Origin of the sequence: Stutzerimonas stutzeri KOS6 (genome assembly GCF_000307775.2) — a bacterium.
Lineage (GTDB): Bacteria > Pseudomonadota > Gammaproteobacteria > Pseudomonadales > Pseudomonadaceae > Stutzerimonas > Stutzerimonas stutzeri_B.
The window spans coordinates 1199767-1315109 of record NZ_KK020676.1; the positions used below are offsets into that span (position 1 = coordinate 1199767).

Sequence of the window (115343 nt, forward strand, 5' to 3'; positions counted from 1 at the left end):
CAGGCTGGAAACGGTACTTTCCAGTAAATGTAATTGCACTAGGTGTCCGACGCTTTCCCAGCTATGCAGTTGATGCCTCAGGCGGCGTGCGACAGCAAGATCCCACTCTTCGGCGGGTGCAGTGAAGTAAATGGCTACGGTCTTCGCGTTGTCGTCCCTAGTAATCGCTCTTTCGACCGCTTCCTGTAGAGTGGCGATTTCTGCCTGGCTTTTCGGACCAAAGACAGCGAGCTCGGCGGGCAGCGCCAGGCCGGCAAGCCAAGTCTGATTGATCCACTCCAGCGCGACGTGACGATTGAGGCGCTCGGCCTCGAAGCGGGTATCGAAACTGAGTAGGCAGTTCTGGCAGGCATGCGAGCAGTTGCAGCTGTCCAGACGAGCGATGACCTTTCGCCACAGGCTGGCTTCATTCAGCCGCTCCGCGGCCTGGGTGGTGTAGCCACCGCTGCGCAGGTCGAACACCTGGATGGCGCGGGTTGGCTGGCCATCGACCTTGATCGGATGGCTTGCGCAGCCCAGCTCTTCGGTTTGTATGCCCAGATCGGCGGCAATCGCCTCGCGCAGCGCCACGGCAATCGAGTAGGCGGTGATATCGTCGTTGAGCAGTTCGCCGCTGGTAGGGTTGCGCAGCACCAGTTCCAGCGCATCGGTCAGGCTGTCATGGCCAAGGTGGACGTTCTGTTTGATCTTCCAGCTGTTGTGGCTGCCGGGGCAGATGTTTGTCCCGTCGCCTTGTTCATTGCTTTTGCCACCGCGCAGGCGGCGGTGCTGTGCCTTCTGGCGGAAAATAGCCGGCAGATACTGTTCATTGGCAGGGGCGGATGCATCGGGATAGCTCAGCATGGGCTCAGCCTTGCCGCACTCCAGGCAGATGGCAAAGCCTTGCTGATTGGCACCCGAGGTGTAGTTGAACAGGTGCGCCTGCTGGCTGGCACGGAACTGGCCGAGCGCTGGGTTGGCCAGGCAGACCCAGCTAGCAGGTACGTTCAGCCATGGCGCTTTGACCGGCACATACTGCAGGCGGCTGATGTCATTGTGCGGCTCGTCGAAGAAGTCCACGGCAAAGCCTGCAGGCACCAGGTATTCACGGATGTTGTCGCGCTCGATCGGCGCGCCGCATTCCTGGCAGTTGATCTCCAGTCCGGGATTGATGGCCGAGTCACTGGCACCGCATTGCCCACAGCGCCAGGCCTTCTTGAACAGCTGAAGCTCCTTGACGTTTTCGGCAGACGCAGGCGCGTGCCAGTTCAGCGTGATGCCAGAGGATTTGTAAACCAGCCCGTCCATGACCAGCTCGGCACCCGGCGCATATTCGCGCAGGCCGGTGATACGGTCGCGGGAAGCCAGTGAGCGGTAGCGGGCGCGGTTGTCCTCGCGCTGGTCGCCGTCCTCCCGCTTCAAGGTCTGCATGCAGCGGTTATCGAAGCTGACAATGTCGGTCGGGAAGCCGTAGCCCGGCAGGAAGCGCCGGTCGGCCAGCTCGCTGAGCAGGTACTCCTTGGCGATGCGGCTGAGCTGTGCATCCATGGCTCGGTAGGCAGCGGCCTTCTTGTCGGCAATCTGCTGCAGTTGGGCTTCGCTGGCCGAGTATTCCTGCTGCCATGCCTGCATGATCTCTTTCATGCGGCGGCTGGCGTGCTCGAACAGCTTGGGCTGCGGGGCGGTATCAAGGATGCTGCGGCGGGTGATGTCCTTGAGGGCCTGTCCCACCAGCGTTTCGGTATCGACCGCCTGGTTGTCGCACCACAGGCAGAAACGCGCGGCCAGCGACATAGGCAGTTTGCCGTCTAGGAAGAAGGCACCGGCGGTCATCGATTTGATTTCCTGGGCGGCGACCACGTGCTTGAGCCAGTGCGACAGCAGCCAGGCATTGACGTGGCGCTGTACCAGATCGGGGCTCTGCAGGGACACCTTGGGCATGCGCATGGGCGTATTGAACGGCCAGAGCGGGTTGTTGAACACGCTCTGGTCGTGCGGGGTGTTCTTGCAGACGGCCAGGGCCAGCGAGCGTCCCTCGCGGCGGCGCCCGGCGCGCCCGGCGCGCTGCAGGTAGTTGGCCGGGTGCGGGGGTACGTTGTTCATCGCCACCACGCTGATACCGCCGATATCCACGCCCATTTCCATGGTGGTCGAGCAGCTCAGCAGGTTGAGCTTGCCTTTTTCAAAGAGCTTCTCGTAGCCCTTTAGCTTCTGCTGCGACTGCTGCGCAGAATGCTCGGCAGCGCGGAAGTAGTGACCACCCTCGATGACCCGGTCCATGATGTCCGACCAGAGTGCATCCTTGCGCAACTGCTGGATCTGCGGCTCGCTGTTCAGCCAGTCGCGGACCGCCAGCAGGCCCTCATCACCCGGCACATGCAGGAGCGCCTCGGGCGGACGCGGCAGGGTGTAGGGCCTCACCTTGACGACCATGTCGCGGTCGGTACGTGGCGTGTAGGGGCTGAGTTGCTCGAACGGGGTGTCGATGAAGCGCCGCGATACCGGGCACAGATAGACCGTTTCGGGCAGCCGGAAGCTCAGATCCTTGAGATCGAGTTGGTAGCTATCGCCGAATGAGGTCAGCAGTTTTCCCTGCAGCACGCGCCATGCTTCGCTCAGGATCGAGTCGATGTGGTCTTGGTGGGCCGCGGTCGACCAGTTGAATGCCTTGCAGAGCAGCAGGATGGCCCGCGACTGGATGCCATTGACGGTGTTGACCGTAGGCCAGCGGGCAAAGCGACTTTGCAGCTTTTCAGGTTTTTTCCCCAGGACCGGCGGCACAGCCCATTTGGGGCTGATACGCGCGCCGATCAGCGACTGCCAGCGTTTATCGATGTTCAGGATGGTGTTTTCGCGGACGAAAAAGTCCATCAGCACCTTCAGGTAGATGCGCCAGGACTCGACATCCAGGTGTGCAGGCCAGGCCATGGGCTTGCTGGTGATGCTGGCCAGCTTGGGGTAGCACACCTGCACAAGGCCCAAGGTTTCCAGGCTGTTGGCGCGTTTCGGACGGCGATAGAACTCGCGGGCCAGCAGCATGTTGGCCAGGGCCACACTGTCCTGCTTGCCGAAGGTGTTCGGCGCGAGATTGTTGTAATAATCGAGCATGCCCATCTGCAGCTCTGGGGTTCCGGCCAGATAGTTGGCCATATCGGTCCAGCTGATTTCCATGCCCGATAACGCTATAGCTTGCTTATCTTTCAGCACGTCAAGCAGCATTTCTTCTGAATCGTCGAGACTGTCGCAGGCCTTCTTTGCTTCAAGAGCTCTCAGTTTGTCTTGCTGGGTAGGTGAGAGTGGGTTGGCTGGCTGCGAGTGCAGTAAGTGCTGGTATACAAGTCCGCGAATCCGGTTGCGCTCGGAGTCCTGCTGCAGCTTGACCGCAATCCGCGCCGTACCCTGGCGGCTGTCGGTGAAGGAGATCAGCTTGCGGCCCTGGAACGGCTTGCCGGTCGGCATCGGATCCGGCGGGCAGAACTCCAGCAGGGTGCCGATCACCGTGCTCAGGGTGAAGGGCGTGCCGATGCGCGCCGGGCGCAGCAGGCTGCGGCCTTGGATGTTGGCGCCACAGCAGGGGCATTCGTTCTTTTGGCTGCGAAAAACTTGTAGCTCTAGGTAGCCATCCTTAGGGCCGTCGTGCTTCAACCTTTGGCTGTCACGATCCAGAAACTCGGGATAGCTGTAGTTGGTAGGACGATTGGTAATCAGGACACGGCTGAGTAATGCAATGTCATCAGCTTGGTCATCGGTATCCGTAGGCTCCTCGTCAAGAGAGAACTCATCGACCTGTTGTTGCGACTGATCGATAAGTCTCCCGTGGTTGGTAGTCGCCGCCTGCAGGAAGCTCTCGTTGCACTCCTCGCAGGACACCAGCGGCATCAGCGGCGCGCCGCAGCGGCAGTGAGTTCGCTCTTCCAGGTAAACCATGCCAAACGGCCAGTCGGCATGCTCCAGCGCGGAGCCAACCTTGTGGCTGCAGTGGCGGTCCACGCAGGCGCGGATTGCCGGAATCACGTTATGGAACAGGTGTGCGCGCAGCGGCAGGAAGGACAGCCCTTCGGCACTCTTGGTGCCGGACAGCAGATCCAGCCAGGCGAGCACCTGCGCGGAGGGTAGACCGGACTCACGGATCAGCCCTTGCAGGCTTTGTGGTTTCACCTGGCCATCAGGCATGAACAGGGCGCGCAGCCGCCGAGCGGTCGGGCTGGCCTCGAGGCGCTGGTAGCGCAGCGCTGACTGCTCCCGGTCCGCCTCGATGGCGCCGATGGCTTCAGGGGTGTCCTGCTCGGCATCCGGGGTGGCGTTCAGCAGCGCCGGGATATCCCGATGACCCTGCACGACATGCACCTGCTGCGGATCCACTCCGCCGATATCGGCGAGGAAGGTGCGCAGGCTCTCGATGGTCTGGGTATCCGAGCCGAAGGTGGCCGAGGTTGCCACGAAGCGCACATCCTGCGGCTTGACCTGGAAGGCCAGCATTACCCGGCGCAGCAGCAGCGCCATCTCCGCGGCCTGGGAGCCGATGTGGGTGTGCGCCTCGTCAAGAATGATCCAGCGCAGCCTGCCGGCCGACTTCTGCAGGATCGGCTCATCATCCTTACGGATGAGCATGTACTCCAGCATGGTCGCGTTAGTCACCAGCAGTTGCGGCGGGCTGGCGCGCAGGCTCTTGCGGTCGATCACCTGGCCATCGTACTGCTGGTCTCTATTCCTGCGTTCGTTCTCCAGGGCACCGGTGTATAGACAATGGCGAATCTGTCCGCCGAATCCGTGGGTCCAGGCATCCAGGCGGTTCTGTTGCGAGTTGATCAGCGCGTTCAGCGGGTAGATGAACAGGGCGCGAACGCCTTCCGGGTCTTCGCCCGCGTCGATGGCCTTGGCCAACTGGTTGAGGACCGGCACCAGGAAGCATTCGGTCTTGCCTGAGCCGGTGCCGCTGGTCACCACAAGCGATTGCGGCTCCGCACGGTTGAGGATCTCCCACGCTGCTAACTGATGCGTAAACAATCTACGGTCTTCTGGAAAAGGATCTATAAGGTCTTCTCCGTCTTCCTTTTTGGGCGGGTGTGCCATCGTATCGGCAAGGCGCCAGTGCAGCAGGTTGCCGCCGGCCAGTGAACCCATGGTTTCAGCACTTTCCTGCCAGCCGAAGGTCGGCTCGAAGACCGGATCGGCCAGCCAGGCGCCCGGCGTGCCGGGGGCGGCGGTCAGCTGGTCATGTAGAAACTGGCGCAGCTGCGGGTTGCCGAGGCTGAGCAGGCCCTGGGCGGCACGCTCGCTGCGGGTGCTCAGGTTGTCGGTGAGGGCGGAGAAATAGTTCTTCTGATAGAGCATGTGATTCACTTCTGCATCGAGGCGGCTTGCGCCATGGCCAGGCCGAGTTGATAGGCGGAGTCGAACCAGACGGTATCGAACTGGCGAGCGTCTCTGAGGCTGAACAGGCGTGCCGGGTCGGCTTGCCATTGCTGCCCGCGGCCAGCGTAGGTATCGAAGGCGGCCATGAAGGGCAGCATGACCGTGGCCAACTTGAAGTCGTTGGCAGGGAGCTTGCTGCAGCGGAGGAGCATTTGCCCGTGGGGCGTTTTCAGGAAGGCTCCTATATCCGTATTGCCGCTGCCGGGGTATTGATGGGTTTCGGCAGGGTTCCGCCGGAACATCTGCTGCATGGCCGAGTGCTCGCCATCAAACAGGTGCGACTGCCAGGAGGCGGTGAGCATCGCCGGGTTTTTCAGGAAGAACCCCACATCCGGGCTTTGCAGATCGAAGGAGTGGTGCAGGCCCTGATCGAAGATAAAGCGCAGCGCGGGCTGCCAGCGAGACAGGAACTGGCTCTTACTCTGGATGTCGGTGCGGATCAGCGACAGTAGCCGGGGATTGTCGGCGGCCAGCTGTTGGCGCAATGTCGCAAAGGTGTCGAACCAGTGCTCCGGGGCAATCAGCAGCCACTCGAAGGGCAGCTCGCAGGGCAGGCGCTCGGCCAGGCGGCTGGAGAAATCGTCCAGCCGCAGGGTGGCCATGGCCAGCGCCTGCGGCTCGCGGATCAGTGCCTGGCAGATATCCAAGCTGGCCAGCGGCAGATGGTGCAGCCGGTCCAGCAGCAGCTCCAGCGTCTGCCAGTCCTCGGCTTCTGGATCCGCGGCCATGGCGCGCAGCGCGGCTCGGAGCAGGCGCATGCGCTCTTCACCATCGGCTTCGCAGAGCGCGTCGCGCAGCGGGGTCAGGGGCTTCGACAGTTGTCTCACGGTCGGCGGCACGACGGTCGGACGGCTGTGCAGTTTGGAGTCGTCGGGGGTGTACAGCAGCCAGGGACCAACCGCATCGGTCGGCAGGCTGACCAGCCAGTTGCCGGTGAACACCTGCTCGGAGAAATGCAGCGGCAGGCTGACTGGGTCATGTTCCGGCTCGGCCAGAGGCAGGGCCAGTATCAGGCCCTCGGCCTGGGGCTGCTCGGGCAGGAGATCACGAGCGCCATCGCTCAGGGAGGCCATTTCTTTTTGGCTGTGCAGGCGGATGCGCGTCGAGTAGCGGCCCACCTGCAGGCGGGCGTGGGTCTGGTGGGCGTGGATCAGCTCCAGCTGCACGGTATGATCGAGTCCGGGGTGGCAGGACATCATCTGCTGGATTGCCGGAATCAGCTCGAACAGACGGATTTCGCGGATCCCGGTGTAGCGAATTTCCTGCGACAGGGTGGAGCGTGAGTCGGTGCCGCCGGAGGTCAGGCGAATCTGCCAGTTCTCGGCGCCCTGTGTCGACATCAATACCGCACGGCATCCGATCAGCTCTTCGATGGTCAGGGCCTGATTCAGCTTGAGAGGAGTGTCGTTGCGCAGCAGCGTGACGCCATAGCCGGGGAAGGGCAGAGTGAGCTTCTGCTCGCCGTCGGGCCACTGCAGGCACAGCGGAACCGTGGTGGCCGGCCGGCTGCCGGTGCTCTTCAGCCGCAGGGTCAGGCCTGTTCCATCATGGCGGCGCTCCAGCGCGATCTGTTCGCTCTCGCAGCGCACGGGCACATCAGGCCAGTGGTGAAGGCGAATGCTGCCCTCGAGGGTAGTGGCGCCCGGCGCGTAGGTGATGGAGGCTTCGTCCGGGAGAAGCACGGCGCGGGTGTTCAGCAGGCGCTGGCCATCCTTGCGCCAGATCAGCCGGCACAGCCCCGGCGCCCGGGCTTGGGCGAGCGGCAGCTCCTTGCCCTGCGTGCGGACAAACAGCTCATGGGCGGGCGCATAGCTGGAAAAGCCCGTTCCCTGCTCAATGCGTAGGCGCGGCGTGCCACGGAACAGCAGCCCCGGCACGGAGAGCGCCTCCAGACTGTTGCCATGCCAGTAGGCTTCCGGGTGGCGGGTAGCGCTGGCGCTGATGGTGACAACGAAGGGCTGTTGTTTGTACGTGAGCCGGGTGGTACCGGCGGGAAGTTCCATCAGCATTTGCCCGTCGGCCAGGCAGTCATGCAGCTCGCGAGCCTCGCCTTCTTCGGCATACACGATGGTTCTTGCCGGCATGGCCGCCAGTGCCGACTCGCCCTTGACCAGCGCATCGCCCTGGGCGAGCAGGCGGGCAAAGGGGTAGGTATTCTCGAAGATCAGCGGCTCGTCATGGCTCAAGGCTTCGCCGCCCGGTAGGTTGGCAATGTGCAGGGTGGCGCCCCAGCGGCTGACGATCAGCTGCGCGGCATTGTGCAGGCTGTGGATGGCCGGCAGCGGCCTGGCGATCAGCTGGTATTCCTCGTCTCTAAGCAGGGCTTCGCCGACCAGGTATTCCCGCTCGCCGATGCGCAGCAGGAGCTGGAAGTGTGGCGGCAGCGCATCCACGGCCATCCCCAGCGCCTCGGCAACCTGATCGCGCCTGGCCTGAGCCTGCATCACGAAGGACAGCTCGTAGACGGGTATGGAGCCATCGGAACTGAAGCGCAGGCCGCGCTGGATCTGGAAAGGAGGCCGCCGCGACTGGGGCGTGATGCTGACTGTATCCCGGACCAGACCCTTGATCAGGCTGGCGGCGGCCTGGGAATCGAGGGCGATGGGGAAGAGCTCTTCCCAGTGAGGGCACTCTTCCTGCAGCCGGGCGATTGGGTCTTGGGCGCCCTGCAGGGCATAGGCCTTGCGGATGTGCAGCACCGCCTTGACCAAGCTGTCGAGCAGTTCGTAGACCGGCGCCTGCTGGTAGCAGGCGGGCAAAAGCTCGGCCTGGGCCTCGATGGCCTGGCGCAGATGCTCATCCTGCAGGCGGTATTCCAGTGCCTGCTCAGTGACCATGCGTAGCAGGCGGGATAACCCGCCCTGTGCCGACTCGACAAGGCGCATGGGCAGGCCGCCATTCACCGCGACCAGGCCGATGAAACGTTTGCCTTCACTTTTTATAGTGGTTTGCAGACGCCACTGACGACGCCCATCAATTACCAGGCTGCGGGTCTTCTCATGAGCTACCTTTCTCTGGCCGGCTGCCTCGCACAGTGGTCCCCAGCGCCATGCTCCCCCTGGATATTCGCGCTTCCACCATTCGGCCGCAAAAAGTAGCCAGGCCTGAGCATATTCGGGGTGCGCGTGTTGCCCTAGGTTGAGCCCATGCAAGAGCTGGCGCAGTGTCTCGAATTCTTCTGATGAGGTCTTATAGGCGAATAGGGGACGACCATCCGGCTCTTGCAGTCCACGCCTAGATAAAAAATCTGAAATCCATTGGACAAGCGGCACACATAATTCCTTTTTTGTGAACGAGTGAGCTGCCTCAAAGGCTGTCCTTGGATCGTGTCCTTTTTTCAATCTCAAAACAAGGCGACAGATTCATCTAGCTCGTGGTGCTTGGGACGAGGTGTCCGATAACTGGGCCATGTTGGATGGCGGTGTTTCATATCCACCAATAGATCATTCTCGTTTCCCAGCCTGGGATCTGACGAAATTTCTGGCACCAGCGTTAACACAACCGAACATCGGGTTACCGTGGTATCTCGTAGGTAATCGGGAGTGGGAGTGCACGCTGATGAGATGGTTTTGCGTAGCGATATTTTGCGGTGGCATCGGGCTTTGGCTAAGTACCGAATACCAAATCCCGCAATGGCTGCTTTGGTCTTTGCTGTCGCTAGGAAGCACGATGTGGGGCCTGGCCAAGTGGATGGAGCGGCAGGAGGCCAAGACGGAGTGCAGTCATGATTGAGCACACAGATCCGGGTTGGTCTGCATGCCCAAGACTGCAGGCTTTGCAGCTTTCTGCACGGCAAACACTAATTGGCATTGCACCTTATCTGGAGCGGTTTCACAGCGGGCGGGAAGGCCTGCAGGAATTCCAGGTTGATGGACTGCTGTTCTACCCACTGGAGCTAATCAAGGGCGTGCTGGTACTTTCGCCTCAATGGCCGCGGCGCTTAACTGCGCGCTGGGTGGCGGGCGCTGGCGAGCCAGCTGTCTGGGACTTTGAGTTCATGACCAGGAGATAACGAGATTGACTCTTCCTTATGAAAGAACACGCGCCATCGTCAAAACAGAGGAGTTCCTGCGTGAACTCTCCCGTCATTCGGGGTTACCGCAGGATATCCGCAGCTATGCGAAAAGCCTGCTCAGGCACTATCCATCTGCCGATCAAATTTTCTCGCTGGGGCGCCTTGAGGAATGCCTGGTAAGCGATGGGCCTGAAGATGAGTATCGACGTCGGGTAATCGCTTTCCATCAGCCGTTGCTCTGCTCGTCGCTGGAGTCGACACGATAGCAATGTCCCGCCCTCATTCTGAGCCGCCGGTGTCTCACCTCGTCACGCAGCGGGTTAAGTTTCTGCGCAAGGGGAGGCCTTTCAGCATCAGGTGTCTTGCAGAGCTTGGTTCGAGCTCGGCCATCTCCAAGGCAGTCGCCCAACTGGTTCGTCGCGGTGAGCTTGAGCGTGTGTACCGTGGCATCTACATGCGGCCGAAATACAGCCAATACACCGGCCGGGTTCGTCGTTCTGGGCCTTGGGACTTGGTGCATCTGATTGCCAGGCAGAACCGTTGGGCACTGCAGATCCATGGCGCTGATGCCGTGAGACGTTTCGGGCTGAGTACACAGATGCCGGTCATCCCGATCTATTACACGAGCGGCTCCAGTCGATCTCTGTTTGTGGGGAAAGCCGAGATCAGGCTCGTACATGCCGCCCCAATGCTGATGCAGCATGCAGGGACCAGGGTGGGGGTGGCCATCAGCGCACTGTTTTATCTCGGCAAAGGTGGTACTACTCCGGAACATGTTGCTGTAATCAAAAAAGCTCTCAGCCCCGAAGACCTGAGCAAATTAGTGGCCTGCAGAATGCCGAAATGGATGCGCGCAGCGCTGGAGACAACATGAGCCGCCCGAATCTGGTCGATATGCCGCTGACATGGCGCAGGCATGCTTGCATGAACCGGTAAGAGGCAGCCAGCCAGTCAGTTTGGCTGCCCATCCAATCAGTGTCGGATCTGCGTCTATTGCTAGCTGCCCTTTTCCATCTTTATCCGCGCCCTGCGTATAAAGCTCACCGACACATTGAACCGGCGCGCAAGCTCTGCATCAGAAACGCCCCCGAACTCCGATGCAATTTCGGGGGTTATTTCTGGCAGCGGTCGTTTGTACGACTGTATTCCAAGCTCCTTGCGCTTTTTCTTGACCGGGAAATTGCTGACGCCGAGCCGGTCAGCAACCTCTGTGTCCGGCATTCTTCCTAGCAGTGCTATGGCCTCGCTGGTCCAAATGTCCTCGAGAGGCTTGAAGCGCTCTCGAATTGTCTTTGGCTCTGGGATCTTAAGCTCTGCTCTGGCTTGTTCGATACGTTTGATGGAAACACCGAATCCTTTCGCAAGTCGATGATTGGTTTCCATCGCCAGTTGCGTAACCAGCGCTGCGGGAAGCTCGGCCCTTCCGGGGAAGAACTTTGGAATGTCGCTGGAATGACGGAAGCGCCGAACAGTGCTGGCGCCGATACCAAAACGCCTGGCCACTTCACGATCGCTCATTTCCCCTGCGTATGATTTCCAGTCACTCATTGTGCTCGCTCCTAATCCGAGGCTGGCCTCGCTCGATTTGCATACGGCCTTGTATTAAGAGTGCCCCTTGAAATACCCCTGATTACCAGATCGCATTGGCATAGCTTTCGGTTCCAGGTCCTGCCAAGGAAACAGCGCTAATGAAATTGCTTGCGGGAAGGCGGAGGAAATTCCGCGCATGCGCGGAATTTCGCAAGGGTGAGCAGGATTGGATTGGGGGTAGAGAGGGCTCAGGAGATAGGCCACCAAGCCGTCCGTTTCAGTTGGTGTGTGGTCAGCCGAAGGGCAGCGATGCTCAGGGATGGTGTGCAACGAGTTGCTCTACCTCGTCGATGATTTCTGCTGCCCGTGCAGCCCAGGGGTTTAGCCAGCATGAGCAAGGTGGTGATGGTTGGCTGGTTGATGCCCCGTTTGGTCAAAAAGCCCCCATCCTGGCTGAATTCGTCGCTCAGGCTTCCATCGCGCCAGGGTGGTTTCCCGGTCAGGACATGGGGAATTTTCCGCGCATGCGCGGAATCAGTAGAAACGGCTATTGGCACTGAGTGGGTATTTCACGCCATCCGGCCGAACCCAAGCTCACGTGTCCATCAATTCACCCCTCAAACAGGGTACTAACGCCTCGCATTGTCTAGTAGTTCCCACACTAGCGAGAGGCGTCATGCTGACGATCAAATTAGGCGACATCCACGGAATTCATCCCGATTTTTCTCGTGTCGAGTGCGAGCTGGATCTGGCCCCGATAGGCCTTCCTGATCCAGCTCTGATACCCAAGGCGTTGGCCACTCGGATCAATGAGGTTTACCCATTGGTGATCTGTGGCCCAGATGCACTGTGTATCGGCCAAACGACGCTATATCGATGGCTCAAGGCGCACACGGATCCCGAAACACCAGTGCGCTGTATTGAGTGGCCGAAGGGGCGAATCAAGCAGTTTGCCTACCAACTCGTGCTGATTGAGCGCTTGGTTGCACCTGCCCTGGCTCAGATTACGCGGCAACAGGTACGAGATTTATACGCCAACATCGGATCTGCAAAGGAGCAGTGGCCTCACGAATATCGAAGTCACGCCCACCTAGCTCGGCTGGTCGGGGTAAAACCGCTCAAGGGCCGTGAGGGTGAGAAATGAGCAAGCGCGAAATCCTGTTGAGGCTCGCCTCTGAACAGGGACAGTCTCCCTGGATCGTCAGTGAAATTCTCAATTTGCTAGGTTCTCACCCCGAACTAATTGACCTGCCACGTGCGATTGATCAGCTCGTACGAGTGCTCCGCACATGCAGTGTTGGTGTGCCGATTGGTCTAGAAAACTCTGATGACATCGTTTTACATGAGGCCTGCGAGTGGCTTATCTCCTTATCCCGCCAACCCAACATCCGAGTGCTTTTGGGCGAGCAGTTTTGGCTAGGGAACAACAGGTCGGCAAGGAATCCTGTCCACCAGCGCGGTGTAAAAATTTTTGGATTTCCCTATGCATCTTTTCTGCACATATTCAGCGACTACGAAAATGCTCAGGACTACGAGCGACTGCTCGCGCAGTTGCTCATTGCATCTCATAAAATAGGTACCGATCGCCTGATCAGTCAGCGCTACGAGGTTTACAAAGCGCTCGGCAACTTATGCGGACAGCGAAATTTCTTCATCTCACCTGAGTTAAAGGTCTGGGACACCACCGAGAAGTTTGTGGTGAGCTGTAGAGGATTTCTGCCTGGAAAATCGAGATCAGAAAATGCCGAGAATTTTGCTGCAATCGCCCGATTTGTCCGTTACTGCAACGGCGAGTCGCCACGTGTGGGTGGCGGCGGAGGCGGACATAGAGGCCAGCGTAAGGAGCAGAGTCGACCAGAACTGGTCAACTTCATAACAGAGGATCCCCGCGGATTTGTGCTGGGTGATCCCGATGATCCTGACCAGCTACCTGGTCACTACGACATCCTAGTGGGGCATACAGACACCGTTGATGGTGATCTGGCACCCGGTGAGATCAGCCCATCAACTGAGATTTGGGTGCTCGATGATGATGGTTGCGAGCGTCCGTATGTTGCTGATCTCCTAGGCCAACAAAATGTTGAGGCGCATATAGTACGAAGCAGACAGTTCCTGCCATTTTCGTACAACCAGCTCACCTTGGTGGAGTTGCGGAATTTGTTGTTTGGCGCCAGCGACCTATTCCACTCGTGTCTGCAGGAACTGTCTTGCACAAAAGACCCAGCTCGGATCCAGCTCCGAATGGAGGCGATTGTTGCTCTGCATATCAGCCTGTGGTTGGGACAGTCGATGACGCAGGTCGTCCAGTTATCCGTCGTTGATGATGAAACAGATGACACCGATGGTTTGGCATTGATCCTAGGGGATTCGGCGCTGTTCAGTATGGTCGTCAGGCGCCCAGACCTGGCTGGCGACGATCGTTGGCAGGCCTCTTCTGGTGTCCGACTATCGTTGCTGCGAATTCTATTGCCCGATCTCGCTGATAGTGCCCAGTTGGTAAAGCAGCTGCTCAAGGCATTTCCTCACTCTGCCAATCAGCTATTCACGTATCAAACTGAGCAGCTAGACGCCGAGATCAAGGGACTCCTGCTGGAATTGGGTGAAGACGACCGACGCTATACGCGAACCAAACTGCGCAGTTATTTGTTTCACCAAATAGTCACTGACACTCAGGACGTAGCAGCGGCATCCATGCTGTCAGGCGTTGAAATCCCCTCGGCGCAAACCCCGCGCTATTATCTGCAGCTCGATGCCAACCACCTCCGCAACATTTATACGACCTCACTGGTGCGAGTGCTGACGCAGGTTTATGCATGTGCTGGTCTGGCGTATGAACCTGCCGGCCTCAATCCTGATCAAGAGGGCGGGCTGGGAGCAACTCACTGCCTGCTGCCCGAAACCATTGCGTACAATGTAAGTGCAATGGCCGCGGTTTTGCGGAAGAAAGCGAAGGGGCGTCTCAGCGATATGCTCGCTTGGCACAACTGTTACACCCTATGGTCAGTGCAGATGTTTTCGCTGATTACAGCCTGTAGGGCGATCCGCAACCCTCTGATGCTCATCGACGAGTTTGATTCTGTGTTGGGTATGGGCGCGCTGTCAGACAAGGATGCCGATGATCGTCATATGAGTCGGCTGATTTGCATGCCTCCGATGTTGAGGCGGCAAATAACAAATTACCTCGAGCACTGCGCATCTATCAGTAGGCAATTGATCGGCTATCTGTCACGGGATGATGATCGCGATAGATGGTCACGAGGTTTTTTCCTGTGGATTAGTCCGACTGGAATACGTCGTGCTGAAATTGCCCCGGACACAATTGTTCAACAGATGGTGCAGGTAGCCGGTTATACCGGCCATCGAGTCAATAGTTACCGGAAGTTCCTACGTACGGAGCTCACTGAGCGGGGCTGCCCTCCCGAGGCTCTGACTGCGCTCATGGGGCACTGGCTAAGGGGCGAAGAGCCGCAAGACGCCTATTCGTCGTTCTGCCCTGCGGCATATGCCAATGTTCTCGATGAATGGATTACCCCGCTACTGCGGGAACTTGGCTGGTCAGCCCTGAGCAGCCAGTGGGTGACCGAATGAACCTGCCCCGCCTAAACGATCAGCAGAGCAGTGTCATATGGTCGGCTCGGCTTCATGAGCCGGAATGGATGCCTGAGATGCGGGCACTTCTGAAATCGAAGGCTGCGGAGTCAGGCACAGCGTTCGGAAGATGGCTACTGAGTGAAAGTGGCATATCCGGGATTTCGAAGGCGCACGTACGTGAATTTGAGGCGTGGCTCGGCACGAATCACACGCTGCGTAACGTATTGCGTAGCATCACCCAACGAATCAGAGATCAGATTCCAGGGTTCCCGTTAGCGCGAATTGCTATTGCCATCAAGCGGGCAGCGAACCCGATCAATCCGGACGTCTACACAGCCGAGAGAATTCAACGCAGCGGCCAACTGGTTCAAGCTCTGCAACAGGGCCTGAAAATGGATCTCGACGCGCTGAGTAGAGAAGAGCGTATCGGTCTACTGCTGCTGAGCGCAGCCTACAGCGGCGGATTGCTCGATGTGGCTCAGCTGAATGCGATGCTCGGCTCATCGTTGGAAAGCATTGAGTGGGTGGCGGGAATTCCCGAGATACGTCTGCCTTTATCAATCCGTGGCAAGACCGGCGCGGAATTTCGGCAGTGGTTCCCTGACCCCGCCACGCTGGCCCTGTTAATTCGCTGCGCGGATGATGTTCAAAAAAGCAGTTACAAGATGCATCGTAGGAATTGGCACATGCGCTGTGTGGATGCATTTCTGAGGAAGGTCGATATACCTGAACAGGATCAGCCACAAAATCTTAGTGAGCTGTTTGATCTGTTTAGGATGCAAATGCAACTGCGGCTTCCGCAGGTGCTGGTGAATTTTGCTTGCCGACAAGAGTTTGTCTCTCAATCCCTGCGCCCCTCATCGTGGGGCAATATCTGCGGCCAAGAGGATCTCGAGGATCCGGCGGGGACTTATGACGATGAATCTGTTTCGGATGGACCTGAGGATAGCCCTGACCCACCCGCATGGTTGCTGGAGCTGCGCGATCGGGTCCGGGATAACCTGCCCATCGAGATGCCGTTGCAGGCAGAGGGTTCCGGAGAGCTTCCCGGCCTAATCCAGAGTTGGATTGCCTACATGCTGGGCGGCGCCTCTGCATACGGCCACAGTGCCGGGCGCAGCACCATAGATCGATATACCCGAGTACTAGGCGCAGCACTTACGTCGCAGCTAGATGGCACAAGTATTTTCGAGCTCGAAATTGGCGCGCTGGAAATCGTGTATGAATCCTCACTTGATGCTCAGGCCACAGATGGCAAACGGCGCACCCTGGCCAAGGCAATTCATGAGTTTCACACGTTCCTGCAGCGCCGCTACAGCTATCCGCCAATCAGCCCCTACTCAATCCTAGGAATCGGTAAAGGCGTGACCCGTGTGGATGCCCGTATTATCAGCGAGGACCAGTACCAGACGGTTCTACAGGCGCTCGGCACCTGCGGGCTGGAGCTGCGCTCGCCACGCCTGGTCACTGCAGCCAGAATCCTACTGTTTCTGGGGTTTCGACTGGGGCTGCGGCGTAACGAGGCTCTCAAGCTTCGCCTACGTGATTTGCATCTGCCCGAGTTGTCGATAGAGGAAACAGCACGTATTCAGGCACGGCGCCCGAACATGCGCAGGCTATCCAGCAATGAATTGGTCGGAATGGAACTGCCAGTTGATCTGCTCATCCGTCCCCATGCACACCGCGGATTGAAAACCCAGAATGCCGTTCGGCGTTTGCCACTACGTGAGTTGCTTGAGCCCGATGAACTCACGCTGCTGATTGACTGGTATCGAGAGCGACAATACGAAGAAAACCAAAATCCAACGTCGGAATTCCTTTTCTGTATCCCGCAGCTAAAAACGCAGTGGATCAGCGAGAGTTGCCTGTTCCCGGCCCTGCATAACTGCATGCGCGCGGTTACTGGTTCTGAGTCCCTGCATTACCATCACCTGCGCCATTCCTGCGCTACCTGGCTTTTTTTCAAGCTGATGGTGGCGCACAACCGGCTCTCACCAGAGCTGATTTTCCGTGATCTGCCCCTAACCACGCGCTGGCTAAGGGATGACCTCAGATTGCGCAAAGCACTGCTGCCGAATGAGGGCCCCACCCGGCGAATCGTCCATATTGTCAGTGCCATCCTCGGGCACAGCAGCCCAAAAACTACTCTGTTGCACTACGTGCATAGCCTGCCGCAGGGCATGGCCATGATGTGGCAATGGAATCCCCAGCATTGGCTATTCAATGCCGCAAACGTTGCCAAGATAGCCGAGGTGAGCCAGCCCACTATGAGTGCTGAGCCCAATGATGGCATTCCGGTTGAGTGCCAACTGCTACTCAACATCATCGGTCGCATTAGGCCAATTAAAGAGTGCAAGCGCACTCGGAAGAAGGCGCGTCCAAGCCCGGCTCAACAGGTGGAGCAGAACTGGGCGATTGGGCGAATTCAGACTATCGAGTCGATGCTGGCGTATACCTCATATGCCGAGCAGACGGGTCGAGAGGTCAATCTCGATTGGATCGAGTTTTCTGCTGATGAACGAGAAATGATGCTTGAGCGGGCACGCTGTATCCGCGATATGCAGCAGCGACCGGGAGCAAGCAGCGCAAGCCCAAAACACAGGCTCCAACCTGCTCTGCATGCAGAAGGTTCGTCGTATCTGTCGCTGCTGCCATCGCCTCCAAAGCATGGGGGCCGCGTCGCAGTGGCCGAGTATGCGCAGCGCCTCTACGAACTGCTCGAAGGTCCCGACAGCGAACGCGCCCAGCGCGTGATTGATGATTTTGTTGAGCGCTGCTGGCTGACTGAAACCACGCTACGATTCCAGCGTGATTGTGACGAGGGCCATGCCCAAGACTACCTATGGCTTCTCAGTGTTATAGGTGTTCCGGCTCGGTCTATAGAGCTGATCGTCTACGACACCAACAAGCCGAAGACAACCAAGTCTTACTGGCGTCAACAACTCGGAAACACTCGCCGCCCGTTCATTCAGCACGCGCCTGAGAACAACGATGTAGCGAATCTACATTTGGGTATAAGGGCGAAGCTTGAGTTAAAGGATCAGGCTAAGGAGAACCATCACTCCGGCGCGGCCTTGCGCTACCTGATGCTGATGGCCTCCATCGACTGGCATTTCCGTGCCTGACCAAGTCCCGGAGGGCATTCAGCCCTCCGGATCATCCTGCAATTCCAGCAAATCCCCCACCTGGCAGTTCAGGTACTGGCAGATCGTTTCCAGGTCCTTGAGCTCCACCCTCTGCGCGGTCTCGTGATAGAGCCGCGTGAGGGTTCCGCGGTTGATCCCCGTGTCCCTGACCACGTCGCTGATCTTCAGTTTCCGCTCGCCGAGTAAGCGAGATAAATGGCACTTGACCATCCCAATCTCCAAAAAATGATCTACAGAAGATCATTTTGTCCTTGCAAAGCCCAAGATGAGCGTTATATTGATCTGCAGGAGATCATTATGAGTATTCAGAAGCTCATAAGAATCCGCTGTCGTTCAATTTAGCAGAGAGGGCATATCCATGTCTCACACATACCTGACTACCGAGGAACTGGCCACGCGCATGAAGTACGACGCGCGCACCATCCGTAATCGCTTGAAAGATTCAGTCCTGCTCGAAGGGATTCACTACTTCCGTCCCTTTGGCGGCCGCAAGATCCTTTTCATCTGGGAAGCCGTCGAAGAAGACATGCAGAAATTCTCGCGGGCTTCTGGGCTGGTTCCGATGGCTGGTGGAGGTATCTGCCATGGGTAAGATTCGTGCCCGTGCCGACAACGAGAAGTTGTTCTTTGACTTCACCTACCTGGATCAGCGCTGCCGTGAGCAGACCACGCTGCCTGATACGCCTACTAACCGGAAAAAGCTGGAGAAGATCCTTGAGCGCATAGAGGCGGAAATCACCCTCGGCTGCTTCGACTACGCAACCTACTTCCCTCAAAGCAGCAAGGTGCAAGAGATCAGTCGGCTGCAGGCTGGCTGTACATCGCTGAGAACACCACTGTTCAAGGATTTTGCCGAACTGTGGTTTGAGGAGATGAGGGTCGAGTGGCGTGATACGCACGCCAAAACCGTGCGCCTTACCCTTGATAAGCATTTGCTGCCTGAGTTCGGCAAGAAAGAGGTCAGCGCCATCACCAAAGCAGAACTTCTGTCATTTCGCTCGGCACTCGGCAAAGTCCCCGGGCAGAAAGGTCAGAGTCTGACAGCGACGCGAATCAACCACATCATGACGCCATTGCGCATGATCCTTAGTGAGGCAGCTGACCGCTTCGAGTTTACCTCGCCATATCTCAACATCAAATCACTGAAAGTCCCCAAGACAGACGTGGAGCCCTTCACCCTGGATGAGGTGCTGCAGATTCTCGCTGCCGTGCGTGAGGACTTCCGCAACTACTACACCGTGCGCTTTTTCACCGGCATGCGGACAGCCGAAGTTGATGGTCTGCAATGGAAGTATGTCGACTTTCAGCGGCGGCAGATTCTGATTCGTGAAACCTGGGTGGGCGGCAAGCTCGATTACACCAAGAACGACGGCTCACAGCGTGAAATTGACATGTCCGAGCCGGTCTACCAGGCGCTCCTCGGCCAGCGGGAGAAAACCGGCAGCGGACAGTTCGTCTTCTGCACCCGCGAAGGCACGCCGCACGCATACCGCAACATCAACGACCGGGTTTGGTACCCGCTGCTGCGGCACCTGGGGTTGCGGCGGCGGCGTCCCTACCAAACCCGCCATACAGCCGCGACCCTCTGGCTGGCGGCTGGTGAAAACCCGGAGTGGATCGCCCGGCAGATGGGACACACCACCACCGAGATGCTGTTCCGTGTCTATTCGCGCTATGTCCCCAACCTGACGCGGCGTGATGGCAGTGCCTTCGACAACCTAATCAAAGCCAATCTCAAGGCCTGAGGAGTTCCACCATGAAACTGATCAAACGTGACAACGTAACCCCTCTGTATCCATCGATGGAGGCTCGCGAGCATAAGTACCTCAAGCATCTGGCTTCAGCCATGAGTCACTACCTCGAGACCCCCCATGGCACTGAGCTTGTTTGCATCCTGGGCTCTGGCTACGAGAAGGATAACCGGCATGCCCTCGAAACCTGGGTCGCCTACCACCGCAACGAAGTTTTCGAAAAACGCCTGGAGGGGCGTAGCCCGCTGGATTACCTGATCGAGAAGCTTGAAAGCCTGTTGGCTAACTAAGCTCACAAGGGGCCGAAAGGCCCCTTCATCGTTCTACACCGGCAGCAGCTCATACCAATATTTGCTTGGAGCAAAAGTCGCGCTGTTGCTACAGCTCAACTTGAACATCCAGTCAGGCAGTTAAAGACCCGCGTTGAAGGATTGGTTTACTATCCGGACGCGAACCAGAGCACATTTTTCTCCTGCCCGCTGATGGGCAAGAGGGAGGCCGGGAGAACAGGGACAGTGGTAAACAAGCAACGCGTATTGGCCAGTTGGGTTGGCGGGAATGATCTAAAGGCAGTTGCAGGTGCTGAGGCTGGCCCGATTCTGGCGACCCTGAATACTGTGGCTGTTGATAAAGTCGAGCTGCTTTGTTCATACCCCGCCGAGCGCGTCGAACCCTACCTAGCCTGGCTCCGCCAGCAGGTCGATGTACCCGTCACCGCGCATTACGTGACCTTGTCTTCCCCCGTTCATTTCGGGGAGATCTACCAGGCCGCCAGTCAGCATTTAAAGCGCCTCAATACTCCCGCAAACCAGCTCTCCATTCTGCTCAGCCCCGGCACGCCGGCCATGCAAGCGGTGTGGATTCTGCTGGGCAAAACGCGATACCCGGCGACTTTCTACCAGTCTTCACTTGAGCAAGGCGTGCAGCAGGTTGAGGTGCCGTTTGAAATCGCGGCTGAGTATGTACCAGCGGCCAATGCCATCAGCACCGACAAGCTGGTTCAGCTCGCCGGGCTGGATGCCCCTGTGGATGCAGCCTTCGACAGCATCGTGACGCAGAGCGAGCGCATGCTGGTGCTCAAGGCGCAGGCGCAAATACTCGCGGCGAAGCAGGTGCCGGTGCTGATCTACGGTGAAACCGGCACCGGCAAAGAGTTGTTTGCCCGCGCCATTCACAACGCCGGCCCGCGTTCTGCAGCGCCCTTTGTTGCGGTGAACTGCGGTGCCATCGTGCCGGAGCTGATCGACTCCACCCTGTTTGGCCACAAGAAGGGCGCATTCACTGGCGCGATTGCCGATCGGCCTGGGGTGTTCCAGCAGGCTCACGGCGGCACGCTGTTTCTCGATGAGTTCGGTGAGCTGACGCCGGATGTACAGGTGCGACTGCTGCGTGTACTGCAGGAAGGCACCTTCACCCCGGTAGGCTCCAGCCAGGAACTCAAGGTCGATGTGCGGCTGATCACCGCCACTCACCGCAACCTGATGCAGGAAGTTGCTCACGGGCGCTTCCGTGAAGACCTGTTCTATCGCATCGCTGTGGGCGTACTGCACCTGCCGCCGCTTAGAGAGCGCGAAGGGGATCTGCTGTTGCTGTCCGAAGCGCTGCTGGCAGGTATTGCCAGCCAGGACACCAGTCTGGGTGATAAGAAAATTTCCGCAGAAGCAAAAAATCTTATCCTTCAGCACCCCTGGCGTGGCAACGTTCGTGAGCTGCAGTCCACTTTGTTACGCGCAGCGCTCTGGTGTCAGGGTGATTTGATTACTGCCCACGATATCGAGCAGGCACTGTTCAAGCTGCCGCAAGCGCAGGCCGATGTATTGGCCATGGATGTTACCCAAGGTATTGATCTGCAACAGGTAATTGCCGAGGTGGCAGGGCATTATCTGCGCAAGGCGCTGACGCTTACCGGCAATAACAAGACCCGGGCGGCCAGCCTGCTAGGCCTCAAAAGCCAGCAAACGCTGAGCAACTGGATGGACAAATACGGTATCGAATAAAACTGGCACGGTCCTCGCTGTAGGACCGACATGGACAGAATCGCCTTTATGAAATCAGTCAACTTCGAGTTCCTCCGCCCCGGCAACGAGCTGCTGGCCAACCTCGCCGGTCTTGCCGAGGCTGTCCTGCACATAGATCCGGGCAGCGCGCTCACCCGTCTGCGCAGCTTTGCCGAAGAGCTGACCAAAGCCATCTACAAGGAAGAACTGCTGCCGCGTATGCCGCAGTCGAGCTTCTACGACCTGGTGAAAAACCCGGTGTTTGTCGATTGCGTCAGCAAGCCGCTGGTGCACCAGATCAACTTCCTGCGCATCCAAGGCAACGACACTGCCCACGGTGCCGAAGGTGATTTGCGCAATGCCCAGCTGGCCCTGAAGACCGCCTACCAACTGGCCATGTACATGGCCATCAAGTACTACGGCACCGCGCAGGCCGCGATCCCCGCATTTGCCGAGGTCAAAGACCCAACAGCGATGCTGGCCAGTCTGCAGAAAACCGTCTCCAGCTATGAGAAGGAACTCAACCAGCAGCAGGAAGCGCTGCAGAGCGTGATGGACAAGCTGGAGCAGGAGCGCACCCGCCACCTCGACAAGGTCGACCCGCCTGCCAAGCCTGACCAGCAAAAGCGTCAGCAGCAGAGCCAGCAGGTGGCCGACAGCCTGCAGTGGAACGAAGCCAAAACCCGCGCATTGCTGATCGACGCCATGCTCCTGCAAGCCGGTTGGGATGTCAGCAATCCCGCGCAGGTCGGCCAGGAAGTCGAGGTCGACTTCCCCGGCAACGTTTCCGGCAAGGGCCGTGCGGACTACGTGCTATGGGGCGACAACGGTCAGCCCCTAGCCGTGATCGAGGCCAAGAAATCCGGCAATGTCAGCCTGCAAGCCGGGCGCGAACAGGCGCGCATGTACGCCGACGGTTTCGAGCGCATGGGCATGCAGCGCCCGGTGATTTTCTACAGCAACGGCTACGAAACCTTTATCTGGGATGACAAGCAGTACAACACCTATCGCCCGGTGTACGGCATCTACAGCAAGGACAGCCTGGAATACCTCGCCTATCAGCGCCAGTATCGCGTCCCCACGCTGGAGAAACACAACCCCGAGCTGAGCATTGCCGACCGCCCCTACCAGATCGAAGCGATCAAAACTGTCGCCGCGCACTTCCAGCAGCAGCGCCGCAAAGCCCTGATCATCCAGGCCACGGGCACCGGCAAAACCCGCGTGGCCATCGCCTTGGCTGAGTTGCTGCTGCGTACCGGCTGGGCCAAACGCGTGCTGTTCCTCTGCGACCGCAAAGAGCTGCGCGTGCAGGCCGATGACGCCTTCAAGCAAAACCTGCCCAGCGAGCCGCGCTGTGTGATCGGCGAAACCGGCAAGGTCGACCAGACCGCGCGCATCTACATCGCCACCTACCCGGGCATGATGAACCGCTTCGCCCAACTCGATGTCGGCTTCTTCGACCTGATCATCGCCGACGAAAGCCACCGCAGCATCTACAACAAGTACCGCGACCTGTTCGATTACTTCGACGCGCTGCAGGTCGGCCTCACCGCCACGCCGGTGAAGTTCATCAGCCGCAACACCTTCGATATTTTCGACTGCGAAACCACCGACCCCACCTTCGAGTTCGGCCTCGATGCTGCCATCAATAATGAGCCGCCGTATCTGGTGCCATTCCGCGTGAAGGACCTCACCACGGACTTCCTACGCGACGGCATCCACTACAACGACCTCAGCGACGAGCAAAAGCGCCAGCTCGAAGAGGACCTCGGCGAGGAGGAGGCCAAGCGCACCACCATCGCCGGCAAGGACATTGGCCGCAAAATCTTCAGCGAAGACACCGACCGCATCATCCTGGAAAACCTGATCAACAACGGCATCAAGGATGAGACTGGCTCACTGGTCGGCAAAACCATCGTCTTCGCCCAGCGTCAGGACCACGCCGAGCACCTGGAAAAGCTCTTCTGCAAGCTCTACCCGCAGTACGGCACCAAGGTCTGCAAGGTCATCCACAACGCCATCCCGCATGTGGACACCCTGATCAAGGAATTCAAAAAGCCGGACAACGACTTCCGCATCGCCATTTCGGTCGACATGCTCGACACCGGCATCGACGTACCCGAAGTGGTCAACCTGGTGTTCGCCAAGCCGGTCAAATCCTGGGTCAAGTTCTGGCAGATGATCGGCCGCGGCACACGCCTGCGCCCCAACCTGTTTGGCCCCGGTAAACACAAAACCGAGTTCCTGATTTTCGACCACTACGGCAACTTCGATTTCTTCGAGCAGGAGTATCAGGAGCCGGAAGACACCGGCAGCAAATCCCTGCTGCAAACCACCTTCGAGGCCCGCTTGGCGCTGGCCCAAGCTGCACTGCGTCACAACCATGCCGCTGCCTTTGATGCCGCCATTGCCCTGCTGCGCGCCGATATCAACGACCTGCCCGACACCAGCGTTGCGGTAAAGCGTGAGCTGCGCGCCGTGCACCAGTTGCAGCAAACCCAGCAGCTGCAACAGTTCGATGGCAAAACCCAACACCTGCTGGCTAACACCATTGCCCCGCTGATGTCCGCCCGCGTGCTGCGCGACAAACACGCCACTGCGCTGGATAAGCTGATCGCCGGTATTCAGTGCTGCCTGGTCGAGCAGGCCACCTGCTTCGAGGACGGCAAAATTGCCCTGCTGGCCGAGTTGGACAAGCTCGCCGTGAATATCCAAGCCGTACGCCAGAAGGATGCCCTGATTGCCGAAGTACGCAGCGCCGACTTCTGGCTGCAGCCGAGCATCGACAAGCTGGAAAACTCCCGCCAAGAACTGCGCGGCATCATGAAATACCGGCAAACCGGCAGCACTGGCGGCTATGACATGCCCAGCACTTCTACTGGCGATGACGGCGTAGAAGTGAACGAGCGCAAGGTGGTGATTGCCGGTGCCAGCGAGGCCATGATCTACCGCCGCCGCCTCAAGGACATCCTTGCCGGCATGCTCGCCGCCAACCCGACCCTGCAGAAAATCCACAAGGGCGAACCCATTGCCGAGACCGAGCTGAAAACCCTGACCTCGACCATCCTCACCAGCCACCCCGGCGTCAGCCTGGAGGTGCTCAACGAGTTCTACGGTCGCACAGCGGATCAACTGCACCTCACCGTGCGCGAGATCATCGGCCTGGATGCACACGTCATTGAGGAACACTTCAAGCAGTTCCTCCATGCCCATCCCAGCCTGACCGCCCAGCAGGTGCGCTTTATGAACCTGCTGAAAAACTACATCGCCCAGCACGGCAGCATCGTGATTGAAACACTCTACGACGCGCCGTTTTCCAGCATCTCCCACGAGGGCATTGACGGCGTGTTCGCCCCCGCCGATGTCACCGAGCTGGTGGCCGTGCTCAAACCCTTCTTGAAGAACCCCGAACAGCCCGGCACATCCGCCTGATGGCCGTACAACCTACAGATCGAGACCACTGAATGCTCACCGGCAAAATCCGCAACGATATCGACAAGCTCTGGGAAAAATTCTGGACGGGCGGCATCACCAACCCGCTGACTGTGATCGAACAGATCAGCTACCTGATGTTCGCCCGCATGCTCGACATGCAGGAAGACGTGGCCGAGCGCAAAGCCAACCGCACCGGCAAGCCCTTCGACCGTCTGTTCCCCAATACGCCGGAAGGCCAACTGCTGCGCTGGAAGAACTTCCGCAACATGAGCGGCAAGGAGCTGCACAGCCACCTCAAGCAGAAGGTCTATCCATTCTTCGCCAAGCTCGGTGGTGCCGAAGGCGAGGGCGGTGAGCGCGAAGGCCTTGGCCATATCAGCGAGTACATGCAGGACGCCGATCTGGAGATCAAGAACGAGTCCGTGCTCACTTCCGCCGTGGAGATGGTCAACGACCTGCCGCTGACCCAGAGCGATGTAAAGGGCGATATTTACGAATACCTGCTCAGCAAGCTCACCACCGCCGGCATCAACGGCCAGTTCCGCACCCCGCGCCATATCATCGACGCGATGATCGAACTGATCGCCCCGCAGCCCACCGAGGTGATCTGCGACCCGTCCTGCGGCACCGCCGGCTTTCTCGCCCGCACCATGGAATACCTCAACCGCGTGCATTCCAGCCCGGAAGGCACCTTCACCGACGAAGACGGCAACCTGCATTACTCCGGCGACCTGCTCGAACCTTACCGCCAGCACATCAACAGCCAGATGTTCTGGGGCTTTGACTTCGACACCACCATGCTGCGCGTCTCCAGCATGAACATGATGCTGCACGGCGTGAACGGCGCGAACATCCGCTACCAGGACACCTTGAGCAAATCCATCAAGGAGCACTACCCGCGTCAGGAGCAGGACTTCTTCGACGTGGTGCTGGCCAACCCGCCGTTCAAAGGCAGCCTGGATGAAACCAACACCAACCCCGACGTGCTCGGCCTGGTGAAAACCAAGAAGACCGAGTTGCTGTTCGTCGCCCATATCCTCCGCTCGCTCAAGCTCGGTGGCCGCGCCGCCGTGATCGTGCCGGACGGCGTGCTGTTCGGCTCATCCAAGGCCCACCAGCAACTGCGCCAGGAGCTGCTCGACAACAACCAGTTGGAAGGCATCGTCAGCCTGCCCAGCGGCGTATTCAAACCCTACGCGGGTGTCAGCACCGCCATCCTGATTTTCACCAAGGGCGGCACCACCGAGCGTGTGTGGTTCTACGACCTGCAGGCCGACGGCTACTCGCTGGATGACAAACGCACCGAGCTGAAAGGCGAGGGCAGCAACGACCTGCCCGATGCCATCGCCCAATGGCACAAATACCGGCAGATGGTCGAGGGCAACGTTAGCGCCAGCACCATCAACACCCTGTTCGGCGACAAGCGCAAAAAGGCCTTTGTCGTGTCCGCCGAGGATATCGCTGCCAACAAGTACGACCTCTCCATCAACCGCTACAAGGAAGTGGAGTACCAGCAGGAGCAGTACGAGGACCCGAAGGTGATTCTGCAACGGCTAAAAGGGTTGGAGCAGGAAATCATGGCGGATCTGGATGAGCTGGAGAGGTTGCTGTGATGAATCTCGTTCCTTTTGGGAGTGTATGCAGCCTTCAGAACGGGAGAGCATTTAAGCCGGAGGAGTGGTCCGCCTCGGGCACTCCTATTGTTCGAATCCAAAATCTGAATGATGAAAGTAAACCTTTCAATTACTGCGATTTTGAGGTGGAAAAAAGATTTCATGTTGATTCGGGGGACTTACTTTTTTCTTGGTCTGGTACCCCAGGGACTTCCTTTGGTGCATTCTTTTGGAATCGGGGCAAGGGCTTTTTAAATCAACACATTTTTAGGGTTGATATTGATGAACGTCATATCGACAAAAACTATCTTCGATATGCAATAAACTCTAAGCTGGACTTGATTATTGACCAGGCTCATGGCGGAGTTGGCCTTAAGCACATTACTAAAGGCAAGCTTGAAGCAGTAGAAATCCCCCTCCCACCCCTGCCCGAACAAAAGCGCATCGCTGCCATCCTCGACAAGGCCGACGCCATCCGCCGCAAACGCCAGCAAGCCATCCAGCTCGCCGACGACTTCCTCCGCGCCGTGTTTCTGGACATGTTCGGCGACCCGGTGACCAATCCGAAGGGATGGGATCTGTTGCCGTTTTCAGCGGTCGGCACTCTAGATAGAGGTAAATCAAGGCACAGGCCGAGAAATGATCCAGCTCTTTTGGGAGGTATTCATCCGCTAATCCAAACCGGCGAGGTGGCGAACTCTCGGGGGTATATCAAAGAGCACTCCGCAACATACTCCGATCTTGGCTTGGCGCAGAGCAAGAAATGGGATGCCGGCACGCTATGCATAACAATTGCGGCGAATATTGCTAAAACGGGAATTTTGACTTTTCCGGCTTGCTTCCCTGATAGCGTGGTTGGATTTATTCCGAATAAGCATGTGACTGTTGAGTATGTTCAGCACTGGCTGGGCTTTTTACAGAAAAACTTAGAAGAGAATGCCCCTCAGGCTGCTCAAAAAAATATCAATCTTGAAATTCTCAGGGCACTTTTGATTCCCGTTCCGCCAAAGTCAGAGCAAGAACAGTTCAGTTCAATGGTGGCCGGCATTCTTGCCATTGAGGAGAAGATAGCCAGCTCCAGCGATGCATTAGGTAATGCATTCGATGCGCTAAGCCAAAAAGCCTTTTCCGGCCAGCTGTAGATAAGGTAATCCCCATGCGCCTCAAGTCCGTCAAACTTACCCATTTTTTCGGCTATCGCGCCACCAGGGTTATCCCATCGACGCAGCCATGAGTTGCCACGGCTTCTGCCTTAAATAACGTATTAAAGGAAAATAAAGATGAGTGATCACAGCAAATTACTCGAAGATGCACTGAAGCAAGATAGTCAAATTGGTGCTGATTTTATTGGGAAGATATTCAGTCGGATCAATAGCGTTCTAAATTACCAACCGGTAGTCGGTGTTTTTGGTAAGACCGGCGCGGGCAAGTCCAGTCTGTGCAATGCGGTATTCGGCAAAGACGTGTGCGAGATCAGCGATATTGCCGGCTGCACGCGTAAGCCGCAGGAAGTCATCCTCGATATCGGTGGTAAAGGCATTAAACTGCTGGATGTGCCCGGCGTTGGTGAAAGCAATGAGCGGGATAAGGAGTATGCCGAGCTTTACCGTTCTATACTGCCTGAGCTTGATCTGGTGCTGTGGGTAATTAAGGGCGATGATCGGGCGTTCTCATCAGATGAAACATTCTATAAGAGTCTGGTGAGGCCTTATATTGATAAAGGGCGTCCATTTATTATTGCTCTCAATCAAGTCGATAAGATTGAGCCGTTTCGCGAGTGGGATGAAAGAGCTCAAAAGCCAGGGGCCAAGCAGGCAGAAAATATCGAACAAAAGCGTATGAGTGTGGCAAAGATTTTTGATTTGCCCTACTCGTGCGTGATCCCAGTATCGGCCAATGAAAAATATGGGCTCGTTCAGCTGGTTGAAAAGATTATTGAGGTCCTGCCGGCGGATAAGAAAGCAATTGTTCTTGATTCTGTTAAGGCTGAAAACCGCTCTGAAAACTCAAAAGCAGAGGCCAAGGATGGTTTGATTGGCGAGATATTTAACATAGTGACCGATATTATTCCTGTTGCGCCAATCGCGAAGGCTGCAGTAAAGCTGGTAACAAAGGTGTTGAACAAAATATTCAGCTGGTGGTAGTCAGTGGATATAACTAAGTACCGCCTCCACCGCGGTGATATCAGCGAGCTCTCAAAGCGCTTCCCCGCGTTTGACCAATTTAAAGACGCCGATCGTTTCGGCTGGCATAAGTGGGTCGATCAAACGACGGGGCTTGGATACTTGGAGCGAATGGTTTTATTTATCGGAAAGTCTGGCTATGGCAAGTCCACCACAGTTAACGCCCTGATCGGTCGGCCTATTCTTGAAACCAGTGACGTAGAGGCGTGTGCCCGCGAGTGCCAATGTCTCGACTTTCATATTGGTAATAACTATTGGCTGTCATTGGGCGATTTTCCGGGTATAGGTGAAAGCCTTGAGCGCGATGTGGAGTACTTAAAGCTTTATTCTGATTTTTTTAGTTATGCTTCCGCGATCGTCCATGTGCTTAGGGCTGATACTCGGGACTATGCCGTAGACGAGCAGGCAGTAAGACATTTGACCCAGGCCTCAGAGCTTAAGCGCAAAGTCATTTACGCGCTTGGGCAATGCGACAAAGTTGAGCCCATCACTCGTCATCTGCATCAGGCTCCAACAGCTGAGCAACTAACAAATATCGACCTGAAGCTGCGCGAGGTTACCAAGGTGTTTTCGCCACATCATCCGGTTGTGCCTTATTCGGCTGAGACGGGGTGGAACATGGCTGTACTGAGTAATGAAATCGTTCGTGTTGCACTCGGTGAGTAATTGCTGAAACAAGGACTAACTCTATGGCGCTTGATTTGAGCAACACCTTGGTTGTGGGCATCTCGGCAACTGCTCTGTTCGATATGAGCGAGTCCGATCAGATGTTCAAGGCGGCACTGGAGGCTGACCCGGAAAGCGTGATCGACAACTACCGTCGCTATATGCAGGAGCGCGAGGACGAGCCACTGGTGCCTGGCACCGGGTATCACCTGGTCAAGGCATTGCTTGACCTCAACCGACATATGAAAGCTGAAGACACCTCCCCGCTGGTTGAGGTAGTGGTGATGTCGCGCAACAGCCCGGACACCGGTATTCGAGTGCTCAAGACCATTCGCCGCGATCAGTTGGCAATCACCCGTTCAGCTTTTACCGGCGGCGAATCGGTGGCCGACTATATGGACGCCTTCGATGTGGACCTGTTTCTGACCACGAATGTGGAGGACGCGCAAAAGGTCATCGACTCCCGGCAGTGCGCCGCAGCAATCCTTAAGGCCCCGCCGGCTAATGCCCCGCAAATCCCCGAGGGACAGGTGCGTATCGCCTTCGACGGTGATGCGGTGCTGTTCTCCGACGCCAGTGAACTGGTCTACAAAACTCAGGGGTTGGATGCGTTCAAGGCTCAGGAAGATGCGCTGCAACATACACCAATGGATGAGGGCCCCTATGCCAGCTTGTTGATAAAGTTGGCCCGTCTGCAGGAGCGCCTGCCCACCGGTGGCAGGGATTCTCCTATCAGAATCGCCATCGTTACCGCACGCAACTCTCCATCTGAGATGCGCGTCATTAACACCCTGCGTGCCTGGGGTGTGTATGTCGATGAGGCGTTCTTTTTGGGGGGTGTTGGCAAGCCCAAAGTCCTTCGCGCCTTCAACCCGCACATCTTCTTCGACGACCAGGATGTGCACTTGGAAGCCGCTGCCAATCTGGTACCCTCTGGCAAAGTGCCATACCTTTCCCGCTCGGGCCTGGTAGATCTGCTACCTGCGGCAAGCGGGTAGATTCGTTTTTACGCATGCAAAGGAATGCCCATGTCAGCGCAGAAGTACTCCGTTAATCAGCACCTGATCGAAACCTTGCTGACTTGGGTGAAATCCGGGGAGATTGCCATACCGGAAATTCAGCGGCCGTTCGTGTGGGATGCCACCAAAGTGCGTGACCTGATGGACAGCCTGTATCAGGGCTTTCCGGTGGGTTACATCATTGCCTGGCGCAACCCGACGGTGAAGCTGAAAGACGGCTCGCTGGCCGAGGGCAAGAAGGTGTTGATCGATGGCCAGCAGCGGGTCACGGCGCTGACAGCCGCCATCGCCGGGCAGCAGGTGGTCAATCAGGATTACCAGCAGGTGCGTATCCGCATCGCCTTCCACCCCATCGAAGAACGCTTCGAGGTCAGTAACCCGGCCATTGAGAAGGACAAAGCCTGGTTTGCTGATATCGCGCCCATCGTTAACGGTGAACATAAGGCACATAAGGTCGGTCGCGACTACCTGGAGCTAAACCCTGACGTCGATGAAGACCTGCTTTACGAGCGGCTGGACCGGTTGTGCGATATCACCAAGAAGCAGATCGGCCTGATCGAGCTGGCGGCAGATCTGGATATCGAGACGGTCACCGAGATCTTTATCCGCATCAACTCCAAGGGTGTGGTGCTTAGCCAGGCGGACTTTGTCATGTCGAAGATCGCCGCTAACGAGGAGTTCGATGGCAACACCCTGCGCAAGGCCATCGACTACTTCTGCCACCTGTCCATTGCGCCGGAGTTCTACGCGCATATCGAGAACAACGATAAGACCTTCGTGCAGACCGAATACTTCAAAGCTATGCGCTGGCTGAAGAGTGAAAACGACGACCTCTACGACCCCAGCTACTCGGACATGCTGCGCGTGGCCTTCACCACCAAGTTCAATCGTGGACGGCTGTCGGATCTGGTAGGGCTGCTCTCTGGCCGTAACTTCGAGACGCGTAGCTACGAGAAGGAAATCGAAGAAGCGTCCTTCAAGACCCTGAGCGAAGGGGTCAGGGAGTTCATCAATGAAACGCACTTCAAACGCTTCCTGATGATCATCCGTTCGGCCGGCTACGTGGACAGCTCCATGATCGGCTCGGTCAACGCGCTGAACTTCGCCTATGTGCTGTACCTCAAGCTCAAACGCGACCTGGGCAACAACCCCAATATCGAAAGCTGGGTGCGCCGCTGGTTCGTGATGTCGCTGCTTACCGGGCGCTATTCGGGTTCGCCGGAGTCCAGGTTCGACAAGGACATCAAGGCCGTGCACGAGCGAGCATTTGCTGACGTACTGGCTGATATCGAAGCGGCTGAACTGTCTGATGCCTTCTGGGACTTCGGTCTGCCGCAGGCCTTGAACACCTCGTCCGTCAACGCCCCGGCTATCAAGGTGTTCTGGGCCGCACAGGCCAATCGCGGTGACAAGGGCTTCCTGTCCAAGGACATCACCGTGCGCGACATGCTCACGCACCACGGTGACATCCACCACATCTTCCCGAAGAACTTCCTCAAGCAGCGGGGGCTGCTCAGAAGCAAGTACAACCAAGTGGCCAACTACGTGTACGTGCAGCAGGAAGTGAACATCAAGATCGGCGACACCGCCCCGGCCGCTTATATGGCGAAGGTCTTTGACCAGTGTCAGCAAGGCGCTGCGCACTACGGTGCGATCATCAGCCTGGATGCCCTTAAGGCCAACCTGGCGGCCAACTGCCTCCCGGATGACCTCGCTGCCTATCAGCCTGAGCAGTTCGAAACCTTCCTCACCGAACGCCGCCGACTGATGGCGCAGAAGATCAAGCAGTATTACTGGGGGTTGTAAGCGGTCATGTGGTGTAAATAAATTTTCAGCTGCATAAGAAATATTACTTATGTCGCAATGCCCTCAGCCTTTCCGAGTGCATAACATGCTGTTTTCAAAGGAACACATGAGTTGGCACGGAATGCGCTAAAGGATAGAAACACCTGATTACCAAGGAAGTATGAAAATGTCAGAACTCAAAAAATTCCAAGTCCAAACCGCTCGCCCGCTGCCGATCATCGTATTGGCCGACACTAGCGGCAGTATGTCGGTCGACGGCAAGATCGAAGCCCTTAACAAGGGGCTCAAGGACATGATCAACAGCTTTGCTGGCGAAAGCCGTCTGCGTGCAGAGCTGCAGGTCAGCTTGATCACCTTTGGCGGCAGTCAGGCTGAGTTGAACCTCCCGCTAACCCCCGCTCATCAGCTAAAAAGCTTTACCCCGCTTGTGGCAGACGGAATGACTCCGCTGGGCGGTGCGTTGACGCTTGCCTGCGACATGATCGAAGACAAGGACTGCATCCCCTCCCGTGCCTACAAGCCGGTAATCGTGTTGGCTTCCGACGGTTACCCGAATGATGACTGGCAAGGCCCCTTTGCTCGGCTGATCAATGGCGAACGCTCTTCAAAGGCCACTCGCTTTGCCATGGCTATTGGTGCTGATGCGGATGAAGCCATGCTCGGCGACTTCGCCAATGACCCAGAGGCCCCATTGTTCCGCGCTGAAAATGCGGGCGATATATATCGGTTCTTCCGCGCAGTAACTATGAGCGTCAGCGCGCGCAGCCAGTCGGCCACGCCTAATCAATCAACTCCCTTGCAGATCCCCAGCTCTGACGATCAAGACTGGGAGTTCTGATGCGCTTGTTGGCAAGCGGGGCTTCGGTGCGGGGCCCTGCTCATTTTTTGGATGGCTCACCGAATCAGGATGCCCTGTGCGTCAGCGGCCTCACAGGCGGGTGGTGCATTGCAGTGGCTGACGGACTGGGCAGCCGCCCGCTTAGCCATCTGGGTTCGCGTAAAGCCGTGCAACTGTTCAAGCAACTCGCCCGCCAACAGCGTGGCATTGCCCATGAGTCGGTAGCCCACAACCTGCGTGATGCCTGGCTGGCTCACTTTGGTGAGCGCTATCAGCTGCATGAAACAACCTGCCTCTGGGCCAGGGTAAACGATCAGGGTCACGGCGTGGCGGGCCAGGCTGGCGATGGCTTATTGCTAGTCAGGAGTCAGGGTGTGTTCAGAATCGTAACTGATGCGCGCCAAGGCTTTGGCAACCAGACCACGACCTTGGCGCAGGCGGCAGAGGCCGACTGCAGCCTAACTTTCGCGTTGTGCCAGGCCGGTGACGGCGTGTTGCTGATGACCGATGGCATCTCGGATGACCTGATTCCGGAACAACTGGAACCATTCTTCGATGCGATTTATCAACGTCAGCTGAGCATTAGCAAACGCCGCATGCGCCAGTGGCTGACCCGGGAATTAAACGGGTGGTCCACTCCACGTCATGGCGATGACAAGACAATCGCTGGAATATTCAGAACGGATTGAAGCAGATGACCGCGACCACAAAAGCGGCGGGTAACCGCAGCGTAAAGGACACCAAAGGCTCAGTTTATGAATTGCGTGGAGAGCTGAGCAGGGGTGGGCAGGGTATCGTTTACCACACTCAGTATCCCCAAGTTTTGATCAAAGGCTTTACCAATAAGGATGCCCATGCGCGCTTGCGTTGGAGCCGCCATATTGCCTGGTTGACTCGCGCGGAGCTCAGCGGGCTGAAATTGGCGAGGCCGCTAAAGTTGCTGGCTGAGCCACGCTGTGGCTATGTCATGGAGCTTATGGATGGGTTGGTGCCACTGCAGAGTCTGTTTGACAGCTTCGTCGCTGCTGAAGACGAGGCATCAGCCGATTACCTGCGCCAAGGCGGCTTGCGGCGTCGCATCCGCATTTTGAGCCAACTCGCCCGCACACTGAACCAACTGCATGCCCGTGGGATGCTTTATGGTGATCTCTCTCCCAGCAATATCTTTGTGTCAGATGATCCTGACCATGCAGAAACCTGGTTGATTGATTGCGACAACATCAGCCTTGAGTCTCACAGTGGTTTGACCGTGCATACAGCGGACTATGGTGCGCCCGAGGTTGTCCGTGGCGATGCGCTTCTGTCCAGCCTGACGGACATTTGGAGTTTTGCGGTCATCGCCTATCAGTTGCTGACTCATAACCATCCGTTTAAGGGTGAGATGGTCAGTGACGGCGAGCCCGAGGAAGAAGAAGCTGCGCTTCGCGGCGAGCATCCCTGGATCAATGACACGCAGGACGATGCCAATCAGTGCTTTGCCAACTTGCCGATTCAGTTGCTTGAACACAGCAAGCTACCCGAGTTGTTTGGCCGTTGTTTTGAAGCGGGCCTGCGCAATCCTGTTGAGCGTCCAAGCATGGCTGAGTGGCTTGAGGCTTTGGCAGAGATTGATGAGCGCATTTATTGCTGCTCAGGTTGTGGCGGCACCACTTTGCTCCCAGCTGGGCTTGGTTCAGCTGAAGATGCTGAGTGTTTTTTCTGCGACAAGCCTGTTGATAGCCGGCTGGTCTTGCTTGAAGAGTTCATCTCCTTGCCGGCAGAAGAAGATTCTGCGGAAGGTGAGAGGTATGCAACCGGGCGCAAGGTCTGGCTTCAGCCTGGTGTTGAGATTGAGCTGAAGCGTCTGATGCCAACGTATAACTATGACCAATGGCCTGCAGATCATATCCGGATCGAATACAACGAAAAGGGTCTGGTTATTCATCCGCTAGCAAAGGAAAAACCTCAACTTCAACTACAGCGAGGAGAGGCCAAAAAGCCTTTGGAGCGTCAACAAGGGTTACCCGAAGCTCTGCGTGGGCAGCATAAAGAGCCGTATCTGATTCACGTGGGTCTGCCGGAAAAATCCAGCCTTGGTGCAACCGAGCTTGGGAAGTCCTATGTCATTTGGCAGTTCAGGTGGTGATGGCATATGGAACTTAAAGACTTTCCCATGCTGTCCGAGGATGTGCTGATTCTTTCCACGGATGAGCGCATTGACCGCTTTCAAATCGGCCAGGCGATTTTCATCCAGGCTTATCAGGATGAATGGCTGGCAGTGCAGGGCGACGAACGCGTCAAAGTAAGCTGCTCCTCCGCCGATCAGGATCTTTTTAGCCGGCTGGCTCTGCGAGATCAGGTGCGTTGGCTACTGACCAGTAAGCAGGGCAGCAATAGGCTTTTGCTGCAGTACTGTGCGCCGGTTGAAGTGTCTGCCATGCAGCTTGAGATTGGGGTCGATGAGCTGATTGCCGATGACCTCTTCAGCAAGCAGGAAATCGCAGATAAGAACATAGACCTGGCTTGCCGCTGGTTAGCCGATCAGTTCCTTGTACGTGGTCTTGAAGAAGGCGACTGGCTTACAGTTGCTCGATTCAGCAATAGCACCTCAAAAGGTGGTTTCCAGTTGCTGGGCAAGGGCTGGCGTGCGGATATTGAGCAACTGCAAGATCGTGGTCTTCTGATCAAACGCATTGCACGTCACTCGCGTCGTGACGGCGCCTATTCGTTACTGATCGGTCAGTTCGAGTTTCGTGATGCCTCCGTTGCTGCAGTTCTCCAAAGTGCAAGCCAGCAAGCATTGCTGGAGGCTGCCCTGCGCGACAGCGCCAGTTATCTTGAGTTGTGGAATCTCTACAACGATAAAGAATGGCAGGGCGCATTAAAGACGGCTGAGACCTTGCGCGCACTGCGCTTCGTTCAATGGGAGGGCGTTGAAGAAGGACGTGAGAATGTATGGCGGTTGACCCCGAAATCGCTGGATGACTATAGGGAGTTTCGTGAGCGTTGGCGCTCACTTGAACTGCCATCAAACACACAAGTTGATCTCGGTGTGGAGCCTCCAGATTGGGCGGAGGAGCTTGTTACAGAAGAAGCGAAGGCCGATCAGAATACTCCGCGAGGCAGTATACGTTTTGAGCGTGACGCTATTGTTTTCAAGCCGGCTTCAACCAGGCCCGGAGTCCGTCCAAAAAAGCCGGAAGGCTGGCTCTACCTGTCACTAGCGGGGCACCGTACTGTTGGTAAAAGACGTCTTGCTGCCAAACAGTCGATTGATTCGGGCAAGCGCCTGCCACAACTAAAATGGTTGCTGGAAGGTGTAACTGTGCCAGCTTCAAGGCGACGGACAATGAATGGGTTGACGCCCTATGCGCTGGAAACCTTCAAAGGCGGAAAGCCGACTGAGAAGCAGGCGCTGGCGTTGGATGCAGCACTCAATACTCCTGATATCGCCATCATTATTGGTCCGCCCGGAACAGGGAAAACGCAGGTCATCGCCGCACTTCAGCGTCGCCTTGCGGAGGAAACCCAAGATAGAAATATCGCTGCACAGGTTCTTATCAGCAGTTTCCAGCACGATGCAGTAGACAATGCGCTGGATCGTAGCGATGTATTTGGCTTGCCGGGTGCTCGTGTGGGCGGCAAGCGCGGAGCACAAGATGAGGTGTCGGTAATTGATCCCTGGCTGGATCGGCAAGGCACTCATTTGCAGGAGAAGATCGCTGAGCAATACAGCAAGTATCCTGAACTGCAACTTATCCGGGACCTGACGACCCGATTAGCCCTGGCCAGAATGGCTGGTATTTCGCCAAGCCATCAAGCGCAGACCTTCACCGGTATTTTGAGTGCACTGCGTGAGCTGGATGGTAACGGTTTGATCCTGCCGCCAAAGCTTGAAACCCGACTTGAAGACTACATCGAGCACTTGCAAAGACAGAGCCCGGCTGCCAAGACGAATGGACAACAGTTTTTCGCTTTGAGGCGAATCCGAGCATTGCGGGTAGAACGAAATTCTTTCAGCGACGACGGGCCTGATCGTGCCTGGGACTTGCTGAGTTGGTTGAAGCGCGACATCGCTGACGCGAGCACCGACTGCCTTGCGTTGCTGCAAGAAGCGGCAGACAGCTCGCAGCCCTCGGATGCGCTGTTGCATGACCTGGCGGCCTTGAAAGACACACTGCTCGATCAGTTCATGCCCGATTACCGACCGGCGCAACTCAGGCAGCAGGCAGACCCTGAAGCCCTTGCTTTACTCGATGAAATTGATCGTTTTGTTGAGCACAGGCTGCGCCAACGAAAGCAGGGCGTGGCTTGGGTACTGGAACAACTTGCTGACAGCCTAGAAATGGACCGAAGGGCTGCGCAGGCAATTGTTTATGAGTATTCCATGGTAGTGGGTGCTACCTGTCAGCAGGCAGCAGGCAAACAGATGGCAAGCCTTAAGGCTCTCCCTGGTCTGGATAGCCCTGGTGTCGACTTCGATACTGTAGTGATCGATGAGGCGGCCCGAGCGAACCCTCTAGACCTCTTTATCCCCATGTCCATGGCCAAACGCCGTGTGGTGTTGGTCGGGGATGACCGGCAGTTGCCGCACATGCTTGAGCCAGACATCGAAGGGCAGCTACAAGAAGAACATCTGCTCACCGAACTGCAGCTGATGGCTTTTCGCTCCAGTCTTTTCGAACGCATGCGGGTCAAGCTGCAAGACTTGGAAAAGGTAGACAACATTCGCCGTGTCGTAATGCTGGATACCCAGTTTCGTATGCATCCATTACTCGGTGAGTTTGTCAGCAAGCAGTTTTATGAATCGGTCGGCTTGGGCCAGATTCACACCCTTCGCCGTGCCGATGAATTTGCATTTACCGAAGCATTTCTCGCCGGTCTTGGTCCGTTGGCCGCTGATTATCGTGACCGAATTTGCCAGTGGATTGATGTGCCTGCATCGCAAGGCAAAGATCAGCGCAGTGGTACAAGCCGAGTCAGAGAGGCTGAGGCGCAACGCATCGCGGATGAGGTGGTCAGGCTTCTGAAAGCGGGGGGAGACAGTCTTTCGATCGGCGTTATTACCTTCTATGCAGCCCAGCGCGACTTGATCATGGAAAAACTCGCTGAGCAGCGTATCGGCGATACCCCTCTGATGGAGTTCCGCAATGGGGCCTTCGAGCCGCACGAGCATTTCAAGTGGGCAAGAAAGGTACGTGGGGACGGCTCAGAAAGTCTGGAGGAAAGATTACGGGTCGGATCGGTCGACGCCTTCCAGGGTAAAGAATTTGATGTTGTGCTCTTGTCTTGCGTTCGTACCTATACCCCCGCAAAGCCTCTGCATAACGCCGACGATAATGCCGAGCGTGAAAAGCAACTAAATCGGCAGTTTGGTTTTTTACGCTTACCCAACCGAATGAACGTAGCCATGAGTCGTCAGCGGCAAATGCTGATTTGCGTCGGGGATGCGGCTTTAGCCACTGCACCTGAGGCTACTGAAGCTGTACCAGCGCTGGCTGCTTTCCATCAGATGTGCGGAGGTGAACGTGGCCGCATTCGTTGAGTCGGGCTTGTACCTAAAGTTTGATGCTAAGCCCAGAGGTAAGAGAAAGGCATTGCTTTGGCCGGTACTGGTACACCGTGTTCTGTATCCAGACCCCAAACGGCCACAATTGAACCTACTGCAGCGAGCGGTACTTGGTTTGGTTCGTGCCAAAACTGTACGTGCAGAGGATCTTGCTGAATTGACTGGGCTTCACCTGAATCTGATCAAGTTGATACAGGCTCAGTGTGTCAGTAATGGATGGCTGGTTGATAACGCAGATGCCCTGACACTCAATGGCGAAAGGCTCTTGGATGATCAGGATGTCGCTGATACCAATATGAAATCCGGCTATTTATTGCAGGACGCGCTCACCGGAAAATTTTGGCCTCGCCTTGTTGTGCAACTGAGCCAAATGGAGCCTGTGGACCAAATGGCTCGGTTCCCCGAGTTCATGATCGAGAGGAAAACAGGTCAATCCATCCGGCCCTTCAAGATTGCCGCTGCACATACCAAGCTACCAAGCCTAGATCATGAGTCGTTGATGTTTGCCTACCGTGATTACCGTGAGGATTACTCGGCGTCACGGCAACTGGGAGAGTCAACGGGTTTACCTGAGCACGTTAGTTTGCAAGGTGTTCAGCGTCTGGACGCCATTGCTCAGCCCGCTCGGGTTCTGGTTTGGGTAACCGCCGATGAGCATGGACAGGGTCTGTGGGCTGTCAAGGACCCTTTTGGATTGCGGGAGAATGCGTGGTGGTTGCAGGAATCACTTCTTCAAGCGATTGAGCAGGATGATCGCTTGCTTGCTCATCTTGAGAGCCTGGTCGGTATTGCGCGAATAGAAAACCAGCCTGTTGATGAGTGGCTTGAAGCGCTGCGCAAACAGACAGAGCTTCAGGTGCTGATTGAATATCCCTGGGTGGAGCGCCAGCCAGATATCAAACGGCATCTGGCGGCATTGCTGGTGCGTCGGGAGAAGCTGCAGCAGGGTGATAACAGCCACCAGGAACTGGATGCGGCCCTAGTAGAAAGTCAGAAGCTGCTTGAGGTGCTGATGCAGTGGCTAATTCGCACCTACCCCGCGGATGTGGGTGTATTGCCCACGCAGCAAAGACTCGACTTTAAGCTCAATCAGAACCTTCTCAAGGCTTTGCAGGTGCCTGCCTTAACAGCTGATGTCATCAATCTACTGGCTAGGCAAAAACTTGATCAGGTCATTCGCGCCTGCGCTACACCTGTTTCCTCACTAAAGGCACTGCTTTTTGCTGCGGTCATGGGAACACTCAATGAATCACGCCATCCTCTCAAGGTGATGGGGCAAAACGAGCTGCAGCTTAAGAAGCTGTTGGAGCTGGCAGATCTGCGCAATCAGAGCAGCCATGCCCAAAGCAGCTTTACAGGCAAACAACCAATTCAACTCACGACACGTGTGGCGCTGGACAGTATCCAGTTCGCCCTGAGCTTTACTGCACAGTTTAAGGAATGGATGTAATGGGGAAGAAGAGCGCGAATAAATTTGGCCCTCAACAAGTGCCTGCAGCAGCTGCAGTATCACGTCCTTCGCTGGAGAAGCAGCTTCATACTTGGGAGGCTTCATTTGAGAGCGCCTCCAAGGTTTACCAGTCGTTTGATATGAGCATGAGTATCCATGTGGATCAGGACTGGTTACTTAGTGTGCTTGAAAGGTTTCAGGCCGAAGGTGACACCGATCTAGCGCGCTGGATTGAGCGATTTGCCGATTTCTGCAAAGAGCTGGTTAAGCTCAAGGAGCGTTTACACGAGGAGTATGCAGAGCGCTGGGATCAGGCCAACAACCTAGTCGCCGGTATTGGCTCAAGGGAGCAGGCACTTGCAGAGCAACAGGATGCTTTCGCGACTGCAAAGGCAGCCTTTGATCAAGCAAAGGCTGCCTTTGAAGACGAGCAGGCCCAACTGGCGCGTAAGAAATCAGAGCTGCTGGATGCAGAGCGCTCACTTAACCTGCGCGAAGCCAACGCTCAGGCGGGTTTTGTCGAGCAGAATGAACAGGCCTTGCGCCAGCTTGAGGAGCGTCAACAACAACTTATCAAGCAGCAAGAAAGCTCACTACGAGAGCTGCAGGATGAAAAGCGCAAGCTTGATGCCGAGCTGGCACAAGCTGCCCGACGCTTGGCAGAGATCAAATATAACTGCTCCGAGGAAGAATCTGAGCGCATAAAGCAGCTCGATGATCGTGAACATGAAATCAAGCAGAGCAAGATGGAGCTTGATCGTGAGCGCAGTCGTATGGATCGCGAGTGGGCTGATATCAAAGCTACGCAAGCCAACCTTGAACAACGTGTTGCAGCTGAAATGGAAGCTGAGCGCGCAAGCCACGAGCGTGCAATAGCAAAACTTGAAAGCCAGCGCGAGTCGGCCTGGAATAAGGCCGATGAACTCAAAGAGAAACTCGCTGACCTGCAGGAACTGGCGCAGGCACTCGGAGATCAATCCGCTGCGGATATCTTGGGACAACTCGATGAGTTAAAGCGTGAGAACGCAATGCTGAAACGCAGTTTGGAGCAGTCGGATACTTCCGAGCTTCAGCGTGAAATCGACTATCTGCGCAGCAGCAAGGCGGATCTCGAGCGTGATCTTGCTGTGATAAGACCCGAGTTGGATGAGTCGCGGCGCGAGTTGAGTAGCAAGCGTGTTGCTTCAACTGAGCTTGAGGCTGTGGCTCGGGAAAAGCGTGTGCTTGAGCAGCATAAAAACACGCTGACTGTGCACATTGATGATCTGGAAAGCCGCATAGAGCAGTTAACCAGTGCCCAGAAGACTCAGACGCCTTTCCCAGCCATGTCGCTGATGGATTCTGGAAAGGAATATCGAGCAAGCATGGAGCACGAGTCCGTGCCTGGACTCAAACAGTTTGCTGAAGAGCTCCAGCATCGTATTGCTACGGCGGAAGAGCAGGTTGAGCTGTTTTATCCCCTTGAAGATATTCGCCTGCTGCTAGGCGGATTGGCTATGAGTCAGCTGCATGTCTTCCAGGGCATCAGTGGTACGGGTAAGACCAGTCTGGCGAAGGCTTTTGCCAAGGCCATGGGTGGCTTCTGTACCGATATTGCCGTCCAGGCGGGCTGGCGTGATCGGGATGATTTGCTCGGCCACTACAACGCCTTTGAGCGACGTTTCTACGAGAAGGATTGTCTGCAAGCCCTTTATAAGGCGCAAACACCGCGCTGGAGGGATACCTGTAATGTGATTCTTCTCGACGAGATGAACCTTTCTCGCCCCGAGCAGTACTTTGCAGAGTTTCTCTCGGCTCTTGAGAAAAACAATCGGGATGAGCGTCTGATCAGCCTTGCAGAGACGGCCATGCCCAATGCGCCTGTCATGCTGCGTGATGGGCGCAAGATTCTTGTGCCTAGCAACGTCTGGTTTATCGGTACCGCCAACCATGACGAAACAACCAATGAGTTGGCTGATAAAACCTATGACCGCGCGCATGTGATGACCCTGCCGAAGCAGGACCACCGCTTCAGTATCAAACAATACGACCCCGCAAGTTTCTCGTATGCCTCTCTGAACAAAGCCTTCGACGAGGCATGCAATAAACATCGGCAGGAAGTCGCTGAGTTGTTGGGGTGGCTCAGTAATGACGGCCTGACCACGCGATTGGAAAAGGATTTTGGCTTAGGTTGGGGTAATCGTTTCGAGAAGCAAGCGATGCGCTTTATTCCTGTGATTAAAGCTGCGGGAGGATCTGAGGCAGAAGCTCTTGATCACCTATTGTCCACGCGTGTGATGCGTAAGGGTAAGGTTACCGGCCGATACGACGTGAGCCTTGATGCACTAAAAAACCTCCAGGAAGGGCTGCTTACTTTCTGGGATGAAGCAGGTCTTGAAGGTGTACCGCAAAGCTGTGTTGAACTGCTAGAAAATGACATTCGTCGACTGGAAGGCGTTAGCTGATGTGGCTGGACAGGCTGACAGGTCAGGAGCTGAGTGAGCTTCCGGAAAAGGTGGTACCTGGTCGGTATTGGGCAGATACCACCGGGTTGACCCTGAATGGTCATACGCCCAATTTCTCGGGCATTTTGGTGGGCGATGACGGACAGCGCTGCCAGCTCAATGATCAGGTTCGCTCGTTCATCCTGCCCAACCAAGTCGATGCTGCGAGCAACGACCTTCTGTTCAAAGCCATAGCCACCATAGATGCCGATCTCCAGCAGGCTGGCGCATTGATATCCCCGCTTATGCCGGCTGCGATTGTCGATGATCAAGGGCATCTCCAACCGTTTGAGGAGAGGCTGCTGGAGGTACTACGTGAAGGCCATCTTCATCGAATTTCTCAACGCCCGCGGCTGGACATGCACTATGAGGATGAGGTCACCGATATTGCTCGTGCACGTAGGTTGTCCAGAGGAGCGCTGGTCCATCTTGCGTCCCATTCGGAGTGCTGGCAGCGACAGACGCTGAGTGGTGTTATCCCACGAAAGGTGATGGCTCGATTCAGTAAGGATGATTACGGTATTTACGAAAACCGTCTCTATGCAAGGCTACTCGACGAAGCAGATAGGTATGTGCGGGCCCGCCTTTCAACACTTGGCAGTTTGAAGGCGACGCTTGAGCAAGCGATGGAGTTTTACAAGTCAGCAGATATTGATCACCGGCTTGCCCGTGCTGTGTGCGATATCTGGGGTATGACCTTTGACCAGAGTTCTACAGGGAAGGCTTTCAAGGTATTAAATGAAAACCTACACAAACTAGAAATTCTGCATAAAACCATTTGTGGGTTGCGGCAAAGCGGCCTCTACACACTCGTTGATCGCAATGCTCGGGTTGCGAGTGCGTTACACCGTACCAACATCCTCAGCCACGACCCACATTACAGGCATGTGGCCACACTATGGGAGCTCCTTGGCAAGACCCACGCCGGTGCTACTGTAGACGCAGAGGAGCGCTTTAAGCGGAACCAAAATCTTGCTCAAGCTTACTCACGTTACGCAGGGCTTGTCCTGCGCAGAGCACTGCATCCCTACCTTGGTGGCAGGGATCAAGGTATTTGGGCCGGTAAAACTCTGCAGCTCCGTCAGAAGAGATTGGAATGGGAGTTACTGATTACACGCGCTTCTGGCGAAGAAGTACTGCTGACGGTTGTACCCTGGCTGACAACTGATCACGAACCAGAGGTGGAGGTACCTTCCAATCGGTATATCGCCTGGCCTGCTATAGGTCACGATCTTCAGGGAGATGCCTTTCTGGGGCAGTGGGTGCCACTTTCACCTTCAGATATGTACTGCGAAGAACGATTTGGCTTGTTAGTAGACCAAACTCTGCAACGCATTTTGCTGGAGAGCTATGGTCGGCAGCTAGAGAAAATTCCGACAGTAGCAATCAGCCTGACCAAGGGTGCGTCGGCATTGCAAGTCGACCTACAAACCAAAACGATGCAAGTTCGAGACATGCTAGGGGATGGCCTCCTTTCGGATCTTCATGCGGCATTGAAGTCCGCCAATGCAGTTCGGCTTGGTTCTGAGTTGCTCGAGCGCAACCAGGAACTTGCTTATTTGCAGTGCTGCCCCGTATGCAAAAAACAGGGGCGTTTGATTTTCCAGAGTCCGGCTGGATTCAGGGCAGAATGTGACTCGTGTGGGACGGTTCGCTACCTGCGTGGCCCCAAGGGGCAGCGCCAATATGAGCAGCTTTTGGGTGGAAAGTACGATTTCCGGACGCAGGGTCGTAGAGGCTGGGCGTTGTCAATTACAGGCTGATCTTAGATTTGCTATTGAGTTATAGCGAAATTTGAAGATCTGAATGCTTTTTTATTAGTGCGTTTTGAGGAGCAAGCATGTGTCGATGCCTGTCTTAACCTATGGGTGTACTGGGTGTGATCTGCATGCATGGGATGCACAAACCTGGGGTTATCGCTTTTACATAATTGATGGCAAAGAGCTAAAGATGCGTGTTGCCATGGGTTGGTGTGACAGCTGCCATGATTTGTCAGGTATCGAGGTCAAGCCTGATGAAGCCATTGAGGCAGAAATAGCCAAAGAGGTTGAGCATCTGCGCAGCGTGGTTGAAAACGAGCTGTTGAACAACCCGCCGATTAGGCGCTGGTGGCAGATAAGGGCAGTGGAAACCCCAGCACTAATTTGCGCTAAATCTGAACTTGTAGCTGCTCAAGAAAGGCTTCGACTTGTGCAGCAGCTGTGCAGCCTTATGGTTAATCGGAAAAGCGGGGGGCGATGCCTAACCTGTGGCTCTGAGCAATCCACAATTTTGCCAGTTTTACCGATATCGGCATCCTTCGACCGCATTTATCCAGATCCAAAGCCAATAGGTTTCACACACCCAGGTTGTGGAGGTGAATTGACAGTTTGCAGTGATGGACTGCGCTTAAATATTCAACCTGTTCGCAGGGCTTACGACACAGAGGGCAGGCTGCTAGAAGCTGACTCATAACAGGGCCAACCTTCCGAGCTGGAAGTCCATATACGTTAGTTCAAATTGCTAACTCAGGACAAAATCGTAGCTCAGGTTAATTGCTGTGATGAGCAACTGTGCACTTTCCATAGAACAGTTCCTCGCGCTGCTGGCGCTGGGATTATAGAGTCATCAGACATGGATCTCGAAGGTCATCTTCTTTACATCGACATCACCCAGATATGCGGAATCGGTTGTGCCTTCTGTATGTATGCTGACAAGCACAAAGCTGGCATCAGCATGGAGCTATCAACGCTGGCTCGGGAGAACCTTGCCAGGCTGATCAATGCTTCGGAGGTCAAGCGCATCTCTATTAGTGGTGAAGGCGAGCCACTCAACAACGCTAAAGTGTTCCATGAGATTCTTGGATTGTCCGAAGGCGGCAAGTGCTTCGAATTCATCACCAGCGGGTTCTATCCACATGACAAGATGGCGGACTTCTACGACACGACGAACCAAATTGTCATGGACAATGGTGATACCTGCAACATCCGCCTCAGTGCCGACAGCCATCATATCGAGAAGGTCAAATGGCGGGCCCACGGTTTCAGCTTAGACTTCCTGCGGCGTCGGCGACCGTCTGGGCTGAGTTTCTCGTTCCGGTCAATCGATACCGACCGCGATTTCACTCGTCACTACCTAAAGTCTGAACTGGCTTGCTGGGGACTTGAGGCAACCATCGAGCCGAAGAGCGTGCTGGAAGATGTACTGGTCGCGGGCGGCGATTGCTTCGGTATCGACTACAAGAACCTCGTACACCCTACTCCGGGAACCGCCCCCGGCTATCTGGATATGTTGGGCTACATTGAGGCGATCGAGTCCAAGGTCAACAAGCCCTTCACCTTCGGCAGCCTGAACAAACCGCCGCAGGCCAACGGCTTGGATGTCACGGTGAAGCCTAGTGGTGACATATACCTTTATGGCATCGAGAATCAGCGCCTAGGCAACATTCATTTTGACCGTGTCGACTGGCAACGGCTGGTCGACCATGTGCGGGAAACACCCTTAACCCGAGCACTTTATACGCAACCCTTGACCGAGTTGCTGACGCGCCTTGATAACACCGAGCTGCTTCGTTCGATCATCGCCAAGGCGAACAACCCCTACTGGCTGGTGAAGGAGCTGGCAGGTCATGCCGGGTTGCTTGAACAGTGGGACGCTGCATGATCGACTCACACAGCCACACCTTTTATTCAAAGCATGCGATCGGCACTGTCGACGAGTTAGTTCGCGCCTCGATCGCCGCCGGCGTGACCGTCCTAACCATCACCGACCACGCGCCGTTCCCCGTGGATATGGACAATCGTCTGCTCGCGTCCGAACTTGATCGCTATTTCGCTGACATCGAGCGGGCGCGGGAGATTTATCAGGGGCAGATCACCATCCTGTGTGGCCTGGAGCTCGACTACATGCCAGGCACCGACGCCTTCAATCGCGAGCTGCTTGCTCGGTACCCGATGGACTTCGTAATCGGCTCGATTCATTACGTGGAGGTTCCAGATGAAGCGATGGTGAAGGTCTGGGAGCTGCCACGCCTTGCCGAGCAGGTGTTCCTAGATCGCTACTTCGCCAATCTCGAAGGTCTGCTAGATAGTGGACTGTTCGATGCCGTAGGGCACGCCGACACCTTGCTGCGCGGTGTGCCGGAAGACATCTTCCTGCGCCGTTTCGAACCTTTGCTGGAGCCGCTCGCCCGAAGCGGTATTGCATTCGAGCTCAATGCCTCAGGTCTTCGAAAGTCGAGCCTGGACCCAGCAACGGGGGGGGAGGTTCAGGGCCTTTGGTCTTACCCGTCTCGGGAATTGGTGGCGCAGCTCATCGCACACGCAGTGCCCTTCACGGTTGGGTCTGATGCCCATGACCCGAGTGACGCTGGTGCGGGAATTACCGAGCTGCTCGCGGCCCTGCGGCCTTCGGGGCTGAAGAGCATTAGTTACTACGAGAGGCGCCGACGAATCGATGTTGCCCTCGACAGCCTGGCGTTACCGGGCACACCAGCAACTTTGGCAGAAGGACTTGAACGGCCTTGAACATGATTTCCCCCGGATATTCCGCGCTATGGTCCGAGGTACTTAATAGCCCGGTTGATGTCCAGTTGGCGATGTTTCGTCAGGCTTCCGCTCAGCCCTGTGCTGATGATGTGAAAACTGGTTTCCGCGCTTTCGCAGCCGACCTGTTTGCACGTGACCTGATCAGCATGACCGAGTATGTTTCGATTTTTGGCGGTACTGCCCTGCACTGCCTTACACCTGCCGAGTCGGGGTTGTTCCGCGACATGGCCTCGGGCAGCGATGCCACAGCGCTGGCTGGGATCTACAGCCGTGCAAAATACGGCGGTGTGCATGACATCCGGTATCTCGCAAGACAACTGATCGACTACCTCAGTGGCGAGCTGGATAGGCCAGACTCGCAATGGTCATACCTGTTCCAGAACGCCAAGGTCTGTGGTGACAACGTGGTGATGATGACCACTGGTTGGCGCAACGTGCCGTCCACGGCGAACGTGCTCTATGAGATCGTGGTAGAGGAGGTCAACGTCAAATTGGCGCATATGGCGTTGCCGACCATCATCAACGTCAAGCTGCCCAGGATTGCGCCGCCCTGCGAGGACTACGCCAGCCTCAGCACCGAGGAGCGGGAGCGCGTCAATCTGGTCCAGGACCATGTCATTCCGGCTGAAAATTTCTATCGTTGGAGCGGTGTGCATGTGATCTTCGGCGACGATGTGTTGGTTACCGGATCTACTGCCGACAAACTGCTTTATGAATCCATGCGTAACGGTGCAAAGTCGTTCCGCGCAATCTATCCCGTGGCGATCGACCCTCGGGTGGCGCTGGGCGACGCCTCGGTTGAGGATCGGCTGAATAGTGTGGTGATCGAGCAACGGCTGGACGATACCGTTGCGGAGCTGTTGTCTGCGCGGGACTACCAACCAATCCTGCGCACCCTGCGCCTGTTGTTCGGGGAGGGAAACCGAGAGTCGCTCGCCACCTTCCTGCCGAAGGTGCCTGCGCTGACCTGGCTGCGCCTCTACAAGTCTGCCTTGGGTAACGAGTTTCTAGGTCAGCCACAATGCGCTCCTTCAATGGCGTTGCTGAGGGAGTACCTGACGAATGTCGGGTTGCTAAGTACCAATGGCATGGCGATTCACCCGTGAACAGCTGCCTTCATAGTTCCGTTCGATATGTGAGCTATTGGGAAAATGCCCCTGGGCAGGTCATGCCAGCCTATGTCGCGCTGGCATTGGTCTCGATGCGTAGAGCCCTGGGTGAGCGCTTTCAATTGCTTACACCGCGGACGGTCCAGGACCTGATCGCCCCTCGAATCCTTGATAAACCTTGGGCCTTTGAACCGTTGCCATTTACTCTAGCGGAGGGGATCGAGGCCATAGTTGCCAGGAGCGACTTCATTCGCATGGCCTTCGTCCATCGATATGGAGGTGCGTGGGTGGATGCAGACACATTGTTATTGTGCGATCCAACTAGCTTACTGTTTCCGGCAGGCCTCAGTCATAAGCTGCATTGGTATGACGAATGTATTTTTGCGTCCCAACCAGGAAACCCACTTCTTGCCCGCGCATTGGCTACTGGGCTTGAGGCAGGCGCCCATGCTTGGGGTAATCCTGGGCGTATCAAGGACATCGTGGATCAATTTGGTGACGAAGTAGTGCCTATAGCCGGAGATATCGTCGACCCCGGCTACCGTCCAAGGTACAACTTCGCAAGCTGTGAGGTGATGCGTCGTCGGGATGTCAGCGTTGTAGACTTTCTAGTGAGAGATACTGCCATACTCAAACTCTACAACACCTACTTCCGGCGTACGTCCACGCGTATAGAATCTGTTGAAGAGTTTCTCTCTGGCGGTACCTTGCTGGCCAATTTGTTCCTGCACATAGAGGCTGATCGTGGCTATTGGATAGGAGAGAGCGAGCGGCTGATGGGCACCGTTTGTTGATGTGTGAGTGTCAGTGTTACTGCGCTTGCGCGCAGATGAATTTGGCACTCACTGACCTCACTCAGGTTTAACTGCTGAGTTATCACCTCATGGACGGTCGGTGTGCCACGGTGAGGGGATGCGTGGGCAACGTACAACCATGCGGGCACGCGCGTTGGTGGTGGGCCGAACTCGAGCTCAACGCGTACCAGGTCGAATACTTCAGTCGTCCGTCCGCTCGGAGTCCAGGCGAGCGGAGCAGTGCGATGATCGGGCTGCGTCACTTCGAGAGGACATTCGAGCTCCAAGTTTATGGTCCCAGGGTGACAGTCAGCGACCTCGGGGAAGTCCTTGCTGATCAGGGGTAACTGACGGGCGAGGGTTCCCTGTGCGACGCCCAGACCAGGTACTAACCGCGCTCTGATCGAATGGAGCTGCTCAGTTTCGGGTGTAGTGGCCAACAATTGATGAAGGTTTTCCAACAGAGCCTCTATTGAGAACGCATTCATGTCCCTCTTGCCGGTGCGCCGAACCTGATCAGTGTGTTGCAGGCTATAGACGACCCGAGTTAAAGGAGAAGGTGGGGGCAGCCACGGGTTAGCTTGTTCAGCCATGGCTGGGTAGATTGCCACCAGCTTTGTTTCTAGGCCGACCGCCATGTGAACGATTGCCGTGTCGACACTGACCACGACCTGTGCGCAGCGTATGTGCCCGGCGGCATCCTTAGGGGATGCCAGTCCATGGACGACGCGCACGTTTTGTCTAGCCACCGCGACTTCCATGCGCAGCGCATCTGCTCGTGTCACGGGGCTGTATAGGATTCCGATAGACCGAGTTGGATAAGTGTCGGCGATGGCGTTCAGCACGCTCACGGATCGGTCGAAGGCCAAGCTTTTATCTGTGCGGCTGGCGTAGGGGTTGAATAGGATTTCCCGGGCTGAGGTGGCGCTCGGCATCGTGTCAGGAAGGGGAACGATGTACTTCCTATCGACCATGCGTGCACCCAAGTCAATAAGCACGCATCGGTAGCGCTCGGCCATGTCGAGACCGGCAGTTGCTTCACCGAACTTGCGATTGACACAGCGCAAACGGTCATCGAGGGAGTACACGCGGGCCGGGTGCAGCAATCGCAAAAACAGGATCTCCGCAGGCTGGATTCTCCCTACCAGATGCACCACAACATCCACCTGTCCAAGCTGCTGCGCTAGGCGGCGAAGTTCGAGTACTCCAGGATTGGCGTTCGTAATCACGACTTGATCCACGCCAAAGTCCTGCGCGTGCATCTGGGCAAGCTCAACGACCGTCAGAACGGTCACGCGGGCATTGAGTTTGCGAGCCTCTCGAAAGAAGAAGGATGAAACGATAGAGTCGCCCAGCTTGGCATCCCAACGAGGGATAAGAATGTGCAGGTTTCCTTCCGTAGGCCTGGGCTGCAGCGACCTATCGACCAGTAAGCGAAACATCACACGCATGCATGCTCTAGATGCGTTTCGCACAAATGACATTTTTGCAGGCTCAATTTTCCACGGGGCCGCATAGACACTAAAGCAGAGCTGAGTGTTTGCCTATCAAAACAGGCTTGGCCTCGAGCATTCGCCGTTGAAAGGGCAAATGACGGCCAGTGATTGAGTAGCCATTTGACTTTCGTCAGTCTGCTAAAGGGCGCTATAAGGCACTCTGCTAGTAAAGGAATCGATGGTTCGTAAGGGGGCCGCCTGGTCGCGTAAGGATAATGAATGGTTTCTGATAATTTTGCCCCGCTGAAGTCTCGCTGGCCCGAGCTGTATATTCACGCCTCGCTTGCTGAGCGCTATGTGTTTGCCGACCCGCACACTGCTGTCATAAAACTCCGCTGCTTTGCAGAGGTTCTGGTTGGCGTTCTCTACAGAGATTTGAGCCTGCCCAGTGAACCGTCCGATGGGTTCTTCGAGAAGCTCAAATATCCTGCCTTTCAGGAGGTAGTTGGCGACATCGTGCTGCAGAAGCTGCACGCCCTGCGGATGATCGGCAATAAAGCCGCCCATGGCAGTTTAATCGACGCCAGCGTCTCGCTTGCCCTGATTTGGGATGCGTATTTGATCGGCCAGTGGTTCTTCAAGACCTACAGCGGTGAGTCTGCCGACACCTATCCGCCTTTCACGGCTCCTGTAGAAGCCTCGGAGCAGGGCGGCCCTGCAGAAGACCCTGCCGAGCAGTTGGCCTTAGCGAAAGACGAGTTGAGCCGCCTGGAAGCTGCAGAGAAAGACTCTCAGGCTGTAGCTGCGTCAATAACCCCAACACCTGATCAGGCCAGGCTGGATGATTTCAAGTGCGCCTCGGCTCATGCCTTGGGTAGCATCGATTTCAGCGCCGCGAACACGCGCCGGCATCTCAGCATTCACGATGCCTTTGCCGGTTATACGCTGACCAGCGGCCAGACGGAGCTGGTCAATCAGCTCGAGCATTTCCTCGCCAGCAATACGCAGAACGTCTTCCTCCTCAAGGGCTACGCCGGTACCGGTAAAACCTTTATCACCAAGGGGCTGACCGAATATTTCCGGGCGATTGGCCGCAACTATGTACTGGCTGCGCCAACCGGCAAGGCCGCGAAGGTGATCGCCAGCAAAACCCAGTCGCCGGCTTACACCCTGCACAAAACTCTCTATGCGTTTGACGATATGGACGAGTACCGCGATGCAGACACCGAGGGTACCGAGACCTTCAAGTTCTACGCCAAGCTGGCGGTGAACACGCTTTCTGTGGATACGGTGTACATCGTGGATGAGGCGTCCATGGTGGCGGATATCTACCAGGAGGCGGAGTTCTTCCGCTTCGGGTCTGGCTATCTGCTTGCCGACCTATTCGAGTTCGTCAATCTGGACCATAACGATCACCGCAAGAAGGTCATCTTCATCGGTGACGATGCGCAGTTGCCTCCCGTGGGCATGAGCTTTTCGCCGGCGCTGGATGCGGAGTATCTGTTGCGTCATCATCGCGTCCGTTGCAGCGAATACGAGCTGTCTGAGGTGGTGCGGCAGAAAGCGCAGAGCGGCATTCTGGCCAATGCTCAGCCCCTGCGACAGTCACTGCAGAGCAAGGTGTTCAACCGCCTGACCATGGACCTCTCCTATCCGGACGTTGAGAAGGTCGAACATCAGGCGCTGTTGCAGCGTTATCTGGATTCCTGTGGCGGCAAGATCAACGGCGAGTCCATCGTCATTGCTCACTCCAACGCTGACGTGGGCGATTACAATCGGCTAATTCGCGAACACTTCTTCCCCGGCTGCGCGCAGGTGATGCCGGGAGACAAGGTGATGGCTGTAGCCAATAGCAATGCGCACGGATTCTTTATCTCGAACGGTGATTTCGGCCTGATTCGTGAGGTGCTCGGAGAGGTTGAAGAGCGCAGCGTCAAGCTGAGGCGGAGAAATCCCGAAACTGCAGTGGTCGAGGAAATTGTTGTGCCGCTGCGCTTCAGGGACGTACTGGCAGGCTTCCGTGACCTTGATGGCACAGCGCATTTCTTCCCGGCCAAGATCATCGAGGATCTGCTTTACAGCAAGGAGCCAACGCTCTCGTCAGATGAGAACAAGGCGCTATACCTCGACTTCTGCATGCGCCACAAGCACTTGCCAAGGCGGACTAAGGCGTTCAAGGACGCCCTGATGGCGGATCCGTATTTCAATGCCTTGAGGCTCAAGTTCGGTTACGCCATCACCTGCCACAAGGCGCAGGGCAGTGAGTGGAATCATGTGTTTGTGAAATGCAAAAGCCACCAAAGCCAGCTCACGGCTGACTACTTCCGCTGGCTCTACACGGCGATTACGCGCACGGCGCACCACCTGTATCTGCTCGATCCGCCGAACCACCAGCCGTGGAGTGGTATTCAGATGGTGGCCAATCCGGCGCTGGAGATGCTCGGCGCGGCGCCCAGCATGCCCGCGGCTCCGGCTCCGGCTCCGGCTCCGGCTCCTGCTCCCAGCGTTGCAGCGCCAGCATTTGCAGCGGTTGCCCCTGCGCCGCAGGACGAAACATTCGGCATCCCCGCCAGTGCAACAGTGCTGCTCGCGTTGCTGACCGAGGTACGTCGGTTAATTGCCGGGCGGGGGATCAGTATCGAGGACGTTCTCCATCACCAGTACCAGGAGGTATATCTCTTCAGCCGTGATGGGGAGTCTGCCCGTATAGACATTGCCTATAACGGCAAGAGCAAGGTTACCGGTGTAGCGGCTCCTTATCTTTCCGAGTTGAGCGGCGAACTGAGTGCTGTGCTGGCCGCGCTCAAGGGCTTGCCGCTTGCGGATGGCGGGACGGCAGGGGTTGCCGATGTTCATTTCGCCAAGCCGTTCCTCAATGAGTTTCACGCCAAGGTGCTGAACCTGTGTGCGGACAGTGGTATCACGCTGCAAAAGGTGGTTGAGCAGCAGTGGTGCCAGCGCTACAGCTTTACCCGCGATGGTGCTGTGGCCGTTTATGACATCTGGTACAACGGCAAAGACCAGTTCACGAAATGCCAGCCCGTGGTCGCAGCGTGCTCACCGGGCACTATGGTCGCTGAGGTCGGGCAACTGCTTACCGCAGGTATGCAGGCATGATTAGCAACAAGGAGGTATTCGCCAAGCGCAGGGAAGGGGCAATCGACGAAGCCTACGCGATGGCGCTTGAGTTGATGGCTGCGCCGCAGGCCGATGAATGGGACCGCAAGGCATTTGCCTGGTGCTTGATCGACCTGATCAAGCGTGACGTCAAGGATGGGCAGTTGGAGAGCCTGCCGCACTATCGCAGTCAGCTGGAGAGCATTGTTGTCGATCCTGCTGACGATGTGCTGAGTAAAGGCGTTCGCCATACGCTCTCGCTGTGCAATCCCTTTGGGCAGCAGATCAGCGAGGCCAAGGCGCTCAGCAAGAGCGGGCAGCACGCTCAAGCGGCTGCAATCTACCGCAAGGTATGGATGAACGGCGCTGCCGATCAGGATATCCAGACCAGTTTCGGCTGGGAGCTTTACCAGCACACCAAGGCACTGATGGCCGGGGAGGACTTCAACGTTGGTGAGGCCAAGCGTAATTTAAGTGACTACCTCAAGCTGGCGATCGAAAAGCCCTCTTCGCTCCACTCTCGCATACTGCGCTTAGCCGCCAAGCTGGCCGGGCAGGACAAGCTGAAAATGCTGGCCTTTTCCCGCCATTGGAATCTTCAGCATCTGCGCGAGGACGACTATGAGCGCTATCGCGCCGAGGATGGCAGGGAGTTTCCGTCACTAGCTGAGAAAGTCATCCAGCAGGCTGGCAAGGAAGCGGCTGCTGCCGATGATGCGGACGGGCAGGCGTACATGCTGCCCTTCATTGATGGTGCTATGGGGCGCTTTCCGGACAATGTATTTCTCAAGCTGAACAAGGCCAAGCTGCTGCTCGCGCTGGGCCGGCATGACGAGGCGCTGGCTTTCGGGATTGCAGTGACCAAGGCCAAGTCAAACGACTACTGGGCCTGGGGACTGCTGGGTGACATTGTCTCGCAGAAGGATCCGGACGCTGCGCTGGGCTGTTACTGCAAGGCGCTGACCTGTCCGGCAGAAGACAAGTTCACAGGGAAAATTCGCCTGGAAGTCGCCGAGCGCATGCTGGAGGCCAACGACTATGCAGCAGCCAAGCACGAAGTCGAAGCCATTATTCGAGCCAAGGAGCAGGAGGGTTATAAGATCCCCGAGGCTGTTGCCAGCATTGCCGCGCAGGATTGGTTTGCCGGGGTGCAGGCCAAGGCATCCAACAGTGACTACTACAGGCTTCATGCAAAGGCGGCTGAAGCGCTGCTGTTCAATGACCTGCTCTGGATTGATGCCTGCCTGGGCGAGACCTTTGTCGTGCCGGGCAGAGAGAACAAGCCCAAGCGCAAGGTTTTCCTGAAAACAGGCTCAATCCCCTCGGAGGTGTCGATTCCTGAGTCAAAGGTCGCGCGGATGAATCTTGCGGCCGGAGATGCCGTCAGGGTCAAGGGTGAGTTTGATGATAATCAGCGCTTCAACCTGTTTGTGTTGGAGCGCCGGACTGGCGCAACTGCGTGGGATATCGCGCCCGAGCTTTTAGGAGTTGTGAACCAGGTGAATGAGGACAAACAGGCCATTCGCTATATCGTCAGCCGGGAGATCAATGGTGAGATCCCGATGTCGGCATTGCCGTGTGCGTTTGCCGAGGGCGATGCCATCGAGGTGCAGCTTGTTCGCTACGTTTCGAAGCGTGGTCCTCAATACCGCGTGCTTGCCGCAAAGGCGAGCAAAAAAGTGCCAGGCGATTTGTTACGCAAAGACTTCACCGAGGCGGTTCGCGTCTCTAACGGCATGGGCTTTACCCCGGGCGAAATATTTATTCCGGCGGCGTTGGTGGAGCACTGCGAGATCAAAGACGGTCAGCAGGTTTCCGGTACAGCGGTACAGGCCTACAACAAGAAGCGTGAAAGCTGGGGATGGAAGGCCATTTCCATCCAACCGTAGCAGGCGGCTACTCGTTGGTCTTTTTCTGGCTCTTTTGAGAGTTGACGAATAATTGCGAAAGAAAATTCTGCAGTCCGGCCTTTTCAAGGCAGCATCCCTTGCGGCCGCTCCAAGTCTGATCATGGGGGCGCTGCCTTTTCTGGGTTACGCGCCGTGGGGGCGTACCAGCCTGGAGGTGGTTGTTTTCTTCGTAGTGGCTTATTCCGTCATCCACGTGCTTGTTGCGCTGCTGGTTATGCTGGTCACCCGAAAGTGGCGGGAGTATTTCCCGGCCATCATGCTGGGTGTGCTTCTGGGTGGCCTTGCAGGTTTGCAGGCGGGAACAGCAATGAGAATGGAAGGTTATGAACGGGCGGGTGAGCGGGCTGCTGTTTTGGTCACTGCGATAGAGCATTACATTGAGGCAACCGGAGAGCCACCTGAGCGCTTGGAACAACTTGTACCTGATTTTGTCGAGGCGATCCCAGGCAGACTGCCGCCACTTGAGATTGTAACGGGCGAGGCGGATCTCAAAGATTTCTATGGCAATCAATGGGCCCTGCTGTTCAAAGCGGGTAGTGGTTTGAACTGGGACCAACTTGTTTATTTACCAAAGCAGAATTACGACCAGGTCGAATCGAAAACCCTGCTGGGGCGCTGGGCATATCTCCACGAGTGATCATGTGTTTTTCGCTGCCGGCGCTGCCAGAGGGTGGCCGGCGGCGCTCAACGCATCAGCAGGGACGGCTAAAGCCGGCCAGCAGTTCTCGGGCAAATGGCCGAACCATGCAACCTTGCTTAACAGAACAGAGCGTTGTGGCTGCAACTCTTTATGCTAGTACTCAAAATCCCCGCTCGCAAAATAGGGGGCCAGACTTTGAGGCACGGTTTAGGCACAGAATTGGCACAGCCCGAAAATGAGTCGGAAAGGAGCGCTGCGGGCAGTACTCACCACAATCTGAGTATCCGCATGGAGATCAATTTTGAGAGATTAGCCAATTCGGGATCTGGATCGGCAGAGCTGTAGGAAAAGGCTTTTAAATCATACAGATATGGCGCACCAGGCGGGATTCGAACCCACGACCCCCGCCTTCGGAGGGCGGTACTCTATCCAGCTGAGCTACTGGTGCGTAATTGTTGCGGTGGCCTATTTGACCATTAGCTAACACCCTTCTCAACTCGATGAGTATTGCCTTCGGAGGGCAATACTCTATCCAGCTGAGCTACAGGTGCGTATGTGTTGCGGCGAACTATTTGACCACTAGCCTGCACCCTTCTCAACTCGACGAGTATTGCCTTCGGAGGGCAGTACTCTATCCAGCTGAGCTACGAGTGCGTTGCGGGGCGCAATCATACGCATCTCGTTGGCGGGCGTCCATGCTGGCGCGGTTGGGCTTTTGTCTGGCGGGGTGCGGCCTTTTCGCTGCTGCCTGCGACGGGTTCGGCTGATACCCTTGCGGGTCGCGGCTCGGGGCCGTGGATGTTCGGATGGAGAGGGGATGGAGATGTCGGGCCATATCAAACTCTGGGATGCGCCGCTGCGGCTGTTTCACTGGCTGTTCGCCGGCACGGTAATCGCAGCCGTCGTCACGGGCTGGGTCGGCGGCAACCTGATGCCCTGGCATGGCCGACTCGGACTGCTGGTGCTGGGCCTGCTGGTGTTTCGCCTGATCTGGGGCTTCGTCGGTTCGACCTACGCCCGCTGGGCGAGGATCTTCGCTGCGACCGTCGGCGTGAAGGACTATCTGCAGGGCAACTGGCGCGAAGCCGGGCACAACCCGTTGGGCGCGTTCTCCGTGCTGGCCATGCTGCTGCTGGTGGGCTTCCAGGTCGCCAGCGGGTTGATGGCGACCGACGACATCGCCTTCCAGGGCCCGCTCCATGCGTTGGTCAGCAGCGAAACCGGCAGCGCGCTGAGTGGCCTGCATCGGCAGTCGAAGTGGTTGCTGCTGGTGCTGATCGGCATGCACATCGCGGCGATCGGCTACTACACACTGGTCATGCGTCGGTCGCTGGTGCGCGCGATGATCGTGGGCCGGGCGCAGCGTGCGCATGAAAGCCAGCAGGACGCGCGAGGTGGGTCGACGTTAGCGGCTGCTCTGGCGATCACACTGGCAGCCGGCTGTGTCTGGGGCGTACAGTCGGTCGGCGACTGGGCCAGGCCGGAGCCTGCTGCCGAGGCGCCGAGCCTCGACTGGTAAGCACGGCCGGCGGACCTTCGCCGGCCGTGCTTGAGCGCCAGCCCACCGTGCGTTCACCCGGCTTGGACCACGCTTGGCTGGCTAAAGCCCGCCTTACGATACAGGCCCAGCCGGACCTCGGGTGGTCAGTCAGTCGGCGCGGAACTTGTCGTGGCAGGACTTGCAGCTGCCGCCAACATCACCAAAGGCCTTCTTGATGGCGGCCTGATCGCCTTCTGCGGCGACCTTGGCAAGCTGGTTGGCGGCGGCGGTGAAGTTGCGGCCGATCTGCCCGGCTTCGTCGAGGTTCTGGAAGAACTCCGGCTTCAGGCGAGTCGCCTTGCCCAGTTGCTCGGTGGTGGTGTCCGGGCTGTACAGGCTGCCCATGCCGGAGTTGGCGATGGCGGCAATGGCATTGGCGGCGGCGGCCACCTTGGCCTGGTCATAGGGCTCCTTGCCTTCGACGACCTGGGCCTTGATCTTGCCCATGTTCCAGGACATGAACTGGTAGCCCGCCTGGCGTGTTTCCACCATTTCTTCCGGTTTCAGTTGCGCCTGGGCGGCCGTGCTGGCCAGCAGGATGGCGGCCAGTGCGCCTGTCATCAATGCTTTCAAGGGTAACTCCTCAACAATCCATGGATGTCGGCGGCTGGCGCCGCCAGCCCGGACTATACCGCGACCGGCAGCCGTGATTGGGTAACAAGGCGTGACAGGCGTCACTGCGACGCAATCCATCAGGCTGGCCTATGGCGCGACGACGTTCTGCGTCATGAACTTGCCCGCGAGGCAATTGCGGTCCTAGCATGGTCGCTTTCCAGCTGGGTGGCGCGGCGGAACCGGGCATCGAAGGACGGTTCAGATGATCGTCGCGTTCGCCAAACTTTCTGCAGCGGGCTTGCCGCTACTGATGCCGAGGAGGCTGCCATGCAACTCAAAGACACCGCCCTGTTCCGCCAGCAGGCCTATATCGATGGCGCCTGGGTGGATGCCGACACCGGCCAGACCATCAGCGTGAACAACCCGGCGACCGGCGAGACGCTCGGCACGGTACCGAAGATGGGCGCGGAGGAAACCCGCCGTGCCATCGATGCCGCCGAGCGCGCGCTGCCGGCCTGGCGTGATCTGACCGCCAAGGAACGTTCGCAGAAGCTGCGCCGCTGGTTCGAGCTGATGATGGAGAACCAGGACGACCTGGGCCGGCTGATGACGCTCGAGCAGGGCAAGCCGCTGGCCGAAGCCAAGGGCGAGATCGCCTATGCCGCTTCCTTCATCGAGTGGTTCGCCGAGGAAGCCAAGCGCGTCTATGGCGACACCATCCCCGGCCACCAGAAGGACAAGCGCATCATCGTCATCAAGCAGCCGATCGGTGTGACGGCGGCCATCACCCCGTGGAACTTCCCGGCGGCGATGATCACCCGCAAGGCCGGTCCGGCGCTGGCGGCCGGCTGCACCATGGTGATCAAGCCGGCCTCGCAGACGCCGTTCTCGGCGCTGGCGATGGTCGAGCTGGCCGAGCGTGCCGGCATACCCAAGGGTGTGCTCAGCGTGGTCACCGGATCGGCCGGCGACATCGGCAACGAGCTGACTGCCAACCCCAAGGTGCGCAAGATCTCCTTCACCGGTTCCACCGAAGTCGGCGCCAAGCTGATGGAGCAGTGCGCGCCGGGGATCAAGAAGGTTTCTCTGGAGCTGGGTGGCAATGCGCCGTTCATCGTCTTCGACGACGCCGATCTGGACGAGGCCGTGAAGGGCGCCATGCAGTCCAAGTACCGCAATGCCGGGCAGACCTGTGTATGCGTCAACCGCATCTACGTGCAGGACGGCGTGTACGAGGCCTTTGCCGAGAAATTCCAGGCGGCGGTGGCCAAGCTGCGGGTCGGCAATGGCCTGGAGGATGGCACGGATATCGGTCCGCTGATCGACGAGCGTGCCGCCGCCAAGGTCCGCGAGCACATCGAGGACGCCGTTGCTCAGGGCGCGCGTCTGGTGGCAGGCGGCCAGGCACATGCGATGGGCGGCAGCTATTTCGAGCCGACCGTACTGGTCAACGTACCGGACAGTGCCAAGGTGGCCAAGGAAGAGACTTTCGGCCCGCTGGCGCCATTGTTCCGCTTCAAGGACGAGGCCGAGGCCATCGCCAAGGCCAACGACACCGAGTTCGGGCTGGCCTCCTATTTCTACGCCCGCGACCTGGGGCGTGTATTCCGCGTTGCCGAAGCGCTGGAGTACGGCATGGTTGGCATCAATACCGGGCTGATTTCCACCGAAGTGGCGCCGTTCGGTGGGGTCAAGTCGTCCGGCCTCGGTCGTGAAGGCTCCAAGTACGGAATCGAGGACTACCTGGAAATCAAGTATCTGTGCATGGGCATCTGAGCCCTACGATAGTCATAGAGGCTGGCTGTCGCTCATTTCTGCAGGCAGAATCGCGCCCCCTGCGGCGCGGTTCCTTCTTCCTGGACGTATCGCATGCCCACCATGCCGTCGCCAGGCTGCGGCGCAATCGCCAGCGAGTCATGCAGTGAGCATCCCCCAAGTCTCCTTCGTTCTGGTCGCCTATAACGAGCCCTGGCGGGCGGATCAGCTCTGCCAGCTGGTTCGCGAACTGCGCCCGGGCATGCGCGTGCAGCCGGCGCCCGACGGTCATGCAGCCTTGGCCGAGTGCAAGCGTGAGGTGCCCAGCCTGCTGATCATCGACGGTGAGCTGGACGGCCTCGATGGTCCCCAACTGCTGCGTGAGCTGCGTCGACACGCACCGACCCAGCGGCTGCCCTGCGTGCTGATCAGCTCGCGCACCGACATTGCCAGCGTGCATGCCGTGCTCCCGCTCGCTCCGGCGGGCTATCTCGGTAAACCCTATGATCTCGACGATCTGCGCAAGCGGCTGGACAGACTGTTGCCGCGTTCGGCCGGCCGGGGCGGTGCCCCGGTCGTTGCGGCAGCCGATGACCTGGACGGTTTTCTCGAGCGCATGCGCCCGCATAACCGGGGAGGGCCGTTGCAGGACGCCGTACTGACGGCGTTGCAGCGTCTGCAGGGCGGCGACCAGGATTTTGCCGAACTGGAGCAATTGCTGATCTGCGATCCGCAGGTAACGGCCCGCCTGATCAGCGTCGCCAGCAACGCAGCGCAACCGCCGACGCCATGCCTGAGCCTGGCGCAGGCGCAACGCCAGCTGGGTGCCGCACGAAGTCTGCAGCTGGTGAGCGAACTGGCGCAGCAGCACAACGCCCGGCTGGCGGAGCCGCGTCTTGCCGAATTGGCCGCGCAGCTCAGTGCGCAGGCGCTGGGTACGGCTCGGCTGGCGAACTGGCTGGCATGCCAGTTGAAGCTGGACAGTGAGCTCTGCTTCAGCGCGGGCCTGCTGCAGAACATCGGCGAGCTGGCGCTGCTGCGCAGCCTGCAGGAGTGGCTCGACAGCGGTGGTGCGCTGGACGAGTCGAACCTGCAGCGCTGCCTGCACGAGCGGGCTGCGGGTTTCGGTTCGGCGCTGCGCGCGCAATGGGCGCTGCCGCTGGAACTGCGCGAAGTGATCAGCGCCTATTACGCTCTGGGTGCCGGCGTGCTGCGTCGTGAAGCGCTGGTGCTCAACCTGACCCGGTTGCTGATCGAACTGCCTGGCGATGCCACGCCGGCCAGCCTGGCGGGCGAGCGTACGGTGCGCCTGCTGCGGCTGGATCCCGGCCTGCTCGACGAGGCACCGCGTCACGCCTTTCCAGGCTGATGCCGCCGCGCCGGCTTTGGCGCGATATTCGTCTGATCGATAGTGCTGCCCAAGGCCGTGCCGGTCCCGCGGAATGCCGCTATTGGCGCGCCTGCGCTGGTATCGCCCGGATTTGCGCTCGACGGCGCCATCCTATCGACATGCGCAGCGTGACTCCTTTATTCTGCTGTGCGAAACATGATTCCGTGAATTAACAAATCCAATCAAGCAATTCAAAGCGGAGGCCAGTCATGACGGATGTCGTACGGCTTGAAGTTCAGGGCGACATTGCCCTGATCACGGTCAGCAACCCACCGGTCAACGCCCTCGGTCACGCCGTGCGTGCAGGGCTGCTGCAAGCCTTTCAGGATGCCGAAACCGATTCCCGGGTTCGAGCCGTGATCCTGATTTGCCAGGGCAGCACCTTTATCGCAGGGGCTGACATCAAGGAATTCGGCAAGCCGCCGCAGGCGCCGAGCCTGCCGGAGGTGATCGACACCATCGAAAGCTGCAGCAAGCCGAGCGTCGCGGTGATCCACGGCACCGCCCTGGGTGGCGGGCTGGAGGTCGCGCTGGGCTGTCATTACCGCATTGCCCGTAAAGACGCCAAGGTCGGTCTGCCGGAAGTGAAGCTGGGTTTGTTGCCAGGCGCTGGTGGCACCCAGCGACTGCCGCGCCTGGCCGGGGTGGCCAAGGCGCTGGACATGATTGTCAGCGGCCAGCCGATCAGTGCTGCCGAGGCGCTCGAGCACACCATCATCGACGAGCTGTTCGAGGGGGAGCTGGCCGCGGCGGGCATTGGTTTTGCGCGGCGCCTGCTCGACGATGGCCGCGGGCCGCGTCGCAGCGGCGAGCAGACGCGTGGCCTGGAGGGCGCTGACAACGAGGCGCTGATCCGCGCCAAGCATGCCGAGGTGGCCAAGCGCATGCCGGGGCTGTTCTCGCCGCTGCGTTGCGTCGCCGCCGTCGAAGCCGCGGTCAAGCTGCCGCTGGCCGAGGGCCTCAAGCGTGAGCGAGAGCTGTTCGTCGAATGCCTGAACTCGCCGCAGCGCGGTGCGCTGGTGCATTCCTTCTTCGCTGAGCGCCAGGCCAGCAAGATTAATGATTTGCCGGCCGACGTGAAGCCACGCGCAATCAATAGCGCCGCGGTGATTGGCGGCGGCACCATGGGGGTGGGCATCGCCCTGAGCTTCGCCAATGCCGGCTTGCCGGTGAAGCTGCTGGAAATCAATGAAGACGCCCTGCTGCGCGGCCTGCAGCGTGCCCGCGATACCTACGCGGCGAGCGTCAAGCGCGGCAGCCTGACCGAGGAGGCCATGGAGAAACGCCTGAGCCTGGTCACCGGCGTCACCGATTACGGTGCCCTTGCCGATGCCGACGTGGTGGTCGAAGCGGTATTCGAGGACATGGACGTCAAGCGGCAGGTCTTCGAGCAGCTCGATGCCGTGTGCAAACCCGGCGCGATTCTCGCCTCGAACACGTCGTCGCTGGATCTGAACGCCATAGCCACGTTCACCAAGCGTCCTCAGGACGTGGTCGGCCTGCACTTCTTCAGCCCCGCCAACGTCATGCGCCTGCTCGAAGTCGTGCGCGGCGAGAAGACCAGCGACGACGTGCTGGCCACCGCCATGGCCATTGGCAAGCAGTTGAAGAAGGTGTCGGTGGTGGTCGGCGTCTGCGACGGCTTCGTTGGCAACCGCATGGTCTTCCAGTACGGCCGCGAAGCGGAATTCCTGCTGGAAGAGGGCGCCACGCCACAACAGGTCGACGCTGCGCTGCGCAACTTCGGCATGGCCATGGGGCCGTTCGCGATGCGCGATCTGTCCGGCCTGGACATCGGCCAGGCGATCCGCAAGCGCCAGCGCGCGACGCTGCCGGCGCACCTGGATTTCCCCACCGTCTCGGACAAGCTCTGCGAAGCCGGCATGCTGGGGCAGAAGACCGGGGCCGGCTATTACCGCTACGAGCCGGGCAATCGCATGCCGCTGGAGAACCCTGCGCTGGCGCCTATGCTCGAAGCGGCCTCGCGGGAAAAAGGCATCGAGCGGCGCGAACTGGAGGAGCAGTACATCATCGAGCGGACCATCTTCGCGCTGGTCAACGAGGGCGCCAAGATTCTCGAAGAGGGCATCGCCCAGCGCTCCAGCGATATCGACGTGATCTACCTCAACGGCTACGGCTTCCCGGCTTTCCGTGGTGGCCCGATGTTCTATGCCGACAGCGTCGGCCTGGACAAGGTGCTGGCGCGGGTCAGGGAGCTGCACGCACGCTGTGGCGACTGGTGGAAGCCGGCGCCGCTGCTGGAAAAACTGGCCGCCGAAGGCCGCACCTTCACCGAATGGCAGGCCGGGCAATGAGTGCCGCCCGCCTGCAATCTGCCGATCGGACATCGAGGACCTATCCATGAACGTCAACTACACGGCCGAAGAGCTCGCCTTCCGCGACGAAGTGCGTGCCTTCCTGAAAAGCGAGCTGCCGGCGGACATCGCCGCCAAGGTCAAGCTCGGCAAGCACATGTCAAAGCAGGACCACCAGCGCTGGCAGCAGATCCTGGTCAAGCGCGGCTGGTATGCGCCGGGCTGGCCGGTGGAGCTTGGCGGCACCACCTGGGGCCCGGTGGAAAAGCACATCTTCGACGAGGAGTGTGCCGCCTTCGGTGCGCCGCGCGCGGTGCCTTTCGGCGTCAACATGGTCGCCCCGGTGATCATCAAATTCGGTACCCAGCAGCAGAAGGACTACTACCTGCCGCGCATCCTTTCCGGCGAGGACTGGTGGTGCCAGGGCTACTCCGAGCCGGGTGCCGGTTCCGACCTCGCCAGTCTCAAGACCCGCGCCGTACGCGACGGCGACCACTACGTGGTCAATGGGCAGAAGACCTGGACTACCCTCGGCCAGCACGCCGACATGATCTTCTGCCTGGTGCGTACCGACCCTGAGGCCCAGCAGCAGCGCGGCATCAGCTTCCTGTTGATCGACATGAACACGCCGGGCATCAGCGTGCGGCCGATCATCACCCTGGACGGTGACCATGAGGTCAACGAAGTCTTCTTCGACAACGTCCGTGTGCCGGTGGAAAACCTGGTCGGCGAGGAAAACCAGGGCTGGACCTGCGCCAAGTACCTGCTCACCCACGAGCGCACAGGTCTGGCCGGCATTGGCTCTTCCAAGGCGGTGCTGGCGCATCTGAAGCGCATCGCCATGAAGGAAGTCTGTGATGGCAAGCCGATGCTCGAAGACCCGCTGTTCCGTGCCCAGGTGGCAGAAGTGGAAATGCAGCTGATGGCCATCGAGATGAGCACCCTGCGCATTCTCGCCGCGGCGAAGGAGGGCGGCGTGCCGGGCGCGGAGTCCTCGATTCTCAAGGTCAAGGGCACCGAGATCCGCCAGGCCATCACCCACCTGCTGCGCAAGGTCATCGGGCCTTACGCGCTGCCATTCCTGGAAGAGGAACTTGAGCTGGACTATGACGGCGAGCTGTTGCACGCCGACTACAGCGCGTCGCTGGCCGGCGACTACTTCAACATGCGCAAGCTGTCGATCTTCGGCGGCTCCAACGAAATCCAGAAGAACATCGTCTCGAAGATGATTCTCGAGCTGTAAGGGGGCACCGCAATGGACTTCAAACTGACTGAAGAGCAGCAAATGCTGCAAGACACCGCGGCGCGTCTGGTGCGCGACGCCTATCCGTTCGAGCAGCGCGAGAAATTCAGCGAGTCGGAACTGGGCTTCTCCGCCGAGTTCTGGGCGCAGCTGGGTGAGCTCGGCCTGACCGCCGTGCCGTTCGCCGAAGAGATCGGCGGCTTTGGCGGCGGTGGCGTGGAAACCATGCTGGTGATGACCGAGCTGGGCCGTGGCCTGACGCTGGAGCCCTATCTGCAATCGGTGATCTTCGGTGGCGGATTGCTCGGCCAGCTGGGCAGCGACGCGCAAAAGGATGATCTGCTGCCGCAGGTAGCGGCCGGCTCGCTGCAGCTGGCGGTGGCCCTCGAGGAGCCGCAGAGCCACTACAACCTCAACGACGTGCAGACCCGTGCCGAGGTGGTCGATGGCGGCTATCGCCTGTCCGGGCGCAAGGCCGTGGTCATCGGCGGGCATAGCGCCGGGCAGATCATCGTCTCCGCACGGACTGCTGGTGACAGCCGCGACGAAGCCGGCATCAGCCTGTTCCTCGTCGATCCGAACGCGCAAGGCGTGAGCCGCCGCGTCTACCCGACCATCGACGGGCGCAAGGGCTGCGAGCTGTTCCTCGAAAACGTGCAGGTCGGTGCCGATGCCGTGCTCGGCGAAGTCGGCAACGCGCTCCCGGCGCTGCGCTACCAGCAGGGCCGTGCCATCGCCGCGCAATGTGCCGATGCCCTGGGCAGCATGGACGAAGCCTGCAAGCTGACCCTCGACTACCTGAAGACGCGCAAGCAGTTCGGCGTGCCGATCGGCAAGTTCCAGGTCCTGCAGCACCGCATGGTCGACATGCAGACCGAACTGGAGCAGGCCACCAGCATGGCGATCCTCGCCGCGACCTTTGCCGATGGCGAAGACAACGACGAGCGCAGCCGTATCATCGCCGCCGCCAAGTACATCTGCGCCCGCGCCGCGCGCAAGGTGGCCGAGGAAGCGATCCAGCTGCACGGCGGCATCGGCATGACCTGGGAATACAACCTCGCCCACCACGCCAAGCGCCTGGTGATGATCGCCCACCAGTTCGGCGACGATGACCATCATCTGAAGGCCTATGCGAAGCTGATGCAGGTGGCATAACCCGCCAATCGCAACACAGCGACCGGGCCCCATGGCCCGGTTTTGCTTTGCAGAGACAGGTTCGCGAGCGGCGCTCCGCTTCAGCCCTCCGCGAGCTTCGTAGGGTGGATGCCGCCTTTCACATCCACGCGGGTCGAGCAGCACCGAGCCGGTGGATCGGTGCAGCGTGATCCACCCTACGGCTTAGAAAGGCGGTTGCTGTGCAAACAGCCGAAGTTACAGCTTTTATATCCGGTGGGCGGTGATCGCACCGGCTGTGGGTGATTCGATCCGGACATGAAAAAGCCGGGCAAATGCCCGGCCTTTCTGCCTCACGATCAGCTATCGATCAGATGCTGTCGAGTTGCGGGTTCAGGCGGTCCAGCAGTCGCTGGCTGCGGCGGCCGTCCTGCAGGTCGCCCAGATCCGTCAGGCGCACGCGCTCTTTCGGCTCGACCTTCAACTCCACGCCGTTGACCTTGCCGAGCAGAGCCTGCGTGAGCAGTTCGCAGCCGTCTTTCATGCCCGTTGGCAGGTCCTTGAATTCACGACTGCAGTCCTTTTCGGTCTGTTCAACGACCTTCTCGTAATGCGCCTTGCGCTGTTTTTCGGCGCTGCCTTCGGTGGGGTTCAGTGGGGTGTTGTAGCGCTGATACAGGGCAATGCTGCGCTCGGCCATGCCGCGATCCCGGACGCTGAACGAGGCGCTTTGCAATTCGGCGCGCTCGACGCTCGACGCCAATTCACCCAGTTCGCTCATTAATGCCCACTGTCCTCGGGCTTCGCCACCGAAGCTCTCGCTCAGGCGCTGCAGCTTACGATTCAAATCACGCAGGTTACTCAGGCGGTAGCTGACACGCGAATCGAACAGTTCTGGCAGGTCGACTGCCAGCTCTGTTTCCAGGGTGCCGGCATCGTCATCGATATCCACGTAGATTTCGACGTCGTAGGGCTTGAGTTCGGCCAGCCCACTGATCAGCGCGGGCTCGAAGCCGCGAGCGGTCGCCATGCCTCGGCCGAAGCTGCCGCCGGCCATTGCGCCGAGGCTGCTCAGGCCACCGAGTGCGCGCGTGTCGGCCTCGACGCCATTGAAGCGCAGGCGCAAGCGGGTCCGCTCGTCGTTGATGGAGCGGTCACTGATGATCACTTCAGCCACCTGCAGGCTTGGCTCGCGTCCACCGGCTTCGACTTGCAGTTCGGAAATCGTCACGCGGCCTCCGAATGGGCTGGACGAAACCGACTTCCAACTCAGGGTATCCTCAAGCTCGTGCTCGTAAACCCAGTCTTCGATCAGCTTTTCTGCCTGGCTGCTGCTGTAGGCGCTCAGGCCGAAGTAGCCGGCCACCAGCACGGCAACAGCAGCGCCAGCGATCAAGGGTAGGCGCTTGCTCATTCGTCATCTCCTTGGAGCTCGGCACGTTCGGGCCAGGCTTTTTGTATCAGCGATTTGGCCTCTTCCGGCGTCCAGTCGGGGTCACCGATTTCATGTCGTGCGAGTTTCAGCGGGTCGCGTAGATCGGCGCAGCCATTTTCGCTACAGGCTTGCAGCGTGGTGGCGCTGATCAGCGTCAGCGGCAGGTTTTGCTCATCCTTGCGCGACGCGTCCAGCCGCGCCTCGCCCTTGACCAGGAACCAGCCCTTGTCGGCGCTTTGTTCGCTGTTTTTGGTCTCCAGTATGGCGGTATACGGATAGTCAACCTCCCAGCCATCATCGGCTTTGCCATCGATATGCACGATCTGGCTATAGCGTTGAGCGCGGCCTTGCATCATCGCGGCATAACCGCCGCCACTGAACGGCGAATAGCTGGCATCGCTGAGGATGCGTCCGTAGAGTTCTTCGGGTTTGCGAGTTTCACGGCGTAGCTGACGATACAGCTGCAGCTGTTGCTCTGCCTGGCGAGCCAGCAGCTCGCGCTGACGCTGGGCTTCACGCTCGCGCTCCAGCTCGGCTCGGCGCTGCAGTTCAGCTTCCTTGCGCTCGTAGGCGAACAGGTGGTTATCGGCCCGAGCCGGGTCGTATTCCCACTTCTGCGTACGGTAGTGACGTGATAGCGAAATGTCGTAAAGCCAGAAATCGCGATCGCCTTCGTGCAACCCTTTTTCCAGATCCCGCATGCCGTAGAAATGGATGGCCCTGATCTTCGGTGCGCTCTTGTCGAGGTGTGCAGTGGCCAGGTCAATTGTCTGGCGAATGCTTTCCAGATCGCGGAACAGCTCACGGTTTTCGGTCAGTGCTATCAGCGTGACGCTGCCGGCATTCCAGTGGCCGTTATAGCTATGGCCCATGCGCAGCAGGTAATGCACCTTGCTGGCTGGTTCGCTATGCAACAGCAGCAGCAGATTCTTGCGTTCGTCGATGCCCACTACCGGGAGCTGCGGCGCGTCGCCGTAGATTTCCAGGCCATCGAGGAAGCTGCCTTTGAACTGATGCAGACGCACGCCATCGCGGCGGTTGAGCGTCAGCGAGCCGGTGCCCTGCGCGTAACCGTCCGGGCCGCACGTCACGCCGCTGGATGCCGCGGAGATATTCGCTATGTCGTCCTCCGGCTTGAAGCCCAGGCGGAAGCGACAGCCGTTCTGATCGACGATCTCGGTGATGAGGTCGGCCTTGGCGAAAACGTCCCGGGCCAGAGGCGGTTGCCAGCCGTTGACGCTGAACTCTTTGGCGAAAACGGGGGCGGCAACCACGGCCTGTTCAGCCGGGACTGGCGTTTCTGCCGGCGCAGCGGGTTGAGTGTCGGCCACAGGCGCTGGTGATGCGGCCGTGGGTTGTGGTGCTTCGGCTTGCGTCGGCTTGGCCGGTTCCGGCTCTGCGGTGGCCGGAGCGGTCGCGCTCGCAGCAGGCGCAGCGGAAGCGGGGGCCTCAGCCGGCGCTTGGGCGACGGTTGGCGCAGGGGCTGGCTCGGCGGCTGGCTGCGGGGCTGCGGGGGCCCAGCCTGCGGCTTGGCTGGCGTGGCCGCTTGCTTGTGTCTTGCCGGTGCTGTCTACACTGGTCCAGCTCAGTTGCGTGGCGCTCGAGCACTGGCTAGCGAACAGGCCACCAAGTTTTGGCAGCAAGCGGTTAATGGAGTCCTGATTTGCTTGGCCGGCAAATGCGAAACGCAGCTTCAGGTTGTCGCTGCACCAAGGCTGGCCATCGGCGTGGTCGACAAAGACCTCGACGTTTTCCGCCTTCGAATAGGCCAGTCGGTGGCTGGCTGCCTGAGCCGAAGCCGCTACGGCCAGGCTAAGGGCCAGTAGGGAAATGTGGCGCAAGTTCATCAGATCAGCTCCCAGGCACCGTCGGCCGCCTGGCAGGCCTTGGCAGTCTGCTGCTCATTGCTGCCCTGGGCTGTCACGTCGTACTTGATCGTCCGGCAGGTCGCCTGTGCCGTCATGGTTTGCTCGACCGGAACAGCATCCAGATCAATGGCGTCCAGGTCGATTCCCTTGGAGGCTGCGCTGGCCACATCAAGGCTGTCGAGATCGGTAGCTGTTTCGGCTGCAGCGGTCTGGGTCGACTGGGAGGGCTTTTTGACCTGCGCCACCAACGGCGCGTAGACATAACCGATGGTTACGCCGCGGCGGCCCACCATGATCCAGTCATTGTCGGTGCGACCGATCGCAGTAAAGGTTGTGCCGGCTGGCAACCCTGCAACCTTTTCGGCTTTGAGGTCGGGCGCATTGCGTACGTTCGCCGATTTCACTGCCTGGTAGGGCTGGTTGATCAGCGTCATGTTCGCTACCGGCTGCACCTTGGGCGTACGCTTGACCGCAACTTCGCGCTGCACGGTTTCGGTCTTGATCGGGGTAATGGTGGCTTTGGCATCGCTGTGGCTCGACGACCACTGGGTGGCTTGGCCATCCTGCATGTGCTGCAGCGCCTGTTGAGTCTGCTGGGCCAGCGCTTCGCGATCCCGCGCATCGAGCTTCGCGCCGACGGTCTTGCCAAGGTAACCGCCAGCCAGTGCGCCTGCGATCATGGCTGCGGTGCGACCGCTACCGTTTCCGACCTGGCTGCCAATAAGAATGCCTGCTGCGGTGCCGACCAGAGTGCCGATGTTCTCTTTGTTCGCCCACTCGTTTTCGGCCATGTTGGCGCAACCGGCGCTGAACACGATGGCACTGCTGAGCAACAGCACGCTGGTTTTTTTTGCGAAGCCCATGAGGTAGTCCTTGTCTGAATGGCTGGCAGGTAGCATTCAGGACTGACTCGACGGCCGATGTCGTGCCAACGGGGCTGCCGTTTCAATCCATGAAATGGCCGGTAATTACACACAAATATGGCCTGTATCACAAACCTAAATCAGTCTAGATCTGCAACGTCAGGGCTAACGGTGCAGGTCGGGGGCCGCATTCGCATACTGCACTGGGCGCTGCACTTCGAGGGTCTGAAGCGCCGGTGGCGATATGTCGCTCAATACGGCTCATCGTGTGAATGAGATCAGGAACAGCCAGGCGGCCAGTGCATGGTGTAAATGCACCGGCCGATATGCGGCGATTCGTCAAGCAGGGGCTGGTGTAGCGGCGCCCTGCGGCTTCCACTCCTGCAAGCGATCCAGGCTGCCTCGGTAGTGCTTGAGCCCCATGCCGAGCAGGGCGATCGCGCCGACCAGCGCAACGCCGGTGACGATCAACAGCGAATAGCGCAGGGCATTGTCGTCGCCGAAGACAAAGTCGGTACCCAGCGCCACCGCGGTCGGGCCGATGCCGAGGCCGACCATGGTGATGACGAACAGGTACACCGCCGAGGCCTGGCCGCGCATGGAATTGGGCATGATCTCCTGGATCGCCGCCGGGCCGACGCCGAAGGGCATGGCGATGGTGAAGACGTGCAGGGCGATCAGCGCCAGCGCCAGTTCGCCGGTGCCCGCCAGATAGGCGAGGTTGAGCGGCAGGGTCAGCGCGGCGGAGATGATGCCGACGCGCAGCGGCGCATCGCGATAGCCGCGGCGGTGCAGCAGGTCCGAGAGTCGCCCGCCGGCAATGATGCCGACCGAGCCCGCCACCGCCACCACCGAGCCGTAGAGCACGCCGACGTCGCTGGCCGACCAGCCGTAGGTGCGGATGAAGAACGTCGGAATCCACGCCGAACTGCCGTATGCAGCGAAGGCCAGGCAGGCGAAGCCGAAGTTGTGGCACAGCACGGTGCGGCGGTTCTGCCGGATGTAGCCCGCCACCTCACTCAGCGGCACCTCGACGCCAGCGCCAACGCCCTTGCGCGAAGGCTCGCGGATCAGCAACAGCACGGCGGTGAACAGCACGCCAGCCGCACCGAGCACGAGGAAGATCAGCTGCCACGGGCGCACCATGCCGAGAACCGGCAGTTCCACATCGCCCTGTGCCGAAGCGAACTTGACCACCAGCCCGCCGAGCAGGAAGGCCAGGCCCGAGCCAATGTAGATGCCCATCGAATAGACGCTCATGGCGGTGCCGCGCAGCTTGGGCGGGAAGCTGTCGGCGATCAGTGAGTAGGCCGAAGGCGACAGCGCTGCCTCGCCGACACCGACGCCGATGCGGAATACCAAGAACTGCCAGAACGTCCGGGCGGTGCCGCACAGCGCGGTCATCAGACTCCACACCAGCACGCCGATGGCGATGATGCCGCGGCGGCTCTTGCGATCGGCCAGGCGCCCGATGGGCACGCCGCAGATGGTGTAGAACACCGCGAAGGAGAAGCCCATCAGCAGGCTCATGTGGGTATCGGTGATGTCCAGATCGCGGCGGATCGGCTCGACCAGCAGATTGAGGATCTGTCGATCGACGAAGGACAGGACATACGCGAGCATCAGGATCGCCACCGTCATCCAGGCGCGGGTGCTCGAGGGGTAGCCATTATTGTTGTTGTGCATAGCAAGCTCCGATTAGCGAGAGGGCTGCAGCCAGCCATCCTCACTTTTATCGGAGATCAGCCATCCGGCAAGTTGAATAACCTGCGGATATGTTTCGAAATGTGGTATCAATGTTCCGCTGTGCGAAACAGTATTCGATGTGCTTTGCTCATGCCGCCGTTCGTTGGTCGCCAGGCGTCAGTTCCGGCAGCAGCCAGCGTGCCCAGAGGCTGTCCGCGAAATGCTGGCGAAAGAAGCCGAAGTGTCCGATTCGCGTGGCGCCGACTTCGGCAGGCGCGATACGTCGCATCGACTTCGGCGCCGAGCTGTAGAAACCGTGCAGGGACTCGGTGTTGCGTGCCGACATCATCTCGTCGTCGCTGAACGACAGCGATGTCAGCGGGGTGCGCACTGCGGCGAAGGCCTGGCGCATCGGTTCGCCTTCGACGCCCAGCAGGTAATCCGGATGCAGGCACCAGCGCCGCCACTGGCGCATCACCCCGGCCGGCAGGTCGCCGACCGCCCCGATGCGAGCGCCGGGGAAGTAGCCCGCGACTGCGGTAAGCACCGGCGCCAGGCCATGCCAGAGCAGCCACGCCTTGCGCCGGATCTGCGGGCTGTTCTCGCGCCAGTAGCCGCTGCCGGCGGCGATGGTGACGATGCGGGTCAGGCGTTCGTGGCCGTCGACCAGTGGCAGGATCTGCGCGCCGACACTGTGGCCGATCCAGTAAAGCGGCAGCTCGCCAGCGGTCTCGGCCGCCGCGGCGAGCACCGCGCTGCAGTCGTGGCGCGCCCAGTCGAGGATGTCGACGTTCAACTGGCGAAGCGGCGTCCGCCGCGAGCGGCCCATGCCGAGGTAATCGAAGGTCACCACCTGATAGCCACGCCCGGCGAGCCAGTTGGCGAAATCGGTGTAGAAGCGCTGCGGCACGCCCATCGCTGGCGCGATCAGCACGACACCGCTGGGAGCGCTGCCCGGCTGGTACCAGTAGCTGGACAGGATATGGCCGTTGCCGTTGTCGATGGAGCGTTCTTCAACCTGTATCGTCGCCATCTTGTTGTTCTCCGCGCTTCTGCGATTGCTGCGATCGGTGCAGTATACGAACAGCAGAAGATAGTTCTAGAAAAAAATTCTAGTCCAGACGGGAGGCCGGATGGCCCGTAGTAGCCGCAAGCAGGAAATCCTTCAGGCCGCGCTTGGCTGTTTCACCGAGTTCGGCGTGGATGCGACTACCATCGAGATGATTCGCGATCGCTCCGGTGCCAGCATCGGCAGCCTCTATCATCACTTCGGCAATCGTGAACGGATCATCGCCGCGCTTTATCTGGAAGGTATCGGTGGTTATGCCGCGCTGCTGGAGTCGGGGTTGATCGAGAGCCTGGATGCCGAGGCCTGCGTCAGGCTGTTCGTCACCAGCTATGTCGACTGGGTGGTGGCGAATCCGGACTGGGCGCGTTTCGTCCTGCACAACCGCGGACGGGTCGAGGCTGGCGAGATGGGCGAGCGCTTGCGCGAGTTCAACCGCGAGCACGGCCTGCGCATCGCCGGCATCCTGCGCAGGCACCGCGAAGCCGGTGCGTTCAAGCCGCTGCCGAAGGAGTGCTTTGTCTCGGTGGTGATCGGTCCGGTACAGGACATGGCGCGCAACTGGCTGGCCGGGCGCAGCAAGGCCCCGCTCGCCGACTACCGCGAACTGCTCGCGCAGATCGCCTGGGACAGCGTGCGCTGCCGCACGGATGCGTAACTGGATTGAGCCCGGCACGCCATGTGCCGGGCAGCGGAAAAGTCCGCGATGCCGAGCGACAGGGCAGCTCATGTGGCGGGAGCCCGAGCCCCTGTGATGTTGAGCTTAGACACTGCGAGCCTCAGCCCAACCTGCGCGAGCGATGGTTGGTGTCAGACCCCCAGGCTTTCGATGTCCCTGGCGAGCATCTCGAGCTGATGCGCCAGCGAGCCCTTGAGGGTTTCCTCGCTGAGCTGGAATGAAGGTGCGCCGCAGGTCAGCGCCATGATGCTGCCATCGGCCATGTGCAGCGGCACGCCCGCGGCCATCACGTTGCGATCCCAGTCGCCTAGCGACAGGCAGAAGCCGTGCTGCTCGAATTCCTCGAACGAAGCTTCCAGCGAGGCCTTGATGGTGGCCCAGTCGTCGCCGTACTTGGTGGCCAGGGCGGCCATCAGGTGTTCGCGCTCCTTTTCCGGGGTTGCCGCGAGGAAGGCGCGGCCGGCGGCGGTGGTGGCCAGCGGCAGGCGTACGCCGGCATCCATGCGCAGGGTGGTGACCTCTGCCGGGCGGCAGTTCTCCACGTAGATCATCGACAGCCGGTCGCGGCAGGTCAGGCCCACGGTGGTATTGGTGCGGCGGGCGAATTCGTCCATGTACGGCTTGGCCAACTGGCGCACGCGCAGGTTGGAAACGTAGGCGTAGCCGAGCGCCAGCACACCGGAGTCCAGCTGGTACTTTTCCAGCTGCTGCGAGTAGCTGAGGTAGCCGAGCTTGGTCAGTGTGTAGGTCATGCGCGACACGGTGGGCTTGGGCAGCCCGGTAATGCGCGCGATGTCCTGATTGCCCATCACCACCGAGCCGTGGGTGAAGGCGCGCAGCACGTCCAGTCCGCGGGCCAGCGCCTCGACGAATTTGCGGTCCTTGGGAGTGCCGGTGTCTTCGGTGTCGTCGCTCATGATCTCGGTCTTTTGGCTAGTGGGCAGCGGTGGCGAACGATAGCAGATCGCTCGGTCTCGGGCAGTGCGCGCATTTGCGATCATTGCGAGGTAAAAATCGATCGTCTAGTATCGGATTCGATATGCTGTTTCGCACAGTAAAATAATAATTCATTTTGGAGTATATCGATGTCCGCATCCGTGCAAGGCTACGTGGCCGCCGAGCTGGCCCGTGGCGACTACCAGAACGTCCACGACCTGCTTGCCCGGGCCTGTGCGAAGCATCCACAGCGGCCGGCGTTTTCCTGCGGCGAGGACCGGCTCAGCTACGCCGAGCTGGCGAGCCAGGCCGATGCCTTCGCCCGCTACCTGCGACATCACGCCGGGCTGCAGCCGGGCGACCGGCTGGCGGTGCAACTGCCCAATTCGTTGCAGTACCCCATCGCCGTCTTCGGTGCGCTCAAGGCCGGCCTGGTGATCGTCAACACCAATCCGCAGTACACCGCTGCCGAAGCCAGGCACCAGTTCCGCGACTCGGGTGCCAAGGCGATCCTCGTGCTCGACCGACTGCTGCCGCTGGTGCGAGCGGTGCAGGCGGACACCGGCTTGCAGCAGGTCATCCTGAGCAGTGCGGACGATCTGCAAAATCCGGTCTATGAAAGCAGCGAGGGCGGAACGCAACGTTTCATGCAGGCGCTGCGGCTGGGTGCGGACAGTCCGGCGCTGGACAGCGTGGCTGGCCTCGATCGGCTGGCCCTGCTGCAGTACACCGGTGGTACCACGGGTGTTTCCAAGGGCGCGATGATCAGCCACCGCAACCTGCTGGCCAATGTGCTGCAGACCATCGAGCTGTTCGACCAGCCGGGCCTGCTGGAGCCGGAAAAAGATGTGCGCATTGCGCCTTTGCCGCTTTACCACATCATGGCTTTCGCCACGAACTGCCTGAGCTCGGTGGGCATGGGACTGCACACCGTGTTCATCCGCGACGGGCGCAACCTGGACGAAACCATCGGTGCCATGCAGCGCTATCCGTTCAGCCTGCTCAGCGGTATCAACACGCTGTTCGTCGGGCTGATGAACCACCCCGATTTTCGCAATGTCGATTTTTCTCATCTGAAATGGGCGACCTCCGGCGGTGCGCCGCTGAACAGTGAAGTCGGGCGCCGCTGGCAGGCATTGACCGGTGCGCCGATCCGCGAAGGTTTCGGCCTGACCGAGGCATCGCCGGTGGTGGCGACCGGCACTCAGCTCAGCCCTTACCGCGAGGGCTACATTGGCCAGGCGCTGATCGATACCGAGCTGCGCACCGTGGACGACGAGGGCAACGACGTAGCGCCGGAAACCCCGGGCGAACTCTGGCTGCGCGGCCCGCAGGTGATGCAGGGCTACTGGCAGCGGCCGGATGAGACAGCCAAGGTGCTCAGCGAGGACGGCTGGCTGAAGACCGGCGACATCGCCCTGCTGGATGCCGAGGGTTTCGTCAAGATCGTCGACCGCAAGAAGGACATGATCCTGGTTTCCGGCTTCAACGTGTTTCCCAACGAGATCGAGGATGTGCTGATGCAGCACCCGTCCGTGCGCGAGTGTGTGGCAGTGGGCGTGCCGGATGCGCGCAAGGGTGAGGCGGTGAAGGCTTTCGTCAGCCTGAGGGACGACGCGGTTGACGAGCAGGCCCTGCTCGCCCATTGCCGGCAGTACCTGACCGGCTACAAGATGCCCGGCCAGATCGAGATACGCGAGGAGTTGCCCAAGACGGCGGTGGGCAAGTTGCTGCGCCGCGAACTGCGCGATGAGGCACGTGCTGCCGCGGGCTGCACGCTGCCTATATAAAGGTGGCGAGCCGACCAGCGGAGCAGCCCGGCGAGACCCGCGGGCCGGCGCGAATGTACCTCCTGCCAACCCACGGCGGCCGGGCGAAAAAATGTTTCGATGCTTGTTGCGTAGGGGGGTTTCTGATATAAAGCAGCGCTCTTTTCTAGGGGCCCGGTATCTTCGTTCGCAGCGTGGCCGGTAAGACCCTCATGAAACGTGGCGCTGAGCGCCGAACTGACAAGTGAATTCAAGCGGCCAACCCATGCCGGGTTGGGCATGTGGTTTTAGAGGGCTGAGGCATGTCGAGAGTCTGTCAAGTTACCGGTAAGGGTCCGGTAACCGGGAACAACATTTCCCACGCAAACAACAAAACCCGTCGTCGTTTCCTGCCGAACCTGCAGCATCATCGCTTCTGGGTCGAGTCGGAGAACCGCTTCGTCCGTCTGCGCCTGAGTGCCAAAGGCATGCGCATCATCGACAAGCGCGGCATTGACGTCGTTCTGTCCGAGCTGCGCGCCCGCGGCGAAAAGGTTTAAGGAGAGCAATCATGCGTGACCTGATCCGTTTGGTGTCCAGCGCCGGTACCGGCCACTTCTACACCACCGACAAGAACAAGCGCACCACCCCCGACAAGATCGAAATCAAGAAATTCGATCCGGTCGTACGCAAGCACGTGATCTACAAGGAAGCCAAGATCAAGTAATTGATCGGCCCTTGAAGAAAGAACCCGCCTCTCGGCGGGTTTTTTCGTTTCTGGCGCCCAGGCGCCGCCGGCTTGTCGTTCGATTGCCAGTCGTCGTCCGCTCCCCCTAGTTTGATGTGCATCATGTACGGCGCCTGCCGAATTCGCCTATCGTGCGAGCTTTCTTTTCTCCCACTTTTGGCATGAGGATGCGCAGCGCATGGCGAAGACGGACGGGCCCATCGCGGCAGACAGCAAGAGCACTTCCAGCATCGCCCTGCAGGCGGCTTCCGAGGACATCTGGTCGCAGAAGTACCGCCTGACCAGCAAGGACGGCACGCCCATCGACGAGAGCGTCGACGACACCTGGCGGCGGGTTGCCCGCGCGCTGGCCGATGTCGAGCCGGCCAAGCAGCGCGAGCACTGGCATGAACGCTTCCTCTGGGCATTGCGCAACGGCGCCATTCCCGCCGGGCGGATCATTTCCAATGCCGGCGCGCAGGACTACAAGCCGGCGACTTCGACCATCAACTGCACCGTCTCGGGCTCTATCACCGACTCGATGGACGACATCCTCGGCAAGGTCCACGAGGCCGGGCTGACGTTGAAGGCCGGCTGCGGCATCGGCTACGAGTTCAGCACCCTGCGCCCACGCGGCTCTTTCGTCTCGGGTGCCGGCGCGCACACCAGCGGCCCGCTGTCGTTCATGGATATCTTCGACAAGATGTGCTTCACCGTCAGCTCGGCCGGTGGTCGCCGCGGCGCGCAGATGGGGACCTTCGATGTTGGCCATCCGGACGTACGCGAGTTCATCCGTGCCAAGCGCGAGGACGGCCGGCTGCGCCAGTTCAACCTCAGCCTGTTGATCACCGACGAGTTCATGCAGGCGGTGGAGGCCGACGGCGAGTGGCCGCTGATCTTCCCGGTGCATGCCAAGGAAGCCGCCGAGCTTGACCTGGCGGACGCCGAGCATGTGCTCTGGCGCGAATGGCCGGTGCATGACGGCTATATCGTGCGCGACGATGGCCTGGTCGCCTGCAAGATCTACGGGCGGGTCAAGGCGCGGCATCTGTGGGACATGATCATGGTCTCCACCTACGACTACGCCGAGCCGGGCTTCATCCTCATCGACCGGGTCAACCAGCTGAACAACAACTGGTGGTGCGAAGCGATCCGCGCCACCAACCCCTGTGGTGAGCAGCCGCTGCCGCCATACGGATCGTGCCTGCTGGGCTCGATCAACCTGACCCACTTCGTCATCGATCCGTTCGGCGCGGATGCGCGCTTCGACTGGGACAAGTATCGCGAAGTGGTGCGCATCTTCACCCGCATGCTGGACAACGTCGTCGAGATCAACGGCCTGCCGCTGGAGCAGCAGCGCCACGAGATCGAGAGCAAGCGCCGCCACGGCATGGGTTTCCTCGGTCTTGGCTCGACCCTGACCCTGCTCAAGCTGCGCTATGGCAGCCCGGAAGCCTGCGTGTTCACCGAGGAAGTTTCCCGCGAGATGGCGCTGGTCGGCTGGGAGCAGGCGCTGGAGTTGTCCAAGGAGAAGGGTCCGGCACCGTTGCTGAGCCAGACCTTCGAAGTCACCGCCGAAATGCTGCGCAAGCGTCCGGAAATGGCCAGGGACGGTTACAAGGTCGGCGACCAGGTCGCCGGTCGCGTGCTGCACGCCAAGTACTCGCGTTACATGCAGAAGATCGCCGAATACGCGCCCGAGCTGATCGAGGCGCTGGCCGAGCAGGGCGCGCGGTTCACCCATCACAGCTCCATCGCGCCTACCGGCACCATCAGCCTGAGCCTGGCCAACAACGCCTCCAACGGCATCGAACCGAGCTTCGCCCATCACTATTCGCGCAACCTGATCCGTCCGGGCCGCAAGGCCAAGGAGAAGATCGAGGTGTTCAGCTACGAGCTGCTGGCCTATCGCACGCTGATCAACGAGCGTGCCAAGCCGGGTTCCGACGCGCCGGGCGAGAAACTGCCGGACTACTTCATCACCGCCGATGACGTCAGCCCGACCCAGCACGTGGATATCCAGGCGGCCGCGCAGCGCTGGGTCGATTCGTCGATCTCCAAGACCGCCAACGTGCCGACCGATTACCCGTTCGAGGCGTTCAAGGACATCTACCGCTACGCCTGGCGCCAGGGTCTCAAGGGCTGCACCACCTTCCGCTTCAACCCGGCGGCGTTCCAGGGCGTGCTGGTGAAGGAGGCCGATCTGGAGAAGACCCTCTATCGCTTCACCCTGGAGGACGGCAGCGTGGTCGAGCTCAAGGGCAACCAGGAAGTCGAATACGACGGCGAGGTGAACACTGCCGCCAACCTGTTCGACGCCCTCAAAGAAGGCTATTACGGCAAGTACTGAACCCGTCTGCCAACCGTTTGCACGCCGGGCCGCCGACGCCGCCCGGCAGGAGAGATTGCACAATGACCGTAAAGATCACCCAGCGCATCAAGGGCTTCAAGGTCGTCGACGAGGCCCTCGAGCGCCCCGCGGCCACTGCGTCTAGCAGCGACAGCAAGGCGAGCAAGACCGTCAACGTGGTGGAGATGGACGAGAGCCTGCAGCGTCCGGAAACCCTGATCGGCATGACCTACAAGATCAAGTCGCCGCTGTTCGAGCACGCGCTGTACGTCACCGTGAACGACATCGTGCTCAATGCCGGGACCCCGCACGAGCAGCGCCGGCCGTTCGAGATCTTCATCAATTCGAAGAACATGGACCACTTCCAGTGGATCGTCGCGCTGACCCGGATCATGTCCGCGGTGTTCCGCAAGGGCGGCGACTGCACCTTCCTCGTCGAGGAGCTCAAGGCGGTGTTCGATCCGCGTGGCGGCTACTTGAAGAAGGGCGGCGTCTACATGCCGTCGATCGTCGCCGAGATCGGTGCGGTGCTGGAGCGCCATCTGATCGCCATCGGCATGCTCGAAGGCCACGCGCTGGATGAAACCCAGCTCAAGTACCTGGCCGAGAAGCGCGCCGCCTACGAGGCCAGCCAGGGCGCGGTGGCGGTGGAGCCGGGCGAAGGTTTCCCGGCCGGCGCGCAGCTGTGCAACAAGTGCAACACCCAGGCGGTGGTGCAGATGGACGGCTGCGCCACCTGCCTGAACTGCGGCAACTCCAAGTGCGGTTGACCCGGCCGCGCTGAGAGCAGGCGCGATATTCGCCAGGCCCCTTTACCCGACGGGCCTGGCTCTGCTAGTTTTCAGCGCATCGTCATCAAGACAGCCTTCCGGCCTCGATCTCATGTTCCCCATTGCGCGCCGCCTGTTCGTAGTGAATCCAGCCGATATCGGCTCGGCCCCGCTGCGCGCAATCGCCCCTCCATCTGTCGTTGCCGCCCTGGCAATTGCGCCGCCACCTCCACAGGCGGTTGCACTGGGCTGATCCGCCCACACTTCGCAGCTCCGGCTTTCGCTTTCCGATCCTGACGGCTCGGCGCGCGTTCGTTCTCGACGATTGGCTGGGGCCTGTTTGGCTTCGACAGGTAATGACTGATGACTTTCAACAAATCGTTATGGACGTCCTACGGCGTCATGGCCGTGTTCGTTCTGCTCTGGGGCAGTGCGGCCATCTTCACCCGCTGGGGACTCGATCACGGCACTCCGTTCGCGCTGCTGGTCGTGCGATTTTCTCTGGCGCTCGCTGCGGTTCTGCTGATCGGCCTGTACCGCAGGCGCTGGCGGCCCGCGCCAGGTACTGCCTGGCAGACGGCGGCCACCGGGCTGCTGATGATTGGCTGTTATTCGATCTGCTACTTCCAGGCCATGGCCTACGGAGTGACGCCAGGCGTGATCGCCACGCTGCTTGGCGTGCAGCCGATTCTCACCTTGCTGCTACTGGAGCGGCGCTTCTCGCCACTGCGCCTGCTCGGGCTGCTGGTGGCGCTGGCCGGCCTGGCCGCGGTGGTGTTCCAGAGTCTGGTGCTGGCGCGGTTCTCGCTCGCCGGGATGCTTTTCGCCCTCGCTGCGCTGCTGTGCATGACCTTGGGCGCGATTCTGCAACAGCGGATCCGCCAGAGTCCGGTGGAAGTGCTGCCGATGCAGTACGGGGTAAGCCTGCTGCTGTGCCTGGCATTCGTGCCGTTCCAGCCGATCCGCCTGGAAGCGGTGACAGGCTTCGTCGTTCCGGTGCTCTGGCTGGGGCTGGTGATTTCGGTGGCCGCGCAGTTGCTGCTGTACCGCATGATCCAGACCGGCAATCTGGTCAACGTCACCAGCCTGTTCTACCTGGTGCCGGTGGTGACCGTCGGCATGGACTACCTGTTCCTCGGCAACCAGCTATCGCGCATCGGGTTGCTGGGGATGGGCGCGATCCTGCTGGGGCTGGCGCTGGTATTCAGGGCTGCACCGCAACAGCGCTCTCGATAAGGCGCAGGCCGGGCGGCGAATACGCTGCCCGGCCGAGCCGCGAGCTCAGCGGACCACGCGATAGCACGGCGTGTAGGGCACGCCACCCGGCAGCTTCATGCGGTGCTGCTCGACGAAGGCCTGCAGCAGCTTGTCCAGCGGCTGCATGATCGCCGCATCGCCGTGGATTTCGTAGCGGCCGTACTGCTCGATGCGGCGGATGCCCTTGTCCTTGACGTTGCCGGCGACGATGCCGGAGAACGCCCGGCGCAGGTTGGCGGCCAGCTCGTGTGGCGGCAGGTCGCGACGCAGCGGCAGGCTCGCCATGTTTTCGTGAGTCGGATCGAACGGCCGCTGGAAGCCTTCTTCGATCTTCAGCAACCAGTTGAAGTGAAAGGCGTCGTTGCGCTCGCGCCGGAAGCGCCGCACTTCGCGCAGGCCCTCGGTCATCTGCCGTGCGACTTCGGCGGGGTCGTCGAAGACGATCTGGTAGCGCTGCTGGGCTTCCTCGCCAAGGGTTGCGCCGACGAAGTCATGCAATTGCTGCAGGTAGTCCGCCGCATCGCTCGGGCCGGTGAGGATGACCGGGAAGGGCACGTCGCGATTGGCCGGGTGCAGCAGGATGCCGAGCAGGTAGAGGAACTCTTCGGCGGTGCCGACGCCGCCGGGAAAGATGATGATGCCGTGTCCGACGCGGACGAAGGCCTCCAGGCGCTTTTCGATATCCGGCAGGATCACCAGCTCGTTGACGATCGGGTTCGGCGCTTCGGCGGCGATGATGCCGGGCTCGGTCAGGCCCAGATAGCGGCTGCCGACTCGCCGCTGCTTGGCGTGGGCGATGGTGGCACCCTTCATTGGGCCTTTCATGACGCCCGGTCCGCAGCCGGTGCAGACATCCAGGCTGCGCAGTCCCAGTTCGTGACCGACGCGCTTGCTGTACTTGTATTCCTCGGTGCTGATCGAGTGCCCGCCCCAGCACACCACCATGCTTGGCTCGACGCCGGGGCGCAGGGTGCGGGCGTTGCGCAGCAGGTGGAAGACGTAGTCGGTGATGCCCTGGGAGGTGCTCAGGTCGATGCGTGCGCTGCTCAGTTCGCTCTCGGTATAGACGATGTCGCGCAGGGCGCTGAAGAGCATTTCGCGGGTGCTGGCGATCATCTCGCCATCGACGAAGGCGTCGGCCGGGGCGTTGAACAGCTCCAGGCGCACGCCGCGATCCTGCTGCAGGATGCGCACCTCGAAGTCCTCGTAGGCCTCGAGAATGGTCTTGGCGTTGTCGATGCGCGTGCCGGTATTGAGGATGGCCAGGGCGCACTGGCGGAACAGCTTGTGCGTACTGCCGGAACCGACTTCGCTCAGTTGCTGCACTTCGCGTTGCGACAGGGTTTCCAGGCTGCCTTTGGGAGTAACCGAGGCGTTGATTACATTGCGTTGGGTCATTGAGGATTCCTGAAGACGATGGTCGCACCATGGATGGCCGGTGCGTCGGAACGGCAGCTGCCTGGCTGTCATCCGCGTGAAGATGCGGGCGGGACGGGTCAATGGCAGTTGCCTGGCATGCCGCCATCTTAACGCGGTGACAGCGCTACGGTAGGCGATGCCGACGCCCGCGAAGGCAAAAAGCCACGGCGACCTCGATATCGTCCCGTGGCCCATGGCGATCTGACTTCGACCTTCAGGGCAGGTCGGCGGTTCGGCCCGAACGGCTCGGCAGCGACCAGTCAGGTCCAGCCGTAGCGAACCAGATGAAAGAAGATTGGTGCAGCGAAACAGACTGAATCCAGCCGATCGAGCATGCCCCCATGCCCCTCGATCATGTGGCCCCAGTCCTTTACACCACGGTCGCGCTTGATCGCCGACATCACAAGGCCGCCGAAGAAGCCCAGCAGATTCAGCAGCAGTGCCATCAGTGCCGCCTGCCACCAGTCGAACGGGGTGATCCAGTACAGCGCCGCGCCGATCAGGGTGGCCAGGAAGATGCCGCCGACGAAGCCTTCGACGGTCTTGGACGGCGACAACCGCGGTGCAATCCTGCGCTTGCCCGCCAGCTTGCCGCACACGTACTGCAGTACGTCGGAGAGCTGCACGACGATGATCAGCCAGGCGATCAGCAACAGGTTGCGACCTTCGTAGCCGGCAATCTCCAAAGTGAGCAGTGCCGGCACGTGGGAAACGCAGAAGACTGCGATCATCAGGCCCCATTGCACTTTCGATGCGCGTTCGAGAAAGCGCGTGGTGTCACCGCCGAGCGACGCCAGGATGGGCAGCAGCAGGAAGACGTAGACCGGAATGAAAATGGTGAACAACCCGTACCAGCCAATACCCACCAGCAGATATTGCAGGGGCAACACGAGGTAGAACGCCGCGACCAGCGCCGGATAATCGCTACCGCGGGTCGGGGTCAGGGTCATGAACTCGCGCAACGCGAAGAAGGACACCAGATAGAACAGGATCACCACCGCGGTGTGCCCCAGCCAGAAGGCGACGCCAATCACGGCGACCATCACCCACCAGGCATTGATGCGCGCATTGAGGTTGTCGATCACCGGGTTCTGCGCCGCGCCGCTGCGCCGTTTGAGCACGAAGCCGATCAGCGAGGCGAGGGCGAGCAGGGCGCCGATACCGGCGAACAGCAGCAGGGTATTACGCTCCATGTCGGTCTTCCTTGGGGGCCAGTTCCAGCAGGGCCAGACGGGCGCGTTGGAGAAAGGCGTCCTTGTCTTCGTCATGCTCGATGCTCAGCGGCGTACCGAAACTGACGCTGCATAGCAAAGGCAATGGCAGGCTGCGGCCCTTGGGCATCACCCGGTTCAGGTTGGCGATCCACACCGGCACCAGTTCGACGTTCGGGCATTGCAGGCCCAGGCGGTACAGCCCGCTCTTGAACGGCAACAGGCCGTCTTCCGGATTGCGGGTACCTTCGGGAAAAAGAATCAGCGAATCGCCATCGGCCAGCGCGTCGAGCATTGGCTGCAACGGATTCGACTCCGGGCCACTGCCCTGGCGATCGACCAGCACGCCATTGAACAGGCAATGAATGACGAAGCGGCGCAGCGCGCTGCTTTGCCAGTAATCGGCTCCCGCCACGGGCCGGGTCCGGAGTCGCAGTTCGGGCGGCAAAGAGGCCCAGAGCAGCACGAAATCACCGTGACTGCTGTGGTTGGCGAAGTAGATGCGTTGCGTGTTGAGCGGCGCGCAGCCGATCCAGAGGCTGCGGGTACCGGTCAGCAGGCGCGCAAGGGATGTAATCGTGAAGGCAAGCAGGGAGCCGAGCATGGATGATGGTCCTCGGGATTGGCGCAAAGGGGTGCCGGTGGCCGCTTCAGTTCGCTGCGGTTCGTACCGATGCGGTTTCCGCCAGGCCTCGCCTGACCCGGTTGGCCAGCGTGAGAACGGACAGTACGGCGACCAGCAGCAACAGGGCGTTCACCCACGCGGCGGGCAGCAGGCCCAGGGCAATGCCGGTGGCCAGCAGGCCGAAGGCGAACGCCCTGTCGCTCTTGCCCATGGGGCCGTCGTAGCGTCGCGAGGCACCAACCATCGGGCCGAGCACGCCGGCATATTCGGCCAGCGCCGCCAGCACCACCACCAGCACCACGGCGCCAGGCCAGACGCCGGCTACCAGCGCGAGCGGCAGATAGAGCGCCGCGTCGGCGGCAACGTCGCAGAGTTCGTTGAGGTAGGCGCCGAGCTTCGATTGCTGGCCGAACTCGCGGGCCAGCATGCCGTCGATGGCATTCAGTGCCATGCGCAGCAGCATCCACAGCGGAATCAGCAGAAATATCCCGCGATGCTCGGCCAGTAGCGCGACCGCAGCGGCGACGCCCAGCGATAGGACCAGTGCAGCCACGGTGACCTGGTTGGCTGTCACGCCGTGGTCGAAGAGGCGCCGGACCAGCGGGCGCAGCAGCGCCTGGAAACGGGGCTTGAGCTGATAGATGGAGGGCATGCATCGATTCCTTTCGATGATGAGGGGCTTTCGAGCGCTCCGGGCGGCTGCCTGCAGGTCCCGTGCGCGCTCGGCACTCTGCGACAAAGCCCGAGCTGTCGCAAGCATCTGCCGTTCCTGGCGGGCCATTTTGCGAAGCGTTGAACGCTTTCGCTCAGGGCGGCGCTCAGAAGGCGAAAGGCAGCACGCTGTCGGGACGCTGGCGAGCTTTCAGTAGCCGGTGAAACTCCGTGGGATTCTTTACCAGCACGTCCGGTTTGCCCTCGAAATGCTGCGCCGCGATCAGGCGCGACAACCAGAAGCGTACACAGGCCACGCGCAGCATCGGCTGCCAGAGCTCGGCTTCGGCCGGGGTGAAACGACGCAGCGCCGAGTAGGCCGCCAGCAGCGGTTCGCTACGCTCGCCGTCGATCTCGCCGTTGGGGTGCGAGCACCAGTCGTTCACGGCGATGGCCAGGTCGTAGAGCATCGGCCCGGAGCAGGCGTTGTAGAAATCGATCACGCCGGTCAGGTGAGTACCTTCGAACAGCACGTTGTCGCGGAACAGATCGGCATGCAGGTTGGCGCGCGGCAGGGCGAGGAGCTTCGGCCGCAGTTCGGCAATCTCTGCCAGGCCGTCGCGCAGCAGCGGCAGCTGCTCTTCGGGCAGGCTCAGTGCCAGGCTCGGCCCCTGTTCCTGCATCCAGTCCAGGCCACGGTCGCTGGCGCGTTCGAGGATATGCCCGCGGGTGGCCAGATGCAGGCGGGCCAGCAGCCGACCGACCTCGGCACAGTGGTGCGGATTGGGCTCCACCACATGCTTGCCGGGCAGTCGCGGCTGCAGCAGTGCGGGCTTTTCCGCCAGTTCGCGCAGGGCTTCACCGCGCTCGGTGCGTAGCGCATAGGGCACCGGCAGGCCGGCGCGCTGCAGCACGTCGAGCAGTTCGATGAAAAACGGCAGATCCTGGGTAGGGCCACGCTCGATCAGCGTCAGCACGTATTCGCCCTGCTCGAGGCTGACGAAGAAGTTGCTGTTCTCGCTGCCCGCGGCGATGCCCTGAAAATCGCGCAGCCGGCCAAGCCGGTACGGCGCCAGGAAGGCCTCCAGCTCATCGTGTTGCAGGGGCGTGAATACCGACATGCTGTCCTCCTCGCGGATGATCGGTTACCAGCTGAAGATCTTCCAGGATGGGATCAGCATGTCCGGCTGGTCGGAGCGGACGAAGTTGCCATCGTTACCGTCGGCGCGCACCAGAAAGTAGGGCTTGCCGTGCTTGGGGGTGACTTTCACGGCATAGAGAAAGCCGTTGACGCGGTACTCCTCGACGGTACGGTCGCCTTCCTGGCGGATGGTGACGTCCGGCTCGCCGTCTACCGACTCCTGGGCGAAGCCGGCCAGCGGGGCGCATGCCAGCAGGCTGGCCAGCATCAGGTGTTTGAGAGCGCGCATGGTAACCTTATCCCTTTGTCGATAAGTGGTCCTTCGCATTCTAGCTCCGGGCCCGCCGAAAAGGTTGATTCCGCTCATGAGCCAAGCCCCTCTCGTCCTGGTGGACGGTTCGTCCTATCTCTATCGTGCGTTCCATGCGCTGCCGCCGCTGACCACCTCCACCGGCAAGCCGACCGGCGCGGTCAAGGGCGTGCTGAACATGCTGCTCAGCCTGCGCCGGCAGTATCCGGACAGCCCGTTCGCGGTGGTCTTCGACGCCAAGGGTCCGACCTTCCGCGACGCGCTGTTCGAGAACTACAAGTCTCATCGTCCGCCGATGCCGGATGACCTGCGCTCCCAGGTCGAGCCGCTGCATGCCAGCGTCCGCGCCCTCGGTATGCCGCTGCTGTGCGTGGAAGGCGTCGAGGCCGACGATGTGATCGGCACCCTGGCCCGGCAGTGCGCGGCGCTGGGTCGCGACGTGGTGATCTCCACCGGCGACAAGGACATGGCCCAGCTGGTCTGCCCGCACGTCACGCTGGTCAACACTATGACCGGCAGCGTCTACGACATCGAGGGCGTAAAGGCCAAGTTCGGCGTCGGCCCGGAGTTGATCATCGACTTCCTCGCGCTGATGGGCGACAAGGTCGACAACATCCCCGGCGTGCCGGGCGTCGGCGAGAAGACCGCCTGCGGCCTGCTCAACGGTATTCCCGGCGGGCTCAAGGGGCTGTACGACAATCTCGAACAGGTCGCCGGGCTGCCGATCCGTGGCGCCAAGAGTCTCGGCGCCAAGCTTGCCGAGCACCGTGACGCGGCCTTCATGTCCTACGAGCTGGCGACGATCAAGATTGACGTGGCGCTGGACGTCGAGGTTGGCGACCTGATGCCCGGCGAGCCGCACCGCGAGGCGCTGATCGCCTTGTACCGCGAGCTGGAGTTCAAGAACTGGCTCGACGACCTGCTGCGCGAGGCCAAGGCGGCGGGCGAGAACTGCGAGGTGCAGCCCGAGGGCTGCTCGATCCAGGCCGAGGCACAGTACGAGACGTTGCTGGAACAGGCCGATTTCGACCGCTGGCTGACGCGTCTGAAGGCGGCCGAATGCTTCGCTTTCGATACCGAGACTACCAGCGTCGATGCCCAGCGCGCCGAGCTGGTCGGCGTGTCGTTCGCCGTCGAGCCGGGCCAGGCGGCCTATGTGCCGCTGCGCCATTCCTACATGGGCGTGCCGCAGCAGCTCGAGCTGGATGCTGTGCTCGGCGCGCTCAAGCCGCTGCTGGAAGATCCGGCGAAGACCAAGATCTGCCAGCACGGCAAATACGACATGAACGTGCTGATGCACTATGGCATCGAGATGCACGGCATGACCTTCGACACCATGCTCGAATCCTACGTCCTCGATGCCACCGCCACCCGCCACGACATGGACAGCCTGGCGCTCAAGTACCTGGGTCGCGGCACCATCCGCTTCGAGGACATCGCCGGCAAGGGTGCCAAGCAACTGACCTTCGACCAGATCGCCATCGAGCAGGCCGGGCCCTACGCCGCCGAGGATGCCGATGTCACCCTGCGCCTGCATCAGACCCTGCTCGGCAAGCTGGAACAGACGCCATCGCTGCTCAAGGTGCTGACCGAGATCGAGATGCCGCTGGTGCCGGTGCTGGCGCGCATCGAGCGCAACGGCGCGCTGGTCGATGCGCAACTGCTCGGCCAGCAGAGCGTCGAGCTGGGTGAGAAGCTGGTGCAGCTGGAACGCGAGGCCTTCGACATCGCCGGTGAGGAGTTCAACCTCGGCTCGCCGAAGCAACTCTGCGCGATCCTCTATGACAAGCTCGGCTGCCCGGTGATTTCCAAGACCGCTGGCGGCCAGCCGTCCACCGCCGAAAGCGTGCTGGCCGAACTGGCCGAGCAGGATTACCCGCTGCCCAAGGTGATCATGCAGCACCGCTCCCTGAGCAAGCTCAAGGGCACCTACACCGACAAGCTGCCGCAGCAGATCAATCCGCGCACCGGGCGCATCCACACCAGTTATCACCAGGCGGTGACCGCCACCGGCCGGTTGTCCTCCTCGGACCCGAACCTGCAGAACATCCCGATCCGCACCGCCGAAGGCCGGCGTATCCGCCAGGCCTTCGTCGCCGCGCCGGGCTACAAGCTGCTGGCGGCCGACTACTCGCAGATCGAGCTGCGCATCATGGCCCACCTGGCGCAGGACGCCGGCCTGCTGCATGCCTTCCAGAACGATCTGGACGTGCACCGCGCCACGGCCGCCGAGGTGTTCGGCGTGCCGCTGGAGCAGGTCAGCAACGACCAGCGACGCAGTGCCAAGGCGATCAACTTCGGCCTGATCTACGGCATGAGCGCGTTCGGCCTGGCCAAGCAGATCGACGTCGGCCGCAAGGAAGCGCAGGAGTACATCGACCGCTACTTCGCCCGCTACCCGGGCGTGCTCGCCTACATGGAGCGCACACGTGCCCAGGCCGCGGAGCAGGGCTACGTCGAAACGCTGTTCGGCCGTCGGTTGTATCTGCCGGAAATCAACTCGAAGAACGGCGCCATGCGCAAGGGTGCCGAGCGCACCGCGATCAATGCGCCGATGCAGGGCACCGCGGCGGACATCATCAAGCGCGCCATGATCGCGGTGGACGGCTGGTTGCAGGAAAGTGGACTGGACGCCCGCGTCATCCTGCAGGTGCACGACGAACTGGTGCTGGAGGTGCGCGAGGACCTGCTCGAGCAGGTACGCGAAGCCATCTGCCCGCTGATGAGCCAGGCCGCCAGTCTCGATGTGCCGCTGCTTGTGGAGGCGGGTGTTGGCAATAACTGGGACGAGGCGCACTGACCGGGCTGCCGAACGTTGTCGTTAGCCGACGAAATTTTTTTTCCCGCGTTGAACTTCCGCTGTAGCCCGGCGGTCAGAGCTTGCGAAGGGTGTGAAAGCCCTTCAATGCTCCTTGTTGTGTTAAGTGTTGGCAGATCTCTGGACCCCGCCCTAGCGGTCCGGATTTGAACCTCGAACTTCCCCCTCCCCCAACGAAGTTCGAGGTTTTTTTTGCCTGCAGAAAAGCCGGTTCGCTCGGATCGAGGCGCTTGGTCGTAATCGCCATGCTGTGCAAACTCTTGCGCAGTGCTGCTGTGGATAAGTCAGTGGATAAGCTGTTGCCAACGTGATTGCTGGCGAGCTTGAGCAGGCTGTGCAACTTGCCGTTTCACGGCAATTCCAACCCACCCCCAGCCTTGTGCAACCCGCGCAGATGCTCGCCGATCTGGGCCAGATTCACTTCGATCGCTTCCAGCTCCTTCCTCCGCTCGTCCCCCAGCAGCACCCGGACTTCCTGGTCCAGTTCCTCGCTCAGCTGATTCAGGCGTAGTTGGCGTTGTTCGCTTTCGCGTTCCAGGCGGGTCCATTCGCTGGGCTGTGGCAGGCCGTAGCCCTGGCCGTCGAGCAGTTCGGCGGGGCGGCTGAGGTAGCCGCTGTTGGCGAGGATTTGCTGCAGGGCGCCGTCGGCTTTGTTCAGCGTGGCGTCCCGGCCACGGCCTCCGAGGTAGCGGTTCTTCAGTTCATCCTGGGCCAGCAGCAACTGGCGGCGCAGGGCGGCCTGTTCGACCAGCAGCAGGGCGGCAGCGGCGCGCAGGTCGGCGCGCTCGATCCACGGCTGGCGTTCGACGGCGTCGAGTTCCAGCCATTCTTCGACGCCGTCCTGCGGCAGACCGAGGCGCTCCTTGAGGATGGTGAACATCGCCTGGTAGCGATCACGGTAGGAGTCGAAGCGATAGCCCAGGCGAAGCGCTTCACGCGGATCGTCGAGTACGCTGGCGTCGGCCAGGCCGCGGTGGATCAGGATCTCCAGCAGGCCATTGGGCAGGATGCTGTCCAGGGCGACGAGTTCGTTGCGTGCGGTGCCGCTGCGCAGCAGCTTGAGGGTTTCCACCGCGCAGTTGTTGGACAGGAAGTAGTAGTCGCCGTCGTAGCTCCAGTGCAGCTCGGCGCTGCGTTGGACCAGCGCGCGAATATCCTCGCGCTGCAGCTTCAGCGGCACCGAGGCCAGCCCGCGTAGTTCCACCTTGGTGTATTCGTCGATCACCTGGCCCAGTGGCAGGATGAACAGTCGCGACGGATATACCCCGGTGAGACCGTCCCAGCTGGATAGTTGCACGTCGTCGACGAACGCGCGGAAGGACAGCACCAGGTGATGGTCCAGATCCAGCCGGCAATCGGGGCCGGGCTGGCGGCCGGGGGCGCAGATGACCAGGCGCAGCATGCTGTGGCCCCAGCGGCTGACCCAGGCGTCGTTGGCTTCGGCGAACAGGTAGTCGACTTGGTAGACGCGCGCAGGGTCGAGGCTCAGCAGGGGCGTGCGGCCGAACTCGCGGCCGGCGTTGAGAAAGGGATAGCCGCTGGCGCAATCGAGGGGCTCTGGTGCCCAATCGAAGTGCTCGCTGAAGTAACGATGCAGCGTTGGTCGTCGACAGGCGTAACTGGGATCGAGCAGGAAGTACTCGAGGTTCACCGCGACGAATTCCAGCGGACTGGTCAGCTCGTAAGGATCGGGGCTGCGCGACAGTTGGGCGTTGTCCTGCTCACGTTGGCCGCGCTTGCCGATGCGCTGCGGCCAGCCGGCTAGGTCGAGCAGGCGCGGATCGTCGCTGAGTGTGAAGCGGCGGGCGGTCTGTCCCCGGCAGCCGTCAGGCAGGCCGATCAGTCCGAGGCTGGCGGCACGCTGGCGGCACTGGCCCTGCAGCAGCTGCTGCCCGGGCGACCACAGGCGCGCGCGGTCATACAGATGCGCCACTTCGTGAACGACCGTGGCGAGCAGCTCACGTCGCACCGTGCCATGCGGACGGTCGGTACGCTGGCTGGCGGCGCTGCCGTCGCTGAGCGCCGGCAGCAGGCGGCGATTGAGCTCGAGGCGATTGCCACCGGCGCGTCCGTAGGCTTGCTCCGGCAGGTCGTCGCGCCACTGCACCCGCACTTCGCGGTCGAGGGCGCGCACCAGCCGTGGCGGCAGGGTGGCCATGGCTTCGTCCAGCAGTGCCTGGCTGGCGGCGCTTTGCTCTGTCGACAGTTCGTGCTGGTCGAATACCAGGCGCAGGTCTGCCTGGGCAGCGGTTGCGGCCAGGCTCAGGCAGCTCGCCAGCAGCCAGGCGCGGGCGTGGATCACAGCGAGAGGATGGCTTCGGCCAGCTGCAGGTCGCTGGCGTTTCGCGCCCCGGGAAACTCGCTGCGTAGCGAGCCGATGGCTGCTTCCAGATGCGCACCGCGGATCTCGCCGGCGCTGGCGACGAAGCTGGCGGCATCCTCACGCGCTTCGACGATGATCTTCATGTCACTGACGCGACTAGTCACGTCGGAGGTGAAGTTGATGCTGCGATCCAGTGCGCGGACCACGATATTGCTGGTGGCGACCAGCGTCTGCGCGTGGGCGGTGCCCGCGAACACGGCCAGCGCCAGAGGGGCGGCGAGCAATAGCTTGTACATGGATGAATTTCTCACGGGTCGGAGCACCGGCAGGCCGGTGCGGCTATTGGATGAGGATCGCTTCGGCCAGTTCCAGGTCGCTGGCGGCGAGCCCCGGATGCTCCTGGCGCAGGCGCGACAAGGCGGCCTGCAGGCGTGCCGCGACGAGCTGCCCCTCGCTGGCGACGAAGCTGGCCGCATCGTCGCGGGCTTCGGCGATCAGCTTGTTGTCGAAGGGGGCGCTGGTCAGCTTGCTGCTGACGAAGCTGCTCTGCACGCCGCCCGCGATGGTGACATCGAAGGCGTGTGCCGAGCCGGTGACGAGCATGAGTGCCAGAATGGCGATTGGAAACCTGCGCATGTGAAACCTGTTGCCGGAAAACGGCCCCAAGGCTAGCGAAAGGCCTTCGCCAGGGCCAGTGTCCTTTGCATCCGCAGGTTTCGGCTGCGTTCGGTCGCGCCGCTCGGGGCTTCAGAGAGCGAGTATTGCCTGGGCCAGTTGCAGATCGCTGGCTTCCAGTCGTGGCTGCTGGCTGCGAATGTGCCGCAACGCCGCCTCGAGTTGCACGCCGCGCAGGTCACCTTCGCTGGCGACGAAGCGGGCGGCATCGTCGCGAGCGTCGAGCACCAGCTTGTCGTCGCGCAGGGACGAGCTCAGGTCAGAGGTGGCGTCCACGGTATTGATCAGGCCGCCGACCAGCATGTCGGTGGTGGCGCTGAAGCTGGCGGCCGAGGCACCGCCGCTCAGCAGCAGACCGGCAGTGAAGAGGGGAAGCAGGATTCGGGACATGGCAGATCTCCAGTTGTGAGGCTCTAGACCGCGCCAAGTGCGTCGCGTTCCCGCCGCTGCGGCCGTCGGCACGCAGCATAGGCCGGGATTGGCTGGCTGGATAGTTGCTGTCGCCTTAGCGCCAGAACGGCTTGTCCAGTTCTGCTGCGCGCTCGCTGTGACTGATGCCGATGTCGGCCAGCTGGCGGTCGTCGAGCTGGGCCAGTTGCTGGCGGGTACGGCTATTGCGTTGCCAACGCTGCAGCACTTGCAGCACTTGCAGCAACTGCCGCCAGTTGCGGCTGGCACGGGTGGCAACGTACGGACGAGGCAGTGTGCGGTCCATGGTGCACGTCCTTCCCGGTGTGACCGGGTGCGGTTATGGGCATACAGGATCGCGCGCGCCCAATGCGTGCAACAGCCACAGGGAAATTCGATTGTGCCGGTTCAGTTTAGTGATACGCGAAGCTGTACCGCTGCGCGGCAGCAGCAACTGTTTTGCCGTGGAGCGGCTAGCGACGTGGCGCCCGTGCCAGAGTGCCGGGCGTGGTGCCGAATTGCTGGCCAAAGGCGGCGATGAAGGCCGAGGTGGATTCGTAGCCGCAGGCCAGCGCCACGTCGGTGACCGGCTGGCCATGTTCCAGCAGGGGGAGGGCGCTGAGCAGGCGCAATCGCTGGCGCCAGGCGCGGAAGCTGAGGCCGGTGTCACGCTGGAACTGGCGCGTCAGGGTCTTCTCGGACACCTGCAGCCGCTCGCTCCATTGCGTCAGGCTGAGTGAAAGGTCGGGCTGCTCGTAAAGCGCCTCACAGACCTGGCGCAGCCGGGCATCGCCAGGCCAGGGCAGGGAATAGCCGATCGCCGGTGCGGCCCGCAACTGGTCCAGCAACACCGCCGCCAGGCGACCGTCGGCACCCCCTTCGTCGTACTCCACCGGCAGCGCGCCGAACGCGCGGATCAGCTCGCGCAGCAGCGGGCTGACGGCCAGCACCTGGCAATGCGCAGGTGCCCAGGCCACGGCACGCCGGTCGATGTACAGGCTGCGCATTTCGGTCTGTGGCGAGCTGATCACCTCATGCAGCAGGCCCGGGGCAATCAAAATGGCGCGCTGTGGCGGGGCAAGGAACCGGCCGCTGTCGGTGTGCACGCGCAGCACGCCGCTGATGGCATAGGAGAGCTGTGCCCAGGGATGGCTGTGGCGCGGCGTGGTGGTGCGCTCGGGCAGTGATTCGCTGCGGGCGAACAGCGGGCGCGGCAATGTATCCATTGCCGGAACGCTGCGCTGGGCGAGCTGCCCATGTCCTTTTCGCGACATTTGTGTGGCCGATGGCGTTAGTCGGATAGTCGAGGCGACAGTAGACTCCCCCGCATGTCGTTGCAAGCCACTCGCAATCAGGAGCACACATGGCCAGACCCCGCCTGTTACCGGACAACTTCACGCTTGCCTTGCTTGGCGCGGTGGCCATTGCCACGCTGCTGCCGGCCCGCGGGCAGGGCGTGGTGGTGTTCGAATGGATCACCAATCTGGCCATCGGCCTGCTGTTCTTCATGCACGGCGCCAAGTTGTCGGGTAGTGCGATCCTCGCCGGCATGAGCCATTGGCGCCTGCACCTCCTGGTATTCAGCTGCACCTTCGTGCTGTTCCCGCTGCTCGGCCTGGCACTGCGTCCGTTGCTGACACCGATGATCGGCGCCGAACTGTACCTGGGCATGCTCTACCTCTGCGCCTTGCCAGCCACCGTGCAGTCGGCCATCGCCTTCACCTCCCTGGCGCGCGGCAACATCCCGGCGGCGGTATGCAGCGCGGCAGCCTCCAGCCTGATCGGCATCTTCCTCACGCCGCTGCTGGTGTTGCTGCTGATGGGCGCTCAGGGCGAAGGTGGATCGACGCTGGATGCCATCGGCAAGATCGTCGTGCAGTTGCTGCTGCCATTCATTGCCGGGCAGATCGCGCGACGCTGGATCGGCGACTGGGTGGCACGCAACAAGAGCTGGCTGAAGAACGTCGACCAGAGCTCGATCCTGCTGGTGGTCTACACCGCCTTCAGCCATGCGGTGGTCGAGGGGATCTGGCATGAAGTGCCGCTGCCGCAGTTGCTTGGCCTGGTGCTGGCCTGCTGCCTGCTGCTGGCGCTGGCGTTGCTGATCATCTGGCTGCTCGCGCGCTGGCTGGGCTTCGAGCTGGAAGATCGCATCACCATTCTGTTCGCCGGCTCGAAGAAGAGTCTGGCCACCGGTATTCCGATGGCGCAGGTGCTGTTCGCCGGTGGCGCGCTGGGCACCCTGATCCTGCCGCTGATGCTGTTTCACCAGATTCAACTGATGGTTTGTGCGGTCATCGCGCAGCGCTACGCGTCACGCCCGGAACTGGAGCCCGTGGTGAAGGCCAGCTGATTGTCGGCCAATACGCCGGCTATTCGTGACGTTAGAGCAAAGATGATTTGCCTGCTCCGCTCTGGGACGCTGTCTCTGCCGAGGTTAAGCTGCGCGCCATCGTGTTCGTGAGGTTTCCATGAAAAAGATTCTGCTACTCAACGGCGGCAAGGCATTCGCCCACTCGGCTGGCCAATACAACGCCACCTTGCACCAGGCCGCCATCGAAACGCTGCGGGCGGCCGGCTTCGAGGTCAGGACCACCGAGATCGACGCGGGCTACGATGCCCAGGAAGAAGTCGAGAAGATTCTCTGGGCCGACGCGCTGATCTATCAGATGCCCGGCTGGTGGATGGGTGCGCCCTGGACGGTGAAGAAGTACCTCGATGAGGTATTCACGGTCGGCCACGGCAGCCTCTATGCCAACGATGGCCGTACCCGTTCCGATGCCTCGCAGAAGTACGGCAGCGGTGGCCTCCTGCAGGGCAAGCGCTACATGATTTCCGCGACCTGGAACGCGCCGCAGCAGGCTTTCGACGACCCCAGCGACTTCTTCGCCGGCAAGGGCGTGGACGCGGTCTACCTGCCCTTCCACAAGGCCAACGAGTTTCTCGGCATGCAGGGCCTGCCGACCTTCCTCTGCGTCGACGTGATGAAGCGGCCGCAGATCGAGGCGGATGTCGAACGCTATCGCCGGCATCTGGGCGAGGTGTTCGGCTTCAGCGTCTGACCTTCGACAGGCAAAGAAAAACCCCTCGCGGCGTGGGCCGGGAGGGGTTTTTCGTTTCAGCGCGAGGCGATCATTCCACGGCCTTGACCATGTCCTCGACCACTTTCTTCGCGTCGCCGAAGACCATCATGGTCTTGTCCATGTAGAACAGCTCGTTGTCCAGGCCGGCATAGCCGCTGGCCATGGAGCGCTTGTTGACGATGACCGTCTTGGCCTTGTACGCCTCGAGGATCGGCATGCCGGCGATCGGCGACTTGGGGTCGTTCTTCGCCGCCGGGTTGACCACGTCGTTGGCGCCGAGCACCAGCACCACGTCGGCCTGGCCGAACTCGGAGTTGATGTCCTCCATCTCGAAGACCTGCTCGTAGGGCACCTCGGCTTCGGCCAGCAGCACGTTCATGTGCCCCGGCATGCGGCCGGCGACCGGGTGAATCGCGTACTTCACGGTGACGCCCATGTGCGTCAGCTTCTCGGCTAGTTCCATCAGCGCGTGCTGCGCGCGGGCCACGGCCAGACCGTAGCCGGGCACGATGATCACGGTGTCGGCGTTGGTCAGCAGGAAGGCGGCGTCGTCGGCCGAACCGGACTTCACGTTGCGTTCCAGCTGCGCGCCGGCCGGGCCGCCGGCATCCGCGTCGGCGCCGAAGCCGCCGAGGATCACGTTGAAGAACGAGCGGTTCATCGCCTTGCACATGATGTACGAGAGGATCGCGCCGCTCGAGCCGACCAGCGAGCCGGCGATGATCAGCATCGAGTTGTTCAGCGAGAAGCCGATACCGGCGGCCGCCCAGCCCGAGTAGCTGTTGAGCATGGACACCACAACCGGCATGTCGGCGCCGCCGATGGGGATGATGATCAGCACGCCGATGACGAAGGCCAGCGCCACCAGGATGGCGAAGGCGGTCAGGTTGCCGGTGAAGGTGTAGACCAGGCCCAGGCCGATGATCGCCAGGCCCACGGCCAGGTTGATCATGTGCTGGCCCTTGAACACCACCGGTGCGCCCTGGAACAGGCGGAACTTGTACTTGCCCGAGAGCTTGCCGAAGGCGATCACCGAACCGGAGAAGGTGATGGCGCCGATGGCCGCGCCGAGGAACAGCTCCAGGCGGTTGCCCGCCGGAATGGCGTAACCGATGTGTTCGACGATGCCCAGCGACTGCGGCTCGACCACCGCGGCGATGGCGATGAATACCGCGGCCAGGCCGATCATGCTGTGCATGAAGGCGACCAGCTCGGGCATCTTGGTCATCTCGACGCGCTTGGCCATGACGGTACCGACGCTGCCGCCGATCAGCAGGCCGACGATCACGTAGCCGATGCCGGCGGTGGCCAGCTCGCTGCCGAGCTTGAAGATCAGGCCGACCGTGGTGAGCACGGCCAGGCCCATGCCGATCATGCCGAACAGGTTGCCGCGGCGTGACGTGGTGGGGTGGGAAAGGCCCTTCAGTGCCTGGATGAAGCACACCGAGGCGACCAGATAGAGCAGGGTGATCAGGTTCATGCTCATGGCTTACTTGCCCTCCGCCTTGGCCGCGCTGCGGTCCTTCTTCTTGAACATTTCCAGCATGCGGCGGGTGACCAGGAAGCCCCCGAACACGTTGACCGCGGCCAGCGCCACGGCCAGGGTGCCCATGGCCTTGCCCAGCGGGGTAACGGTGAGCGCGGCGGCCAGCATGGCGCCGACGATGACGATCGCCGAGATCGCGTTGGTGACCGCCATCAGCGGCGTGTGCAGGGCCGGGGTGACGTTCCAGACCACGTGGTAACCGACGTAGATCGCCAGCACGAAGATGATCAGGTTGTAGATGCCGTCCGAAATCAGATCCATGTTCGCGTCTCCCTTAACCGTTGGTCCGCACGACCTGGCCGTCGCGGCACATCAGGCACGCGGCGACGATGTCGTCTTCGAGGTTGAGCTGGAACTGGCCGTCCTTGTCGATGACCAGCTTGAGGAAATCCAGCAGGTTGCGGGCGTACAGCGCAGAGGCGTCCGCCGGCACCAGCGTCGCCAGGTTGGCGTGGCCGACGATGGTCACACCGTGGCGCACCACCACCTGATCGATCTCGGTCAACGGGCAATTGCCGCCGTGGCCGGCGGCCAGGTCGACGATCACCGAGCCGGGCTTCATCTGCTCGACAGTGGCTTCGTGGAGCAGCGTCGGCGCCTTGCGGCCCGGGATCAGCGCGGTGGTGATGACGATGTCCGACTGCAGCGCACGCTGGTGCACCGCCTGCGCCTGACGCGCCATCCACGAGGCCGGCATCGGCCGCGCATAGCCGCCGACACCTTCGGCGCATTCGCGCTCCTCGTCGGTCTCCAGCGGCACGTCGACGAACTTGGCGCCGAGCGATTCGATCTGCTCCTTCACTGCCGGGCGCACGTCCGAAGCCTCGACCACTGCGCCCAGGCGCTTGGCCGTGGCGATGGCCTGCAGCCCGGCGACACCGGCACCGAGGATCAGTACGCGTGCGGCCTTCACCGTACCGGCGGCGGTCATCAGCATCGGCATGAAGCGCGGGTAGTGATGGGCACCGACCAGCACCGCCTTGTAGCCGGCGATGTTGGCCTGCGACGACAACACGTCCAGGTTCTGCGCACGGGACGTACGCGGCGCGGCTTCCAGGGCGAAGGCGGTGATGCCGCGTTCGGCCATGCGCGCGATACAGGCGTTGTCGAACGGGTTGAGCATGCCCAGCAGCACACTGCCGGACTGCATCTGCGCCAGTTCGCCATCGTCCGGCGCATTGACCTTCAGCACCAGCTCGGCGGCAAAGGCCGCGGCCGCATCGCCGATGGTTGCGCCGACCGCTTCATAGGCGCTGTCCGGCACGCTGGAAAGCAACCCGGCGCCGCTTTGCAGCGTCACCCGGTGCCCTTGGCCGATCAGCTTCTTGACGGTTTCCGGGGTCGCGGCGACGCGCGTCTCCCCGGAGTGGGTTTCGAGAGGAACACCGATGTGCATTGTTGTTGTTCTCCTGCGTGATCATGACCAGTGCTGCGGCGAGCCGCGCACCATGTGCTTTCACCCGTCCGCTGCTCTGGCGGACGGGGTTGGAATCGGTGAAGCAGGCCCGGCATCGACAAAAAACGATGGCCCGGCGCGGCATTCTGCAAGCCTTGGAAAAATCAAACAACTGTTTCAATCAAGCGATTGTATTTGACGCGCCAGTCGCATGATGACTGCCTGTTTTCCGGCCTTCGCTGCAGATTGCGCCCCGTTTGACACTGCCTGCGACAGCTTGTCCGCGCCGGGCGCACGACGCGTCCGCATCATGAATGACGCACCATTGACGCGGTATTCGTCAGCGGTGCCGGGCATATTCGACCTTGGTGCCGAATTCGGGAGGCTCCTGCTGGAAATAAGCCTGCGCGTTGAATGTCATCCAATCCTTGTAGTCCAACTAGCCTGGTTGGACCCGTCTGGAGTGTTTCGAACGCAGTGACATCGGGTCGCTGCGTATCGCCGGTGGAACTGCACGATGCCCGAACTCGATGTGACCGACATCTCCCCGCTGCTCGAACGGCCGGCCCAGCGGCGCCTGCCGTTCGCCTTTGCGCGGCGCCACGGCGTGATCCTGCTGGAGCGAGGTGGCGAGCTGCGCCTCGGCCTGCGCGAGGACGCCGCGCTGACCGCGGTTCAGGAGGCGCAGCGGGTGGTCGGCATGCGCCTGCCGATGCAGTGGCTGCCGCAGGCGGATTTCGATCAGGCGCTCGCTGCGGCCTACCAGCACGACTCTTCCGCGGCGATGCTTATGGTCGAGGGGCTGGGCAACGATCTTGATCTGGCCAGCCTGGCCGACCAGATCCAGGAAACCGAGGACCTGCTGGAGCAGGAGGACGATGCGCCGATCATCCGCCTGATCAACGCCATTCTCGGCGAGGCGATTGCCGAGAACGCCTCGGATATCCATATCGAAACCTTCGAGAAGCGCCTGGTGATTCGCTTCCGCGTCGACGGCATCCTCCGCGAAGTGGTGCAGCCCAAGCGCGAACTGGCGGCGCTGCTGGTGTCGCGGATCAAGGTCATGGCCAAGCTGGACATCGCCGAGAAGCGCATCCCGCAGGACGGGCGCATCTCGCTGCGGGTCGGCGGTCGGGAGGTCGATATCCGCGTCTCCACGCTGCCCTCGGCCAACGGCGAGCGGGTCGTGTTGCGCCTGCTCGACAAGCAGGCCGGGCGCCTGACCCTGCGCCATCTGGGCATGAACGAGCAGGACCGTGACCACCTGGAGCAGGCGGTCAGGAAGCCGCACGGCATCATCCTGGTCACCGGCCCCACCGGTTCGGGCAAGACCACCACCCTGTACGCCGCGCTGACCACCCTCAACGACCGCACGCGCAACATCCTCACCGTCGAGGACCCCATCGAGTACCACCTCGAGGGCATCGGCCAGACCCAGGTCAACACCAAGGTCGACATGACATTCGCCCGTGGCCTGCGCGCCATCCTGCGCCAGGACCCGGACGTGGTGATGGTCGGCGAGATCCGCGACCAGGAAACCGCCGACATGGCGGTGCAGGCCTCGCTGACCGGCCATCTGGTGCTCTCCACGCTGCACACCAACAGCGCCATCGGCGCCGTCACGCGGCTGGTGGACATGGGCGTCGAGCCGTTCCTGATCTCCTCGTCGCTGCTCGGCGTGCTGGCCCAGCGCCTCGTGCGGGTGCTGTGTAATGACTGCAAGCGCGCCTACGTCGCCGATGCCGCCGAGTGCGAATTGCTCGGCGTCAGCCCGGCCGACGCGCCGCCGCTGTACCACGCCGAGGGCTGTGAGCAGTGTCGCGGCCTCGGTTACCGCGGGCGTACCGGCATCTACGAGCTGGTGCTGTTCGACGACGTCCTGCGCAGCATGGTGCATACCCGTGCCAGCGAGCAGGCGATGCTGCGCCACGCCCGCGAGCTGGGCCCGAGCATCCGCGAAGACGGCCTGCGCAAGGTGCGCGAGGGCGTGACCACCATCGAGGAAGTGCTGCGGGTGACGCGTGAGGAGTGAGGGATGAGGTTGTTTCCGGCTCTGGGTAGGTATCTGCAGCCTGGTCGGCGCTGCACGGTGAGGCCGTTCGCGGCCAAGGCCGTTGCCACGGGTGTGCGCTGCCTGTGTGGGAGCGGTCTCGACCGCGGATCGCCCGTGTTGGAGATCGCCTGATGGCTGCCTTCGAATACCTTGCCCTCGACCCGCGAGGGCGCGAGCAGAAAGGCCTGATCGAGGCCGACAGCCCGCGCCAGGCGCGTCAGTTGCTGCGCGAAAAGCAGTGGGCGCCGCTGGAAGTGAAGCAGGCCAAGTCCAGGGAAGATGTCAGCCGTGGCGGCCTGAGTTTCGGCCGCGGCCTGTCGGCGCGCGATCTGGCATTGGTCACCCGGCAGCTGGCGACGCTGGTGCAGGCCGCGCTGCCCATCGAGGAAGCCCTGCGCGCGGCGGCGGCGCAATCCACCTCGGCGAAGATCAAGTCGATGCTGCTGGCCGTGCGTGCGCGGGTGATGGAGGGCCACAGCCTGGCCGCGGCGCTGCGCGAATATCCGTCGGCGTTTCCCGAGCTCTATCGCGCCACCGTGGCAGCCGGCGAGCACGCCGGTCACCTGGGGCTGGTGCTCGACCAGCTTGCCGACTACACCGACCAGCGCCAGCAGTCGCGGCAGAAGATCCAGCTGGCGCTGCTCTACCCGCTGATCCTGATGATCGCCTCGCTGGCCATCGTCGTGCTGCTGCTCGGCTACGTGGTGCCGGACGTGGTCAAGGTCTTCGTCAATACCGGCCAGGAGTTGCCCGCGTTGACCCGCGGCTTGATCGCTACTAGCGACGTGGTGAAGAACTGGGGCTGGCTGATCGTGCTCGGCCTCGTCGGCGCGGTGCTGGCCATGCGTGCGGCCCTGCGCGACCCGGCGCTGCGCCTGCGCTGGCATGCGTTCATTCTGCGGATACCGCTGATCGGTCGACTGACCCGGGCGACCAACACCGCGCGCTTCGCCTCGACCCTGGCGATCCTCACCAAGAGCGGCGTGCCGCTGGTGGAGGCGCTGTCCATCGCCGCCGCGGTGATCGCCAATCTGCGCATCCGCGAGCGGGTGGTCGAGGCGGCGCAGAAGGTGCGCGAAGGCAGCAGCCTGACCCGCGCGCTGGAGGCCACCGGCGAGTTCCCGCCGATGATGCTGCACATGATCGCCAGCGGCGAGAAATCCGGTGAACTGGATCAGATGCTGGCACGTACCGCGCGCAACCAGGAGAACGACCTCGCCGCTCAGGTGTCTCTGCTGGTCGGCCTGTTCGAACCGTTCATGCTGGTGTTCATGGGGGCGGTGGTGCTGGTCATCGTGCTGGCGATCCTGATGCCGATCCTCTCTCTCAACCAACTGGTGGGGTAACGACAATGAAGTTGCAACGACGCACGCAAGGGGGCTTCACCCTCATCGAAATCATGGTGGTGGTGGTCATCCTCGGCATCCTCGCCGCGCTGGTGGTGCCGCAGGTGATGAGCCGCCCGGATCAGGCCAAGGTCACCGTGGCCAAGGGCGACATCAAGGCCGTCGCCGCCGCGCTGGACATGTACAAGCTGGACAACTTCGCCTACCCGAGCACCCAGCAGGGTCTGGATGCGCTGGTGCAGAAGCCCTCGGGCAATCCGCAACCGAAGAACTGGAACCGCGACGGCTATCTCAAGCGCTTGCCGAAGGACCCCTGGGGCAACGATTACCAGTACCTGTCGCCAGGCACCCAGGGCCAGTTCGACCTGTACTCCTTCGGCGCCGACGGCAAGCCGGGCGGCAGCGACCTCAACGCCGACATCGGTAACTGGGACCTGTAATCGATGCAGCAGCGCGCCCGCGCCTTCACGCTGATCGAGCTGCTGGTGGTGATCGTCCTGCTGGGCATTCTGGTCAGCGTGGCGGTGCTCAGCGTCGGCGGTTCGAGCACCTCGCGCGAGCTGCGTGACGAGGCGCGGCGGCTGGCGGCGCTGATCGGCGTGCTCAGCGACGAGGCGGTGCTCGACAGTCGCGAATACGGCCTGCTGGTCAACAGCGAGGGCTATCGCGTACTGCGCTACGACGAGGCGGCCACGCGCTGGCGGGAAGTCGAGCGACGCAAGACGCACAAGGTGCCGGAGTGGATGCGCCTGGATCTGGAACTGGATGGCACGCCGCTGGAGCTGCTGGCCCCGACCCAGCGCGAGGATGACCGGGCCGGGCTGTCCCGAGACAGCGAGCGAGCCGCACGCCGCGCGCCGCGGCAGGAGCCGCAGTTGCTGATTCTCTCCAGTGGCGAGCTGTCGCCGTTCAGCCTGCGCCTGTCCGAACGCAAGCCGGGTGGCGGAGCCTGGCTGATTGCCAGCGACGGCTTCCGCCTGCCTGAGGCCGAATCCCTTGGAGACAGGCGATGAGCAGGCACCTGGCCAGGGTTGGCCGCGGTTTTACCCTGCTGGAAGTGCTGGTGGCACTGGCGATCTTCGCCAGCGTCTCGGCCGTGGTGCTCACCGCTGCCGGCCGCAGCCTGAGCAATGCCGGGCGCCTGGAGGAACTGACCCTGGCGAGCTGGATCGCCGACAACCGCATCAGCGAACTGCAGTTGCAGCAGACTCCGCCTGCCATTGGCCGCGAAACCCAGGCGCTGGAGTACGGTGGCCGTCAGTGGCAGACCCTCAGCGAAATCGAGGCCAGCGCCGACCCCGGCCTGCTGCGGGTGACCGTCTGGGTTGCGCTGCAGACGTCGCGTGGCCGCAGCGACCCGCTAGCCGAGCACGCGGTCACCAGCCTCAGCGGCTTCATCGGTGTCGGCCCGGGAGCCGCACGCCAATGAACGCTCGCGCTCGTGCCAGCGCCGGTTTCACCCTGCTCGAACTGCTGATTGCCATCGCCCTGTTCGCACTGCTCGGCCTCGGTACCTACCGCATGCTCGAAGCGGTGCTGCAAAGCGATGAGGCAGTGCGCGCGCAGGAGCTGCAGTTGCGCGAGCTGAGCCGCGCGGTGTGGGCCTTCGAACGCGACCTGCAGCAGGTGATCGGGCGACCGATCCGCGATGGCTTTGGTGACGAGCGCAACGCCTTCATCGGCCAGCTCGGCGGCGAGGACGGCGCGCCGGCGCTGGAACTGACCCGCGCCGGCTGGCGCAACCCCACCGGGCTGCGTCGCGCCAACCTGCAGCGGGTACGCTGGCGCCTGGCCGGGCAGAACCTGGAACGGGTCTACTGGGTGGTGCTGGACCGCGACCTCGACAGCGAGCCGCGTGTGCAGCGGGTACTGGAAAACGTGCAGGGCCTGCAGTTGCGCTATCTGGACGAGGAGGCGGTGTGGCACGAGGAGTGGCCGCCGTTCGATTTCGGCCGCGGTAGCCCGGCGAATGCGGCCGAGCGCCTGCCGATCGCCCTGGAGCTGAATATCGAGCACGCCCGCTACGGCCGTATCACTCGCCTGCTGCGCCTGCCCGATGCCGCCGAGCAGGCGACGCAGCAGGCGCTGCCGGGCGCCGAGGGCGTGCCCGAGCCGTTCGAAGGGGAGCTGCCGCAATGAAGCACCAGCGCGGCGTGGCGCTGATCACCGTACTGCTGGTAGTGGCCATCGTCACCGTGGTCAGCGCGGCGATGGTGGCGCGCCAGCAGCTCAGCATCCGTGCCAGCAGCAACCAGCTGCAGGCGCGTCAGGCCTGGCACTACGCCCTGGGCGGCGAGGCGCTGGCCCAGGCCATGCTCGCTCGCGATCTGCAGGGCGGCGAGCCCGGTGCCGCCGCGATCGACCATCTCCTCGAGCCCTGGGCGCAGCCGCTACCGGCTTTCGAGATCGAGCAGGGCGAGATCCGGGTGCGCATCGAGGATCTCGCCGGGCGTTTCAACCTCAACGACCTGCTGCGTGACCAGCAGCCCAACCCCGCTGCCGTCGCGCAGTTTCGCCGTCTGCTGCTGCGCCTGCAGATCAGCGCGCCCTATGCCGAGCGCCTGCTCGATTGGCTCGATCCCGACCAGCAGCCGAGCGGCGAGCTGGGCGCCGAGGACAACGCCTACCTCGGCCTCGACGCGCCCTATCGCAGTGCCGGACGCCGGCTCTACGACCTGTCCGAGCTGCGCCTGCTGCTGGATATGCGCGAGGAGGATTTCCAGCGCCTGGCGCCCTATGTCGTCGCGCTGCCGCCGAACGTGCCGCTGAACGTCAACACCGCGAGCCCGATGGTGCTTTCCAGCCTCAGCGACAACCTCAACCTCGGCGCGGCCGAGTCGCTGGTCGAGCTGCGCCGCGCGGCGCCGTTTCGCAACAGCGCGGCGTTTCTCGCGCAGCCGGCGCTGGCCGGAACCACGTTGCAGGGCACTGCGCTGGCGGTTGGCAGTCAATTCTTCCAGGCCACCAGCGAAGTGCGCCTAGGCGACCGCCGGCTGGCGCTGGTCAGCCTGTTGCAACGTGAGCAGGACGGCAGCGTCCGCGTGTTCGCGCGAAATCTCGGTCAGCCTGCCCGGCAGACCCTCCCATCCGACGGAGAACGCTAGACCATGGATTGCCTGTTTCTGCCCGCCGAATGCCCGGCCCGACTCGACGCCGAGACCCGCGTCTACTGGCTGCCAAAAGACGAACCCGGCCGCTGGCAGCCACTGGGCGAATGCGCCGCAGGCAACGCTGCGATCAGCCTGATCCTGCCGGCGGAAGTCTGCAGCTTTTTCGCCGTCACCCTGCCGACGCGCAAGGCGCGCTGGATGCAGCAGGCGCTGGCCTACGCCGCCGAGGAGCTGCTGGCGGAGAACGTCGACGATCTGCATCTGGCCCTCGGCGAAGCACTGCCGGACGGCCGCCAGAGGGTCGTGGCGATCCGCCGCCAGCTGCTGGATGACTGGCTTGGCCAGTTGCGCGAGCTGGGCCTGCTGATCGTGGCGATTCATGTCGACGCCGATCTGCTGCCGCGGGAGGGCACGCAGCTGTTGTTCATCGGTGAGCGTGGCCTGCTCGGCGGCAGTGGCGAAACGCGGCTGGCCTTCGCCACCCAAGATTGGCCGCAGCTGTCCGGCCTCTGCCCGGCGCCCTGGCAGGCCCAGGGCAGCGCCGCCGAGCCGCCGCAGGCACTGGACGACTATCGGCAACTGGATGATCCCTACGGATTTCTCGCCAGCCAGCGCGCGGCGGCAGTCAATCTCGCCCAGGGCGACTTCGCCGTGGAGGTCGGCAATACCGGGCTCGGTTACTGGAAGCCGCTGTTCGCCGTGGCCGGGCTGGTTCTGCTGTTGCAGCTGGGCTTCAACCTGGGCCAGGCCTGGTACTTCCAGCGTCAGGGCGATGCCTATGCCGAGGCCAGCCTGGCGCTGTACCGCGAGCTGTTTCCCGAGGACATCCGCATCGTCAACCTGCGCGCGCAGTTCGACGATCATCTGGCCCGTGGCAGCGGCGGCCAGGCCGGCTTCCTGCGCCTGCTCGACCATGCGGCTGCAGCGCTGGAGGACGGCATTCCGGTGACCGTCGGCCAGCTCGACTACAACCTGGACCGGGGCGACCTGGCCTTGCAAGTGCAGGCCATGGACTTCGCCACGCTGGAAACCCTGCGTCGGCGCCTGGATGACACCGGCCAGAGCGTACAGCTGGGCTCGGCCAGCCGCGAAGGCGACGGTGTCAGTGCCCGCGTGGTCATCGGAGGCTGATGATGAATCTCAAGCAGCAACTGGCCGTGCGCCTCGCCGACTCACCGCTGTGGCAGCGCTGGCAACGTCTGGCGCCCCGCGAACGGACCTCGCTGAGCCTGCTCGGCGCCTTTCTGCTCGCCGTGCTGTTCTATCTCTGGCTCTGGCTCTGGCTGCCGGCGCAGCGCCAGGCCGCCGAGGCGAGTGCCTATTACCAGCAGCAGCGCGAGCTGCATGCCTACATGGCGCAGAACACCGAGCTGGCGCGACAGCTGCAGCGCAGCAATCAGGTCGAATTGGCGCCGGAACAGCTGCAGGGGGTGATCACCGAAAGTGCGCAGCAGGGCAACCTGTTGATCGAGAGCTTCGACAACGGCAGCGACGGCAGCCTGCAAGTCAGTCTGCCCGGTGCCTCCTACGCGCTGCTGTTGCGCTGGTTCGGCACGCTGCAAGGGCAGGGCGTGAGTGTCGCCGACGTCAGCCTGGAGCGTGCCGGCGAGGGGCTGGTGAACGCTCGGGTGAGCTTTCGTGCAGGGAGCTGATGACTGCGGACCAGGGTTCGCCGCATGGCATCGTGGCAGTGCAGCTCCCGCGGCGCGGCGCCATCATTGCGGCGGGTTGAACTGCATTGCCAGGCCGCGCAGCGCAGCCTCGGCGGCGAACACCCTGGTCACCGCCTCGTTGGCCTTCTCATGGGTGATGCCCAAGCGGTCTAGCAGCTGCTGCGGCACCTCGACGTCCGGCCCGCTGCCGATACCGCGATTGCGCAGCATGCGTACCGCCAGGCAGACCAGGTTCGGATAAGTCGCATCCTCGCCGGTATAGTCCGGATCGTTCTGGAAGCGCAGGGCGGCCGCCAGTTCCTCCGGCATGCCCCACAGGCGCATCAGCCAGGCACCGATCTGCTCGCGGGTGATGCCCAGCAGGTGCTGCTCGACATGGCTGTGCGACAGGTGCGGGTTGGCTTCCAGGTGTCGGCAGATCAGCGAGAAATGCGGTGGGAAGACGTGGGCCAGCACCAGATAACCGAAGCTGTGCAGCAGCCCTGCAAGGTAGCTCAGGCCCGGCTCGGGACGTTGCTCGCGGGGGATGGCGCGGGTCAGGCCCTCGATCACCGCAGCGGTGTAGATCGCCTGTTGCCAATAGGGCGTGGCGTCCTGCGGCTTGTCCTTGGGCAGGCTCAGCGTCTTGCCCAGGGCGAGGCCCAGGGCGAGGTTGATTACCAGGTCGAAGCCCAGCACGCGGACAATGGCGTCTTCCACCGAGCGGATACGCCCGGGCGCGGCGTAGTAGGGCGAGGCCGCCCAGCTGATCACCTGCGCGGCAAGGGCCGGGTCGGTTTCCACCACGCCGGTGATATCGTCGACGCTGGCATCGGGATTGACTCGCAGCTTGATGATCTTCTGCGCGGTGTGCGAAAGCGGCGGAATCTCGATGGTTTCTTCCAGGCGTTTCTGGATGCGTCGGGCAGTGAAGCTTTGCACCGCCAGGCTGATTTCCTCGCGGTCGTCGTCCGGACGATCCAGGTTCGGCCGGATGGCGCTCAGTGGCATGGCAAAGTTGCCGGCGCTGGCCTTGTTCAGCATGCGCTTGAAGTCGCCGCTGGCAACCTCCACCAGCAACCCGGGCTGGCCGGATTCCACCAGCAGCCTTGGCTGTTGCAGCAGGCGCTCTTCGTACAGGCAGGGCGAGCTGGTCAGCGGCGGCAGGCCCGGCAGGACGCTCAGTTCGTGCTTGCCGAGCATGCGCGCCAGACGCTCCGGTTTGACCGCAGCCAGGTCGCGTCCCGTGAGTTCGGTGAGGCGCGCCAGGTCGAGCATGTGATTCTGCGGAAAGAGCACCAGCATCGCGCCGATGACGTCATCCAGCAGTACCGCCTGTACGCGTTGCTCGGCGGGAAAGTGGGGACGGTCGCGCTGGATCCGGTAACTCACCCCAAGGTCTTTCAGGAGCTTGGTGATCAGCAGGGGCAGTTCGGCGCAGCTTTCGGTGTCGACAGCAGAATTCATGGGCGGGCCTGTTATGGTTATCTGCCGCAGTATAGCGAAGCCGTCACGCCCGTATGTTACAGCGACGAGCGGTTGTCATACCTGACCGTATTCCTGGCCATGACGCAGCCAGCGCTCCAGCAGCGGACTGACGTGCTGCGGCCAGCGCGCCAGCAGCTCCTGCGCGGCATCACGCACCGCCGGCAGCAGCTCGGCATCGCGCATCAGGTCGGCCACCTTGAACTGCAGCAGGCCGGTCTGGCGGGTGCCGAGCATCTCGCCGGGGCCGCGCAGCTCCAGGTCCTTTTCGGCGATCAGGAAGCCGTCACAGGTTTCGCGCATGATCGCCAGTCGCTCGCGGCCCAGTTGCGACAGCGGTGGATGGTAGAGCAGCACGCAATGGCTGGCCGCGCTGCCGCGGCCGACCCGCCCGCGCAGCTGGTGCAGCTGGGCCAGCCCCAGTCGTTCCGGGTTCTCGATGATCATCAGGCTGGCGTTGGGCACGTCGACACCGACCTCGATCACCGTGGTGGCGACCAGCAGTTGCAGCTCGCCGCGCTTGAACTGTTCCATCACCGCAGCTTTCTCGGCCGGCTTCATGCGCCCGTGGATCAGCCCGACGCGCAGCCCGACGAGGGCGGCCGAAAGGTCCTCGTAGGTGGTTTCCGCGGCCTGGCAGGTGAGCTCCTCGGATTCCTCGATCAGCGTACACACCCAGTACGCCTGGCGACCTTCGTTGCAGGCGATGCGTACCCGCTCGATCACTTCCAGGCGGCGGCTGTCGGCGATCACCAGGGTGTTCACCGGGGTGCGGCCCGGCGGCAGTTCGTCGAGGATCGAGGTGTCGAGATCGGCATAGGCGCTCATCGCCAGGGTGCGCGGGATCGGCGTGGCGGTCATGATCAACTGGTGCGGGCAGAGCCGTCCGTCGATGCCCTTCTGGCGCAGGGCCAGGCGCTGTTGCACGCCGAAGCGGTGCTGCTCGTCGATGATCACCAGCGCCAGGCGCTGGAATACCACTTCGTCCTGGAACAGCGCGTGGGTGCCGACCACCATCGGACAGCCGCCGGCGATCTGTGCCAGCGCGCTGGCGCGAGCCTTGCCCTTGAGCTTGCCGGCCAGCCAGGCGACCTCGATGCCGAGCGGCTCCAGCCACTTGCCGAAGTTGAGAAAGTGCTGCTCGGCAAGAATCTCGGTCGGTGCCATCAGCGCCACCTGATAGCCCGCCTCGAGCGCCTGCAGCGCGGCAAGGGCGGCGACCACCGTCTTGCCGGCGCCGACGTCGCCCTGCACCAGACGCAGCATCGGCTCGTCCTGGGCCAGGTCGTAGGCGATCTCGGCGCCGACGCGCAGCTGCGCGCCGGTGGGGCTGAAGCCGAGGTTGGAGAGAAAGCGCTGCGGCAACCGTTGCGCTGGCGGCAGCGCCGGCGCCTGCTGGGCGCGGACTCGCTCGCGCAGGCGTTGCAGCGACAGCTGGTGGGTCAGCAGCTCCTCGAAGGCCAGGCGGTGTTGCGCCCAGTGGCGGCCTTCGGCGAGCTCCTCCAGGTTGGCATCGGCCGGAGGCCGGTGCAGGTAGCGCAATGCCTGGTCCAGCGGCCCGAGCCGATAGTCGCGGGCCAGCTCCGGCGGTAGCCAGTCGGGCAGGCTATGCGGGCCGAGCCGGCTCAGTGCCTGTTCGCTGAGGTTGCGCAGGCGCTGCTGGGTCAGGCCCTCGGTGGTCGGGTAGATCGGAGTCAGGGTCTGCTCGACGGGGGCCGGCTCGCCGGTCAGCGCGCGGTATTCGGGATGGTAGATCTCCAGCCCTGAGGCGCCGGGACGGGCTTCGCCGTAGCAGCGCAGCTGGGTGCCGCGCTTCATGGCCTCCTTCTGCGCCTGGCTGAAATGATAGAAGCGCAGGCTGAGGGTGCCGCTGCCGTCCTGCAGGCGCACCAGCAGGCTGCGCCGGCGGCCCATGACGATATCGGCGCCGGAAACCACGCCTTCGACCACCGCGTCCTGGCCCGGGCGCAGCGCGCCGATGGGCACTACGCGGGTGCGGTCCTGGTAGCGCAGCGGCAGGTGGAACAACACGTCCTGCAGGGTTTCCAGGCCGACCCTGGCGAGCTTTTCGGCCAGCGCGGCGCCGACGCCCTTGAGTGCGGTGACCGGAGTGGCCGCCAGTTCGCTCATGGCCTCAGGCTTTCGCCGCTGGCGGCTTGCCTACCGAGCACAGGCGGATCGAGTCGGCGAGGATCTCGATCGCCTTGGGCCGCGGAAAGCTGGCACGCCAGGCGATCGCCACGGTGCGGAACGGCACTGGCGGCGTCAGCGGGCGAATCTCCAGTACGCCCGGCGAATAGTGATGGCTCTCCACCGCCGAGAGCGGCAGGATCGACACGCCCAGGCCCGAGGCGACCATGTGGCGGATGGTTTCCAGCGAACTGGACTCCACCGTGGTGTGGCTCGGCGCCTCGCCCTTGCGCGTGGTCGGGCAGGCTTCGAGCACCTGATCGCGGAAGCAGTGGCCTTCGCCGAGCAGCAGCAGGCTCTTGTCGTTGAGCATCTCGGCGTCGATGGTTTCCTTGGCGGTCCACGGATGGTCGGCCGGCATCAGTACGTAGAACGGCTCGTCGTACAGCGGCTTGGTCAGTACGTCGGCTTCCTGGAACGGCAGCGCGACGATGATCGCGTCCAGCTCGCCGGTGCGCAGCTTGTCGCGCAGGATGTGGGTGAAGTTTTCCTCGATGTACAGCGGCATGTCCGGCGCCACGCGGTGCAACTGCGGGATCAGGTGCGGGAACATGTAGGGCCCGACGGTATAGATGGCGCCGACCTTGAGCGGCGCAGCCAGCTGGTTCTTGCCGACCTGGGCCAGCTCACGGATGCTTTGCGCCTGCTCCAGCACCTTCTGCGCCTGGGTCACGATGCCTTCGCCGACCGGCGTCAGGCGCACGGCGCTCTTGGTGCGCTCGAAGATCAGAACGCCCAGCTCGTCCTCGAGCTTCTTGACGCCAACCGACAGGGTTGGCTGACTGACGTGGCAGCGTTCGGCGGCGCGGCCGAAGTGCTGTTCCTGGGCAAGGGTGACGATATAGCGCAGTTCGGTCAGAGTCATAGTCAGCATCCATCAAAGTGCCTGCAAGCATAGCCTTTTGCGTAGCGCATAACCAAGCCATCGGCATGCTGCGAAAGCCGGTAAACTCGGCTACATGCACCCGCATAGCGGGACCACCTGAGGGAGCGGAACATGGGCAAGCGCCTGAGCGTATTGATCGCAGGTTGCGGTGACGTCGGCAGTCGCCTCGGCCTGCAACTGAGTCGTGCCGGCTGGACGGTGTATGGCCTGCGGCGCAATGCCGCCGAGCTGCCGGTGCCGATCCTGCCGGTCAACGGTGACCTTAGCGAGCCGCACTGCCCGCGCTGCTGGCCCAACGGCGGGCTGGACTATCTGGTCTATGCCGCTTCCGCCAGCGAGCACGACGAGGCCGGCTATCGCCGCGCCTATGTCGAAGGGCTGCGCAATGTGCTTGGCTGGCTGCAACAGCATGACCAGCGGCCGCGGCGGCTGCTGTTCGTCTCCAGTACCGGTGTCTATGCCCAGCGCGACGGCGAATGGATCGATGAGGATTCGGCCACCGAGCCCGGCGGCTTTACCGGCCGGGTGATGCTCGAGGCCGAGCAGCTGGCGCTCGGATGCGGGCTGCCGGTAACCCGGGTGCGCATGGGTGGCCTGTACGATCCGGCGCGGCCGTGGCTGCAGAACCAGGTACGCGCCGGCTTGCGCGTCGAGCGTGATCCGCCGCAGTACAGCAACCGCATTCATCGCGATGATGCCGCCGGCCTGCTGGCCTTTCTGTTGCAGACCGATGCCAATGGCGGGGCGCTCGACGACTGCTATCTCGGTGTCGATGACGACCCGGCGCCGCTGCACGAGGTGGTCGACTGGCTGCGCGAGCGGCTGGGTGTCAGCCATTGGGCCGAGCAGAGCATGACCCGCCGCGCCGGCAGCAAGCGCTGCAGCAATGCCCGTGCCCGTGCGTTGGGTTGGACGCCCCGATTCCCCAGCTACCGTGACGGGTATGCCTCGCTCGGGCGCAATCGGCACTAGGTGTGCAGCCCGTCGGCAAACGGGCAACTTCTTGTGCGGCGCTGCTTACTAAATCCTGACAGCACGCCGCACCGGCCATAGGGGAGCTACAGCGAGGCAGCGAAGGAGAATCACCACAGGCGGCGTTTCCGACACCTGATCAGGAGATTGTCCATGAGAGCCCTCCGCTGGCACGGCAAGCACGACATCCGCTGCGACGACCACGTCCCCGACCCGAGCATCGAAGATCCGCGCGACGCCATCATCAAGGTCAGTTCCTGCGCCATTTGCGGCTCCGACCTGCACCTGTACGACGGCTTCATGCCTGGCATGCAGCACGGCGACATCATGGGCCACGAGTTCATGGGCGAGGTGATGGAAGTCGGCTCGGCGAACAAGAAGCTCAAGGTCGGCGACCGTGTGGTGGTGCCCTTCACCATTGTCTGCGGCGAATGCGACCAGTGCCGGCGCGGCAACTTCTCCGTCTGCGAGCGCACCAACCGCAACAAGGACATCGCCGACAAGGTATTCGGCCATTCCACCGCCGGCCTCTACGGCTACACCCACCTCACCGGTGGTTATGCCGGCGGCCAGGCCGAGTATGTGCGGGTGCCCTATGCCGATGTCGGCCCGGTGGTGATCCCCAATGGCCTGACCGACGAGCAGGTGCTGTTTCTCGGCGACATCCTGCCCACCGGCTGGCAGGCCGCGGCACAGTGCGACATCCAGCCCACCGACACCGTGGCGATCTGGGGTGCCGGGCCGGTGGGCCAGTTCGCCATCCGCAGCGCGCTGATGATGGGTGCCGAGCAGGTCATCTGCATCGATAACGTGCCCGAGCGGTTGTCCATGGCCCGCGCTGGCGGCGCCATCACCATCAACTTCGACGAAGAAAGCGTGCTTGAGCGGCTGTCCGAGCTGACCCGTGGCAAGGGCCCGGAGAAGTGCATCGACTCGGTGGGCATGGAGGCTCATGCGGCACGTTCCATCGACTCGATGTACGACCGCGCCAAGCAGGCGCTGATGTTGGAAAGCGACCGGCCGCACGTGCTGCGCGAGATGATCTATGTCTGCCGTCCGGCCGGCATCATTTCCATTCCCGGCGTCTACGGCGGGTTGATCGACAAGATCCCGTTCGGCGCGGCGATGAACAAGGGGCTGACCTTCCGCATGGGCCAGACCCACGTCAACCGCTGGACCGACGACCTGCTCAGGCGCATCCAGGAAGGTGAGATCGATCCGAGCTTCGTCATCACCCACAGCGTCAGCCTCGAGCAGGGTCCAGAGATGTACAAGACCTTCCGCGACAAGCATGACGGCTGCATCAAGGTGGTTCTGAAGCCGTGAACCTGTCGCCGATCCCTACGCTAGGGATCGGCCGAGCCAAAGCATCGAGCGAGGAGTCTTCATGAGCATTCCACGTCAAGTCACCCGGCCCAATCACTCCGCGCGCACGCTGGCGCGGGGGCTGGGCTGGTTCAGTATCGGCCTGGGCGTCGTCCAGCTGGTAGCGCCGCGGCAAGTCGCGCGCTTCATCGGCATGTCCGGCAGCGATGGCGTGATCCGCGCCTGCGGCCTGCGCGAGATCGCCACCGGCGTCGGCATCCTGCTGGCGGACGATCCCAAGCCCTGGATCTACGGCCGTATCGGCGGCGATGCGCTGGACCTGGCCGGTCTCGGCTGGAGCATCGAGCAAGGCAACGAGCCGGCCAATGCCGCCATTGCCGCCGGCGCGGTGGCCGGCATCACCGCACTGGACCTGAGCTGCGCCAAGGGCCTGGATGCCGAGCGCAAGCCGTTCACCGAATGGGACTACAGCGACCGCAGCGGCTTTCCCGGCGGTTCGGCGCAAGTGCGCGGCAGCGTCGGGGCGGAATTCGCCGCCGCGCGGGCCGAGCCCAATGGGTATCCGCCATCGGTTCACTGAGCTGGAATTCGGGGCGACCGGGCCACTGCACGGTCGACTCTGTGCGCGACAATCCGCCGCATTTGCTATGGTGGCCGACCGTTTCGGTCGCAGGCCTTCGCCGCGCCGCCAGTTTGCAGATGAGAGTCCATGTCCTCGGTCATCAATGTCGTCCTGCCCGTCTTCGCCCTGATTCTGCTCGGTTTCCTGTGCCGCCGCACAGGGCGGTTGGGGCCGACCGGTGCCTCCGAACTCAACCGTTTCGTCGTCTGGCTGGGCCTGCCGGCGTTGCTCTTCAGCGTGGTCGCAACCTCCACCTGGGAGCAACTCTGGCAGCCCGGCTTCATCGCCGCGTTTTCCATCGGCTGCCTCGGCGTGTTCGCCTTTACCCTCGGCTATCGCATGCTGCAGAAGCAGCCGCTGGTCGATGCCAGCCTGGATGCGCTGGGGGCGTCCTACGCCAATACCGGCTATGTCGGGATTCCGCTGTGCATGCTGGTGCTTGGCGATGAGGCGCTGCAGCCAGCGATGGTCGCCTCGATCGTGGTGGTTTGCGTACTGTTCGCCATTGCCCTGGCCTGCGTCGAGACCGGCTTGCATGCCGGGCAGGGCCTGCTGCGCACGCTGGGCAAGGTAAGCCGTGCACTGTCGCGCAATCCACTGGTGATCGCACCCGTGCTCGGCGCGCTCTGGGCAGCCAGCGGCTTGCAGCTGCCGGTGCCGCTGGAAACGCTGCTCAAGTTGCTGGGCGCGGCGGCGGCGCCCTGCGCGCTGGTCTCGCTGGGGCTGTTCCTCGCCCAGCCTCAGCCGGGCGGCCAGGTTCGGGGGGTATGGCCGCTGGTGGGGCTGAAGCTGGTGGTGCAGC

At 61.0% G+C, this 115343-nt stretch carries 92 protein-coding genes and 1 tRNA gene (1 of these 93 running past the window's edge); 62 read left to right on the plus strand and 31 right to left on the minus strand.

The window, feature by feature from the left end; all coding sequences use genetic code 11:
• Together B597_RS33700 and B597_RS33705 are read right to left on the minus strand one after the other, a co-directional pair.
• Positions 1–5313 (minus strand): DEAD/DEAH box helicase (locus tag B597_RS33700; RefSeq protein ID WP_024161946.1); only part of this gene is annotated, 5313 nt, incomplete at its 3' end.
• A 5-nt stretch (positions 5314–5318) separates the two neighbouring features.
• On the minus strand, positions 5319–8666 hold the full coding sequence (locus B597_RS33705) for an STY4851/ECs_5259 family protein (RefSeq protein ID WP_226924963.1): 3348 nt from the start codon (positions 8664–8666) through the stop codon (positions 5319–5321).
• A 452-nt stretch (positions 8667–9118) separates the two neighbouring features.
• On the opposite strand from B597_RS33705, the gene B597_RS33710 reads away from it, so the two are divergent.
• From B597_RS33710 to B597_RS33715, 3 genes are read left to right on the plus strand one after another with little or no spacing between them, the layout of a single operon-like run.
• A complete protein-coding gene (locus B597_RS33710) occupies positions 9119–9406 on the plus strand; it encodes a hypothetical protein (RefSeq protein WP_003292751.1) in 288 nt (95 codons plus the stop codon).
• 5 nt (positions 9407–9411) lie between these two features.
• The gene (locus tag B597_RS46375) at positions 9412–9675 is read left to right on the plus strand and encodes a BPSL0761 family protein (protein WP_071535074.1); all 264 of its coding nucleotides are present in this window, start codon (positions 9412–9414) and stop codon (positions 9673–9675) included.
• A gap of 2 nt (positions 9676–9677) precedes the next feature.
• Complete coding sequence (locus B597_RS33715) at positions 9678–10283, plus strand: DUF6088 family protein (protein WP_003292750.1); 606 nt, start codon at positions 9678–9680, stop codon at positions 10281–10283.
• 122 nt (positions 10284–10405) lie between these two features.
• Here the strand turns inward: B597_RS33715 and B597_RS33720 are convergent, their stop codons facing one another.
• The gene (locus B597_RS33720) at positions 10406–10957 is read right to left on the minus strand and encodes a hypothetical protein (protein ID WP_003292749.1); all 552 of its coding nucleotides are present in this window, start codon (positions 10955–10957) and stop codon (positions 10406–10408) included.
• Positions 10958–11097: 140 nt separating this feature from the next.
• Between B597_RS33720 and B597_RS47310 the strand changes: the two genes are divergently transcribed.
• The 4 genes from B597_RS47310 (at position 11098) to B597_RS33735 (ending at position 17655) form a co-directional block, all read left to right on the plus strand.
• Positions 11098–11499: a hypothetical protein gene (locus B597_RS47310; protein ID WP_153574100.1), complete on the plus strand. Its 402-nt coding sequence runs from the start codon at positions 11098–11100 to the stop codon at positions 11497–11499.
• A 116-nt stretch (positions 11500–11615) separates the two neighbouring features.
• Positions 11616–12083 (plus strand): hypothetical protein, encoded by a 468-nt coding sequence (locus B597_RS33725; RefSeq protein ID WP_003292748.1) that lies wholly within the window; start codon positions 11616–11618, stop codon positions 12081–12083.
• Positions 12080–14527, plus strand: a complete 2448-nt coding sequence (locus tag B597_RS47610; RefSeq protein ID WP_003292747.1) for a hypothetical protein — start codon at positions 12080–12082, stop codon at positions 14525–14527. Before B597_RS33725 ends, B597_RS47610 begins: the two co-directional genes overlap by 4 nt.
• Before the next feature lie 68 nt (positions 14528–14595).
• A complete protein-coding gene (locus B597_RS33735; RefSeq protein WP_003292746.1) occupies positions 14596–17655 on the plus strand; it encodes a tyrosine-type recombinase/integrase in 3060 nt (1019 codons plus the stop codon).
• Between the two features lie 18 nt (positions 17656–17673).
• Here B597_RS33735 and B597_RS33740 read toward each other — a convergent pair whose 3' ends face one another.
• Positions 17674–17886, minus strand: a complete 213-nt coding sequence (locus B597_RS33740) for a helix-turn-helix domain-containing protein (RefSeq protein ID WP_003292745.1) — start codon at positions 17884–17886, stop codon at positions 17674–17676.
• A gap of 148 nt (positions 17887–18034) precedes the next feature.
• Between B597_RS33740 and B597_RS33745 the strand changes: the two genes are divergently transcribed.
• The 23 genes from B597_RS33745 (at position 18035) to B597_RS33850 (ending at position 48894) form a co-directional block, all read left to right on the plus strand.
• On the plus strand, positions 18035–18268 hold the full coding sequence (locus B597_RS33745; RefSeq protein WP_003292744.1) for a hypothetical protein: 234 nt from the start codon (positions 18035–18037) through the stop codon (positions 18266–18268).
• Positions 18261–19421, plus strand: coding sequence for a site-specific integrase (locus B597_RS33750; RefSeq protein ID WP_003292743.1), 1161 nt, complete (start codon positions 18261–18263; stop codon positions 19419–19421). The genes B597_RS33745 and B597_RS33750 overlap by 8 nt, the downstream gene beginning before the upstream one ends.
• An 11-nt stretch (positions 19422–19432) precedes the next feature.
• Positions 19433–19717 carry a hypothetical protein gene (locus tag B597_RS33755; RefSeq protein WP_003292742.1) on the plus strand — a complete coding sequence of 95 codons (285 nt, stop codon included), beginning with the start codon at positions 19433–19435 and terminating at the stop codon, positions 19715–19717.
• A gap of 246 nt (positions 19718–19963) precedes the next feature.
• A complete protein-coding gene (locus B597_RS33760; protein ID WP_226924965.1) occupies positions 19964–21424 on the plus strand; it encodes a sigma-54 interaction domain-containing protein in 1461 nt (486 codons plus the stop codon).
• A gap of 48 nt (positions 21425–21472) precedes the next feature.
• A complete protein-coding gene (locus B597_RS33765; RefSeq protein ID WP_003292740.1) occupies positions 21473–24856 on the plus strand; it encodes a type I restriction endonuclease subunit R in 3384 nt (1127 codons plus the stop codon).
• Between the two features lie 32 nt (positions 24857–24888).
• Positions 24889–26472 (plus strand): type I restriction-modification system subunit M, encoded by a 1584-nt coding sequence (locus B597_RS33770; RefSeq protein WP_003292739.1) that lies wholly within the window; start codon positions 24889–24891, stop codon positions 26470–26472.
• Positions 26472–27614, plus strand: coding sequence for a restriction endonuclease subunit S (locus tag B597_RS33775; protein WP_003292738.1), 1143 nt, complete (start codon positions 26472–26474; stop codon positions 27612–27614). Before B597_RS33770 ends, B597_RS33775 begins: the two co-directional genes overlap by 1 nt.
• Positions 27615–27752: 138 nt before the next feature.
• Complete coding sequence (locus B597_RS33780) at positions 27753–28616, plus strand: GTPase family protein (protein WP_003292737.1); 864 nt, start codon at positions 27753–27755, stop codon at positions 28614–28616.
• A gap of 3 nt (positions 28617–28619) precedes the next feature.
• Positions 28620–29321 (plus strand): GTPase family protein, encoded by a 702-nt coding sequence (locus tag B597_RS33785; RefSeq protein WP_003292736.1) that lies wholly within the window; start codon positions 28620–28622, stop codon positions 29319–29321.
• Between the two features lie 23 nt (positions 29322–29344).
• Entirely contained in the window at positions 29345–30319 is a 975-nt protein-coding gene (locus tag B597_RS33790; protein ID WP_024161950.1) for a 5'-nucleotidase, read from the plus strand.
• Between the two features lie 30 nt (positions 30320–30349).
• Positions 30350–32146, plus strand: coding sequence for a GmrSD restriction endonuclease domain-containing protein (locus B597_RS33795; protein WP_024161951.1), 1797 nt, complete (start codon positions 30350–30352; stop codon positions 32144–32146).
• Positions 32147–32312: 166 nt separating this feature from the next.
• Positions 32313–32984, plus strand: a complete 672-nt coding sequence (locus tag B597_RS33800) for a vWA domain-containing protein (protein ID WP_003292733.1) — start codon at positions 32313–32315, stop codon at positions 32982–32984.
• On the plus strand, positions 32984–33673 hold the full coding sequence (locus tag B597_RS33805) for a PP2C family serine/threonine-protein phosphatase (protein ID WP_024161952.1): 690 nt from the start codon (positions 32984–32986) through the stop codon (positions 33671–33673). The genes B597_RS33800 and B597_RS33805 overlap by 1 nt, the downstream gene beginning before the upstream one ends.
• Positions 33674–33678: 5 nt before the next feature.
• The gene (locus B597_RS33810) at positions 33679–35109 is read left to right on the plus strand and encodes a protein kinase domain-containing protein (protein WP_003292730.1); all 1431 of its coding nucleotides are present in this window, start codon (positions 33679–33681) and stop codon (positions 35107–35109) included.
• Between the two features lie 6 nt (positions 35110–35115).
• Positions 35116–38508 (plus strand): DEAD/DEAH box helicase, encoded by a 3393-nt coding sequence (locus tag B597_RS33815; protein WP_024161953.1) that lies wholly within the window; start codon positions 35116–35118, stop codon positions 38506–38508.
• The gene (locus B597_RS33820) at positions 38492–39982 is read left to right on the plus strand and encodes a hypothetical protein (protein WP_031323415.1); all 1491 of its coding nucleotides are present in this window, start codon (positions 38492–38494) and stop codon (positions 39980–39982) included. The genes B597_RS33815 and B597_RS33820 overlap by 17 nt, the downstream gene beginning before the upstream one ends.
• A complete protein-coding gene (locus B597_RS33825) occupies positions 39982–42426 on the plus strand; it encodes an AAA family ATPase (protein WP_024161954.1) in 2445 nt (814 codons plus the stop codon). Before B597_RS33820 ends, B597_RS33825 begins: the two co-directional genes overlap by 1 nt.
• Positions 42426–44228, plus strand: a complete 1803-nt coding sequence (locus B597_RS33830; RefSeq protein WP_003292727.1) for a hypothetical protein — start codon at positions 42426–42428, stop codon at positions 44226–44228. Before B597_RS33825 ends, B597_RS33830 begins: the two co-directional genes overlap by 1 nt.
• A 187-nt stretch (positions 44229–44415) precedes the next feature.
• Complete coding sequence (locus tag B597_RS46980; protein WP_152028157.1) at positions 44416–44919, plus strand: hypothetical protein; 504 nt, start codon at positions 44416–44418, stop codon at positions 44917–44919.
• 159 nt (positions 44920–45078) lie between these two features.
• Positions 45079–46107, plus strand: a complete 1029-nt coding sequence (locus B597_RS33835) for a radical SAM family protein (protein WP_003292726.1) — start codon at positions 45079–45081, stop codon at positions 46105–46107.
• The gene (locus B597_RS33840) at positions 46104–46970 is read left to right on the plus strand and encodes a histidinol-phosphatase (protein WP_003292725.1); all 867 of its coding nucleotides are present in this window, start codon (positions 46104–46106) and stop codon (positions 46968–46970) included. Before B597_RS33835 ends, B597_RS33840 begins: the two co-directional genes overlap by 4 nt.
• 2 nt (positions 46971–46972) lie before the next feature.
• On the plus strand, positions 46973–48097 hold the full coding sequence (locus tag B597_RS33845) for a hypothetical protein (protein ID WP_031323417.1): 1125 nt from the start codon (positions 46973–46975) through the stop codon (positions 48095–48097).
• A gap of 62 nt (positions 48098–48159) precedes the next feature.
• Positions 48160–48894: a glycosyltransferase family 32 protein gene (locus B597_RS33850; RefSeq protein ID WP_024161956.1), complete on the plus strand. Its 735-nt coding sequence runs from the start codon at positions 48160–48162 to the stop codon at positions 48892–48894.
• Here the strand turns inward: B597_RS33850 and B597_RS33855 are convergent.
• Positions 48849–50336: a glycosyltransferase family 9 protein gene (locus tag B597_RS33855; RefSeq protein ID WP_003292723.1), complete on the minus strand. Its 1488-nt coding sequence runs from the start codon at positions 50334–50336 to the stop codon at positions 48849–48851. The two genes, B597_RS33850 and B597_RS33855, sit on opposite strands and share 46 nt — an antisense overlap.
• A gap of 273 nt (positions 50337–50609) precedes the next feature.
• Between B597_RS33855 and B597_RS33860 the strand changes: the two genes are divergently transcribed.
• Genes B597_RS33860 through B597_RS33870 form a run of 3 tightly spaced genes read left to right on the plus strand, consistent with a single transcriptional unit; the run spans position 50610 to position 55994 of the window.
• On the plus strand, positions 50610–53447 hold the full coding sequence (locus B597_RS33860; RefSeq protein WP_003292722.1) for an ATP-dependent DNA helicase: 2838 nt from the start codon (positions 50610–50612) through the stop codon (positions 53445–53447).
• Complete coding sequence (locus tag B597_RS33865) at positions 53444–55336, plus strand: DUF7017 domain-containing protein (RefSeq protein ID WP_003292721.1); 1893 nt, start codon at positions 53444–53446, stop codon at positions 55334–55336. Before B597_RS33860 ends, B597_RS33865 begins: the two co-directional genes overlap by 4 nt.
• A 52-nt stretch (positions 55337–55388) precedes the next feature.
• Positions 55389–55994, plus strand: coding sequence for a hypothetical protein (locus tag B597_RS33870; RefSeq protein WP_152028158.1), 606 nt, complete (start codon positions 55389–55391; stop codon positions 55992–55994).
• Positions 55995–56368: 374 nt separating this feature from the next.
• Here B597_RS33870 and B597_RS33875 read toward each other — a convergent pair.
• Positions 56369–56445: transfer RNA gene (locus B597_RS33875), tRNA-Arg, on the minus strand.
• A gap of 369 nt (positions 56446–56814) precedes the next feature.
• Here B597_RS33875 and B597_RS33880 point away from each other — a divergent pair.
• Complete coding sequence (locus tag B597_RS33880) at positions 56815–57516, plus strand: cytochrome b/b6 domain-containing protein (RefSeq protein ID WP_003292719.1); 702 nt, start codon at positions 56815–56817, stop codon at positions 57514–57516.
• Positions 57517–57645: 129 nt separating this feature from the next.
• On the opposite strand, the gene B597_RS33885 is transcribed toward B597_RS33880, so the two are convergent.
• Entirely contained in the window at positions 57646–58098 is a 453-nt protein-coding gene (locus tag B597_RS33885; protein ID WP_003292718.1) for a c-type cytochrome, read from the minus strand.
• 321 nt (positions 58099–58419) lie between these two features.
• Here B597_RS33885 and gabD point away from each other — a divergent pair, with 321 nt between their 5' ends.
• The 5 genes from gabD to B597_RS33910 all read left to right on the plus strand — a co-directional run bounded on the left by gabD (position 58420) and on the right by B597_RS33910 (position 65950).
• The gene (gabD, locus tag B597_RS33890; protein ID WP_003292717.1) at positions 58420–59868 is read left to right on the plus strand and encodes an NADP-dependent succinate-semialdehyde dehydrogenase; all 1449 of its coding nucleotides are present in this window, start codon (positions 58420–58422) and stop codon (positions 59866–59868) included.
• 145 nt (positions 59869–60013) lie between these two features.
• Entirely contained in the window at positions 60014–61216 is a 1203-nt protein-coding gene (locus B597_RS33895; RefSeq protein WP_003292716.1) for an HDOD domain-containing protein, read from the plus strand.
• A gap of 230 nt (positions 61217–61446) precedes the next feature.
• Positions 61447–63552 (plus strand): 3-hydroxyacyl-CoA dehydrogenase NAD-binding domain-containing protein, encoded by a 2106-nt coding sequence (locus tag B597_RS33900; RefSeq protein ID WP_003292715.1) that lies wholly within the window; start codon positions 61447–61449, stop codon positions 63550–63552.
• 46 nt (positions 63553–63598) lie between these two features.
• Complete coding sequence (locus B597_RS33905; RefSeq protein ID WP_003292714.1) at positions 63599–64795, plus strand: acyl-CoA dehydrogenase family protein; 1197 nt, start codon at positions 63599–63601, stop codon at positions 64793–64795.
• 12 nt (positions 64796–64807) lie between these two features.
• On the plus strand, positions 64808–65950 hold the full coding sequence (locus tag B597_RS33910) for an acyl-CoA dehydrogenase family protein (protein ID WP_003292713.1): 1143 nt from the start codon (positions 64808–64810) through the stop codon (positions 65948–65950).
• Between the two features lie 328 nt (positions 65951–66278).
• Here the strand turns inward: B597_RS33910 and B597_RS33915 are convergent, their stop codons facing one another.
• From B597_RS33915 to B597_RS33935, 5 genes are all read right to left on the minus strand, one after another.
• Positions 66279–67322, minus strand: a complete 1044-nt coding sequence (locus B597_RS33915) for a hypothetical protein (RefSeq protein ID WP_003292712.1) — start codon at positions 67320–67322, stop codon at positions 66279–66281.
• Positions 67319–68674 carry a hypothetical protein gene (locus B597_RS33920; RefSeq protein WP_152028159.1) on the minus strand — a complete coding sequence of 452 codons (1356 nt, stop codon included), beginning with the start codon at positions 68672–68674 and terminating at the stop codon, positions 67319–67321. Before B597_RS33920 ends, B597_RS33915 begins: the two co-directional genes overlap by 4 nt.
• Before the next feature lie 515 nt (positions 68675–69189).
• Entirely contained in the window at positions 69190–70074 is an 885-nt protein-coding gene (locus B597_RS33925) for an SH3 domain-containing protein (RefSeq protein ID WP_003291671.1), read from the minus strand.
• A gap of 339 nt (positions 70075–70413) precedes the next feature.
• On the minus strand, positions 70414–71760 hold the full coding sequence (locus B597_RS33930) for a spinster family MFS transporter (protein WP_003291672.1): 1347 nt from the start codon (positions 71758–71760) through the stop codon (positions 70414–70416).
• Positions 71761–71908: 148 nt separating this feature from the next.
• A complete protein-coding gene (locus B597_RS33935; protein ID WP_003291673.1) occupies positions 71909–72793 on the minus strand; it encodes an alpha/beta hydrolase family protein in 885 nt (294 codons plus the stop codon).
• Positions 72794–72893: 100 nt separating this feature from the next.
• Between B597_RS33935 and B597_RS33940 the strand changes: the two genes are divergently transcribed.
• Positions 72894–73484, plus strand: coding sequence for a TetR/AcrR family transcriptional regulator (locus B597_RS33940; RefSeq protein ID WP_003291674.1), 591 nt, complete (start codon positions 72894–72896; stop codon positions 73482–73484).
• A gap of 152 nt (positions 73485–73636) precedes the next feature.
• Here the strand turns inward: B597_RS33940 and B597_RS33945 are convergent, their stop codons facing one another.
• Positions 73637–74422, minus strand: a complete 786-nt coding sequence (locus tag B597_RS33945) for an IclR family transcriptional regulator (protein WP_024161961.1) — start codon at positions 74420–74422, stop codon at positions 73637–73639.
• A gap of 168 nt (positions 74423–74590) precedes the next feature.
• On the opposite strand from B597_RS33945, the gene B597_RS33950 reads away from it, so the two are divergent.
• From B597_RS33950 to B597_RS33975, 6 genes are all read left to right on the plus strand, one after another.
• Positions 74591–76231, plus strand: coding sequence for an AMP-binding protein (locus B597_RS33950; protein WP_003291676.1), 1641 nt, complete (start codon positions 74591–74593; stop codon positions 76229–76231).
• Positions 76232–76512: 281 nt separating this feature from the next.
• A complete protein-coding gene (gene rpmB, locus B597_RS33955) occupies positions 76513–76749 on the plus strand; it encodes a 50S ribosomal protein L28 (protein WP_003291677.1) in 237 nt (78 codons plus the stop codon).
• An 11-nt stretch (positions 76750–76760) separates the two neighbouring features.
• A complete protein-coding gene (gene rpmG, locus B597_RS33960; RefSeq protein ID WP_003284185.1) occupies positions 76761–76916 on the plus strand; it encodes a 50S ribosomal protein L33 in 156 nt (51 codons plus the stop codon).
• A gap of 199 nt (positions 76917–77115) precedes the next feature.
• Positions 77116–79266, plus strand: a complete 2151-nt coding sequence (locus tag B597_RS33965) for an adenosylcobalamin-dependent ribonucleoside-diphosphate reductase (protein ID WP_003291678.1) — start codon at positions 77116–77118, stop codon at positions 79264–79266.
• Between the two features lie 62 nt (positions 79267–79328).
• Positions 79329–80036 (plus strand): TSCPD domain-containing protein, encoded by a 708-nt coding sequence (locus tag B597_RS33970; RefSeq protein WP_003291679.1) that lies wholly within the window; start codon positions 79329–79331, stop codon positions 80034–80036.
• 363 nt (positions 80037–80399) lie between these two features.
• Positions 80400–81272 (plus strand): DMT family transporter, encoded by an 873-nt coding sequence (locus tag B597_RS33975; protein ID WP_003291680.1) that lies wholly within the window; start codon positions 80400–80402, stop codon positions 81270–81272.
• Positions 81273–81317: 45 nt separating this feature from the next.
• Here B597_RS33975 and ppnN read toward each other — a convergent pair whose 3' ends face one another.
• The 6 genes from ppnN to B597_RS34005 form a co-directional block, all read right to left on the minus strand.
• Positions 81318–82691, minus strand: a complete 1374-nt coding sequence (gene ppnN, locus B597_RS33980) for a nucleotide 5'-monophosphate nucleosidase PpnN (protein WP_003291681.1) — start codon at positions 82689–82691, stop codon at positions 81318–81320.
• Positions 82692–82972: 281 nt separating this feature from the next.
• The gene (locus tag B597_RS33985; RefSeq protein ID WP_003291682.1) at positions 82973–83905 is read right to left on the minus strand and encodes a phosphatidate cytidylyltransferase; all 933 of its coding nucleotides are present in this window, start codon (positions 83903–83905) and stop codon (positions 82973–82975) included.
• A complete protein-coding gene (locus B597_RS33990; RefSeq protein WP_003291683.1) occupies positions 83895–84527 on the minus strand; it encodes a lysophospholipid acyltransferase family protein in 633 nt (210 codons plus the stop codon). Before B597_RS33990 ends, B597_RS33985 begins: the two co-directional genes overlap by 11 nt.
• Before the next feature lie 46 nt (positions 84528–84573).
• Positions 84574–85200 carry a CDP-alcohol phosphatidyltransferase family protein gene (locus B597_RS33995; RefSeq protein ID WP_024161962.1) on the minus strand — a complete coding sequence of 209 codons (627 nt, stop codon included), beginning with the start codon at positions 85198–85200 and terminating at the stop codon, positions 84574–84576.
• 166 nt (positions 85201–85366) lie between these two features.
• Positions 85367–86320 carry a homoserine kinase gene (locus tag B597_RS34000; RefSeq protein WP_003291685.1) on the minus strand — a complete coding sequence of 318 codons (954 nt, stop codon included), beginning with the start codon at positions 86318–86320 and terminating at the stop codon, positions 85367–85369.
• 24 nt (positions 86321–86344) lie between these two features.
• The gene (locus B597_RS34005) at positions 86345–86629 is read right to left on the minus strand and encodes a DUF2782 domain-containing protein (protein ID WP_003291686.1); all 285 of its coding nucleotides are present in this window, start codon (positions 86627–86629) and stop codon (positions 86345–86347) included.
• Between the two features lie 76 nt (positions 86630–86705).
• Between B597_RS34005 and polA the strand changes: the two genes are divergently transcribed.
• Complete coding sequence (gene polA, locus B597_RS34010) at positions 86706–89450, plus strand: DNA polymerase I (RefSeq protein WP_003291687.1); 2745 nt, start codon at positions 86706–86708, stop codon at positions 89448–89450.
• Positions 89451–89817: 367 nt separating this feature from the next.
• On the opposite strand, the gene B597_RS34015 is transcribed toward polA, so the two are convergent.
• The 6 genes from B597_RS34015 to B597_RS34040 all read right to left on the minus strand — a co-directional run bounded on the left by B597_RS34015 (position 89818) and on the right by B597_RS34040 (position 94148).
• Entirely contained in the window at positions 89818–91770 is a 1953-nt protein-coding gene (locus tag B597_RS34015) for a DUF7844 domain-containing protein (RefSeq protein WP_003291688.1), read from the minus strand.
• Entirely contained in the window at positions 91767–92087 is a 321-nt protein-coding gene (locus B597_RS34020; protein ID WP_003291690.1) for a DUF2388 domain-containing protein, read from the minus strand. The genes B597_RS34015 and B597_RS34020 overlap by 4 nt, the downstream gene beginning before the upstream one ends.
• A 43-nt stretch (positions 92088–92130) precedes the next feature.
• A complete protein-coding gene (locus B597_RS34025; RefSeq protein WP_024161963.1) occupies positions 92131–92427 on the minus strand; it encodes a DUF2388 domain-containing protein in 297 nt (98 codons plus the stop codon).
• 111 nt (positions 92428–92538) lie between these two features.
• Positions 92539–92856 carry a DUF2388 domain-containing protein gene (locus B597_RS34030; protein WP_003291692.1) on the minus strand — a complete coding sequence of 106 codons (318 nt, stop codon included), beginning with the start codon at positions 92854–92856 and terminating at the stop codon, positions 92539–92541.
• Between the two features lie 115 nt (positions 92857–92971).
• Positions 92972–93181, minus strand: coding sequence for a DUF1127 domain-containing protein (locus B597_RS34035; protein WP_003291693.1), 210 nt, complete (start codon positions 93179–93181; stop codon positions 92972–92974).
• Positions 93182–93347: 166 nt separating this feature from the next.
• Positions 93348–94148 carry an AraC family transcriptional regulator gene (locus B597_RS34040; protein ID WP_024161964.1) on the minus strand — a complete coding sequence of 267 codons (801 nt, stop codon included), beginning with the start codon at positions 94146–94148 and terminating at the stop codon, positions 93348–93350.
• A gap of 89 nt (positions 94149–94237) precedes the next feature.
• On the opposite strand from B597_RS34040, the gene B597_RS34045 reads away from it, so the two are divergent.
• On the plus strand, positions 94238–95227 hold the full coding sequence (locus B597_RS34045) for a bile acid:sodium symporter family protein (RefSeq protein ID WP_003291694.1): 990 nt from the start codon (positions 94238–94240) through the stop codon (positions 95225–95227).
• A 118-nt stretch (positions 95228–95345) separates the two neighbouring features.
• A complete protein-coding gene (locus tag B597_RS34050; RefSeq protein WP_003291696.1) occupies positions 95346–95936 on the plus strand; it encodes an NADPH:quinone oxidoreductase MdaB in 591 nt (196 codons plus the stop codon).
• Positions 95937–96006: 70 nt separating this feature from the next.
• Here the strand turns inward: B597_RS34050 and B597_RS34055 are convergent, their stop codons facing one another.
• Genes B597_RS34055 through B597_RS34065 form a run of 3 tightly spaced genes read right to left on the minus strand, consistent with a single transcriptional unit; the run spans position 96007 to position 98899 of the window.
• The gene (locus B597_RS34055; protein ID WP_003291697.1) at positions 96007–97443 is read right to left on the minus strand and encodes an NAD(P)(+) transhydrogenase (Re/Si-specific) subunit beta; all 1437 of its coding nucleotides are present in this window, start codon (positions 97441–97443) and stop codon (positions 96007–96009) included.
• A 3-nt stretch (positions 97444–97446) separates the two neighbouring features.
• Entirely contained in the window at positions 97447–97764 is a 318-nt protein-coding gene (locus B597_RS34060; protein WP_003284152.1) for an NAD(P) transhydrogenase subunit alpha part 2, read from the minus strand.
• A gap of 13 nt (positions 97765–97777) precedes the next feature.
• A complete protein-coding gene (locus B597_RS34065; RefSeq protein ID WP_003291698.1) occupies positions 97778–98899 on the minus strand; it encodes a Re/Si-specific NAD(P)(+) transhydrogenase subunit alpha in 1122 nt (373 codons plus the stop codon).
• Positions 98900–99416: 517 nt separating this feature from the next.
• Between B597_RS34065 and gspE the strand changes: the two genes are divergently transcribed.
• The 9 genes from gspE to B597_RS34115 all read left to right on the plus strand — a co-directional run bounded on the left by gspE (position 99417) and on the right by B597_RS34115 (position 107060).
• A complete protein-coding gene (gene gspE, locus B597_RS34075; protein WP_003291699.1) occupies positions 99417–100931 on the plus strand; it encodes a type II secretion system ATPase GspE in 1515 nt (504 codons plus the stop codon).
• Positions 100932–101083: 152 nt separating this feature from the next.
• Positions 101084–102298: a GspF family T2SS innner membrane protein variant XcpS gene (xcpS, locus tag B597_RS34080; protein WP_003291700.1), complete on the plus strand. Its 1215-nt coding sequence runs from the start codon at positions 101084–101086 to the stop codon at positions 102296–102298.
• A gap of 5 nt (positions 102299–102303) precedes the next feature.
• Entirely contained in the window at positions 102304–102738 is a 435-nt protein-coding gene (gene gspG / locus B597_RS34085) for a type II secretion system major pseudopilin GspG (RefSeq protein ID WP_003291701.1), read from the plus strand.
• A gap of 3 nt (positions 102739–102741) precedes the next feature.
• Entirely contained in the window at positions 102742–103311 is a 570-nt protein-coding gene (gspH, locus tag B597_RS34090) for a type II secretion system minor pseudopilin GspH (RefSeq protein ID WP_024161967.1), read from the plus strand.
• Entirely contained in the window at positions 103308–103727 is a 420-nt protein-coding gene (gspI, locus tag B597_RS34095; protein WP_003291702.1) for a type II secretion system minor pseudopilin GspI, read from the plus strand. The genes gspH and gspI overlap by 4 nt, the downstream gene beginning before the upstream one ends.
• Positions 103724–104437, plus strand: coding sequence for a type II secretion system minor pseudopilin GspJ (gene gspJ, locus B597_RS34100; protein WP_003291704.1), 714 nt, complete (start codon positions 103724–103726; stop codon positions 104435–104437). Before gspI ends, gspJ begins: the two co-directional genes overlap by 4 nt.
• Positions 104434–105402 (plus strand): type II secretion system minor pseudopilin GspK, encoded by a 969-nt coding sequence (gene gspK / locus B597_RS34105; RefSeq protein WP_003291705.1) that lies wholly within the window; start codon positions 104434–104436, stop codon positions 105400–105402. Before gspJ ends, gspK begins: the two co-directional genes overlap by 4 nt.
• Before the next feature lie 3 nt (positions 105403–105405).
• Positions 105406–106539 (plus strand): type II secretion system protein GspL, encoded by a 1134-nt coding sequence (gene gspL, locus B597_RS34110; RefSeq protein WP_003291706.1) that lies wholly within the window; start codon positions 105406–105408, stop codon positions 106537–106539.
• Complete coding sequence (locus B597_RS34115; RefSeq protein WP_003291707.1) at positions 106539–107060, plus strand: type II secretion system protein M; 522 nt, start codon at positions 106539–106541, stop codon at positions 107058–107060. Before gspL ends, B597_RS34115 begins: the two co-directional genes overlap by 1 nt.
• 63 nt (positions 107061–107123) lie before the next feature.
• Here B597_RS34115 and B597_RS34120 read toward each other — a convergent pair whose 3' ends face one another.
• The 3 genes from B597_RS34120 to B597_RS34130 all read right to left on the minus strand — a co-directional run bounded on the left by B597_RS34120 (position 107124) and on the right by B597_RS34130 (position 111600).
• Positions 107124–108527, minus strand: a complete 1404-nt coding sequence (locus B597_RS34120) for an aminoacyl-tRNA deacylase and HDOD domain-containing protein (protein ID WP_003291708.1) — start codon at positions 108525–108527, stop codon at positions 107124–107126.
• 75 nt (positions 108528–108602) lie between these two features.
• On the minus strand, positions 108603–110675 hold the full coding sequence (gene recG, locus B597_RS34125; protein ID WP_003291709.1) for an ATP-dependent DNA helicase RecG: 2073 nt from the start codon (positions 110673–110675) through the stop codon (positions 108603–108605).
• Between the two features lie 4 nt (positions 110676–110679).
• Entirely contained in the window at positions 110680–111600 is a 921-nt protein-coding gene (locus B597_RS34130) for a hydrogen peroxide-inducible genes activator (protein ID WP_003291710.1), read from the minus strand.
• A gap of 132 nt (positions 111601–111732) precedes the next feature.
• Between B597_RS34130 and B597_RS34135 the strand changes: the two genes are divergently transcribed.
• The 4 genes from B597_RS34135 to B597_RS34150 all read left to right on the plus strand — a co-directional run.
• A complete protein-coding gene (locus B597_RS34135) occupies positions 111733–112593 on the plus strand; it encodes an NAD-dependent epimerase/dehydratase family protein (protein WP_003291711.1) in 861 nt (286 codons plus the stop codon).
• Positions 112594–112746: 153 nt separating this feature from the next.
• Positions 112747–113919, plus strand: coding sequence for a zinc-dependent alcohol dehydrogenase (locus B597_RS34140; RefSeq protein ID WP_003291712.1), 1173 nt, complete (start codon positions 112747–112749; stop codon positions 113917–113919).
• A 61-nt stretch (positions 113920–113980) separates the two neighbouring features.
• Complete coding sequence (locus tag B597_RS34145) at positions 113981–114499, plus strand: hypothetical protein (protein WP_003291713.1); 519 nt, start codon at positions 113981–113983, stop codon at positions 114497–114499.
• A 129-nt stretch (positions 114500–114628) separates the two neighbouring features.
• A protein-coding gene (locus tag B597_RS34150; protein ID WP_024161968.1) for an AEC family transporter crosses the window boundary here: on the plus strand, positions 114629–115343 show its 5' portion. It continues 218 nt past the right edge of the window; only the first 715 of its 933 coding nucleotides appear in the window; its start codon is at positions 114629–114631; its stop codon lies off the right edge, out of view.

Coding starts and splice junctions, on each gene's coding strand:
- B597_RS47310 (WP_153574100.1), top strand. CDS start 11,098: ATGAAATTGCTTGCGGGAAGGCGGAGGAAATTCCGCGCATGCGCGGAA.
- B597_RS33770 (WP_003292739.1), top strand. CDS start 24,889: ATGCTCACCGGCAAAATCCGCAACGATATCGACAAGCTCTGGGAAAAA.
- B597_RS34115 (WP_003291707.1), top strand. CDS start 106,539: ATGATGAATCTCAAGCAGCAACTGGCCGTGCGCCTCGCCGACTCACCG.
- B597_RS46980 (WP_152028157.1), top strand. CDS start 44,416: ATGCGTGTTGCCATGGGTTGGTGTGACAGCTGCCATGATTTGTCAGGT.
- B597_RS34025 (WP_024161963.1), bottom strand. CDS start 92,427: ATGCGCAGGTTTCCAATCGCCATTCTGGCACTCATGCTCGTCACCGGC.
- B597_RS33910 (WP_003292713.1), top strand. CDS start 64,808: ATGGACTTCAAACTGACTGAAGAGCAGCAAATGCTGCAAGACACCGCG.
- B597_RS33715 (WP_003292750.1), top strand. CDS start 9,678: ATGTCCCGCCCTCATTCTGAGCCGCCGGTGTCTCACCTCGTCACGCAG.
- B597_RS33990 (WP_003291683.1), bottom strand. CDS start 84,527: ATGCTCGGCTCCCTGCTTGCCTTCACGATTACATCCCTTGCGCGCCTG.
- B597_RS33950 (WP_003291676.1), top strand. CDS start 74,591: ATGTCCGCATCCGTGCAAGGCTACGTGGCCGCCGAGCTGGCCCGTGGC.
- B597_RS33975 (WP_003291680.1), top strand. CDS start 80,400: ATGACTTTCAACAAATCGTTATGGACGTCCTACGGCGTCATGGCCGTG.
- B597_RS33845 (WP_031323417.1), top strand. CDS start 46,973: ATGATTTCCCCCGGATATTCCGCGCTATGGTCCGAGGTACTTAATAGC.
- B597_RS33735 (WP_003292746.1), top strand. CDS start 14,596: ATGCCTGAGATGCGGGCACTTCTGAAATCGAAGGCTGCGGAGTCAGGC.
- B597_RS34135 (WP_003291711.1), top strand. CDS start 111,733: ATGGGCAAGCGCCTGAGCGTATTGATCGCAGGTTGCGGTGACGTCGGC.
- B597_RS33865 (WP_003292721.1), top strand. CDS start 53,444: ATGATTAGCAACAAGGAGGTATTCGCCAAGCGCAGGGAAGGGGCAATC.
- ppnN (WP_003291681.1), bottom strand. CDS start 82,691: ATGACCCAACGCAATGTAATCAACGCCTCGGTTACTCCCAAAGGCAGC.
- gspH (WP_024161967.1), top strand. CDS start 102,742: ATGCAGCAGCGCGCCCGCGCCTTCACGCTGATCGAGCTGCTGGTGGTG.
- gspI (WP_003291702.1), top strand. CDS start 103,308: ATGAGCAGGCACCTGGCCAGGGTTGGCCGCGGTTTTACCCTGCTGGAA.
- B597_RS34030 (WP_003291692.1), bottom strand. CDS start 92,856: ATGTCCCGAATCCTGCTTCCCCTCTTCACTGCCGGTCTGCTGCTGAGC.
- gspL (WP_003291706.1), top strand. CDS start 105,406: ATGGATTGCCTGTTTCTGCCCGCCGAATGCCCGGCCCGACTCGACGCC.
- B597_RS33830 (WP_003292727.1), top strand. CDS start 42,426: ATGTGGCTGGACAGGCTGACAGGTCAGGAGCTGAGTGAGCTTCCGGAA.
- B597_RS34145 (WP_003291713.1), top strand. CDS start 113,981: ATGAGCATTCCACGTCAAGTCACCCGGCCCAATCACTCCGCGCGCACG.
- B597_RS33985 (WP_003291682.1), bottom strand. CDS start 83,905: ATGGAGCGTAATACCCTGCTGCTGTTCGCCGGTATCGGCGCCCTGCTC.
- B597_RS34005 (WP_003291686.1), bottom strand. CDS start 86,629: ATGCGCGCTCTCAAACACCTGATGCTGGCCAGCCTGCTGGCATGCGCC.
- B597_RS34020 (WP_003291690.1), bottom strand. CDS start 92,087: ATGTACAAGCTATTGCTCGCCGCCCCTCTGGCGCTGGCCGTGTTCGCG.
- B597_RS33775 (WP_003292738.1), top strand. CDS start 26,472: ATGAATCTCGTTCCTTTTGGGAGTGTATGCAGCCTTCAGAACGGGAGA.
- B597_RS34130 (WP_003291710.1), bottom strand. CDS start 111,600: ATGACTCTGACCGAACTGCGCTATATCGTCACCCTTGCCCAGGAACAG.
- B597_RS33840 (WP_003292725.1), top strand. CDS start 46,104: ATGATCGACTCACACAGCCACACCTTTTATTCAAAGCATGCGATCGGC.
- rpmG (WP_003284185.1), top strand. CDS start 76,761: ATGCGTGACCTGATCCGTTTGGTGTCCAGCGCCGGTACCGGCCACTTC.
- B597_RS34060 (WP_003284152.1), bottom strand. CDS start 97,764: ATGGATCTGATTTCGGACGGCATCTACAACCTGATCATCTTCGTGCTG.
- B597_RS34050 (WP_003291696.1), top strand. CDS start 95,346: ATGAAAAAGATTCTGCTACTCAACGGCGGCAAGGCATTCGCCCACTCG.
- B597_RS33855 (WP_003292723.1), bottom strand. CDS start 50,336: ATGTTTCGCTTACTGGTCGATAGGTCGCTGCAGCCCAGGCCTACGGAA.
- gabD (WP_003292717.1), top strand. CDS start 58,420: ATGCAACTCAAAGACACCGCCCTGTTCCGCCAGCAGGCCTATATCGAT.
- B597_RS33800 (WP_003292733.1), top strand. CDS start 32,313: ATGTCAGAACTCAAAAAATTCCAAGTCCAAACCGCTCGCCCGCTGCCG.
- B597_RS33925 (WP_003291671.1), bottom strand. CDS start 70,074: ATGGGCTTCGCAAAAAAAACCAGCGTGCTGTTGCTCAGCAGTGCCATC.
- B597_RS34120 (WP_003291708.1), bottom strand. CDS start 108,527: ATGAATTCTGCTGTCGACACCGAAAGCTGCGCCGAACTGCCCCTGCTG.
- B597_RS34055 (WP_003291697.1), bottom strand. CDS start 97,443: ATGAGCATGAACCTGATCACCCTGCTCTATCTGGTCGCCTCGGTGTGC.
- B597_RS33835 (WP_003292726.1), top strand. CDS start 45,079: ATGGATCTCGAAGGTCATCTTCTTTACATCGACATCACCCAGATATGC.
- B597_RS33995 (WP_024161962.1), bottom strand. CDS start 85,200: ATGCCCTCCATCTATCAGCTCAAGCCCCGTTTCCAGGCGCTGCTGCGC.
- B597_RS33930 (WP_003291672.1), bottom strand. CDS start 71,760: ATGCACAACAACAATAATGGCTACCCCTCGAGCACCCGCGCCTGGATG.
- B597_RS33745 (WP_003292744.1), top strand. CDS start 18,035: ATGTCTCACACATACCTGACTACCGAGGAACTGGCCACGCGCATGAAG.
- B597_RS34035 (WP_003291693.1), bottom strand. CDS start 93,181: ATGGACCGCACACTGCCTCGTCCGTACGTTGCCACCCGTGCCAGCCGC.
- B597_RS33765 (WP_003292740.1), top strand. CDS start 21,473: ATGAAATCAGTCAACTTCGAGTTCCTCCGCCCCGGCAACGAGCTGCTG.
- B597_RS47610 (WP_003292747.1), top strand. CDS start 12,080: ATGAGCAAGCGCGAAATCCTGTTGAGGCTCGCCTCTGAACAGGGACAG.
- B597_RS33740 (WP_003292745.1), bottom strand. CDS start 17,886: ATGGTCAAGTGCCATTTATCTCGCTTACTCGGCGAGCGGAAACTGAAG.
- gspE (WP_003291699.1), top strand. CDS start 99,417: ATGCCCGAACTCGATGTGACCGACATCTCCCCGCTGCTCGAACGGCCG.
- B597_RS33795 (WP_024161951.1), top strand. CDS start 30,350: ATGTCAGCGCAGAAGTACTCCGTTAATCAGCACCTGATCGAAACCTTG.
- B597_RS33710 (WP_003292751.1), top strand. CDS start 9,119: ATGATTGAGCACACAGATCCGGGTTGGTCTGCATGCCCAAGACTGCAG.
- recG (WP_003291709.1), bottom strand. CDS start 110,675: ATGAGCGAACTGGCGGCCACTCCGGTCACCGCACTCAAGGGCGTCGGC.
- B597_RS34045 (WP_003291694.1), top strand. CDS start 94,238: ATGGCCAGACCCCGCCTGTTACCGGACAACTTCACGCTTGCCTTGCTT.
- B597_RS33725 (WP_003292748.1), top strand. CDS start 11,616: ATGCTGACGATCAAATTAGGCGACATCCACGGAATTCATCCCGATTTT.
- B597_RS33965 (WP_003291678.1), top strand. CDS start 77,116: ATGGCGAAGACGGACGGGCCCATCGCGGCAGACAGCAAGAGCACTTCC.
- B597_RS33900 (WP_003292715.1), top strand. CDS start 61,447: ATGACGGATGTCGTACGGCTTGAAGTTCAGGGCGACATTGCCCTGATC.
- rpmB (WP_003291677.1), top strand. CDS start 76,513: ATGTCGAGAGTCTGTCAAGTTACCGGTAAGGGTCCGGTAACCGGGAAC.
- B597_RS33780 (WP_003292737.1), top strand. CDS start 27,753: ATGAGTGATCACAGCAAATTACTCGAAGATGCACTGAAGCAAGATAGT.
- B597_RS33945 (WP_024161961.1), bottom strand. CDS start 74,422: ATGAGCGACGACACCGAAGACACCGGCACTCCCAAGGACCGCAAATTC.
- B597_RS33810 (WP_003292730.1), top strand. CDS start 33,679: ATGACCGCGACCACAAAAGCGGCGGGTAACCGCAGCGTAAAGGACACC.
- B597_RS33790 (WP_024161950.1), top strand. CDS start 29,345: ATGGCGCTTGATTTGAGCAACACCTTGGTTGTGGGCATCTCGGCAACT.
- B597_RS33860 (WP_003292722.1), top strand. CDS start 50,610: ATGGTTTCTGATAATTTTGCCCCGCTGAAGTCTCGCTGGCCCGAGCTG.
- B597_RS33750 (WP_003292743.1), top strand. CDS start 18,261: ATGGGTAAGATTCGTGCCCGTGCCGACAACGAGAAGTTGTTCTTTGAC.
- polA (WP_003291687.1), top strand. CDS start 86,706: ATGAGCCAAGCCCCTCTCGTCCTGGTGGACGGTTCGTCCTATCTCTAT.
- B597_RS33850 (WP_024161956.1), top strand. CDS start 48,160: ATGCCAGCCTATGTCGCGCTGGCATTGGTCTCGATGCGTAGAGCCCTG.
- B597_RS33755 (WP_003292742.1), top strand. CDS start 19,433: ATGAAACTGATCAAACGTGACAACGTAACCCCTCTGTATCCATCGATG.
- B597_RS33885 (WP_003292718.1), bottom strand. CDS start 58,098: ATGACAGGCGCACTGGCCGCCATCCTGCTGGCCAGCACGGCCGCCCAG.
- B597_RS34065 (WP_003291698.1), bottom strand. CDS start 98,899: ATGCACATCGGTGTTCCTCTCGAAACCCACTCCGGGGAGACGCGCGTC.
- B597_RS33915 (WP_003292712.1), bottom strand. CDS start 67,322: ATGAGCAAGCGCCTACCCTTGATCGCTGGCGCTGCTGTTGCCGTGCTG.
- B597_RS33815 (WP_024161953.1), top strand. CDS start 35,116: ATGGAACTTAAAGACTTTCCCATGCTGTCCGAGGATGTGCTGATTCTT.
- B597_RS33905 (WP_003292714.1), top strand. CDS start 63,599: ATGAACGTCAACTACACGGCCGAAGAGCTCGCCTTCCGCGACGAAGTG.
- B597_RS33825 (WP_024161954.1), top strand. CDS start 39,982: ATGGGGAAGAAGAGCGCGAATAAATTTGGCCCTCAACAAGTGCCTGCA.
- gspG (WP_003291701.1), top strand. CDS start 102,304: ATGAAGTTGCAACGACGCACGCAAGGGGGCTTCACCCTCATCGAAATC.
- B597_RS34140 (WP_003291712.1), top strand. CDS start 112,747: ATGAGAGCCCTCCGCTGGCACGGCAAGCACGACATCCGCTGCGACGAC.
- xcpS (WP_003291700.1), top strand. CDS start 101,084: ATGGCTGCCTTCGAATACCTTGCCCTCGACCCGCGAGGGCGCGAGCAG.
- gspK (WP_003291705.1), top strand. CDS start 104,434: ATGAAGCACCAGCGCGGCGTGGCGCTGATCACCGTACTGCTGGTAGTG.
- B597_RS33970 (WP_003291679.1), top strand. CDS start 79,329: ATGACCGTAAAGATCACCCAGCGCATCAAGGGCTTCAAGGTCGTCGAC.
- B597_RS33935 (WP_003291673.1), bottom strand. CDS start 72,793: ATGGCGACGATACAGGTTGAAGAACGCTCCATCGACAACGGCAACGGC.
- B597_RS34040 (WP_024161964.1), bottom strand. CDS start 94,148: ATGTCGCGAAAAGGACATGGGCAGCTCGCCCAGCGCAGCGTTCCGGCA.
- B597_RS33720 (WP_003292749.1), bottom strand. CDS start 10,957: ATGAGTGACTGGAAATCATACGCAGGGGAAATGAGCGATCGTGAAGTG.
- B597_RS33880 (WP_003292719.1), top strand. CDS start 56,815: ATGGAGATGTCGGGCCATATCAAACTCTGGGATGCGCCGCTGCGGCTG.
- B597_RS33805 (WP_024161952.1), top strand. CDS start 32,984: ATGCGCTTGTTGGCAAGCGGGGCTTCGGTGCGGGGCCCTGCTCATTTT.
- B597_RS33940 (WP_003291674.1), top strand. CDS start 72,894: ATGGCCCGTAGTAGCCGCAAGCAGGAAATCCTTCAGGCCGCGCTTGGC.
- B597_RS34000 (WP_003291685.1), bottom strand. CDS start 86,320: ATGTCGGTATTCACGCCCCTGCAACACGATGAGCTGGAGGCCTTCCTG.
- gspJ (WP_003291704.1), top strand. CDS start 103,724: ATGAACGCTCGCGCTCGTGCCAGCGCCGGTTTCACCCTGCTCGAACTG.